The 81,820-nt window shown below is 37.7% G+C and carries 78 protein-coding genes and 2 pseudogenes (1 of these 80 running past the window's edge); 10 read left to right on the top strand and 70 right to left on the bottom strand.

The window, feature by feature from the left end:
• Positions 1-117 precede the first annotated feature (117 nt).
• Positions 118-1,035 carry a phosphotransferase gene (locus tag J3U69_RS06015; protein WP_267413410.1) on the bottom strand — a complete coding sequence of 306 codons (918 nt, stop codon included), beginning with the start codon at positions 1,033-1,035 and terminating at the stop codon, positions 118-120.
• A 190-nt stretch (positions 1,036-1,225) separates the two neighbouring features.
• On the opposite strand from J3U69_RS06015, the gene J3U69_RS06010 reads away from it, so the two are divergent.
• Entirely contained in the window at positions 1,226-2,224 is a 999-nt protein-coding gene (locus tag J3U69_RS06010; protein ID WP_267413408.1) for a hypothetical protein, read from the top strand.
• A 367-nt stretch (positions 2,225-2,591) separates the two neighbouring features.
• Positions 2,592-4,007 (top strand): C69 family dipeptidase, encoded by a 1,416-nt coding sequence (locus J3U69_RS06005; protein WP_267413406.1) that lies wholly within the window; start codon positions 2,592-2,594, stop codon positions 4,005-4,007.
• A 346-nt stretch (positions 4,008-4,353) separates the two neighbouring features.
• Here J3U69_RS06005 and J3U69_RS06000 read toward each other — a convergent pair whose 3' ends face one another.
• The 9 genes from J3U69_RS06000 to J3U69_RS05960 all read right to left on the bottom strand — a co-directional run bounded on the left by J3U69_RS06000 (position 4,354) and on the right by J3U69_RS05960 (position 13,832).
• A complete protein-coding gene (locus J3U69_RS06000; protein WP_267413404.1) occupies positions 4,354-5,007 on the bottom strand; it encodes a class II aldolase/adducin family protein in 654 nt (217 codons plus the stop codon).
• An 11-nt stretch (positions 5,008-5,018) separates the two neighbouring features.
• Positions 5,019-6,467 (bottom strand): FGGY family carbohydrate kinase, encoded by a 1,449-nt coding sequence (locus tag J3U69_RS05995; RefSeq protein WP_267413402.1) that lies wholly within the window; start codon positions 6,465-6,467, stop codon positions 5,019-5,021.
• A gap of 4 nt (positions 6,468-6,471) precedes the next feature.
• Positions 6,472-7,464 (bottom strand): NAD(P)-dependent oxidoreductase, encoded by a 993-nt coding sequence (locus J3U69_RS05990; protein ID WP_267413400.1) that lies wholly within the window; start codon positions 7,462-7,464, stop codon positions 6,472-6,474.
• A gap of 349 nt (positions 7,465-7,813) precedes the next feature.
• Positions 7,814-9,217, bottom strand: coding sequence for a PTS galactitol transporter subunit IIC (locus tag J3U69_RS05985; RefSeq protein WP_267413399.1), 1,404 nt, complete (start codon positions 9,215-9,217; stop codon positions 7,814-7,816).
• 38 nt (positions 9,218-9,255) lie between these two features.
• Positions 9,256-9,549 carry a PTS fructose transporter subunit IIB gene (locus J3U69_RS05980; RefSeq protein ID WP_267413398.1) on the bottom strand — a complete coding sequence of 98 codons (294 nt, stop codon included), beginning with the start codon at positions 9,547-9,549 and terminating at the stop codon, positions 9,256-9,258.
• Between the two features lie 6 nt (positions 9,550-9,555).
• A complete protein-coding gene (locus J3U69_RS05975) occupies positions 9,556-9,996 on the bottom strand; it encodes a PTS sugar transporter subunit IIA (protein ID WP_267413397.1) in 441 nt (146 codons plus the stop codon).
• A gap of 110 nt (positions 9,997-10,106) precedes the next feature.
• A complete protein-coding gene (locus J3U69_RS05970) occupies positions 10,107-11,159 on the bottom strand; it encodes a s-methyl-5-thioribose-1-phosphate isomerase (protein WP_267413396.1) in 1,053 nt (350 codons plus the stop codon).
• Positions 11,160-11,176: 17 nt separating this feature from the next.
• Complete coding sequence (gene mtnK, locus J3U69_RS05965) at positions 11,177-12,403, bottom strand: S-methyl-5-thioribose kinase (RefSeq protein WP_267413395.1); 1,227 nt, start codon at positions 12,401-12,403, stop codon at positions 11,177-11,179.
• 31 nt (positions 12,404-12,434) lie between these two features.
• Positions 12,435-13,832, bottom strand: a complete 1,398-nt coding sequence (locus tag J3U69_RS05960; RefSeq protein ID WP_267413394.1) for a Na+/H+ antiporter NhaC family protein — start codon at positions 13,830-13,832, stop codon at positions 12,435-12,437.
• A 279-nt stretch (positions 13,833-14,111) separates the two neighbouring features.
• Here J3U69_RS05960 and J3U69_RS05955 point away from each other — a divergent pair, with 279 nt between their 5' ends.
• Both J3U69_RS05955 and J3U69_RS05950 read left to right on the top strand, forming a co-directional pair.
• The gene (locus J3U69_RS05955; RefSeq protein ID WP_267413393.1) at positions 14,112-15,284 is read left to right on the top strand and encodes an iron-containing alcohol dehydrogenase; all 1,173 of its coding nucleotides are present in this window, start codon (positions 14,112-14,114) and stop codon (positions 15,282-15,284) included.
• Between the two features lie 789 nt (positions 15,285-16,073).
• Entirely contained in the window at positions 16,074-16,853 is a 780-nt protein-coding gene (locus tag J3U69_RS05950; protein WP_267413392.1) for a DeoR/GlpR family DNA-binding transcription regulator, read from the top strand.
• Between the two features lie 124 nt (positions 16,854-16,977).
• Here the strand turns inward: J3U69_RS05950 and J3U69_RS05945 are convergent.
• The 5 genes and pseudogenes from J3U69_RS05945 to J3U69_RS05925 all read right to left on the bottom strand — a co-directional run bounded on the left by J3U69_RS05945 (position 16,978) and on the right by J3U69_RS05925 (position 24,217).
• Positions 16,978-18,371: pseudogene (locus J3U69_RS05945) on the bottom strand (IS3 family transposase).
• Between the two features lie 96 nt (positions 18,372-18,467).
• The gene (tkt, locus tag J3U69_RS05940) at positions 18,468-20,462 is read right to left on the bottom strand and encodes a transketolase (protein WP_267413391.1); all 1,995 of its coding nucleotides are present in this window, start codon (positions 20,460-20,462) and stop codon (positions 18,468-18,470) included.
• A 45-nt stretch (positions 20,463-20,507) separates the two neighbouring features.
• The gene (locus J3U69_RS05935; RefSeq protein WP_267413390.1) at positions 20,508-21,875 is read right to left on the bottom strand and encodes a PTS ascorbate transporter subunit IIC; all 1,368 of its coding nucleotides are present in this window, start codon (positions 21,873-21,875) and stop codon (positions 20,508-20,510) included.
• A gap of 6 nt (positions 21,876-21,881) precedes the next feature.
• Entirely contained in the window at positions 21,882-22,181 is a 300-nt protein-coding gene (locus J3U69_RS05930; RefSeq protein WP_220220113.1) for a PTS sugar transporter subunit IIB, read from the bottom strand.
• Positions 22,178-24,217, bottom strand: coding sequence for a BglG family transcription antiterminator (locus J3U69_RS05925; RefSeq protein ID WP_267413388.1), 2,040 nt, complete (start codon positions 24,215-24,217; stop codon positions 22,178-22,180). The genes J3U69_RS05930 and J3U69_RS05925 overlap by 4 nt, the downstream gene beginning before the upstream one ends.
• 249 nt (positions 24,218-24,466) lie before the next feature.
• Between J3U69_RS05925 and J3U69_RS05920 the strand changes: the two genes are divergently transcribed.
• Entirely contained in the window at positions 24,467-25,189 is a 723-nt protein-coding gene (locus tag J3U69_RS05920; RefSeq protein WP_267413386.1) for a hypothetical protein, read from the top strand.
• A gap of 186 nt (positions 25,190-25,375) precedes the next feature.
• Here J3U69_RS05920 and scrK read toward each other — a convergent pair whose 3' ends face one another.
• From scrK to J3U69_RS05780, 28 genes and pseudogenes are all read right to left on the bottom strand, one after another.
• Positions 25,376-26,248: a fructokinase ScrK gene (scrK, locus tag J3U69_RS05915; RefSeq protein WP_267392375.1), complete on the bottom strand. Its 873-nt coding sequence runs from the start codon at positions 26,246-26,248 to the stop codon at positions 25,376-25,378.
• Between the two features lie 132 nt (positions 26,249-26,380).
• A complete protein-coding gene (locus J3U69_RS05910) occupies positions 26,381-26,758 on the bottom strand; it encodes a VOC family protein (RefSeq protein ID WP_267413384.1) in 378 nt (125 codons plus the stop codon).
• 13 nt (positions 26,759-26,771) lie between these two features.
• Positions 26,772-28,187: a glycoside hydrolase family 32 protein gene (locus J3U69_RS05905; RefSeq protein ID WP_267413382.1), complete on the bottom strand. Its 1,416-nt coding sequence runs from the start codon at positions 28,185-28,187 to the stop codon at positions 26,772-26,774.
• A 14-nt stretch (positions 28,188-28,201) separates the two neighbouring features.
• Positions 28,202-28,612: a PTS sugar transporter subunit IIA gene (locus J3U69_RS05900; RefSeq protein ID WP_267413380.1), complete on the bottom strand. Its 411-nt coding sequence runs from the start codon at positions 28,610-28,612 to the stop codon at positions 28,202-28,204.
• Positions 28,613-28,633: 21 nt separating this feature from the next.
• Positions 28,634-29,122, bottom strand: coding sequence for a PTS system mannose/fructose/N-acetylgalactosamine-transporter subunit IIB (locus J3U69_RS05895; protein ID WP_220220119.1), 489 nt, complete (start codon positions 29,120-29,122; stop codon positions 28,634-28,636).
• 11 nt (positions 29,123-29,133) lie between these two features.
• Complete coding sequence (locus J3U69_RS05890; protein ID WP_267413378.1) at positions 29,134-29,922, bottom strand: PTS system mannose/fructose/sorbose family transporter subunit IID; 789 nt, start codon at positions 29,920-29,922, stop codon at positions 29,134-29,136.
• Complete coding sequence (locus J3U69_RS05885) at positions 29,915-30,688, bottom strand: PTS mannose/fructose/sorbose/N-acetylgalactosamine transporter subunit IIC (protein WP_220220121.1); 774 nt, start codon at positions 30,686-30,688, stop codon at positions 29,915-29,917. Before J3U69_RS05885 ends, J3U69_RS05890 begins: the two co-directional genes overlap by 8 nt.
• Before the next feature lie 139 nt (positions 30,689-30,827).
• Positions 30,828-33,566, bottom strand: a complete 2,739-nt coding sequence (locus J3U69_RS05880) for a sigma 54-interacting transcriptional regulator (protein WP_267413377.1) — start codon at positions 33,564-33,566, stop codon at positions 30,828-30,830.
• Positions 33,567-33,828: 262 nt separating this feature from the next.
• Positions 33,829-34,176: a hypothetical protein gene (locus J3U69_RS05875; RefSeq protein ID WP_220268458.1), complete on the bottom strand. Its 348-nt coding sequence runs from the start codon at positions 34,174-34,176 to the stop codon at positions 33,829-33,831.
• Between the two features lie 239 nt (positions 34,177-34,415).
• A pseudogene (locus tag J3U69_RS10410) lies at positions 34,416-34,718 on the bottom strand (type II toxin-antitoxin system YafQ family toxin).
• Complete coding sequence (locus J3U69_RS05865) at positions 34,708-34,986, bottom strand: type II toxin-antitoxin system RelB/DinJ family antitoxin (RefSeq protein WP_267413412.1); 279 nt, start codon at positions 34,984-34,986, stop codon at positions 34,708-34,710. Before J3U69_RS05865 ends, J3U69_RS10410 begins: the two are co-directional and overlap by 11 nt.
• Positions 34,987-35,293: 307 nt before the next feature.
• Positions 35,294-35,926 (bottom strand): hypothetical protein, encoded by a 633-nt coding sequence (locus J3U69_RS05860; protein WP_267413374.1) that lies wholly within the window; start codon positions 35,924-35,926, stop codon positions 35,294-35,296.
• A 331-nt stretch (positions 35,927-36,257) separates the two neighbouring features.
• On the bottom strand, positions 36,258-37,532 hold the full coding sequence (locus tag J3U69_RS05855) for a UDP-N-acetylglucosamine 1-carboxyvinyltransferase (RefSeq protein ID WP_220220124.1): 1,275 nt from the start codon (positions 37,530-37,532) through the stop codon (positions 36,258-36,260).
• Positions 37,533-37,661: 129 nt separating this feature from the next.
• Positions 37,662-39,281, bottom strand: a complete 1,620-nt coding sequence (locus tag J3U69_RS05850; protein ID WP_220220125.1) for a CTP synthase — start codon at positions 39,279-39,281, stop codon at positions 37,662-37,664.
• Positions 39,282-39,398: 117 nt separating this feature from the next.
• Positions 39,399-39,947 carry a DNA-directed RNA polymerase subunit delta gene (rpoE, locus tag J3U69_RS05845; RefSeq protein ID WP_103752299.1) on the bottom strand — a complete coding sequence of 183 codons (549 nt, stop codon included), beginning with the start codon at positions 39,945-39,947 and terminating at the stop codon, positions 39,399-39,401.
• Between the two features lie 46 nt (positions 39,948-39,993).
• On the bottom strand, positions 39,994-40,398 hold the full coding sequence (locus J3U69_RS05840) for a DUF1934 domain-containing protein (RefSeq protein ID WP_220234787.1): 405 nt from the start codon (positions 40,396-40,398) through the stop codon (positions 39,994-39,996).
• A 255-nt stretch (positions 40,399-40,653) separates the two neighbouring features.
• Positions 40,654-41,424, bottom strand: a complete 771-nt coding sequence (accA, locus tag J3U69_RS05835) for a carboxyltransferase subunit alpha (RefSeq protein ID WP_267413372.1) — start codon at positions 41,422-41,424, stop codon at positions 40,654-40,656.
• Positions 41,424-42,269, bottom strand: a complete 846-nt coding sequence (locus J3U69_RS05830; protein ID WP_323848321.1) for an acetyl-CoA carboxylase carboxyltransferase subunit beta — start codon at positions 42,267-42,269, stop codon at positions 41,424-41,426. Before J3U69_RS05830 ends, accA begins: the two co-directional genes overlap by 1 nt.
• Positions 42,259-43,662, bottom strand: coding sequence for an acetyl-CoA carboxylase biotin carboxylase subunit (locus J3U69_RS05825; protein WP_267413371.1), 1,404 nt, complete (start codon positions 43,660-43,662; stop codon positions 42,259-42,261). Before J3U69_RS05825 ends, J3U69_RS05830 begins: the two co-directional genes overlap by 11 nt.
• A 12-nt stretch (positions 43,663-43,674) precedes the next feature.
• Positions 43,675-44,121 carry a 3-hydroxyacyl-ACP dehydratase FabZ gene (gene fabZ, locus J3U69_RS05820; RefSeq protein WP_103752294.1) on the bottom strand — a complete coding sequence of 149 codons (447 nt, stop codon included), beginning with the start codon at positions 44,119-44,121 and terminating at the stop codon, positions 43,675-43,677.
• A 13-nt stretch (positions 44,122-44,134) separates the two neighbouring features.
• Positions 44,135-44,623, bottom strand: coding sequence for an acetyl-CoA carboxylase biotin carboxyl carrier protein (accB, locus tag J3U69_RS05815; RefSeq protein WP_267413370.1), 489 nt, complete (start codon positions 44,621-44,623; stop codon positions 44,135-44,137).
• On the bottom strand, positions 44,624-45,856 hold the full coding sequence (fabF, locus tag J3U69_RS05810) for a beta-ketoacyl-ACP synthase II (protein WP_267413369.1): 1,233 nt from the start codon (positions 45,854-45,856) through the stop codon (positions 44,624-44,626).
• Positions 45,857-45,866: 10 nt separating this feature from the next.
• A complete protein-coding gene (fabG, locus tag J3U69_RS05805; protein ID WP_267413367.1) occupies positions 45,867-46,601 on the bottom strand; it encodes a 3-oxoacyl-[acyl-carrier-protein] reductase in 735 nt (244 codons plus the stop codon).
• On the bottom strand, positions 46,601-47,530 hold the full coding sequence (locus J3U69_RS05800) for an ACP S-malonyltransferase (RefSeq protein WP_267413366.1): 930 nt from the start codon (positions 47,528-47,530) through the stop codon (positions 46,601-46,603). Before J3U69_RS05800 ends, fabG begins: the two co-directional genes overlap by 1 nt.
• Before the next feature lie 3 nt (positions 47,531-47,533).
• Entirely contained in the window at positions 47,534-48,487 is a 954-nt protein-coding gene (fabK, locus tag J3U69_RS05795) for an enoyl-[acyl-carrier-protein] reductase FabK (RefSeq protein ID WP_267409825.1), read from the bottom strand.
• Between the two features lie 3 nt (positions 48,488-48,490).
• Entirely contained in the window at positions 48,491-48,739 is a 249-nt protein-coding gene (locus J3U69_RS05790; RefSeq protein ID WP_103752288.1) for an acyl carrier protein, read from the bottom strand.
• Between the two features lie 30 nt (positions 48,740-48,769).
• On the bottom strand, positions 48,770-49,741 hold the full coding sequence (locus J3U69_RS05785; protein ID WP_267413365.1) for a beta-ketoacyl-ACP synthase III: 972 nt from the start codon (positions 49,739-49,741) through the stop codon (positions 48,770-48,772).
• Between the two features lie 4 nt (positions 49,742-49,745).
• Positions 49,746-50,216 carry a MarR family winged helix-turn-helix transcriptional regulator gene (locus J3U69_RS05780; protein WP_174683348.1) on the bottom strand — a complete coding sequence of 157 codons (471 nt, stop codon included), beginning with the start codon at positions 50,214-50,216 and terminating at the stop codon, positions 49,746-49,748.
• Positions 50,217-50,532: 316 nt separating this feature from the next.
• Here J3U69_RS05780 and J3U69_RS05775 point away from each other — a divergent pair, with 316 nt between their 5' ends.
• Positions 50,533-51,306, top strand: a complete 774-nt coding sequence (locus J3U69_RS05775) for a biotin--[acetyl-CoA-carboxylase] ligase (RefSeq protein ID WP_267413364.1) — start codon at positions 50,533-50,535, stop codon at positions 51,304-51,306.
• A gap of 22 nt (positions 51,307-51,328) precedes the next feature.
• On the opposite strand, the gene J3U69_RS05770 is transcribed toward J3U69_RS05775, so the two are convergent.
• From J3U69_RS05770 to J3U69_RS05730, 9 genes are all read right to left on the bottom strand, one after another.
• Positions 51,329-52,516: an MFS transporter gene (locus J3U69_RS05770; protein WP_267413363.1), complete on the bottom strand. Its 1,188-nt coding sequence runs from the start codon at positions 52,514-52,516 to the stop codon at positions 51,329-51,331.
• Positions 52,517-52,724: 208 nt separating this feature from the next.
• Positions 52,725-53,000, bottom strand: a complete 276-nt coding sequence (locus tag J3U69_RS05765) for a helix-turn-helix domain-containing protein (RefSeq protein WP_220232304.1) — start codon at positions 52,998-53,000, stop codon at positions 52,725-52,727.
• Between the two features lies 1 nt (position 53,001).
• Entirely contained in the window at positions 53,002-53,358 is a 357-nt protein-coding gene (locus J3U69_RS05760) for a type II toxin-antitoxin system RelE/ParE family toxin (RefSeq protein WP_220232305.1), read from the bottom strand.
• A 163-nt stretch (positions 53,359-53,521) separates the two neighbouring features.
• The gene (locus J3U69_RS05755) at positions 53,522-54,238 is read right to left on the bottom strand and encodes a helix-turn-helix domain-containing protein (protein WP_220232306.1); all 717 of its coding nucleotides are present in this window, start codon (positions 54,236-54,238) and stop codon (positions 53,522-53,524) included.
• A 141-nt stretch (positions 54,239-54,379) separates the two neighbouring features.
• On the bottom strand, positions 54,380-55,321 hold the full coding sequence (gene arcC / locus J3U69_RS05750) for a carbamate kinase (protein ID WP_220220139.1): 942 nt from the start codon (positions 55,319-55,321) through the stop codon (positions 54,380-54,382).
• A 14-nt stretch (positions 55,322-55,335) separates the two neighbouring features.
• Positions 55,336-56,769 (bottom strand): arginine-ornithine antiporter, encoded by a 1,434-nt coding sequence (arcD, locus tag J3U69_RS05745; protein ID WP_267413362.1) that lies wholly within the window; start codon positions 56,767-56,769, stop codon positions 55,336-55,338.
• Entirely contained in the window at positions 56,762-57,817 is a 1,056-nt protein-coding gene (argF, locus tag J3U69_RS05740) for an ornithine carbamoyltransferase (RefSeq protein ID WP_267413361.1), read from the bottom strand. The genes arcD and argF overlap by 8 nt, the downstream gene beginning before the upstream one ends.
• Positions 57,818-57,850: 33 nt before the next feature.
• A complete protein-coding gene (arcA, locus tag J3U69_RS05735) occupies positions 57,851-59,095 on the bottom strand; it encodes an arginine deiminase (RefSeq protein ID WP_220220142.1) in 1,245 nt (414 codons plus the stop codon).
• A gap of 1,236 nt (positions 59,096-60,331) precedes the next feature.
• Positions 60,332-61,162, bottom strand: coding sequence for a helix-turn-helix domain-containing protein (locus tag J3U69_RS05730; RefSeq protein WP_267413360.1), 831 nt, complete (start codon positions 61,160-61,162; stop codon positions 60,332-60,334).
• A gap of 198 nt (positions 61,163-61,360) precedes the next feature.
• Here J3U69_RS05730 and J3U69_RS05725 point away from each other — a divergent pair, with 198 nt between their 5' ends.
• A complete protein-coding gene (locus J3U69_RS05725) occupies positions 61,361-62,728 on the top strand; it encodes an HD domain-containing protein (protein WP_220220144.1) in 1,368 nt (455 codons plus the stop codon).
• Between the two features lie 47 nt (positions 62,729-62,775).
• Here J3U69_RS05725 and J3U69_RS05720 read toward each other — a convergent pair whose 3' ends face one another.
• From J3U69_RS05720 to J3U69_RS05695, 6 genes are read right to left on the bottom strand one after another with little or no spacing between them, the layout of a single operon-like run.
• On the bottom strand, positions 62,776-63,873 hold the full coding sequence (locus J3U69_RS05720; protein ID WP_220268476.1) for an SIS domain-containing protein: 1,098 nt from the start codon (positions 63,871-63,873) through the stop codon (positions 62,776-62,778).
• A gap of 2 nt (positions 63,874-63,875) precedes the next feature.
• Positions 63,876-64,508, bottom strand: a complete 633-nt coding sequence (locus tag J3U69_RS05715) for a hypothetical protein (protein ID WP_267413358.1) — start codon at positions 64,506-64,508, stop codon at positions 63,876-63,878.
• A 14-nt stretch (positions 64,509-64,522) separates the two neighbouring features.
• Entirely contained in the window at positions 64,523-65,353 is an 831-nt protein-coding gene (locus J3U69_RS05710; protein ID WP_267413357.1) for a PTS system mannose/fructose/sorbose family transporter subunit IID, read from the bottom strand.
• Positions 65,353-66,099 carry a PTS mannose/fructose/sorbose/N-acetylgalactosamine transporter subunit IIC gene (locus tag J3U69_RS05705; RefSeq protein ID WP_267413356.1) on the bottom strand — a complete coding sequence of 249 codons (747 nt, stop codon included), beginning with the start codon at positions 66,097-66,099 and terminating at the stop codon, positions 65,353-65,355. The genes J3U69_RS05710 and J3U69_RS05705 overlap by 1 nt, the downstream gene beginning before the upstream one ends.
• A 20-nt stretch (positions 66,100-66,119) precedes the next feature.
• Positions 66,120-66,608, bottom strand: coding sequence for a PTS sugar transporter subunit IIB (locus J3U69_RS05700; RefSeq protein ID WP_267413355.1), 489 nt, complete (start codon positions 66,606-66,608; stop codon positions 66,120-66,122).
• Positions 66,605-67,009: a PTS sugar transporter subunit IIA gene (locus J3U69_RS05695; RefSeq protein ID WP_267413354.1), complete on the bottom strand. Its 405-nt coding sequence runs from the start codon at positions 67,007-67,009 to the stop codon at positions 66,605-66,607. Before J3U69_RS05695 ends, J3U69_RS05700 begins: the two co-directional genes overlap by 4 nt.
• 309 nt (positions 67,010-67,318) lie before the next feature.
• Between J3U69_RS05695 and J3U69_RS05690 the strand changes: the two genes are divergently transcribed.
• The 3 genes from J3U69_RS05690 (at position 67,319) to J3U69_RS05680 (ending at position 69,725) form a co-directional block, all read left to right on the top strand.
• Positions 67,319-68,032 carry a GntR family transcriptional regulator gene (locus J3U69_RS05690; RefSeq protein ID WP_267413352.1) on the top strand — a complete coding sequence of 238 codons (714 nt, stop codon included), beginning with the start codon at positions 67,319-67,321 and terminating at the stop codon, positions 68,030-68,032.
• Between the two features lie 231 nt (positions 68,033-68,263).
• Positions 68,264-68,998, top strand: a complete 735-nt coding sequence (locus J3U69_RS05685; RefSeq protein ID WP_267413351.1) for a GntR family transcriptional regulator — start codon at positions 68,264-68,266, stop codon at positions 68,996-68,998.
• The gene (locus J3U69_RS05680) at positions 68,991-69,725 is read left to right on the top strand and encodes a GntR family transcriptional regulator (RefSeq protein ID WP_267413350.1); all 735 of its coding nucleotides are present in this window, start codon (positions 68,991-68,993) and stop codon (positions 69,723-69,725) included. Before J3U69_RS05685 ends, J3U69_RS05680 begins: the two co-directional genes overlap by 8 nt.
• A gap of 21 nt (positions 69,726-69,746) precedes the next feature.
• On the opposite strand, the gene J3U69_RS05675 is transcribed toward J3U69_RS05680, so the two are convergent.
• The 12 genes from J3U69_RS05675 to J3U69_RS05620 form a co-directional block, all read right to left on the bottom strand.
• Positions 69,747-70,913 (bottom strand): MDR family MFS transporter, encoded by a 1,167-nt coding sequence (locus J3U69_RS05675; protein WP_267413349.1) that lies wholly within the window; start codon positions 70,911-70,913, stop codon positions 69,747-69,749.
• Between the two features lie 90 nt (positions 70,914-71,003).
• Positions 71,004-71,837 carry a PTS system mannose/fructose/sorbose family transporter subunit IID gene (locus J3U69_RS05670; protein ID WP_220220155.1) on the bottom strand — a complete coding sequence of 278 codons (834 nt, stop codon included), beginning with the start codon at positions 71,835-71,837 and terminating at the stop codon, positions 71,004-71,006.
• The gene (locus tag J3U69_RS05665) at positions 71,827-72,630 is read right to left on the bottom strand and encodes a PTS mannose/fructose/sorbose/N-acetylgalactosamine transporter subunit IIC (RefSeq protein WP_267413347.1); all 804 of its coding nucleotides are present in this window, start codon (positions 72,628-72,630) and stop codon (positions 71,827-71,829) included. The genes J3U69_RS05670 and J3U69_RS05665 overlap by 11 nt, the downstream gene beginning before the upstream one ends.
• A 22-nt stretch (positions 72,631-72,652) precedes the next feature.
• Complete coding sequence (locus J3U69_RS05660; protein ID WP_220268485.1) at positions 72,653-73,120, bottom strand: PTS sugar transporter subunit IIB; 468 nt, start codon at positions 73,118-73,120, stop codon at positions 72,653-72,655.
• A gap of 25 nt (positions 73,121-73,145) precedes the next feature.
• On the bottom strand, positions 73,146-73,565 hold the full coding sequence (locus J3U69_RS05655) for a PTS sugar transporter subunit IIA (protein ID WP_267413346.1): 420 nt from the start codon (positions 73,563-73,565) through the stop codon (positions 73,146-73,148).
• Positions 73,566-73,568: 3 nt separating this feature from the next.
• Entirely contained in the window at positions 73,569-74,633 is a 1,065-nt protein-coding gene (locus tag J3U69_RS05650) for an SIS domain-containing protein (protein ID WP_267413345.1), read from the bottom strand.
• A gap of 76 nt (positions 74,634-74,709) precedes the next feature.
• On the bottom strand, positions 74,710-75,738 hold the full coding sequence (locus tag J3U69_RS05645; protein ID WP_267413344.1) for an SIS domain-containing protein: 1,029 nt from the start codon (positions 75,736-75,738) through the stop codon (positions 74,710-74,712).
• Between the two features lie 223 nt (positions 75,739-75,961).
• Complete coding sequence (locus J3U69_RS05640) at positions 75,962-77,548, bottom strand: ATP-binding cassette domain-containing protein (RefSeq protein WP_267413343.1); 1,587 nt, start codon at positions 77,546-77,548, stop codon at positions 75,962-75,964.
• Positions 77,538-79,139, bottom strand: a complete 1,602-nt coding sequence (locus J3U69_RS05635; protein WP_267413342.1) for an ATP-binding cassette domain-containing protein — start codon at positions 79,137-79,139, stop codon at positions 77,538-77,540. Before J3U69_RS05635 ends, J3U69_RS05640 begins: the two co-directional genes overlap by 11 nt.
• Positions 79,140-79,315: 176 nt before the next feature.
• A complete protein-coding gene (locus J3U69_RS05630; RefSeq protein WP_103752280.1) occupies positions 79,316-80,293 on the bottom strand; it encodes a ribose-phosphate diphosphokinase in 978 nt (325 codons plus the stop codon).
• 305 nt (positions 80,294-80,598) lie between these two features.
• Positions 80,599-81,498, bottom strand: coding sequence for an N-acetylmuramic acid 6-phosphate etherase (murQ, locus tag J3U69_RS05625; RefSeq protein WP_267413341.1), 900 nt, complete (start codon positions 81,496-81,498; stop codon positions 80,599-80,601).
• Between the two features lie 15 nt (positions 81,499-81,513).
• Positions 81,514-81,820: the 3' end of a glucose PTS transporter subunit IIA gene (locus tag J3U69_RS05620; protein WP_267413339.1), read on the bottom strand. 1,664 nt of this gene lie beyond the right edge of the window; the window shows 307 of its 1,971 coding nt (coding positions 1,665-1,971); the start codon falls outside the window, past its right edge — the gene reads right to left on this strand; the stop codon is at positions 81,514-81,516.

Here is an 81,820-nt window from a genome sequence, read left to right as displayed (position 1 = left end):
AGGCTTAACTCCGATTCAATATCGGAATCAAGCCTTAAGTAAAATGATATAAAACTAACGTCCAGTTTTAGGGGTTAGCTTCAATGCGAAGGTGTTTTTTTTACTTAAAAAATAGGGCTAATCCCTAGCAATCAATGCGATTAGCTCAGGAATTGAACTGTTTCCTTCATTAATAGGTATGGTACTCGATGAATTCATTCGTTTTAAAAAGAGTTCTACCGTATCAAGCATCTTTTCACCAACACGTTGAAAAGGAGGATCAGAAATTTTGGCGGTATAGCTCATAATGCCAATAGCAGTAAGCAAAAGTAAAAATACCTGCGTGCTAGGACTTGCTGTTATCGTCTCACCCGAAGATTTATAACCGTTAACAAAAGAAGTAATCAGCTCTTTGTTTAAGCCAAAATCTTGGTAAAACAGTTTGATAAAATCTTGGTAATTCACGCCCATTCTTGCGCGTTCAAAATCAATCAACTTCGGTTCGCCGTTAATTATTTTGTAATTACGAACACCTACATCACCATGAAGAACAGTAGTTGAATAGTGAAGTAAATCTGACTCAATAGTAGGTTGCAATGAAGAAAGGTCCCGCAAGAGCAACTGCAACCGCGTTTTAATGGTTGATTCCTGCAGCTGCGCAATATCGTGCTCAGCTTTTACAAACAAATTATTATTAGGATAAATTCCCGCAAATGGTTTTACCTTCTGGTGAAATTCAGCTAGCTTGGCTCCCATTACGTAAGCCAGTTCGACAGTTACCGGTAGCTTTAAGTCAATTGGAGCTAAATCTTTCATCACTAAAACATACAATTGCTGTGCAGCGGTAATCGTAAAACTAGTTAGAACTCGGTGTGGGTATAGCTGCCGATTGACCGCCTTTTCGGTAATAAACTTGCTTTTCTGTGGAAATACTTTAACAAATACTTGTTGCTGCAATTTTTTACTATAACCAACAAATGTACTATTTAATGATTGATGCGTAATTTGACTTAGCTCAGCCTCTAATTTGGCTTGAATTATCTGTTTTGCTTTCATAATATCACCCTGAATCGTAAATTATTTTTTCATTTAGGCAAATTTTGGTACATACAAGACTTATTTTGCTAAGCTATTCTATAATGAGATTTAAATATACTTATAAGCATAATTTAGTAAAATTAATCTGATTAGTTTTATAATACAAGTGAAAATGTATTGCTATTTAGCCAAATGAAAGGAAGTTAAGATGGATAAAAAAGAGGTTACAGGAATGCGCATTATCATGACCATTATTTTTACCCTAACTACCACCCTATTAGTTTTTGCACTGAATAATACGACTATTATCATGGCCGCGCAAGTATCTGACGGCAATTTTAGTGAATTAGCACCGCATGAGCACGAACTTGAGCAAGCAAAAACGGACTTACAAACTAGCCAAAAAAAGGACACTATTAATCATTTGTTAGCGCAACATACAAAGTACCAAAAGCAATTAAAAAAAGTGCATCATAAAATAGCAGCTCTTAAGGCCAACCTGGTGCGGGTTAAAACCGAAACTAATGATCCGGGTAAGAAAAAGCGAGCAGAGCAAATCGCTAGTATACAAAAGAAACTGCGCACGACTAACAAGCAGTTCAAACGGATCCATCATCAACTTCATTTATTGCAAAAACAAATTAGCAATACTAATCAAATAAAGCAAGCTGCTGCTAATTCGTCCCAGGACTTACTTGACGGATATAGTGCCGCAAATACTGAGAAACAAGCTGAAGCAGATATGCCTCATCTAGCTCAAGAAAGCCAGCCTTATCAGCAAGGCTTTGCCGCTAATCAAAAGGCCACTAATGACAGCAGCCCTCTTCGCGCCGTTAACTTATCACCTGCCACTTCTAAAACAGTTCAAGCACAAAATTCCCAATCTAATGCGCCAGAGAATACCAATGACCTAGCTAGTCCTAGCGAGCAAGTTCAAGCTGAAAAGCCTAACTCTGATTCTGATGGCAAAAATGACAAGCTGCATAAAGCACCAATCCAGGCAATGGCTACAATTAGGGAGAAAGATCAGCATTTTGAACCGACCATTAATAAGCAATACACACTTACTTATGGCAGCAAATTACCGCATACCGGCAGCAATCTAATCGAGAAAACCAAATTAACCACAATTGGATTAATTTTTCTTTTTATCAGTTTCATTTTATCTGGTAGTGCACAACTTAAAAAATTAAAGTTTAATCATTAAGAACGGACTTTTACCTAAATAGCTAATTAGTAAACCTGAAAGACAAGTTTCAGGTTTTTTTATTGGGTCAAAAAGCTAACTGTCAGCGGTCCATATAGCAATAAGCAAAGGTATAGGCCCACTCATTAACTAAGATCGTGATTGTAATTAGCAGAATACCTAAGACATTAGCCGAAACAGGCAGAACAATTTTTTGTGAAGGCAATTTATTAATCAATTAGCAAGTAAGTAAAGCAGCCTTTTGATAAGAAAACTTTAACCAAGTCGGGTGAATGAATAATTTAGGCTTAAGATTACGTATTTCTTTGCCAACTCACTACTTTTTTTAATACAATATAGGTTAAGTAAATTTGAAAGGACAGATTAAATGAAAAAAGCTGAATGTACGACAATTCTTGTCGGTAAAAATGCTTCAATTGATGGCTCAGCAATGATTGCCAGAAGTGAAGATGGCGGACGCGAAATTATCCCTGAGGGCTTCGAACTAGTTACTCCTGAAAAACAACCTAAGCACTATGAAAGTGTCATCAGTCACCAAAAAATTGATGATGAAGATTTAGCTGAAACTCCTATGCGTTATACCAGCGCACCGGACGTTTCTGGTGAAAGTGGTATTTGGGCAGCAGCTGGAATCAACTCCGATAACATTGCGATGACCGCAACTGAAACAATTACAACAAATTCCCGCATTCAAGGAATTGATCCACTAGTTAGTGAAGGCGGACTGGGCGAAGAAGATTTTGTTACCCTAACCTTGCCTTACATCCATAGCGCACTTGACGGTGTTAAGCGTGTCGGCTACTTGCTAGAAAAATATGGTACCTACGAAATGAACGGGATGGCTTTTGCTGATCACGATGAAATTTGGTACCTTGAAACAATTGGTGGCCATCATTGGATCGCTCGCCGAATTCCTGATGATGCATACGTTGTTGCTCCTAACCGCTTGAACATTGATGAATTCCACTTTGATCAAGACGGTTTTATGGCTGATGACAAACTTGAGGGTCTAATAGACGAATACCATTTAAACCCTGACCGTGAAGGCTACAACATGCGCCACATCTTTGGTAGTTCTACCATCAAGGACGCACATTACAACAACCCACGTGCTTGGTTTGTTCACAATTATTTTGATCCTGAGTTTGGCGGTAAGCCTAGCGATCAAGATCAACCATTCATTTGCCATGCTAACCGCAAGATCAGTATCGAGGACATTTGCTTTGTTGAAAGTTCACACTACCAAGATACCCCATTTGATCCATATGGCGACCAAGGTACTCCTGAACAAAAGAAAACTTTCCGGCCAATTGCCTTGAACCGCAATTTTGAAACACATATTTTACAAGTTAGAAACGATGTGCCAGAAGAAATTGCTGGTGTGCAATGGCTTTGCTTTGGTCCAAATACCTTTAATAGTTTTGTCCCATTCTATACCAACGTTAATGACACACCTGCTAGCTTCCAAACTGGTCCTAAGTTTGACCTGAACAAGATTTTCTGGTTAAACAAGCTGACTGCTCAACTTGGTGACACTAACTTTAAAGTTTACGGCGAATTAGAAAACGATTTTGAGCAAAAATCATTGGCTCAATGCCACTTCATTCAACATGAAACTGATAAAAAAGTTGCTGGTCTTTCAGGTAAAGCAGTCGAAGATGCTCTAACGGAAGCTAACCAAAAGATGGCCGATCAAGTATACAACAATACAATTGAACTGCTCGGCAACATGGTTAACGAAGGACACAACTTAGCTACGTTGAAGTTTGATTTATTGGATTAATTTAGGTCGTTTAAAAACGATTTTGCAGAATTTTGTAATTTGGATAAAGCGCGCGCAATTTTTAGTTCCTGCAAGTAATTTACCTTTGATAATTACTTGTAATTACCAATTGCCAACCACTAAAAATTGTTCAGTCAATTAGAGGATTGCCAATAAAAAAGCGATAAGGTTAACAACTTTATCGCTTTTTTGTGTATTTATTTTTGGTTTTGATAATAACTTAAAACAACTAATTATTTTAAAAAGGCCAGTTCTACGACTAGTAGAGCTAGCCTTGATGTGATTGAAAATGCTGTTAAATTAAATCTCAAATTTAATGATTTTATGAATTAAGGTGAAGAAAAAACTATTTATCTTCTTTCGGTTGGCCGTAGTTTTGGAATTTTCTGGCTACTGAATCCATTTCTTCATTAGTTAACGCAACCGGATTGCCAACGGCACTAGCATATACATATAGCTTGCACAAAAACTCGATGTTAACCGCATTGCCAAGAGCAGATTCAATTGAACCACCGGTAGCTAAAAGACCATGATTTGCAAGCAAAACGCCATTGTCATCTCCCATTACACGATATGCCTCTTCAGCAATTTCTGGTGAGCCATAAATTTTGTAATCAGTACATTTTAATTCTCTGCACATGTCTGCAATCACATAATGAATTGGTGGCACATTTTTACGCAAACATGACATTGCGGTCGCAAAATCTGCATGTGCGTGAATTACTGATAATACACCTGGTTTGTTTTTATAAAAGATCGAGTGCATGGCGTATTCACTTGAAGGCTTGCGGTCGCCTTCTTTAATGTGGCCATCCAAGTCCATAACGACAACGTCTTCAAGCTTAGTGTCATAATAATTAATTCCTGATGGGCTGATTAACATTACCCTATCTTTAGGAACATAAATGCTCAAGTTGCCACCAGTACCCGTGGTTAGTCTTTCATCAACCAATTTCTTTCCAAATTCAACAATTTTTTTACGTTCTTCAATATAATCCATAGTTATTACTCCTATTTTCTAGTGATATTTAAATTTAAGTTTTCCCAAGTTTCATAACTTCTTTCCATAGGCTTTTTTTCTTGGGGATAATATTCAAATCTGATTTTTTTGTCTTTTGAATTCAAATTTTTCTTTAGGACTGAATTAATAACTTCAAAACAGCCCATTACAGATGGTTCTTGAAAATTCTCATATATTTTTACTGGCATGTTAGTTAAAGTAGAAACTACTTGAGGGATAATGACTGAGTTCATCCCTCCCCCACAAGCTACAATTGAATCATAACTAACATTGACATCTTTCTTTAATTGGTTTACCTTTTTGGCGATGGAAAAGCCGATATCTAAAGCGATACTTCCAACAAACATCTCTTTTGAAACTGAATCTGTAAACGGGGGCGATAAAAAGAAGCCACCGTATTTTTTCCCACCATCTTCTTTTACAAACGTTTGAGTGGTAAAACTTGCATATATATTTTGGATTTTTGCCAAATCAATATGTTCTTCTATTTCCTTATACGAGCTTTCGGGAAGCAACAGCTTCTTTGATCTCTCATAATTTAACCCGGTTACTCCAGGATTATATTCGAGAACATATTCTTTTCCAGTTAAATCCAAATCTAACCAATGATTGCTTTTTACCATTGGCTTTTCAACGCGCACACATACCGGGCTAGTTGTTCCAGAAACCAGGCATAATGTTTTGCTTTCACTTTCAGGTAAAATTGCTTTCATTGCCAACTGGGTGTCAGCACCACCAATTACAAATTTGCAATCATCATTGGTAATACCAAATTTTCTCAGCAATTTCTGATTAATTACAGGAAAAATCGTTTGTGAAGGAACTATTTCTGGTAAAAAGATTGAATCCATACCAAATATTTTTAAAAGATCGGCATCCCAGTTTTTGTCAAAAATATTAAATAACTGCGTTTCGGCAGCTTGGGATGGTTCAATCACTAATTTACCGCAAAACAATAAAGCAAACAATTCACTTAAACTAGTAAAGGAAAATACATTGTTATACAAGTCAGGCCGTACTTCTCTTAAGCCGACTAATTTCATGGCTAAAAAATCTCCAGAAATATTTCTAGCAGTTTTTTCAAAAACTATTTTGCGCTGATCTGTAAATTGATTTAAAAAATGATTGCCTCGATCATCTATGTTTGGTATTCCAAAAAGTACTTTTTTGTTTTTGTCCAAGCAGAAAAATGTTTGGCGGGCTCCAGAAACGGTGATAGCGGATATTCTCACGTCAAAAGTTTCTAAAACTCGTCTTGAAGCAATTGCAAGGTTGTTTATAAACAGACGATAGTCTATTAACATTCCCTCATGGGCATCTTCACTGTATACATTTTTGATGTGTTGAATATCATATATATTCCTATTTTCATCTACCAAAGCAACTCTGCTGCTTCCAGTACCAACATCAATTAATAAATAATAGTCCGCTTGTTCCATATTACTAATCATTTATAACTGAGGAATTAATAATATTGGCATTTTTATAATCCTTTTTAATAAAACTGATAAGCGAATTAACTGCTATCTCTGATTGGTGTAAAACAACTTCATAGGTTGAACCACAAATATGAGGAGTTGAAATTACATTATCTAGCAACGCTAGTTTTAAATCGTCTTTAGTTTTTGGCGGTTCAACATCCAAGACATCAATAATTCCTCCGCTAATCTTCTTAGCCGCTAAGCAGGCGTACAAATCTTCATTATTAACTACTGCCGATCTTGAAGTGTTAACGAACAAAGCTCTTTCTTTCATTAAATCGAAATACTTTTTGTCAATCATTCCTTTCGTTTCTGAAGTCACTGGTAAATGAACAGAGACAATATCAGAATTAGTAAAAAGAGTTGCCAAATCTGTCTTTTCAGCTTTAAGATTTGTAGACTCAATATACGGATCGTAAAATATCATCTTGCATCCAAAGTTTTCTAAGAGCTTTGCAGCAGTCTTGGCAACTGCACCAAATCCAACGAATCCAATTACCTGAGAATATAGCTCATGACCTTTCCAAATATAATATGGTGTGGTTCCTGGCTTCCATTCACCATCAACAACCCATTTATTTGCCTGGATAATTTGTCTTTGCTGACAAATTATTAAACCGATAAGCATCTCAGCTACTGCCTCTGCATTTCTTGCAGGGGTATGAATTAACGGTATCTTAAAAAGATTAACAGCCTTAATATCAATATTTTCTGGAGTCGACCTGCAATCGACGATTAACTTCAAATTTTTAGAGTTTTGCAGTACTTTCTCGTTTATTTGGTCTAATTCAGTAATCAAAACGTCAGGATTTATTTCTGACATTTTCTGAGCCATTACATCTGGATAAAAGCGTTCGCCATTTTTGGTCCACGGATCGTAAATAATTTCATCAAAGTATTGGTTTAACTTTGCCCTATTTTCATCGGTAATTTCAGCTCTTATATAAATTTTCAAAATAAAAACACCTCAAACATTTTTGACTCTTATTACTATTTTTTGGAACATGTTTCCAATCAAAAATGCAAAACTAAGAAGTTGATTTTCCAAATTAGTATTACAAATTTCGATTTATATTTTTATAAGCGCTTACAGCTATATTATAGCATGCAAACAAACCAATTCAATAAAAATAGTTAAAAAACATAATTTTTATTTGTTTTTATTTTTGTTTTGTTTGTTTTAATGAACTAAGAAATAAAATCCAGTATTTAAAATAAAAAATGATGAATTATTGTCCATTACTAGACAATAAAAACATCATCTTTAAAAATTCACATTTAGTTATTTCTAATTTACTTTGTTTTCAAGAAGCTTTAACTTTTTTACTTAAAGCGTTGGAGTAATCAGAATGTTTTTCAATAATATCAGTAACTTTCCGTTTATTTCTCTTATAGTAAACAAACTGAATAACGTATAAAATAACAACTGCCCCAATAATTATTGGATTTTTCGTTAAAAATGCTATTGTAATTAGCCCCATCAGGATGTTGGCTGCAACAAACCCAATAACCATCAAGCTGCCTTTTGGCATGGTAACTCCAGTTTCTTTGGCAATTTTAGTAAACATCGGCGCAAAATACGACCCAATGTAGAGCTGCCCTGCAAATATGAGAATATCCATAATTAGTGCTTTGAAAATATTTCCGTCTGCTAATGCTACATTTATTTCTGAATCATAAGCAAAACCAGTCAAACACATTACGGGAACGATTAAATTTCCTGGAAGGATAAACGCAAGAATCAGGGCAAAAGGTATCATTAAAATTCCTGTAGTCAAAGTAGCAGTTTCACCATAGCCAAGAGCATCATTTACTGCTACATACCATTCACGGCCCCCTTTTTTCATTGACTTCTGCGAAGCTGCAGTAATACTTGAAAATGAGGCGGCGAAAATACTGCCGACTTTAGGGAAAATTGTCATCACAGCAGCCGTTGTAACTGCCGTTGTTAAAATCTGTCCCCAAGACGCTATAGAGGTCAAAGTAGTAAAGTTACCAATCAACCCAAGCAGCATACCAACTATAAATCCTATAATCATAGGATCCCCTAAAAAGCCAAGTTTTTGTTGAATTTTCTCAGGATTAAGTTGGATTTTATCTGCACCTAATTTAGAAAGCAGGTAGTTCAATCCTAAGGCAATTGGAACATTACATACTTGGTGAGGTGCAGATAATGTACATTGCGGATAACCATAATAAGTTGACCAGCGCTTGGCAATCATTTCTGAATATAACAAACATACAACGTTGCCAAACAGCATTAAAAAGCTGGCTAACCAAACATTTTTAGTTATTAAATATAATTCCGAACCCCACAAGATCAGTGAATAGTTATTCCATAAATCACTTGGCATAAAAACATTTGTCCATTTGATTGCAAATAGAAAAATCTGAAAAACTAGTAGAATTCCAATGAATATCATTCCTATTCGCGTTGAATAAGCAATCACTGCCGTAGCCTGCCAGCCTATATCCAGCACTGGCAAATTAAGATGTGCAATTTTTACCATCTTATCAACAACTGGTGAAATTACTGGAGTGAAATAGTCAGTAATCATACTAAATCCTACTAGTCCGACTGCAGCTAATATTGCTGAATTGAATGCTTTTTTAGCACTTAGTTTCATAAATAGACAAATTACGAATATTACAACTGGCACAAATATATTAGGACCAAAAGTATCCATAATTGTTTTAAAAGTTTGCATAAAATTTCCCCACCTTTCTTTTTAAAAATTTTCTTACCCTATTTTTCTAGAGCTTGTTTGATTTCTGAATATACTTGCTCCTCACCAATACCAGTTAGTAATCCCGTTGCATTGATTATAGGAACTTCAAATGTACCTGGAATAGGAGATGTATAAATAACCAAGTCAAATTGTCCTTCAGGGATTCTTACTGAAGCCTGCTGTGGATTCAATTCTTGTGAATTTACGTTATAACCGAGTGATTCGATATAACTAGATGCTTTTTCTGCTACCATAGTGGAACTAACAGTTCCTGAACCACACACAGCTAGAAGATTTATTGTTTTTGCCATAATTAATCATTCCTTCCATGACAATAATGTTTTTAAAAGACTTTCAGATTTATAAACTGTGGTTAAGAAATCTTTATCCTGAAACATTTTCATTAATTCCCTTAGGTCGGCAAGTTGCTCATTGCCTCCAGTTGAACAAATGAAAAATGCCAAATAAACATTGACTTTAGTTTCTGCATCGCCCATTTTATTAAATTGAACTGGTTGTTTTAGGCGTGCGACAAGAATTCCGTCTTTCTTAACATTTTCAGGATCACAGTGCGGTATAGCAACACCAATCGTTTTTGTTTGCAATCCGGTTGGAAAAACCTTTTCTCTGTTAGTTAAAGCCGACAGATATGATTCCTTAACAAAACCTTCTTTGCAAAGCTTATCTGCTGCTTTTTTAAACAATTCCTGTTTATTAACTTTTAAATCATCTAAGAGCAACTCTTTAGCAAATCTCATTTTTCACCTGTCAATCACTATTTTAGTTTTAATTTGCTGAGCGCTATTTACTCAATAAACTATGCTTAATTTATGTTGATAAATTCATTTTTTAAATAATAATAGGGAGCCTAATAGAAATTTTCCTTACCCAAATTTGCATATTCTTTCAAATTGAATGGTGAAAAAACGCCCTTATCGGTTACAATTGCATCAATCAAAGTTGGTGGAGTGACATCAAAAGCTGGATAAAAAGAATTTACACCTTCCATGGCAATTCTTTGGCCATTAAATTCAAGTGCCTGCTCTGGGTCTCTGTATTCAATTTCGATAGCTTTGCCGTTTAACTTATCTTGGTCTGGAATCCCAGTAACAAAATATGGAACTTCTGTCCTTTTAGCTAAAACAGCAATTTGCTTAGTACCAATTTTATTAGCAATATGGCCATCCATTGCAATTGAATCAGCAGCAGAAGTATAGAAGTCTATATCTCCCCGTTCCAAAACAAAGTTCACCATATTATCATCAACCACTGTCGTGTCAAAACCTGCTTCTTTAAAGCAGCTTGCAGTCAACCGACTTCCTTGTAGAAAAGGCTCAGTCGCTGCATCATAAGCTCTTAAATTTTTATTAGTCTCCTTTGCCCTTCTAATAATGGCACCAATTATCGTCTCTCCATAGCACTGCGTTAGAAATGTCGAGTTATTTGGCATTAAGTCGACCAAATAATTACCAACTTTTTGCATAGTCGAGTAACGCCGATTTAGAGAAGCTAATGTATCATCAAAAGCTGCTTGTATAGGAGATTGACCCTTCGCAATTGCTTCTTTTTGCAGTTCCAAAATGCGGTTAGTAATTGCTGAATACCGATTAGCTGTTGTTGGCCTTGCGTTTCCCAGCTCTTTTGCTGCTTTAGTTAAAAAAGCAATTTGCTTTTCTTCAGTTTTATCCTTGCATTCATAAGCAGCTAAAGCCATACCCATTCCTACCGCTGTGTAAGGACCTGCACTTTGCGTAACCATATCCTGAATTGCTTTAATAATTTCATGATAAGTCTTGCAACACACAAACTTTTTCTGTTTAGGGAATATCCTTCTATCTAAAATTCTTACAACGCCATTTTCGTACCAGGCAACATTTTCATATTGCAATAAAAATGGCATCCCTTTGTCTTGTCTTTCCATGTCTTATCCTTTCAAACTCAGTTCATCATTTGATCGAAAATATTGTCAACATCCTTGATGATTTCCGAACCTCTTGAATAAACTTTTCTGTTTAAAATTAACTGAATACCAATTTTTACCAAAATTTTCATTACAAGATTCCGCATATCTTGATTTTCGATTGAAGTAATTTCGATTACCTTAGAATCACCTACAGTTCTCCTTATTATTTCGGTGCCGGCATATCCTAATGTGTCAGCCTTTACGGCATTAAGATATTTATTTTTAAAAGATCTTTCTTGATAAAACGGAAACTTGACAATTTCATTATATTTAGCTGTCATCTTAGCAAAGGACTTATCAAAAATGCTACGAATGGTGTTATGAAGCCAATTTATAAATTTCTGGTTTCCTTTTCCGTTCTTAATTAAATAAACTTTTTGAACTACATAAGGGAATAGCAAATTACCAACAACATTACCGATGTCATATCCCATTGGACCATAAAAGGCAAATTCACTATCGAAAACCTTAATTCCAGAATCATTAATAAAAATTGAACCACTGTGCAAATCGCCATGAAGCAAGGCTTGAGCATTGTTCATAAAGTTATTACGAAGTTCCCCAACATTGGCTTTCAAAATACTGTTTTCATATAAATTTTGCTCAACAAAGTGTGTTAGTGATTTATCAAATACATTCCTAGAATTGTAATCATAGTATGGCTCAGTTAAGACCAAATCCTCAGTGATTCGACAAGTACCGGGGTTGACAAAATCTTCCGCTAATTTCTTTTTTTCTTTGCTGTCCATCACAAGATCAGTAGTAGGAAGCAAAACATTTGCCATAAAATCAGTAATTTGCTCATCAAGATCAGAATAAATATGCTCTTCTTTTAGCTCATACCGCAGATTCTTAAAGGCAGATACATCCTCCATTAAAATGACATGCATGGTTTCGTTATAATCGTAAACCTCTGGGACTTGGCCGCCGCTCAATTTTCGTTGAATTTCCAAGCATCTTTCTTCAATATGACCTCTATGCTGGTCAAGTGGATTACCCGAAGTTCTGATGGTCTTACCAGTTTGCTTAAGAATTAATGATTTTTGTCCATTATCCACTCTGTAAACATGGTTTATATTTCCATCACTTATTTCCTTGATATGTAAATCATCTGCCTTTTTATTTTTAAAAAAATCCGTGTGATCTACCACATATTTTTTTGCATTTTCTAAATCCAAATCAAAATATTTACTGTAATCCATTTTTCTCCTCAAAAAATATCTAATAATTTTACTATCCGTTAGCTTTTACTGTCTGATCAGATTCATCCTTTAGTAAATGACCTTCATCATCTAATGCATCAAAATTATCATAAGAGTCTTCTTTGGAACTCTTAGGATAACTAATAAATACAAATATTATTGCAGCTATTAAAGTTAAATAGCAATACCAAACCCATGGCATGACAGCAACTGGTGATACTTTTGCCATACCCCCAGATACTAACAGTTGACCAGCATACGGAATTAACCCTTGAACATTAGTTGCAAACATAGAAAGAAAAGTTGCAACCCGTTTTCTTGATAAATTAAACTTCTTACCAATTGTCACTGCCATCGGTCCAACTGCTACAATCGCTATAGTGTTATTCGTAGTGGCAACACAAAGTAAGATAATTAGCATGCCAATAGAAAGTTCCGCTCCATGCTTTGTTTTAGTATACTGCCCTAGCTTATCAATGAGCCACTGAATTCCACCTAGATATTTCATCATCTCAACTACGCCACCTACAAAGATAGCTATAATTGCCATATCTTCCATTCCGGCCATACCCTTTTGAATATAAGCCATGGAACTAATCCAACCAAAATCGCCTTGCATAACGCCAATTAAAATACCTGATACAACACCCAATGTTAAAACAGACATTACATTCATCCCAATTAAGGACAAAATAATAACTAAAGCATAAGGAATAATATCCACAAAACTGTAATGATAATTAGAAGTTAGAGAGATATTTTTAATTGGTACAAAAGCCAACGCGATGCAATTGATAACGATAGCTGGCAAATAAACCATAATGTTTAATTTAAATTTGTCGCGCATTAAAACTTTTTGGCTCTGAACGGCTGCAATTGCTGAAGCAGAAATAAATGAATTGTTATCGCCAAACATTGCTCCACCGACTACAATCCCCGCCATTAGAGCAGGATTGACACCAGTCTTATTTGCAACATCAATAGCAACTGGCATTAAGGCGGCAATCGTACCCATTGAAGTACCCATTGCAAAACTTAAAACCATACCAATGAGAAAAACACCCGGTAAAATTAGATTTTGAGGCAATATACTTAAGCCAAGATTAGTTACTGAGGAAACAGCATGCATTTTCGTTGCTACACCTTGGAATGCACCAGCCAGAATAAAAATGACAACCATTGTCATTAAGTTGGTTTCTCCCCCACCTTGACAGAATAGTTTTACTTTTTCTGAAAGTTTCAACTTCTTTTGACCATTTTGTGGTGGAATAGCAAAAGAAATGATTCCTGCGATTATCATTCCAACTAACAAAGGCATACTATCAAATTTTCCACTAATTACTCCTGACAATACGTATAAAACTAAGAATCCAATTAAGGGTATTAACCCCGTAAAAGATCCTTTTACTTTTTGATCTTGTTCATTCATTTTTAACCTCTTACTCTATACACTCTTATAGCCGTTTTTAGCAAGCGCTTACAGAAATAATTATAGCATCAAAAAGTTGTAATTCAACAGAAAAACAAATAAAATGACAAATTTAAGCTATATTTATTGACTAATTTATTTGAAATTTTGTTTTTTATTGTTTAAAACTATTGAAATCGATTACATTTTATGAAATACTTTTTAATGTAAATAGCAATTGCATTACTTATTTTCAGGTTCAGTAATGTGATATTTTTATTTTTAAGTTGGAGGCATCTAATGCAAAATTTCAATTATCATAATCCAGTGGCCATTTATTTTGGTAAAGGAAAAGAAAAAATGATTGGCGAGTTAGCTAATCATTACAGCAAGAATAAAAAAGTTTTGGTTTTGTATAGTGGAGATTACTATGAAAAACTAGGAATTTCTGAAGTAGTTAAAAGATCATTTGCTAAGTACAACATTACTTTCGAAGAAAACGGTGATATTGTTCCAAATCCACGAATTGAACTAATTGACAAATTAGTAAAAGAAGTAAAAGAGATAGGAATCGATTTTATTCTAGCAGTTGGTGGTGGTTCTGTAATTGATACTGCAAAAGCTGTTTCTGCCGGTGCATTATATGATGGTAAAACCTGGGATTTCTTTACTGGTAAAGCTGAGCCAAAAGCTGCTCTTCCAGTAGGAATAATCTCAACCGCTGCTTCTTCAGGATCAGAAATGTCAAATGATAGTATTGTCAACGATGAGAATCATAAACTAACTCTGGAAAATAATATTATTCTCCCCAAATTTGCCATTATGAATCCTGAATACACTCTTAAATTTCCACTTTATCAAACAGGTGCAGGCCTTTCTGATATGATGACTCACCTTCTTGAACGTTACTTTACAACGGTCAAGGATGTTAATCTAACCGATAGGTTAATTGAAGGAGCAATTGAAGGGCTTATGGTAACTGCTTCTAAGCTCCAAAAGAATCCTGAAGATTATCAAGTACGTGCAGAAATTATGTGGGCTGCTATCGTTGCCCATAACAGTTTCCTCGAATGTGGTCGAGAACCGGATTGGGCTTCACATAGAATTGAAAATGAGTTAAGTGCTGAATATGGTATTACTCACGGTGAGGGAATGGCGATTGTATTTCCAGCTTGGATGAAATACACTAGTCAGTCTTTACCTAAGAAGTTTCTCCAGCTTGGTAGCAGACTATTTAACCTTGACCAGTATGAATACGATGACGAAGAAATAATTGACATTGTTATTAAGAAGTTCAAGGAGTACTTTTCAAATGTCGGCATGCATCAGAATTTACGTGAAGTTGGTATAAAGGATACAAGCAAGTTTAAACAAATGGCCCTAAATGCAACACAAAACGACACTACACCTGTAGGACATTTCAAAAAGTTAAGCTCTGATGATATTGTTAAAATTTACGAATTTGCTTTCTAATTCTAGGTTGTACTAGGTAATTAACCTTTTTTTCTTCACGGATTTGCAAGATTTAAAAAAGCAAGCTCCTAAGTTAATTGAGCTGAAAAGTTACAAATTTTATTTTGACTTTTTTGCCCATTTAACAGGAACTTGCTTTTCTTTTAAATTCAATTTGAAATTCTAAAACGTGTTGGTACTAATTTGAGTCGATTTCCACTAGTTACACTTCTATTTTTTACAATGAAAATGTTATTTGACATTTCGAAACTGAGACAGGTAGAATGAGTTTTGCAGTATGAGAACATTGTTATAATTTTTTTACCAAAAATAAATTACTCATTTTTTTAGCATTCAAAATGTTTTTATTTCAGTAAAATCGGATTTATACATAAACTGTTTCTTAAAAAGCCTGCCAACTGCTTAATTTAATGCCAAAAGTCGTTTAATTTTTTCATTTAAGATACAGGCTTTTAACAAGCATAATATATGCTTTTTTTATTAGTACTTTTTTTACATGAAAGAACTACTCACATATATTTATGGAGTTTTTATGTCTCACCCTTTTTATTTTTATATTAGTATTTATTTTATACCTAATTATGGAGTAACTTATATGAAAAAGATCTATAATCTAATTGTTCTTGTTATTTATATTCTATTACTGGTAAATATGACTGTAAAATTCATCCCAAATATAATCGCTATTGGAATTTCTTTAATAGTTCTGATTCCGGCTATCAATGCTAGATTGGATAACAGGCATAAAAAAGCTTTAAATAATTCACTCAAAAGGAAGACCTTAAAAAAATGAAATTCGAAAGACTGAAGGAAATCGAAAACATCTTAAAACTTAATGGCAGTGTATCGGTCAACGACCTTTCCACCAGGTTTGGCGTTTCAAAAGAAACCATACGTAAAGATTTGGACTACTTGTCCTCTAAGAAAAAGATTGGTCGCGTTCACGGAGGTGCCTATTCATTTGAATACAACAAAAGTGTCCCTTTTCACGCCAGAGATAAAATGCTGGTAGATGAGAAAAAAGAAATTTCTAGTTTAGCCGCAGAAATAATAAAAGATGGAGATACTATCTTCGTTGACTCATCAACTACTTCCGTCACGGTAGTCAAAAAATTGTTAAGTGATGGAAAAAAGATTAAGGTAATAACCAACTCCCTAGCTTGCGCTGATATCGCCCTTAAAAATGATAATATTGATTTATACACTATTGGTGGATCCCTTAATAAAAGTAATATCAGTTTTGAAACGCAAAATAGTGAACTCTACAATTTCTATAATGCCGATTATGCAGTCATCAGTCCTTCAGGAATTGACATCAAGTGCGGCGTAACTGATAAAAGTGACTGTTCATCTAAGATGCTTAGAGTTTTTATTTCTAGAGCCAAGCACACACTAATTGTTGCGGATCACTCAAAATTAAACTCAGTATCAACTTTTGCTGTAAGTCCTCTCTGTAATATTGATGGCATAATTACAGATAAAATAATTGACAAAGAATCTTGGGTTAATGCATCCCATAAAGATTCATTTTTTATTAAAGAAATTGAAACCGTAGACAAAAAAGACTAAAAAATTTAGTTTTCTAAAATAGCTGCACTACTGCTAAGAATAGCGACTAATTTTCTTTAAATAATTAACAAAAGCGACAAGTATTTGATGTGAACCCTAAAATTAGGACACTTTATATTAGCTGCTAACTGAGGACTAACTTCCGATATTCAAGCGGAGTTAGTCCTTTTAGTTTGGTTTTGATTCTTTTTTGATTGTAATACTCAATGTAGTCTCTGATTGCGTCTTCCAGTTCATTGAGATTCTTAAACTGCTTTTCAAATCCATAAAACATTTCTCGTTTAAGTATGCCGAAGAAACCTTCCATTAAGCCATCATCAAGCGAATTACCCTTGCGTGACATTGATTGGCTAATGCCATGATTTTCCAGCCATGCTTGAAATCTGTAGTTCTGATATTGCCAGCCTTGATCGGTGTGGAAGATCAAGCCGTTCAGTGCCGGATACTTGTGCCAGGCCTTTTTTAACATATCCATGGTCTGTTTAAGATTAGGACTGCGAGAAATGGTATAGGAAATAATTTCTTGGGTACACCCTTCAATGATCGGTGATAAATAGGTCTTTTGCCCATTGAGCTTAAACTCAGTTATATCTGAATACCATTTGTGATTGGGATAAATCGCACTAAAGCTACGTTTAATCAGGTCAGGCTTAATTGGACCTTGGGTACCGCGATAACTATTATATTTGTGCCAGCGTTTACTGACTATGTCCAACAATTTCAGCTTGTTCATTAAGCGCTACACTTTTTTATGATTGACTAATAAACCGCGACGTCTAAGCTCTACAGTAATGCGCCGATAGCCATAGCGGTGCTTGTGTTCTTCGTAGATAGCTTTGATTTCAGCCATTATTTCTTGGTTATCCCGATCATTATCGTTCTCCTTTAAAGTGTAGTAGTAATTATTACGAGAAAAATGGGGTAGATTGGGATTGGCATTAATAGTAGCAAGAATAAAAGTTACGCTGACTTTAAGCTCACGTCTTAGTTGGGTAACTGCCTGGGCTATTTCCGGGACTTGCGGTTCTTGGTCCGCTGGTCGACTAAGACGCTCAATTTTTTTACAAATTCGTTCTCGATAGTCAGCTTTAAGTTCTGCTGGCGTAAGCGTTCGATTTCTTGCTTGAGTCGCTGATTTTCCTGTTTGATCACTTGTTCTCTTTTGGTCATGGAGCGACCTTCCTCTCAGCTTATTAATGATATTATACCCATTTTTACGATATTCTCGTAGCCAATTGTGCAACATGCCAAAACTTTTTAAACCTAAAGCTAGTGCTACGTGATAAGGGGGTTCATGATCAACTATGATTCGCTTGAGTGCCTGCTCCTTAAAATTACTTGTGTAAGTAGTGTAAGGCTGGTCTAAAATAGCTAGACCGTGACGATTAATCAAAGCCAACAAGTAATCAATATTTGACTTGCCAACCCGATAACGCTGACTTAATTCAGTGGACCAACTTGATAATCATGCCAAAGATGATAGATTTCAATTTTATCTTGCTTAGATAATTTAGCCATAAAAATAACCCCCAAATTTGTCCTAAATTTGGGGGTCACTTCATTTACGTGAACTCTGCAGCTTATTTTTATATTGTCATCTATGCAATGTTAGCATCAATCTGTTTTTTCGCAAATCTTTAAGTAAGTTTGAACCAGGTTAGCTACGGTGAAGCCAGACTTCTTAATTAGTTCATCACCGTCACCACTTTCGCCAAAATGATCAATGCCAATGACGGCACCATCCAAACCAGTGAATTGAGCCCAATCATAAGTCGATGCCATTTCAACTGCTACCCGTTTTCTAATTGCATTTGGCAGGACTTTTTCTTGGTAGGACTGATCTTGCTTTAAAAATAGTTCAAAGCTCGGGAGCGAAACTACTCGTACATTGTGATTTTTCTTAGCTAGTTCTTGTTGTGCTTGCAATGCCAATGTTATCTCTGAACCTGTTGCCAGTAAAATCCCTTCAGGATCACCGTTTGGTGCTTCTGCCAGGATGTAGCCGCCCTTTGGCACGCCTTCTTTTACTTGTTCTTGATAAGCGGTTAAGGTTGGCAAGTTCTGTCTACCCAAAATAAAGGCAACGGGATTATTACTCTGATTAAGCGCATCTTGCCAAGCATAAATAGTTTCCAAATAGTCTGCGGGACGGTAAACAATTAAGTTAGGCATTGCCCGCAGGCCCTCGAGCTGTTCGATTGGCTGGTGTGTAGGACCATCAGGACCTAGTGAAATTGAATCATGCCCAAATAAGAAAATCGACGGGACTTTCATTAGTGATGCGAGCCGCAATGCATTTTTCATATAATCAGAGAAAATAAAGAAGGTATTGCCAAACACACGGGAGCCACCATAAAGAGTGATGCCGTTAATAGCAGTTGCTTCCGCAAATTCCCTGATACCGAAATACAGGTTGTTATTGGCGTATGAATCTGGTTGGAAACCTTGATCATTGTCAAAATAAGTTTTATCCGAACTGCCTAAATCAGCTGAGCCACCCCAAAAGTTTAAGTCAGATTTGCCAGTCAGTTGGATCGCGGTGTGAATTGCATCCCTTGTCGATGAAGAAGCCGGAATTGGCGCCTCATCTGACTGAAAATCAAGTTTAACATTATTATTAATGTTCTTAATCAACTTGCCACCTAATTTGGGATACTGTTCCGTATATTCCTGCAGCATCTTGGTCCACTCTGAATGCTTCTGCTTTCCAGCAGTCTTGCTCTTTTCAAAAACTTCGTAAGAACTTGCCGGCACTTCAAACGGTCCGAAATGGTAACCTAATTTTTCTTTGGTTTCCTTGACCTGCTCTTCATCTAAAACGGCACCGTGCACGACGTGATTATTAGCTAGTGGTGACCCGTAACCAATAACAGTGCTGACCTCAATTAAAGTTGGCCGCGTTTGCTCATCTTGTGCCACCTTAATAGCAGCATCAATTTGCGTCAAATCATTACCATCAGCCACTTTCAGGTAATTCCAACCATATGCGTTAAACCGCTCAGCTACATTATCATCACATTCCTGACTCATCTTGGCATCCATCGTGTTTTGATTTGAATCATACAACACAATTAGGTTATTTAACCGCAAATGTCCTGCCAAACTTGCCGTTTCGTGACTAATTCCTTCCATTAAGTCGCCGTCGCCAACAATCGCATACACACGATTATTGATTATTGGATAATTGGGCTGATTATAAATGGCACTTAAATGCTTTTCCGCCATTGCCATACCAACAGCCATTCCTAGTCCTTGTCCTAAAGGACCAGTCGCGGCATCCACACCTGGAGTGGTGATTTCAGGATGCCCTGGCGTCTTACTGCCAAGAGTCCGAAACTGCTTTAGGTCTGAAATTGATAAATCAAAACCTGCTAAATGCAAAGTCGCATATAACATGGCTGATGCATGGCCACCTGATAAAACAAAACGATCTCGGTTAAACCAATGTGGATCAGCTACATCAAATTGCATGTTTTGGTAAATTGTATAAATCAATGGTGCCGCACTTAGTGCCATTCCGGTGTGACCAGAATTGGCATGGTGAATCTCATCGATACTTAGAGCCCGAATTGTCTTAACGGCTAAATTATCTTTTTCTGTATATTTCATTTTTTCTCCTTATGATATGTTTGCCATCATAATAGGCAAACTGAATTAATTAGCCTTTTTAGCAGACTTTTTTTGCTTATGGTCAAAAATAATGGACACGATAAAGAAAACAACTAATGCAGCTACAAGTGCCACGATAATTAATGTTCTACCGCCAAGAAGGCCACTATAACCAACATAAGAGCCAACAATTCCGAAGTCTGCGTCCGCATAACTGGCGGTACCAAGACCTAAGTGGCCTAAAACCGGAATTAAAATAATTGGTACAAAAGAAATCAGTAAGCCATGAACAAAGGAACCGATCACACAACCTCGACGTCCACCCACGGAGTTGCCGATGACGCCAGCAGCGCCACCACACATGAAGTGGGCAACAACACCAGGGATAACAATTGTCATATGTAAAACGACCATTAATAATGTAGCAACGAGACCACCGACAAAGCTGGCAAAGAAACCAATGATGACGGCATTCGGTGCAAAAGTAAACAAGATTGGGATATCTAGCCCTGCTTTAGCATTAGGTACTAATTTACTGGAAATACCCTTGAAAGCCGGAATTAATTCATTCAAAATCATTCTTACGCCAGCAAGCATAATATATACACCAGCTGAAAAAGAACCAGATTCAATCAGTGCAAAAATTAGGTAGTTGATGCCGCCACTTAATTTTTCAACATAAACAGGGCCAGCAAAAATAGCAATAATCAGGTAAGCAACCGCCATGGTAACGGTGACGGCAATTGTGTTATCGCGCAGGAAAGATACCTTTTTAGAAACATGCATGTCCTCAGTTGACTTTGATGAATCACCGACAACTTTTGCTACCAAACCAGCAATCAAATAGCCGAAGTCACCCGTATGCGCAATCGCAATTTCATCACTTTTAGTGACATTTTTGACAAACGGCTGAATTAATGCCGGCATAATCGTGTCGAATAAGCCCAAGAATGTGCCGCCAACGATAATGGATGGAACTTCAGTAAAGCCGGCAACTGCTAGCAAAACGGCTAACATACATGACATGTTGATCATGACGTGGCCAGAAAGGTAAATGTATTTAAAATGGGAAATTCTTGCTAAAAGGACGTTGACAATCATGGCAACTAACAGAATCATCGCCGTTGCGCTGCCATATTTCGTTAATGCTGTTGCTGTGAAAGCCTCATTATTCGGAACAACGCCTTGAACAAGAAAGGCGTGCATAAACATTTTGCCGAATGGAGTTAAAGAATCGGTAATTACCCCAGATCCCCCGGTTAACACCAGAAAACCAACGAAGGTTTTCAAACCACCAGAAATTACTTCGGTTGAATCCTTTTTTTGCAGGATCAACCCCAGAACGGCTACTAGACCAACTAAAATTGATGGTGTTCTAGCAATACTTAAAAAGAAATTTAACACTTCATTCATTAGTCATCACTTTTCACTTTCTTTATCTACACTAGCCAAATATTGTTGAATCTTGGTTTTTAATTCATCTTTGTCAATAATGCTATCAAGCTGAGTGACATGATCAGCTCCGACAACATTAGCCACAGCATCATACATGTCACGTCCGACAAAGAAATGATCCGCTACACTCGGATTGAGTCCCGACAAATCGATATGAGTAGTTTCAACATCCGGTCTGCCTAACTGTTTCAATACTTCCTGCATATTCATGTCCACCATGAAAGATGAACCAACCCCAGTACTACAACATGCTCCTAACTTCATTTTTCGCCTTTCTCAATTAATTCTTCAATTTCTCTAGCCGTTTTCGCATTCATTATCTGAGCCACTTCTTTCTTATTGCCTAGTATCTTGGCAAGTTCAGAAAGTGCCCTTAAATGCGAGGTTGCGTCACTTGCCGCCAGCACAATAATCAGCCTGATTTGATGATCAGCATCGACTAAATCAATATCGTGATCTAGCAGCAATAACGCCATCCCCAATTTATTCACTCCTTGATTAGGGCGCGCGTGGGCAAGTGCTATTTCTGTCCCAATATTGATATACGGGCCGTTTTCCTTCACGTTGTTAATCATTGCATCAATGTAACGACGTTCAATATTGCCTTTGGCAAGTAACGGCTGTGCGCATAACCGAATCGCATCTTCCCACGTGATTTTTTGGTTATGACTAAAACTAATCTGATCTTCTGTTAATACTTCACTTAACAATGGTCCTGTCCTTTTTGTCTTTTCCTCATGTTTTCTTTTACCGATTAAAACCTGTCTGATGCCTTTTTTAAGTTCTTCCTCGTTCAATACCTGCGTATTGTCGTAAATGGTTTCCATCAGCGCCTTATATTCTGTTTGCAAACTTTCTGCATTGGTAATTCCGTTAAGCTGAAAAAAATGATCAATATTTTCAAAGTCTTTACCAGTTAGTACGGTATTAACCTTTAGCCACGGGACCGCTACGCCGCTCAGTGCAATATTTGTAATTACAACCTTTTCGGGCAATGCGTTATTTTTTAATTCTGAGGGAGCAAGTGGCATGCTAAAGTTTACGTACGGATATTGCTCCACCATTTGGGTCATTAAAAACCCGGCCGAGCCATTGCTCCCAGAACTGACTAAAAGGACTTCGGGGGCCTGTTCCTGCTTACGCGCAATTTGCGAAGCAAAGTAAACCGATACTAGCCCCACTTCATAATCATTTAAACTTGCCCCAATAAACCGCTCAAACGGGTGAATGCTCATTTTGGTGTAAATATAAATATCAGGATAATTTTCCTTAATTAGGTCAAAATCACTGTTTTGATACTGTTGCCGATATTTGACTCGGAAAAAAGTAGTGGCCAAATGAACAACAAGATCTTGATGCAGCTTGTTTTCATCTTTAAAGGAACAGTCCGCTAAGTTCTTAAAGGCCTTAATAATAGCCCAAACAATTTGGCCAATTTCATCATTAATTCCGTCTTTAGGAAGCTTCCTTTTTTGTCCACCCAATAAAACTGACGTTAGATAGTCCTGTTCAAATTCATCAAAATGATCGCCTAACAGTAGCGTTAAAAAAGATCTGGCAAATTGATACTCTGGCCCACTCTTAATCTTTTTTGCTAAGGGATAAATAGCATTGTCCTTAGCCCTTTTTTCATTAAAAATCCGTTGCAAAGTTAAGGCGTAAAAGTATTCAAAAGGATTGATAAATTCTTCAGAATAGATAATATTATTCGCACTTTCAAATGAATTCAGCCACTGATTAATCAAACTACGCAGCTCTGTAATTTCACTGGTGTCATATAACTTAGCAAGGTCATGGTGAGCATATAGCCAAGCAAAAAGAAACTGGCGAATTTTTACCTCTGATCCACTTAAAAAATGGCCATCATAATTGGAAATAATCGTAATGTCATACGATCTCATTCTATGTTTGAGATTTTCGATATCTTTTAAAACTGTTTGCTTGCTTACTTCACACCTTTCACAAACTTTCTGTACGCTAAATTGGCCCTTAAGATAAAGTCCAATAAACTCTAAATACTGTCGCTCCTTTGCACTATATTGATTATGATTCAGGCCCGCTTGACATTGTTGAATTTGCCTTTTACTGTCTTCGCTTAAGTAATAACCTTGGCCATAAACATTACGCGTGCCCTCAATATTGACCGCTTTAAGCTTTTGGTTTATTTGACTTAAATTCTTGTAAACACTCCTTTCCGAAATAGCAACTTTTTCAGACATATCGCTGATTGTCATGAAATATTTAACTCTTACAAGGAGATCAATAATCTTTAGCTGACTCTGGTTAAATTTCATTTTCATCAATGTTGCCTCCTTGTTGTTTTTATTATGGATAAATCGCTTCCACGAAAAAAGTTAACTAAGTTCAGTACAAAAACTGAACTACAAAAAAGCATGAAGTACGAAACTTCATGCTTTTTAATTATCCTATTAATCTATTTGTATAATCAAATTGGCTTAATTAGCCGTTGATAAGTATAATTTTACTATTATAATAATATGAGTAACTTTCAAAAAAGAGCTTTTATCACTTAAATAGGGAGAATAAAAATGGAAAACTGGAATTTGCAATTGTTAAAGAGAATTTTGAAATATTTAATGATAATATGTTTGCCCATTTTAGTATTTAATATTTTGGGTATTATTTTAAAGCCTTTTAATTTATCAAATGAAACAATTCATATTTTAAGTACTTTTGCTGCAACCATTTTAGCAATTAATGCTACTTTATGTGCTATTAAAGCATCTACTATAGATACAGCAAAAAAAGAAAATCGCTTTAAATATACGATGATTTGGTATTTCAGCATAAGTATAATTCTAACTTTAATTAATATTTATGTAGTTACATCTGTATTCTTAGATAATCCTCTAGTTATAATTTTTGATGGTTTAATACTTTGTATAATAGTTTTATCCCTTGTATGGATTTGGTTTTTTTATTCATGCTATAAAGAATGTAAGGTGGCTATTAGCAAAGATAATAAAGGACGTATACTATTTTTTACAAATCTAATAAGAACAATCTTGGTCGCAATCGCATCTTTTTTACTTATTCAAACTAATATTATTAATAATATTAGTTCTAATAGCTACAGTGGAATGCCATTGAAATGTTTGCTAAATTGTCCAGACTTTCAAAAAGATCTTTTTTGTGCTATCGCCTATTTTTTTAATTGTATTGCGTCTTTATTTTATCCAATGATAGATATGTACATGTATACTGTGAAAGCAACCCGTAAGAGAGCAGAAGATTATGAGATATTAGATTGATAGGCCTTTGCTCGTCATAATTGCTAAACCAATTAAAAATTAATCAAAAATAACCACCTTAGCTAAAGTGGTTATTTTTTTAGCAATCTTAGATTTGCCACGGAAGTTCGGCTTCAGTAAGTTTTTACTTTTTCCAATCAAAAAAGGCTCGAGTATAAAACTCAAGCCTTTAAATGTTACTCTAAATTATTCTCTTAATAGCCGCTTGGCTAAGGCAAAATCGCCAACTGTTGCCGAACCATTATTATCAATTGCAGGCAAAACAATGTATTCTTCAAGTTTAGGGACATGAACGTAGTTATTCAACAACTTAGCAAAATCACGCCGAACCTTTTGCAAGAATGCTTCACTGGTTACCCCGCCGCCAAAAACAATTTTGTCAGGGCGCAAAATCAGTGTTACTTGAAGAGCAGCTTGTGCAACGTAATAGCTCATAATATCCCAAACAGGGTCAGATAATGGGACATCCTTTCCTGGCTTGTTCAGACGCGCTTCAAATGTGGGACCTGATACTAAACCTTCTAAGCAATCTTGATGAAACGGGCAAACGCCAGCAAAAGCAAGATCATCTGGATGACGCTTTAATTTAACGTGACCCATTTCTGGATGGCCTAAAGAGCCAACAAGTTTGCCATTAATAATGGCACCGCCACCAACACCAGTTCCGATAGTATAGTAGACCAGTGAATCAATGTCGTCGTTTGACAACAATGACATCACATATTCACCGTAAGCAGAACCATTAACATCAGTTGTGAAATACATTGGTACCTTGAGGGACTTTTGCAAGAAACCGACAAAGTCAGTATTGCTCCACCCAGCTTTTGGTGTATCAGTAATAAAGCCATAATTGGGCGCGGTCTTGCGGACTTCAATCGGACCAAATGATGCAATCCCGATCGCATCTACCGGAAATTTTTTAAAGTAATCAACCGTCTTCTGCAATGTTTCGGAAGGCGTTGTGGTCGGAAAGGTAGTTTCATCTTTAATCTGATAATTTTCATTGCCGACCGCACACACGAATTTAGTACCGCCAGCTTCAATTGATCCTAATAACATTTAGTTTTCCTTTCAATTTTAATTGAATATCTTTACTTAATTAAGTGTACAGCGAAAAGCATAATAACTCGATAGCTTTTACTAAATGTCCACTAAAAAATAATATTAATTGCTGTTATTAAGCGCTATTTATTACAATCGCTGACAGACTTCAAAGATTTCTTTATTTGGACCATAAAAATTAAAATATTTAATACCATTTTCCCAATACGGCAAGCTTTGGATGCCGTTCTCAACAAATTCAACATCTAACTTTTGCACTTGCGCAAATGCTGAAGCAATATCGTCCGTATCTAAAGCAATATGATTAATCGCCCCAACTTTTTCCGGAGCTTCTGCTGGCGATTCCCAGCTTTCAATCATTAATGAGCCTAATTGATAAAAACCGACTTGGCTACCATTATTATCTTCGGTATTCACTAACTTAAATCCTAATGACTGATAAAATTTTTTGCTTTGTTCAAACTTTTTCGTTGGAACACCAATATGCTGCAAACCATTAAAAATCATTTTTTACCTCAATTTATTTTCTCGTATTTGCTTCTTGCCAATCTTGATAATATTTTATTTTTGAAACTAAAATCTGACCTTCTGTGACAAAAAAACTTAACTCTCGACCAAGCTTATTATACATCCGAGCGCTCAACGCCACATTATTAATATATAAAATAATAATACTGTCATCTACAATCAGCTTCAGGTCATATGTCTTACCTTTAACTAGGGGAAGTGGTCTCTCTAAGCCAGTAGCAAAATATGAGGGCCAAGGATAGTTAGGCGTACAAGTAAATTTAAGTATATTTTCTGGTCCATATGCCTGGTATTGGTAGCCTGCTCTAGTTTCTTCATTAACATATGCTTTGACGCCAAAAGACTTAGTATCTTGTAAAATCGTAATTTGGGCTTCAAGTAAAAATTGGTCAGGAAGATTTTTAATTATGGTTTTTTCCTTTTTCCCATCATTACAACTAAGTCTGATTTGAGGCAATGGTCGACTTTCAGCAAAATTAGCAGTAATTGTTTCCGGAAGATCTACTCCTAAAGTCTTATCGGGCCGTTGAATAATCTGGTGCGGCACAAATGCACCACCCCAATCCCAATTACCTAAGTCCTGCTCATTTTCTTTAGTTGCTACCCAGCCGGTTAAAAAGCGCCCGACTTGACTGTTACCGACCGTTCTTGCGGCATAATAGGCTTTGCCATCAAAAAATTCATCACTAAGGGAATGCCATTGATTAAATAACCCATCACTAACGCGATATTTAGTCCGTTTATCTTCAGAATATTCAGAAAAAATTAGGTACCAGGTATGATTAAGTTCAAATAAGTCTGGCATTTCAATCATGTTAAACTCATTCGGTACCCAAAAGTCACCCTTAAAATGCCAATTATGTAAATCTTCTGATTCAAAATAAACCAGGCGCCCAGTTGGCTTCTTTTTATCTCCCGGCAGTCGTGCACCTAACACAAGAACATAACACTGGCGCTTCTTTGAATAAACAATAACTGGATCGCGCCAATCATTATGATCATAGCCTTTTTGCGGAGCCAAGCTGGTTTCCTTGCCTTCTTTTTGCCAATGAAGTAAATCTTGACTAGTTGCTGACATCAGAATTTCAGAAGTCTTTTTAGCTAATTTTGCTTGGCGATTATGTCCGGTATAAAATGCAATTTGCTCATTTTTGCCTTGGGTTACACTTCCAGCATAGATAAACTGGTCGGCAGCATCATGTTTACCTTTAGGTAAAACCTCACCATGATCCTGATAACTAACAAAATCTTTTGTCGTAACTAATGACCAGCCAAATGGATCAGTCAACGGCTTAGGATTGCGCGTATCACGCTGGTGAAAAAGGTAAAAGGTCTGGTCTTTTTCATTAAAAAATGGCATGCAATCACCAAACCAATATCCTTCTGGTTGATAAAATATTTTTTGCATATTAAATTCTTTCTTTATTCATCTTCTGCATTTTTTCTGTCTTGTGCTTTAAACATGGTTAGAGGAGTTAATTGTTGCAGCTTTTCAACCACTTGATCTAGTGACTGATTCTGCATCCGCAAGTTTAACGCTTCAATTAAAACCGGTAAGCTAACGCCACCGAATAAGAAAAAGTCATTGCTGTATTTATTGCTTCTTTTTGCAAACTCATTAAACGGGGTTCCGCCAGCCAAATCGCATAAAACAAGTACCGACTGATTAGCTGTTGTCGCTAATAACTGATCTACCTTATTACCAAAACTAACGACTCCCTGATCTTTAAGACCGAGTGCTTCAATTTGGTTTAAGTGGCCAAAAAGCGATTGTAAGACATTTAAAAATTCTTCTGCTAATTGGCCATGTGTTGCAATAATAATATTGAACATAAAATCATAATCCTTCTAATATTAAAGGTAATCTTTTAAATAAACTGTTGGACTCTGTGGTGTCGGAATAACCGTTACTTCCACACCACGGTCCAATAATTGCTTAAAGGCAGTTATTTCTTCTTGAGTAACATTAATTGATGGCCTAATACGGGTTGTTCCAGGGCGAGCCGCCAAGTTGCCTACATTTACTTTTGTGATAGGCAAGCCGTTATCAAGCAAGTAATTCACATCAACTGGTGAAACACAAATCAGCAATACGCGTTGCCCTTCATAACGACCACTTTTAATATTCGACACCGCTTTTTCTCTACCCAAAATTGAGGTACTAACATTAGCCGGAGCAGCCAGACGAACAACACTTTTCCGCATATCGTCATTCATAATTGCATCATTAATTACCATTATTCTTGTTGCGTTAAGCCGACCACTCCACTGCGTAGCCACCTGCCCGTGAATCATTCGATCATCAATTCTTACGTGAATAATTCCTGCCATCTTCTCTGTCATTACTTTTTCTCCTATGCCAAAATATGTAGCGCATTTAATGCGATTGATACTACTAATACAATTAAAATCACATAAACTGGTTTAACCTTTTTTCCTAATAAATAGTAAATTACGCCAACAACTGCTGCTGGCAACAATCCAGGCATTATTTGATCCAAAATATTGTTACCAGTCATCGTTAACTTACCCTGTTTAAACGTAAAGGCTAAATTGACCTTAACCATTGTTGCAGCCAATGCTCCAACTACCATTAAGCCAAGTACAGATGCGGCATTGGTTAATGCTTTTAACGTTGTATTGATTGAAGAAAGCATTTTGGTTCCTGAGCGATAACCAGCAGTGAATAACGGATAGGCAGTTAGCCGAATTAAAATAGACGCAATTATCCACAAAATGCAGCCAAATGGATTACCGTGCAAGGCCATGTTAGCGGCAATTGCACCAAAGATTGTCCATGGAATCGTAACAAATAAGCTATCACCAATTCCGGCAAGCGGTCCCATTAACCCAGTTTTTAAGGCACTAACTGCCTCAAGTGAAGCCGTTTTACCATTTTCTTCCATTCCAACATCAACGCCCATAATAAATGGTGCCGTGTACGGAGTAGTATTAAAAAACTGTAGTTGTGTGGTAATGGCTGTCTTTTTACCAGCTGGGTCATCACGATAATTTTCTTCGATGAAAGGCAACATGGCATAGGTATAACCCAAACCTTCATATTTCTCATAATTTAGCGAAGTTGCACCAAACACAATCCACCGATTCATCACTTTGCGATATATCTTTTTCATTTTACTCATCTTCGTTTGCCCCTCCGTTCACAGCATTTGTTGTTCCTTCACTAGTTTTAGTCTGGTTTTGATATAACAGTAGGGCAATTGCAAAACCAATCAATGAAATTCCAATAATTGGCATCTTGAGGTAAATTGCCAGTACAAAGCCAAAGATAATGTATGAAAAATAATCTCTAGTCGGCAGGTACTGTAATAACATGCCAATTCCGACTGCTGGTAAAATTCCGGCTGCGGTTTTAAGACCGCCTGATAACCAAGCAGGAATATAATTTATAAAACTACCCACAATCTTTGGTCCCAAGATGACAGTTAACAAAACCGGAATTCCTGAAACAAAACTTGTAAATAACGTAGCCAAATATTGCATCCAATTAATCATTTGATAATTTTCTTGCTCCGCAAATTTTTCTGCCCGCTGTTGACAGAAAATATTGGCAGACCATTTTAAAACATCAACTTGAACAATTAATAGTGCAATAGGAATCGCTAGTGCAATCCCAATTGCAGCTTTTTGATGCGTTGCAATCGTTAGATATGTTCCAATTAATGCGGCTGTTTGGTAATCAGGTACCGAAGCTCCCCCAAAACTGGTAATTCCTAGTGTCATCAGTTGCAAAGTACCACCTATATAGAGCCCAGTCTCAGCATCCCCCATAATTAGGCCAGTGATAAAACCAGCAACAACCGGTTGCGAAATGCCTAATTTTGGTCCTTCTTTATCGAAGTTAATAATAAAGCCGTAGATTACGACTAAAATGTTACGTAATAGCATCTTCTTCTCCTTCTTTTGTAATGGTCCAAATATCTTTTACTTGGACTAATTTGCCCTCTACCGTTTTATTAGCAAATACCATGCCAAGATTGGGAAGAAAAAAGCATGCTAATCAGCAAATACTAACTAACATGCTATTTTATTGGTGGTTAAAAATTATTTGGTCAATATAAATTAACTCAGACACCGGAATTTTCACATTATAATTGTCAATAATCACACTAAAAGCAGCTTTGATAATTTTAAGATCTGTTGCATATTTGTGTGCATACGTCTTGGCATATTCCGGATCAAGGTCATTTTTCTCCTTTCTGATTAGTCGTTCGATCAAGTAGCTAATATGCACGTACAAGGTAAATTTTTTCTGATTAGACAAAGATATTGAAAAGCGCCGCTCAAGTTCCTGTAAAAAAATAGTAATGTTTTCAATCACTTTAGGTGCGTCAAGGATAGTCACCATATTAATCGTACGTTCAAGAGAAAAATTCTTAACCAAATTATTCATAATGAGTTTAATCTCTGGCACCGTGAAAGACTTAGTCAGCCATTTTTGCAGCTTAGCTGTCCCCTTATCAGACAATATTTTTTCAAGGTGAATAAAATCTAGTCCCGGAATTTCTGGGTTTTCCGTACCGACAATGCCGATAACATCATACATTTTATTAACCACTTTTACCTTATGTGGATCCTTTAAAGCTTGGTAATCATACGGAATAATCTTGATTTTACTACTGCTTGGCATGCAGCGCTCTAATAATCGCGCCACATGAGTCGCCGTACCAATTCCTGAATAGCAAGTAGTCAGAATTACTTGTTGACGCCGCTTAGCCGGATAGGTTAGCTTAATTTCAATCTTGCTTTTTTGTTGTGCTAACTGGCCAATTTCGCGAAAACTGCGTTTTTGTAAAATGCTTTCGCCAACTGTTAAAGCTAGTGATGTCGAAACGTTATTGATCAACAACAGCGGTGCATCAAGCTGGCGGGGAAATAGTTTTTCAATTTCTTGTAATGACCCCATGTCAACTAAGATAATTAGGCCATGACTAACATCATTATTTTCACTGTAATCAATTATTTTATTAGCAATCTGTTGTGTACTAACATTAATCGGCATATCAAAAGCATCAAGAGTATGGGCATTTAAAAGTCGGTTGACCACATTGGCAATACTGCCAGCCGTCGCGTATCCATGAGCCAATACGATTGCCTTTATTAGCCCAGTTTTAGTAATAATTTCAAGCTTATTGAGATAAATTGATAAGAAAATATAGTCAACTTCGTTTAATTCAATTTCTAAATTATTTTTGATTAATAGCAGCAGTTTGCCGACATAAGCATAAACCTCAGGATAGCGCTGGCGCACTTCCTGATATAAACTGTGCAACGCATTTTTTTGCCTAACCTCATCGATATTCCACTGAATTTTTTGGCGCTCAAAGAGATAATAACTAATTGCATAAATGGCATTACCACTTACCTGCAATTGATAAGCATTTTGTAACTGCTCAAAAAGATGCTTAAGGCGTTCAATTACATAGGACAATAAGGGAAGCTGCTTACTGGCATTTTTCTCAAATAATAAAGTATCGAATAGCTGGTAGACAATTTGCTTCAGCTTGGATTCACAGTTTGGCAAATGATTATTACTTTGTTCATAGGTCGTTAACAAGCGCTCTAGACTATGAAGAAAAATTTTCTTTTCAGGAAAACTGCGGGCAATCAGATCGGCTGGTTCAGTTTCATCAGTAATCTGCAGTGGTTTTTTAGCAGACAGATATGATTCTGTTTTACTTCTCATTAAAACGTCGACCGGTAAATTATAAGCTGTCAGTGTCAATTTATTCGCCTTTTTTTCATCGGCATTAGCACGGGCAATTGTTAATTTGACGGCATTTTTCAAGTCGCCAATATTTCCAACAGGAAGATAATTAGCCAGCATTTCAAGCACCTGATCACTAACAATAATTGGCTTTGCAATCTCACGCTGTTCATTACAAAGTAAGGTATATATTAAATTCAGTCTTTCTTCCCGACTTCGCTGACTTAATGGCGGCAAGCTAATCTTAACCGGTATTCGACGCATAAAAGTAGTTAAAAAGTTATTTTCTACTTCTTCAGTAGTTGCAAAGCACAAACGGACACTTACCCTTTTACCGTGACTTGTTTCACCGACTGGATAAACCAGTCCTTGATCAAGATAAGTAAACAATTTCTCCTGCCCTTTTGGTCCCAGACGATGAACTTCATCTAAAAATAAAATGCCACCGTTTGCTTCAACAAACGCCCCGTCATGATCTTGATCTGCACCTGTGAATGCACCCTTCTTATACCCAAATAAGTTGCTAGTAAGCAATTCCGGATTATCAGCATATTGGGCACAATTAACCGTAACAAATGGTGCAGTTGTCTTAATTAATTTATTCGTCCGACAAAACCGATTGATTAACCCAACTAAATAACTTTTACCAGTGCCACTTTCACCTGTAATAAGTAATGGTAGTCCGTTATTAGGATATAAAACAGCAGCCCTAACACGTTCGACACTTTCTTTTAGACTAGGATTTATTTGCGCAAAACTTTTTAAAATATCTTGGTTGTTATTTTCTTGTTCTAACTGAGCAACTGTTGCATACGTATCTTTTTTTAACGCATAATTGCTTTTTTCAAACTGGGCTCTGTGAATAAAACGCACTGGGCGTGTTTGAACCTTTACTAATTTATGCTCATTTGTTAATTGGTTTAAATAAAGGCTGACAGTATTGCGCTTTGCATTAAGTGCTTGAGCAATACCGCCAGCCGTAAATCGCTTGTCAAGATGATCTAAATCAAGCGTCTTGGTTTGCTTTTTAAGATAAGCCAGTACATCATTTTTTAGCATAATCTCCTCAACTTCTCTGCCCTTTCATTTTCAAGATAAATCGCTTTCAAAGGACATTTTACCGCAATTCTTGCTACAAATAGTGCGTGTTCTACTGTGAAAGAAAGCGATAAACAAAACTTGGATGATAAAAGCCACAGATATTAAGCAAGAACACGTTTGCTCAATTTAAATAAAAATTTCAGCTTTTTTTACTGTGAAAAATGACATACTAGTGTGAACTAAAAAAAGCCTCGAAAATGTTTTTCAAGACTTAGATTAATTAACTATTTTTAGCTTTTCTGTTAGTTCTTTCTCGGAATAGTTTAGTAAATAGATATAGCAGAACATCAGTAATAACTGCGGCCAATGGAAACAGACTAATGTTTCCAATTAAACGACTGTAGTACATGGATAAGCGTGGCGTCAACGGAAAGAGAATTGCTCTGGCAGGAAGAAACCACGGAATAGCCATTAGAATTATAAAAAGAACCTGAATCTTTTTTGATAAGGCCGCAAAATTTAGGGGAAAGTGATCGCTATTTTTATATTTGAGCACATAATACAATATTCCGATTATCCCATATGACATTGTTAAGTTGCTGATAATGTCCATTAAGTCACGATTCACAATGATAATTCCTTTCTTTAATCTCTGACTTAAAAATAAGCTCAGCTAATAATTAATTTCATTCTAGAAGTTATATCTTACTTTTGCAAGCGCTTTAAAAAATAATCATATTTATTACTAAGTAGCTTTTCGCCTTTTTACCTGATTATTGGGATCACAAATAATAAAAAACGAATAAAAGAACGCATCTCTTATTCGTTGTTGATTTTATGATTACTAATTGCAAAGCATTACTCAAGTCACTTAATTATCCACATCGTCATTAGGCCAGCTACCAATACCAAAACTAATTCATCATGCTCTAAGTGATAAATAACAATCCAGTTATCATAAGCTTTACCATAATTTCCACATTTTGCTGGGTGAAATTCACGCTAGCCGCTCCATTCTCCTTTTAAAGCATGATCCTTAATCTGCTTTAAAATTCTGTTATCTTGCTCAATCACCGCTTCTAAGCATAGCTTTAATAACGAGATCGGGTAATGCTTCTTAGCTAACTTTTTTAGTTGACGTTCAAATGACGATGTTTGTTCAATTTTCATCTAACTGATCAACCAAGTCATCAAAATCAGCTAATGAACCAATCGTTTTTACTTGTCCAGTTTCGGCTTCTTTTTTGGCTGCTAATGCCTCTGGAGAATCCAAGAAACTAATCAAACGAACTTCGTTATTTGCCGCTTTAACCAAAGATAATCGCATATATTCAGAAATAGTTAAGCCTTGCTTGGCTAAATTACGTTTAGCTCGCTCACTAATATCAGAAGTGACCCGTGTTGACACAGTTTTATTTTTGACAATGCTTGTGCTCATCATATTTCCCTCCTAGTGTTTACCATGGTATTACGTTACTATATAATGCTTTTCAACTTTCTACAATTAAACAAATTTTAGCTCATAGATTAGAAGATGCATTGATGTGTATTATAAAAAAGATATGGAGACTAAAGATGTCAATACTACTCACATATTCAGTAACTGTGCCTACCTTTAAGGCTCTAGTAACAGTTGATGCAGACGAATTTTGCAGGGACCATTCTAAAACTGTTTGCAAAAAATGATACAGCTCCAAAGTATTTGGTAGGCCTAGAACAAAAGTACTACGCTTTAAATTAGGAGTTTAATTATCCAAATCGTCATTAGGCCAGCTACCAACCAAAAGATCCGGTGTTTCAGCCATTGTACCATATTTAATAAATTCCCTTAGCTGTGTGATTGAGGTTAACGCAATCTGCTTGTTTTTCCCTGTTAATCCAGTGGCAATTTGCTCAGCCTGCTTAAGCAGTTCAGCTGCCGGCCGTTGGTCGCCTCTAGCATCCATTACCCGTAATTCTGCTTTAATTAGTGGCTGAAGTTCTTTTATTTTTGAGTTGTGATTTAAGATACCATTAATGTATACCGTATTGCCCTTGTACTTGCCATTCTTCGACACTAAGTCAACAGATACACCATTATGAATCTTATTAACACGTTTAACCTTAAAAAGTGTCTGATTTTTAACAATCTTTTTAAGCGTTTTTTGCCGATAAGGTTTTCCTGATTGGTGATAGAGCGCTCCTTTTACAGCATTCGGCAATTCAAAGACATAGCCAGCTTTTGCTAACTTTGCAGTCCATTTTTTCGCTGTTGAATATGGTGCCTTGACCGTAATTGCTGCAGCTACATCGCTTGCTGGTAAAATTGTTGAATTGGCAATCCCACAAAGTGCTGTAATCACAACAAGTTTAGTTACCTTTTTTATTCCTGTCTTCATTTTTTATTTCTCCAATTATTACCAAAAATACTTTTCCCTAAGCAAAATTTATTTTTTCTTAGTTCGATGAGCATCAAAACTATTCAAAGTACTTCAATAAAGTTAATATTGATTATGAATACAATACTACAAATATATTAAAAAGCTAGTTATTTAATTTAAGTAAGCACTAAGAGACAGACTAAATAGTTTTCAATTAAAGGACTGGGTTGAAATTTTTTTTTGATTAGCTCGGGCAAAGAAAAAGCACCAAGCTATCTAATAGCTTGATGCCTAAATTATCTGTTCTATCTGCTTTCACTTTTGGAAGATTTGACAGAGCGCAGTTTTTTTATTTATCTGGTACATCTTGAATTGTCACATCAGCGCCGAGCAAACGCAGTTTTTCCTGAACCCGGTCATAACCACGCAAGATATTGCCAGCATTATTAATAATAGTTTCACCGTGGGCCATTAGGCCGGCAATCATTAGACAAGCACCGGCCCGAATCTCACCAGCAGAAACTGTTGCACCATGCAATTTAGAAGTTGGGTGCACGAGGATGATATCATCTTCAACCTTGATGTCAGCTCCCATTTTCCGCAACTGCTCAATATGGCCAACCCGCTTAGGGTAAATACGATCAATTATTACCCCTTCGCCAGTCTTAGCGGTAAGTAAAAGTGGCGTGACCGGTTGCTGCAGATCGGTTGCAAAACCAGGATAAGCACCGGTTTTGATCTGTGTCATTTTTAAATCACCTGCAGGATAAACATACAGGGAATCCTCATCAGCATCAATCACAACACCCATTTCCTCTACTTTTGCTAAATAAGAATCTAGGTGTTCCTCAATAATGTTGTGAATACAAATACCATTACCAATGCAGCCAGCAAGTGAAATATAAGTTCCAGCTTCAATTCGATCCGGAATAATTGTATGTGGGGCTCTGGCCTCCAGCTTTTCCACGCCCTCAATTCTGATTGAGTCGGTCCCAGCACCACGAATGGTTGCTCCCATGTTGTTAAGAAAAGTCGCAAGATCAATTATTTCCGGCTCTTTAGCAGCATTTTCAATGACTGTTTGCCCTTGTGCCGTAACTGAAGCCATAATAATGTTCATCGTCGCACCAACGGACGGCATCTCTAAGTGGATAGTCGCTCCCTTTAGACCGGTCGCGGGAGCCGTAATTGTTATTTGATCATTTTCATTTGTGACACATGCGCCTAAGGCTTCAAAGCCTTTAATGTGTTGGTCAATGGGGCGGGGTCCAATATCATCCCCACCAGGGAAGCCCACAACAGCCTTACCAAACCGGCCAAGAAGAGCACCCATAAAATAATATGAAGCACGCAAGCTCTTGATTTTACCGCTTGGCAATGGGCTCATCTTAATGTTCTCGGGATCAATATGCAAAGTGGTTTTCTGAAAATCACTTTTAACATCCATTTCATTTAACAAGTCCATTAAGTTGTCGACATCAGCAATCCTCGGAACGCCTTCCAAAGTTACCGGTGTACGCGACAAAATTGATGCCGGAATCAGTGCTACAGTGGAATTCTTTGCACCACCAATCCAGACATCACCCTGTAGGGGCTTTCCACCATGAATTATCATTTGCTTCATTGGCGAAAAAATCCTTTTCTATTTCGATTAGTCATAATAATGTTAAAGGAATTTAACAGAAAAAACAAGAGAAGACTTCTGTCCTCCCTGCTTAAAAATTAAGATTTTTGTATTATTCAACTACACGCATTACAATTTCTGTTCTGGTAATCCACAAGCTGCACCAATAAATGCCTTATATAAGCCTTCTGGTCTTTGTGGTCTACTCAAAAATTCAGGGTGATATTGCGCAGCAACGAAGAATTTGTTCTTAGTTATTTCAATTACTTCAACTAAGTGATTATCTGGGGAAACACCAGAGAAAGTCATACCGGCTTTTTCAAATGCTTCACGGTATTCATTGTTGAATTCGTAACGGTGACGGTGACGCTCTTGGATAACTTCTTGGTTACCATAAGCAGCAGCAGTCTTAGTTCCAGGCTTTAAGGCAGTTGGGTATAAGCCAAGACGCAAAGTACCACCAATGTTTTCTTCATCCCGCTTATCTGCCATGATATCAATTACATTATGAGTTGTTTCAGGATCTGCTTCGATTGAGTTAGCATCACGATAGCCTAGGACATCACGAGCAAATTCAACCGTTGCCATCTGCATTCCTAAGCAAACACCTAAGAATGGAATGTCATTTTCCCGTGCATACTTAATCGCGGTGATCATACCTTCTAAACCACGCGTACCAAAGCCACCAGGAACGATTAATCCATCTGAGCCCTTCATAAAGTCAGCAATATTGTCTTCAGTAATATCCTCTGCTTGCACCTTATTAATTTCAACATTGGTGTTGTATGAATAACCAGCGTGCTTCAAGGCATCAGTAACTGAAATGTAGGCATCTTCAAGTTCTACGTATTTTCCAACCAAAGTAATCTTAGTCTTGTACTTCAGGTTCTTAACCCGCTCATCAAGCCGAATCCATTCAGCCATATCAGCTTCCTTTTTCGGACTTTGCAGGTGTAAGAAGTCACAAACCTTTTGGTCCATGCCTTGCTCTTGGAATGCTAGTGGCAAGTCAAAGAGTGATGGTGCGTTGATTGATTCAATAATCCGGTCAACCGGAACATCAGTAAAGTTAGAAATCTTGTCCTTATGTTCTTGGTCAATTGGCATTTCTGCCCGTAAAACCAACATGTTAGGCTGAATACCAATACTACGGAGTTCGGCTACTGAGTGCTGTGTTGGTTTAGTCTTCATTTCTTGGGCAGCGTGCAGGTAAGGTACCAATGTACAGTGAATGTACATCACGTTTTCTTCCCCAACTTCGCGCCGCATCTGTCTAATTGCTTCCATAAATGGGGTCGACTCGATATCACCGACCGTACCACCAATTTCAGAAATAACCACATCAGAATCAGTCGTCAGCCCTGCCCGCATGATTTTTTGCTTAATCATGTCCGTGATGTGCGGAATAACCTGAACAGTAGCTCCGTGATAATCACCACGACGTTCTTTTTCTAATACTTCTTTGTAAATTTTCCCAGTTGTTACGTTCGAATATTTACTTGTCCGTACGTCAACAATCCGCTCATAGTGACCTAAATCAAGGTCCGCTTCAGTACCGTCATCAGTGACAAAAACCTCGCCGTGTTGGTAAGGATTCATTGTACCTGGATCAATATTGATGTAGGGATCGAACTTTTGCATAGTTACCTTTAAGCCCCGATTCTTTAACAACCGGCCGAGACTTGAAGCAGTGATTCCTTTACCCAGAGAAGAAACAACACCGCCAGTAACGAAGATATATTTTGTCATTAGCCAAACTCCTTTTGCAAAAAATAAAAAATAAAAAAAGCTCCCTTGCGGGAGCATAAACGCACATAGGGTGCCCAAGTAAAATACTATCATTTTCAGACATGAAGTCAAGAAAAATTATTCATCTTCATCGTCATCATCATTTAATTCAGATAATTGACCTTCGATACCGTCAGGCAAGTCCTCATCATCTTCGTCATCCGTATCAACGAAATCGTCATCTTCGCCAAAGTCGTCAGCATCGTCATCAGCGGTAGCATCAAGATCTTCATCTTCTGGATCATCATTATCGTAATCGATAATATCATCGCTACCAGTAGCACTTGCTAAGAAAGCATTGACCTTCTTATGGTGAGCACGGGTATCTTCTTCATCCTCATCTTCAGGGTGGTTGACTTCTTCGTCAACTGACTCATAAGGAAACCATGAGCGCAAAGCCCAAACATTTTCACCCATTGAAATGAACTCACCATTAGTGTTCAAGTCAGTGTAAAATTGGGGTAAACGCTCCCGAATTTCCTCGTCGCTCTCACCCAAGTACTTTTGTACTTCATTAACAATATCGGCAAAAGCCATTCTCTTATTGTTATCTTCCAAAATTGCGCGAGCAACTTCAATCATTGATAATTCATTACGATTTTTGTCTTTAAAGTCGTTTAATCCCACAATTGCATTCCTCTCTTTTAACAATCCTTCTTATTTTACTAGGCGTTTAAGTAAAAATCAACGTGACGGTATAATTTCCTACTAAGTATAGACCACTAAAGAGGTCATATTCAATGTGAAGTTCCCTAGATCCATCAATTTTAGGGAAAAATTTAATTATTTTGGTCCTACTAGTTAAATCCATCTGATAACCTTGGGCTACGTAACGACATTCCTTTTTCTGGCCCACACTAAAGTGGAGTTGGGAATAATCACTGGCAGAATCACCACGTCTAATGATTACATCATTTTCTTTAATTAAAAGCTTAACGGGCACTTCGCCGTCTTCCAGATAAGAGACACGGGTAATCCCATTATGCTCGGTTAATTCGCCAGTACCAGACTTGCGAAAAGTTTCACTTTCCTTTTCTTGTTTAATTGTACTAGTAAACGCAATTTTTACTTTAGTCATGACTTAACTTAAATTCCTCATCTTAACCAAAAGCTGGCACCAGCAACTCGGTTTGTTAAATAAAAAAAGCTAACCATCTAGATTAGCTAAAATCTTACAGTCAAACTGGCCAACTTAAAAGTTTTTAATCGAGCAGAAGTCGACTGCTTATTGTCATTATTATAAAGTAAAAAGCCGATTTTCGCCAGTAAAGCAAACCCTAGTTGCAATCAACTTAGTGCAATTATGGCACTTGCCAGCATAACTGAAGCAAACTCAAAATTGCCGAAAGCGGGCCTTACGCTTAGTTAGCAACTCATTAACTGACAATTTAGCAAAAGCGGCAATTTTTTGCGCAAGCAATTGCCGCAATTTAACCGCATCCTGAGCTAACACGTCTTCAGGTAAAACACGTTCAATTACACCGTGTTCTTTCAGCCATTGCGGCTCAATATGCATTAATTCGGCAGCTTGACTAGCTAGTTTACCATCTTTCCACATAATTGAGGCAAACCCTTCTGGCGACAAGACGGTATACATACTGTGCTCAAGCATCCAAATTTCGTCACTGCAGGCCAAAGCAAGCGCGCCACCGGAGCCAGCCTCACCCACAATAACGGTTAATAGCGGCACCTTAAGCTGAAGCATCTCACTAATGCTTTGGGCAATGACTTGCCCTTGGCCACTTTTTTCCGCGTCAGCTCCTGGATATGCTCCGGGTGTATTTAATAATGTAATCACTGGAATGTTCAAACTAGCCGCAGTTTTCATTATTCGGTTAGCTTTACGGTAACCACACGGTAGCGGGCTACCAAAGTTCGTCGCTAACCGCTTGTCAAGTTCTTGCCCCTTATTGGTTGCAATAACGGCAACACTGCGGCCGTTAATTGTCGCAAAGCCGGCAATAATTGCGGCGTCGTCACCGGTTGCCCTGTCACCATGCATTTCGAAAAAATCAGGAAAGAGCTGTTTTACCAGTTTGTTCATGTCAGTTTTGCTATCACTGCGGGCACCATTCATGATGGCAGTAATTTCGTCATTTGCCATTAGCTCGCTCCCTCCCACTTTTTAGCGGCGAAAATTGCCAATAGTTGTTCTAGGCATTCTTTCTGTTCAGTTCGGGGCACGATGGCGTCAATAAAGCCGTTAGCAAATGCATTTTCAGCACTTTGAAAATTTGGCGGCAATTTTTTATTAATTGTCTGTTCAATTACCCGCCGACCAGCGAAGCCAACCAAAGCATGGGGTTCGGCAAGAATAACATCACCTTGGGAAGCAAAACTGGCAGTTACCCCACCAGTTGTCGGATCCATCATGACTACAATATAAACCAGTCCTGCTTCGCGGTGCTGGTTGACTGCCTGAGAAATCTTGGCCATTTGCATTAACGAAGTAATTCCTTCCTGCATCCTAGCCCCACCAGAAGCTGTCAACACGATGACCGGTAGTTTTTCCGCGGTTGCCCGCTCAAACATTTTCGTAATCCGTTCACCTGTGGCACTTCCTAAACTTCCCATGATAAAATCAGGATCCATAATGCCAAGAGCCGTTTCATAGCCACCAATTTTAGCTTGTCCAGTTAAAACGGCATCCTTAAGCTTAGTTTTGGTCTGCATTTGCTTAATTTTGGCTTGATATTGGGGAAAAGCCAGAGGATCAGTTGTCGCAATTGTTTCATCCCATTCGCTAAACTCTTTGGTCAGCATTTTAAGCCTTGTTCTGGCAGTTACCCGGAAGCCGTAGCCGCAGTTAGGACACAACCGGTATTTGCCTAATTTGCGAAAATAAAATTTGGTCTTACACTGCGGACAAACCCGAAAGATTCCCTGTGGTACATTTTCCTGGTAATTGGCTAATGCGTGGTGAGGATGCTTAGAGAACTTAATTGCCATCTGTCACAGCCTCCTTAGCGCCAGCTTTTTCTTTTTCCTGCTTAATATAATAAGGTAAAAACTGTTGATCAATGTAGGTGGTCAAGTAGTTACCACTTTGAAAAGCCGAATCGGTTAATAATGCCACTAAAAAGTCGCGGTTAGTTTTCAGACCCGTGATTGAAAACTCACTTAGGGCGTCTAATAAGCGTCTGATAGCCAGCGAACGATTATCGGCATGAGCGATAATTTTAATAATCATGGAATCATAAAAAGGTGAGACTTGATCCCCACTGTTGACACCACTCTCAATTCTGATACCTAAGCCGCTGGGCAAAGACATCTGCTTGATTTTACCGGCTTGCGGACGAAAATGGTGAAGTGGATCTTCGGCATTAATTCGGGCTTCGATGGCGGCACCATGCAGATGGACATCATCTTGGGTAATACTTAAATCATCCCCGGCGGCAATATGGAGCTGCTCTTTAACAAGATCAATTTGTGCAACTTCTTCAGTAATCGAGTGCTCGACTTGAATACGCGTATTCATTTCCATAAAGTAAAAATGATGTGCTGGATCCATTAAGAACTCAATTGTTCCCACATTTTCATAGTGAATAGCCTTAATTGCCTTGGACGTAATCTTTTGCAGGTATTGCCGTTCTTGATCATTGATCTGTGAACAAGGTGTTTCTTCAAGCACTTTTTGCTGTTTACGCTGCATTGAGCAGTCACGCTCAGGCAAAGCCACAACGTGGCCCGCTTGATCTGCAATAATCTGCACCTCAATGTGCTTGGCTGGTGAAATGATTTTTTCAAGGTACATCGAATCATCGCCAAAAGAAAGTTTTGCTTCTTCTTGGGCCTGACTGAATGCCTGTGGCAAATCCTCGGGACGCTTAACCTTCCTGATTCCTTTTCCGCCACCACCAGCAACGGCCTTAAGCATTACCGGAAAACCTACTTTATTAGCTACAGTTAGGGCTTGGGCGGCATCTTTAACGGGACCAGTGCTGCCTGGAATAACGGGAACTCCATGTTGCCGCATTGTTTCCCGCGCGTTGGCTTTATTTCCCATAAGCGAAATGGTCTTGGCCTGCGGTCCAATAAAAACCAGGTGACATTCAGCACACATCTGGGCAAATTCCGAACTTTCAGATAAAAAGCCATAGCCGGGATGAATAGCTTGTGCTCCGGTTAAAAGAGCCGCACTAATAATGTTTTGCATATTTAAATATGATTGTGCCGGCTGAGGCTGACCAATGCAGACAGCCTCGTCCGCTTCTTTGACGTGTTGGGAGTCTTTATCGGCAGTTGAGTACACTGCCACCGCGGTAATATCTAACTCATGTAAAGCATGAATGATGCGAACTGCGATTTCTCCCCTATTAGCGATTAATACTTTACTAAACATGTTTATCCTACTTTACTGTATGGCAAAAATTAATTCAGCCGTGCATGCCACTTTACCATTAACGGTCGCCTTTGCTAGTCCTATTCCGGCCGAGCCACGCAATTTATCCAGTTCAACCGTTAAATCTAGGGTGTCGCCCGGTTTAACCATAGCCCGAAAACGGGCATTTTTTATTCCGCCAAAATAAACGGTTTTACCAGTAAACTCCGGCATGGTTAGCAAGGCAACAGCTCCAGTCTGCGCTAAAGCCTCAGTAATTAATACACCAGGCATGACGGGATTACCGGGGAAATGCCCCTGAAAATAGCTTTCATTAATGGTTGTGTTCTTGCGCGCATGGGCATATTCTCCCGGGCGATAATCAAGCACTTGATCAATCAAGAGCATTGGGTAGCGGTGAGGCAAAATTTGCTGAATTTCCTGGCTTGATAAGGTTTGTTTAGTTTCTTTTTCACTCATCATTTGCACTCCTTTAATCAGGAATAATCGTCATCAATGGTTGATCGTACTCAACCACTTCTTCATTAGCCACCAAGATTTCAGTAATTGTTCCACTGCTAGTGCTTTTGATCTCAGTCATCATTTTCATCGCTTCAATCAAGCAAACAACTTCGCCCTTTTGAACATGATCGCCAACTTTTTTATATTGCGGTTTATCGGGACTTGGCTGCAAATAGACGATGCCAACCAGTGGCGCCTTAACTTGCACTGTATTAGCTTTTACCTCAGTAGCTTGTTTAGCAGACTCAGGGAGAGCCTTGGCTGAAGCTGTCGGCAGTGCGGGACTGGCTTGCTTCTGCTGCTTAGCAACTTCTTCACCTGTGCCGGTTACCTGAACCGGCTGGTCAGCGATGTCTCGTTTATCAATTAAAATATGGCCACCTTCAAAGTCCAACTCAAGCTTTTGAATTTCACTTTGATCAATTTGTGCGATTAATTCTTGAATTTCCGCAAATTTCATCTAATCACCCCATCTTTTCATTGCAATTACCCCGTTATGACCACCAAAGCCAAACGAATTACTTAAGGCGTAATCAACCTGCTGGTGGCAATTATTTTTAGTAACCAAATTAATTGCACACTGCGGATCTTGCTGCTTGAGCCCCACATTAACTGGTAATTGACCAGAATTAAGGGCCAAAATGGTGGCAATAGCTTCAACAGCACCAGCAGCTCCTAGCAAGTGACCGGTCATGCTCTTGGTACTTGAAACGAGGACATTGCTATCCGCTCCAAAGACCTGGTTAATTGCTTTTGCTTCTGCTATATCATTAGCCTTTGTACTTGTACCATGAGCATTAATATAGCCGACCTGTTCTGGTGCAATTTTACCTTCCGTAAGCGCCAACTTCATTGCGCGGGCCGCTTGCGTGCCAGCAGGATCAGGCGATGTAATATGGTAAGCATCAGAACTGACTCCGTAACCAACAATCTCGCCCCATATTTTAGCGCCCCTTTTTTGTGCATGTTCCAGTGACTCAAGGATGATTGAACCAGCACCCTCACCCATCACAAAGCCAGAACGGTCCTGATCAAACGGAATACTGGCTCTTTGGGGATCTGTTGCTGTTGCCAAAGTTGCAATTGCCGCAAAACCGGCAATGCCGCTTTCATTAATTGCTGATTCCGATCCGCCAGTAATCATGACATCAGCATGACCATCCTTTATTTGCCGAAAGGCTTCGCCAATTGCATTTGTAGCTGAGCTGCAGGCCGTAACAATTGTTGTACTGATTGCTTGTGCGTTGTATTTAATTGAAATGTTGCCAGCGGCCATGTTCGCAATCGCCGTTGGGATAAACATCGGTGAAACCCGGTCAAGACCTTTATCATGCCACTTGATTACCTGTTCTTGAATCGTAGTCAAGCCGCCAATGCCGCTACCCCAAATAACACCCAAGCGCTCACTATTGGTATTTGCTTCATTAATACCAGCTTGCTGAATGGCCTCCGCCGTCGCATACATCGCATATTGCGTAAACCGATCCATCCGCCTCGTATCTTTTTTAGCTAAATACTTCAAAGGATCGAAATCCTTCAATTGTCCAGCTAAGGTTACGCCAGTAGAACTGGCATCAAAATAGGAAATAGGCGCAAAACCGACTTGTTGTTTGTTTAAACCTGCTTGAAAGCTGGCTAAATCATTACCAATGGGAGTTAGAGCTCCCATTCCCGTAACTACTACTCTTGTCATAGCCTCTCCTTTACTGCATGGTTAAACCGCCGTCGACGGTAATTGTTTGGCCGGTTACATAATCACTTTGAGCTAAGAAAATAGCCGCCTGCGCCACTTCTTCCACTTGGCCTAGACGCTTAAGTGGAATCTGGTCAATTATCTGTTGCTCTAATTTAGAACTAAGATTTTGGGTCATCTGAGTAGCAATCATTCCGGGCGCAATCGCGTTGCACCGCAAGTTACGCATGGCAACTTCTTTTGCAACAGACTTGGTTAAGCCGATTACTCCTGCCTTACTGGCAGCATAATTTGCTTGCCCAATATTACCGGTCAACCCAATTACACTTGCCAGATTGATAAAACAACCGCTGCGCTGCTTATACATTGGTCTGACTGCTTGTCTGATAACGTTAAACGTACCAATCAGATTAGTATCAATCACGCTTTGAAAATCTTCTTCTGACATTCGGTTCAGCAAGCCATCCTTGACAATTCCGGCATTATTAACCACGACATCTAACTGATTAAATTGGGCATAAATCTGGGCAATCATTTCTTTGACAGCAGAGACATCCGTTATATCGGCGCTAAGATCAATTACATCATTACCATATTTTTTTAGTTCTGTAATAATTGCTGGTGCTACCGGTTTACGCGCATTTAAAACAATCTTGGCATGATTTTGCGCAAAAGCTTGTGCGATAGCCAGACCAATGCCGCGTGAGCTGCCTGTTATCAAAACAACTTTATCTTTTAAATCCATTATTTCATTGCCTCCAATGCACTAACTGCAGCTTGCATGTCAGCACAACTATCCGTGCGGTAAGTTGGCACACCGGCAACCACTTTACGGGCAAAAGACAGTAAAGTTTGACCGGGACCAAGCTCGACTACCGCGGTTAATTTATCTTGGTGCTGCATTAATGTCTTAGCAAAATAAGTTGAACTCACTAGCTGATTAGTTAAATTAGTCGTCAAATTCGCGGGCGTAAATTCTGTTTGCGTTGTTGTACTGTATACCGGAAAGCGCCCTTTTTGCCAGTTAACTTGCTTTAATTCGGCATTAAGATCTGACTGAATCGACTGCATTAACGGAGTGTGAAAAGCTCCGCTAACCCGCAGCGGCACTACCCGGGCACCCTGAGCAGTTAACTCACTACATGCCTTGGTGACAGGTTTTTCGGCCCCGCCAATTACCACTTGCTTTGGAGTATTAACGTTGGCAATGCCGATTTCTCCTAAATCTTGGACAGTTGCTAAAACCGCCTTAATTTTAGGTAGCGAACTTTTCATCACGGCCACCATCACACCAGGATGTTGCTTGCTTGCTTTTCCCATTAGTTCGCCGCGTTTTTGGATAAGTCGCAAAGCTGAAACAAAATCAATGTTATGCGCACTCGCAAGTGCACTGTATTCGCCTAAGCTAAGACCAATGCCAAAAGCAGGTATATCTACGCTATCCTGCAATACTTGGTTAAGTGCATAACTCACTGCTAAGATTGCTGGCTGTGCATACTCAGTTGCCGCCAATCGTTGTGCTTGCGCCTGATTATAAAGTAGGTCAGGTAAGTCAAACTGCAAAATATTGCTGGCCTGATCAATCAACTGACGATACTGCGGTACTGATTGATATAAATCTAGCGTAAGTCCGGTTTTTTGTGCTCCTTGTCCACTAAATAGTAATCCAATCATTGCTTAACGACCGCCAGTCAATAGTTTTTCTGCTTGTTCAGCTACTTCAGCCAAAATCTCCGCAGCTGGTTGTTCTTCATGCACCATGCCAGAAATTTCACCGGCCATAAATGAACCGGTATCCGGATCCCCGTCGATGACTGCCCGGCGCAAACTGCCGCTTCCCATCTCTTCTAATTTGGCAAAATCAGGCTCAGGCTGCAATGCTTCTTCTTTTTCCAGCTTGATATAGTCCTTTGCCATCTTATTTTTCAAAACGCGCGAAGGATGACCAGCATATTCGCCAGTTACCATCGTACTGGCATCTTTAGCACGCAAGACAGCTTTTTTATAATTCGGATGAATCTTTGATTCTTTCGCAACTAAAAAGCGGGTACCCATTTGAACACCTTGTGCACCTAACATAAATGCAGCTGCAAGACCGCGGCCATCACCAATACCACCAGCAGCAATTACCGGAATTTTCACGGCATCTACCACTTGCGGAACCAGTGCCATCGTTGTCAATTTACCAATATGACCCCCGGATTCCATCCCTTCCGCAATGACAGCATCAGCACCAATGCGCTCCATCATTCGCGCAAGTGCTACTGAACCGACAACAGGAATTACCTTAATCTGTGCTTTTTTAAATTCGGATAAGTACTTGGAAGGATTACCGGCACCAGTAGTGACAACGGCAACTTTGTCCTTATTGGCTAAGATTACGTCAACCACATCATCGGCATATGGTGATAGCAACATGACATTGACGCCAAAAGGACGGTCGGTTAACGACTTTGCCCGCTCGATTTCTGCCGCTACAACATCGCCTGGTGCATTGCCGGCACCAATAATTCCTAGGCCACCAGCATTGGAAACACTGGCAGCCAACTTACCATCAGCAACCCAAGCCATTCCGCCTTGAAAGATTGGATAGTTAAGTCCCAAACTTTTCATTAATGGACTTAATTCCATGAGTTAACCCTCTTTCGCAGCTAGCTGTTTTTGCACAAAATCAACCAAATCTTGAACGGTCTGAATACCATCTTCACTTTCAATCTTGATGTCAAACTCGTCTTCCAATTCATTAATTACTTCAAAAACATCCAAACTATCGGCATTTAAATCATCCTTGATATTTGCTTGCGGCGTCACTGCAGCATCGCTTTCTCCGGTTTGGGCAACAATAATTTCTTTTACCTTTTCAAAAATTTCTTGTTCTGTCATCTTGTATACTTCCTCTGTTAATTTCTTTAGTTAAAAAATCAGTGCAATGCTGGCAACCGTCAGACCGCCACCAAAGCCGCTTAAAATTAATTTCTGGCCGGGTTGAATATCACCCGATGTTACAAATTCGTCTAGCAAAATTGCCACACTAGCCGCCGAAGTGTTGCCGTAACGGGCAACATTATTCAAAAACTTAACTACTGGCTCATTAAGATGTTTGGCAATTACGGTTAAGATGCGGCCATTGGCCTGATGCAAAAGATACCAATCAACATCATCTTTTTGCCAATTAGCCTGCGTTAATACCCGGTTAATTGAACTTGGCACTTCATGTGTAGCGAAGGTATAAACATCGCGGCCCTGCATTTCTAAATAGTGCTTGTGCTGATCAGTATCATCTTGGCTAAAGGCGGAAACAGTCGGCTGATAGCCGGCCGTTAGAATTGCCGCCTGTTCACCAAATGCACGCAAATCTTCAGCAATAATTCCCGCGGTGGCGCCATCTTTTTCCACAAGTACGCCACCACTACCATCGCCAAACAGCACGGCAGTAGAGCGATCTTGCCAGTCAACTAACTTGGTTAAAACTTCTGCACCAATGACCAGCCCCCTGTGATAAGGACCAGCAAGCAACTTATCCGCAACGGCCAATGCGTAAATAAACCCAGAGCAGGCGGAATTAAGGTCAAAAGCTAAAGCATGTTGGGCATGAATCTTTCCTTGCACTATTGCAGCTGTCGAGGGAGTTAAAAAATCCGGTGACATTGTAGCCACAATAATAAAATCAATTTGATCAGCAGCAACAGCCGCTTTTTTTAGTAAACTTTGCGCCACCTTAACAGCTAAAGCTGAAGTCTGCTCACCGTGAGAAACATGGCGCTGTTTAATACCAGTGCGGGATGAAATCCATTCATCAGAAGTGTCCATTATCTCTGCCAAGTCATCATTTGTGACAACTCGGGGTGGTACATAGCTGGCTGTTTGCGTAATTTTTAACCCCATCAGGTTAATGCCCCTTCTTGTTATCAATATGCGGTGGAAATTCGAGAAAAGCCCTCAGATTAAGCAGAGCCCGTTCAATAATGGCTATCTGCTCTTCATCAAAACCTTCGATAAATTTCTTAACCATGTGTCGGTGAAACGAGTCGTGTGCTCGGTAAATCAAACGACCGCGATTGGTTAATCCTAGGCGAATAATTCTGCGATCATCTTCACCGTGAATCCGAATAACATAGCCTTTGCGTACCAGCTTATTAACCATTGTTGATAACGAACCGGCAGTAACCATTAATTCACTAGCAACTTGCGAGCTTGTCTTATGCTCATACATAGAAATGACATCAATTGCATGCAGTTCCCTAATTGAAATGTCTTTAAATTCGCTCTTACGTAATTCACGTTCTTCTACACGCATGATATCGGAATAAACCGTTGTTAACAGGCTATTAATTCTTTTCAAATCTGTTTCCAATAGCATCACCCCTTAGTCAATAGTTATTACTAAATTGCGACTTTCGATTCTTTCATACTAATCAAAAAAGCAGCTAGTCTCCGCGTTTTGACTCGTAAAATTGAACAACTTAAAAATTAAAAGCGACAATTATCATCTTCCCTATTTACTTTGTACTTCAAAATAAATTATGAAAGTATGATATTGTATTAAGTGAAAAAAGTCAAATAAATATTGTATTTTGCGCTTTTTAGGTTAAAATCTTAATAATTTAAGTCAATTTTTAATCTTAAAATACTTTGATAATCAAACTATTATTTTTGAATGAGGTAATATCAGCAAAATGTGTAATGAACAAACTAGTACTGCCGTAAAAAAAGAGAGCCTTAAAATGTTGCTAGCAGATTTGCCATTGCAAATCAATTGGTGGCAAACATGCAAATCGACTAATTTAGCTGCTAAAGAAGATTTCTTAGCAAATGGTTATGACGGCCCCAAACTGTTTGGCAGTGACGTGCAGACTGGCGGTTATGGCAAAAATGCTCGCCCCTTCATCTCAAATCAAGGAGGAATCTACCTATCACTAGTAATTAAAGCGCCGCAACTAACCGGGCAAAATCAGGGCCTGTTAACCACTGGCATTGCTTGGCAGCTTTACGAAACCATTAAACAAGAATTACAGATAGAAACAGAGCTTAAATGGGTTAATGATCTTTTCTGGCAGGGCAAAAAAATAGCGGGCATTCTGGTTGAATGTCCCGCTCCACACATTGCCATTATTGGTATTGGCTGCAATCTTTTTCAAACTCATCTAAGCGAAGAGTTACCCAGTGCGACTAATTTGCTTACTGTCCAGCCGACCACCGCAAAAACTTGTCATTTAATCAGTAATTTAGTCCACCACCTATTTTCTTTTATCCCCAATTTTATCCACAGCGATTTCCTCCCCCAATATAAAAAACATATGATGCTTTTAAACAAAAAAGTTACCCTCCAATTGGGTCAAACAACCATTCAAGGACGCGCGGTTGACCTAACACCTATGGGTAACTTAGTTTTGGAAACTGAAACAGGCAGTCGGTCATTTAATGCTGGCGAAATTACTAGAATCCGCTAAAAAATGACCTACTTTTTAAAAATTAATCTGCCGGTTTAACCAGTAATAAATTGATGCCACCTAATAAAATTAAGATGACACAAACAGTAATCAGCTCTTGCTGGCCTACACGGTCAAGAAGAGCGCCTGCTACAACTGATGCGATTGGTCCGCCAATTTCGGTACCGGTACGCATAGTTGTTAATACTCTTGCTAAATATTGATTTTCCGTTACATTTTGCTTTTTAGCTTCGCCTAAAACATTATGGATACTAGTTGCTATCCCAAAAATAAACAGTAGAAAAACAAAAGCAATCATGTTAGTCATGAAAAAGAGCATTAATATAAGCGGAACTACACTCAAAATCCAAGAAAATGCCATTATCCGGGTATCAGCCTTCATTTTACCAGCTAATAGTGCGCCTAGAATAAAGCCAGCCATCAAAAACAGATAAAATGTACTGTAAAGCGCCGGTCTACCACTTTTTTGAGCAATACGAGGCAAAAGCAGAATTAGCGCTGGACTAGCAAAAGAAAATAGGAGTGATGACCAAAAGTATCGCTGCAAAAAACTATTTGCTCGCACATATTGATACCCACTGATAACTTGCTGCCAATAATTTGCAAGAGTCACTGTATGAGAAACCTTTTTAACCTGGTCATGCTCTTGACTAGAGACTTGATCAAGAGCAACTAGCAATAAGATCAAGCCTAACAAACTTAGGCATGCACAAATAAAAATAATTTGTCCACTAGTTAGAAAAGCTAACAGTGCGCCGGAAAGTGCGATACCACCAATTTGGACCACTTGATCAACAATATTTATTTGTGCAATCATTGAGGTCATCTCATTTTCTTTTGTCAGACTGCCTTTTAGAATTGCCCGGTCAGCTGGATCAAAAAATTCATCACAAAGAGATAGTGCTCCCGCAATTAAAATTGCCCAAAAATAATTATGTGCAAAAAAGGTAATAGTGGCTGTTAACGTAAAAGTTAAACCTACTTGCCAAATCATTGCAATAATGCTCGTCTTCTTATAAGAGTGGCTGTCGATAATCGGACCATAAAAAATCGACAATGCTGCTGTCATAGAAAAAATAGCATTAACGATACCGACAATAAATGAACTTTCGGTCTGAGTTTGCAGCCACCAAATAAAAACCAATCCGTATAAAGAATTGCCTAGTCCGCTAACTAGTCGAGATATTAGATAAAATTTCTTTTTTAACATTGACCTACCTCTTGTCCACATTATTGATTAAGCAACCAGGCAAAGCAGATTTTAATTAACAGATCATTAAATTGATAATTATTATTTTAATATTATGAATGCTAAAAGCAAAGTGCTTTTAGCACTTAAAAAGCACATACCCGCTATTCACAGGTATGTGCTTCTTATTTTCTTAAGGAGATTTTTACATAACAAATCAATTAATTTATTAAACTAATACCAGCTTGATTTTTCTGTGGGCAGCATTAGCAATCTCGCTTAATAGTCCCACGCTAACATTCATTGAACCTGATTCGATACGGCTAATTGTTGCTTGCGACTTGCCAACATAGCTAGCAAATTCTTTTTGCGTCATATTAAGATCATCCCGCATTTTGCGAACTATTACTCCAGCATTTAAATTAAAATCTTCTTGCGCAAATCCTTTGGCTAGCTCAGGATTCTGTTCAATTCTTTTTTCAATGTAATTATCAATAAAGCTCATACTATTTCACCCCATATTTTTGTTCATAAAGCTTTCTGCGTAGCAGTGCTTTATCTAATTCTTTCTTAGGCATTTTTTGTGATTTCTTTTTGAAACCGTGTGTTATCACATATTTATTATTAGAACTATGAAAGTATGGTGCTCTAATAATATTTGAAGAAAATTTTGATCTTACTTCCAAGAGGTTAATCTGGCCCTCAATTTTCTTAGTCCATAGCATTCTACTGGAAACAGCAAAGCCCTTTTCTTCAACATTCTTAATCGTCTCAGTAAATTTTTGCATTTCTTTAATTGAAAGATTATCAAGAAATTCTTCAAACTCTTTTTCATTATAATAACTGAATTCGAAACTTTTCATAGAATAAATATAGCATATCTGCTATATTACGGCAAACAAAAAAATTGTCTTTACTTCTTTATTTTCAACAATTAAAAAGCACATACCCGCTACTCACAGGTATGTGCTTCTTATTTTCTTAAGGAGATTTTTACATAACAAATTGACTTATAGATAGTAATCACTAATCGAGACTAACTGAGATTGTCCGATCTCGCGGCAACATATCATCAGAAAAGCTTTGTAATTCTGTTTCCAAAATGCCGAGATTTTCGGTTTTTTCTTTTAGATAAGCAACTGTCAGAGGTAATAAATCGATTCCTACTTTAGGATTTAACTGAGTAGCCTGTCTGATTTTTTCAAGGCGATACTCAATTGTTTTGGGGTGAACCATCAAAATATGGGCAAGTGAAGACAATGTAGCCTGCTTTTTAGTATATAGCCATAAAGTTAGTTGCGTATCTTCATCTAACTGGCTTAATTTTTTCCTGACATCAGGATAGTCCAGTGAAGAATGAACGATACTATACATATTGGCTACTTCATCGTAGTGAACAATTGAATCAAATTTATTACTTAACAATAAGGCAAAAAGTGCCTCTTTAATACTCCCAGATAGGTCGAAATGTCGTTTACCTATACCAACATTGGTTTCTTTGGGTAAACTAGTTAAAAATTTACTTTCTTGCTTAGGCCGCATTACATAAACCCGATTGTTCTTGTCAAGATCAAACGCTAAACGCCATTCGGGCAAGTTGGTAACAGAAGAAACAACCATAGCAAGATATTTCACATCCAAATCAACTCCATTCATTTTTGCGCGGCCATCAAATCCATTGTTTGCGACAGGAACATCGTAGTCAGATACATATAGCCATTCATGCATAAACTTATCAAGCATATCTTATTCTCCTATTGTATATTTAAATTTGTATAAATAAAACTTATACTATAATAATTTAATCCATTAGACTTGCTAATTACAAATAGGCCACTATATAACTCTTATAACATCTTTAAATTTATACATGTTTATGAAACTTTAGTCTGGCAAAATAATTGTTCCGTCACCATTTTTGAGGTACGAAGAGATATTGTCTAGTGAGGTAATAACAGCCGGTTTATTCGACTTTTCAACAAATGAAATCGCAGCTTCTACTTTAGGTTTCATCGATCCAGGTGCAAATTGATTTTCACTAAGAAATTGTTTCATTTCTGCAACCTTAACCTGATGCAAATCTCTTTGTGATGGCTTGTGATAGTTTATTGCAACATATTTCACTGCGGTCAAAATAATCAATTGATCGGCATCTACTAGTTCAGCCAGTTTAGCCGCAGAAAAGTCCTTGTCAATAACCGCTTCAACACCGCGAATTTCCTCACCAGATTTAATAACGGGAACACCACCGCCACCAGCAGCAATTAGTGTCATTCCCTTTTCTACCAGCGACTTGATCGCATCAGCTTCCATAATACTTAATGGTTTTGGTGAAGGAACTACCCGTCTAAATCCGCGACCAGCATCTTCGACAAGCTGCCAATCCGGATGTTCCTTTTTTACTTCATTAACTTCATTTTCTTGGTAAAAAACTCCGATTGGTTTTGACGGATTCTGAAAAGCTTTATCGTGTTCATCAACCACTGTTCTAGTCAGCATCGTCATAATTTTTACCGGTAATTGACGTTCATCAGCTTTCATATCAAGTGCGTTGGCAAGCCACAGTCCAATTTCACCCTGCGTCATTGCGCCTACTGTATCAAGAGGCATCGCAGGATTACTTTCTGAACTACCCGCAAGTTCCTGCAATAACAAATTGCCAACTTGCGGACCATTTCCATGAGTAATTACTAACTGAATATCGCCCTGAGCGATGAAGTCAGTTAAATAATTAGCTGTTCTCAATAATGCGGCTTGCTGCGCTTGTGCTGATGGATCATCAGTCAGGATGGCATTTCCACCCAAAGCAACAACAATTCTTTTCATATTAACTCCAATTTTTATATCTTCAATTTACCTAGTGCCAAAGCAGTGATTGCTCCGATTGCTAATACGGCAATAATAACCATAAATAGCCATTCGAGTTTGCCGACACTGTTACCCGTTTCTTTACGTGCCTTGTAGTACAGGACAAAGCCTATTACATAAGCAATAGTGCATAGCCACAAGAATTGCAGTCCCGCAAAAATCATGCTAAGAACTTCAAAAACTAAGGCAATTAAGCCGGGAATAATGACCTTTAATTCCTTTTGCTGCAAACCGAGTTTCAATTGATAAGCACCAACCAATGCATAGCAAACAGCGATAGCAGATGTACATAAAGAGTATGCAAAGTTATATGCTTGATCAGTAAATAAAAGGGTTATTAGAAAGAGTTGAATTAAAATTTCGGTTAGCCATAAGGAATTGGCAGGGGCACGATGTTTATTCAACTTGCCAAACCATTTTGGCAAAAGTCCTTGTTCCGCCATCAGTGACGTCGCTTCAACTGGTAGCATTGTCCAAGAAAGCCATGCACCTAAAATCGAAATAATTAAACCAATTGCAATGAAAGCTCCACCGATTGGTCCAGTCATTTCTTTAAATAAGTAAAGTAATACTGGGTGCCGCATTGTTTGCAATTTACTTAGTGGCAAATAACCATAAGGTAAGATTGAAACTACGACATAGATACTTAAGAGTGAAATCAATCCGATGATTGTTGCCTTACCAGCATCTGATTTTTTCTTTGCCCGGGCGGCCATTGTGGTTGCCCCTTCAATACCGACAAAGACCCACATCATAACCATCATACAGCCCTTGATTTGCTCGAAAATACCCGAACCGGTTGCCTTTGAATATGTCACGCTTCCCTGAAGATTGGTGGACATATTGGCCCAAAAGTGGCTAGTAAAAACGCCGGCCTTGAAGTTGATGATTGCGATCACAATGAAAGCAAAAATTGGAATCATTTTAGTAACGGTTACGATTGCGTTAATGATTGCAGCAGATTCAATTCCCCGGGTAACCAAGATTGTCAATGCCCACGAAATTAGTGAAGCAAAGATAATTGCACTAACACTATTACCCGATTTTAATGAAGGGAAAAAGTAACCAAACGATGACATGAGCATTGTGGCAAAAGCAACATTACCTAGCCAAGCTGAAAGCCAGTAGCCCCAGCCTGAAATAAAGCCAACAAAGTCACCAAATCCGGCACGAGCATAGTCTGATACACCAGTTAATTCAGGTTTATTCAAAACTAGATGATTTAAACACAGTGCCAGCATCAAAATTCCAATTCCCGTAATCACCCAAGCAATTAATGCTGCTCCTGGAGTAGCTGCTTGAGCTAGTGTTGACGGTAAATCGAAAATTCCTGACCCAATTGCGGAACTAACAACTAAGGCAACTAGGGCCGGCAGGGCAATACCATTTTCTTTGGAATCAGCCATCATTTTCTCCTGCTTGTTCAAGTTCAGGTACAGCTGGAATGAATAAATTACCTAACGTAGCAGCCATAATCGCTTTAATTGAGTGTTTGCGGTTTTCTGCTTCTTCGAATTGACGGGCATATTCGCTTCTGAATACCTCATCGGTAACTTCCATTTCGGTAATACCGTATTGTTTCTTAACGTCCTCACCATATTCTGTATTAGTATCGTGGAAAGCAGGCAAACAATGCATAAAGATAAGTTGGTCCTTTGGCGTGCCTGCCTTCTTCATCATTTCCATGTTGACTTGATATGGCTTCAATAATTTAACCCGATTTTCCCAATCAGATTCGCCCATTGAAACCCACACATCGGTGTAGATAACATTGGCGCCTTTGACACCTTCATCAATATCAGCAGTAATCAATAATTGCGCACCAGATTCAGCCGCAAACTTATTAGCTAAATCAACTACTTCTTGAGCTGGGTGGAGTTCTTCCGGAGCAACAATATGAATGTTGACACCAAGCATAGCACCAGTGACTAATAACGAATTAGCCATATTGTTGCGACCATCACCAACAAATGAAAGAGTCAAACCACGTAAATGACCAAAGTTTTCTTTAACGGTCATAAAGTCGGCAATCATTTGTGTTGGGTGCCACTGATCAGTTAAGCCGTTCCAAACAGGTACACCTGAATATTTGGCCAAAGCTTCAACATCAGATTGCTTGAATCCTCTGAACTCAATTCCGTCAAACATTTTACCTAAAACAATCGCTGTATCTTCAACGGATTCTTTTTTACCTAATTGAATGTCGTTTGCACCCAAATATTCTGGATGTGCGCCTAATTCAATGGCCGCAGTAGTGAAAGCTGAACGTGTTCTGGTTGATGTTTTTTCAAATAATAATGCAATGTTCTTGCCTTCCAAATAGCGGTGCGGAATATTATTGTGTTGCAATGTCTTTAAATGAAGACCAAAATCGACTAAATATTGAATTTCACCTGGAGTAAAATCTTTTTCCGCTAATAATGAACGACCTTGAAATACTGAGTTAATTGCCATTGATAAACCTCTTTACTCTCTTTTTTGAATTAGTTATAAATCTTCACGCCATAATGGTTGTGACATACAACGAGGGCCGCCACGACCGCGTGATAATTCGCTTGAAATAACTTCGTGAACCAGAATGTCATGCTTTCTCAGCATTTCGTTGCTGACATAATTACGGTTGTAGGTAACTACTTCACCCGGAGCAATTGTCAGCGTGTTTGAACCGTCATTCCATTGTTCACGCGGAGCCACAATGTCATCACCGTTACCAGTTAAAATCAGATCTAGTTCTGATAAATGCAAAACTTGTTTCAGAGTTTCGCCCAAGTCGGTGTGATGTTCCATTCTTACTTCACCGTTATCACCAGGTGTCAAAACAAAAATATTCATTTTGCCAGCTTCGTCCATGATGCCTGGGAAAACAGTAAATTGATCTGTGTTAACCATCGTGAAGACCGTATCTAGATGCATCATTGCATGATTATGTGGAATCTCAATTGCCACTACAGTATCGAAGTGACTATCTTTATTGGTAAAGAGTTCTTTAGCTAAGCCTTCTACTGACTTAGATGAGGTCCGCTGGGAAACACCAATAGCCAAAACATGATCGTTCAAGACTAGTTCGTCCCCACCTTCAATTCTAGTGGTGTGATTACGACTACGCCAAATATCTACCTTGCCAGCAAAGCGAGGATGATATTTCATCACAAATTCGGTAAACAATGATTCAGGGCGCCGAGCAGCAAATGTCATGCGGTTAATGGTAATACCTGAACCAATTGATGCTTGTGGATCACGTGTGAAATATGCATTAGGCAGTGGATCAAGTAGGAACGGATCGCTAGCGTCGCTACCTGCTAAGTCATGAAGTGATTCGTGTTTAACATCCAAATCAACTTCGTTGCGCCGAACACCGCTGTAAAGCTTTTCCACCATATCTTTAGTTTCTAAATCTGTCAGATATTCATGCAAAACATCATGCGTGGTTCCTGAGCCATAGCCGTGTTCGTCAAGATACTGTTCTAAGAACTTTTCTTTAATATCGTCATCTTCTGAGAGCGCCTCAACTGCAAGGTCATCAATATATAATGTTTCCACACCATTTTTTCTTAATGTTTCAGCAAAATAGTCATGCTCTTTCTGAGCGATTTTTAAAAAAGGAATATCGTCAAACAAAAGCCGTTCCATCGTATCTGGTGTAATATTTTCAACTTCTGCACCAGGTCTTTTTAATAAAACCGTCTTCAATTTACCGATTTCCGAATTAACATTAATTGCCGGATTATCCATAATTGCTTCTCCTTTGTAAAGTAATGTAAAATCATAAAAAGCGCTTTCATTAATTTACGATTTAATTATCACAAAAAGCATTTATTGTTTAAACGGTGTTTTAGATAGACTTTTTTATCCAATTGGATAAATACATAAAAGCAGTGCACAAAAAAACATCCTCAATCTAAACGATTGAGGATGCTTTTTGGGGAAGAATGATTTAAATAACTATTTTTGCTAAGTTCTAGCTAAATATATGACGACTTAGCAACTAACTTCTTAGAAAGTTAGCCACTTGTTCGTCTTTAAGTTGAAATATTAATTTATGTTTTTATGGCTCAGTTACAATAACAACCAATGTTCTTAAAAAGTCCATTTTTTCTCTCCTTTACTTATATTTGCATAGTACATCTTAATACTACTAAAATTTCTTTCCATTATTTTGTCATATTTGAAAAATAATTAAGACTAAAAAATACTCTTAATCAAATGATCAAGAGTATTTTGAGAAGAATGATTAAATAACTTTAATTTATTTTAAGCAGCAAATACAATAATCATGTCTCTTAATAAATCCATAATTTTTCTCCTTTACTAATCATTTTATGCTTACAAATATATCTTAGTCTTACTGTGACATTTTTCTATTATTATTTCATATTTGACAATTATATTTTGACATAAAACTAGTTATATATTTTTAATATTAAATAAAAAAACTCCTAGTCAATAACTAAGAGTTTTTTGGGGAAGAATGATTGAATAACTATCTTTGCTAAGTTCTAGCTAAATATATTACATTTAATTAAAAATTAGATGTAACACATGAATTAATCAGTAATAATAATTGCTACAGTTCTTAAAAAACTCATATTTTCCTCCTTTGTTTAACTCTCATTGTTTACATATATATATTAGTCTTGCCATGTTTTTTTACCACCTATTTTTCATATTTGAAAAAATATTTTAAATATAAAAAAAACTCTTAGTTAAAATCACCAAGAGTTTTTTAGGGAAGAATGATAAAAATTTATTCTGCTAAATATAAGTTGACAAAAAACCACCATAAAACAAAGCATATTTGAAATATGATAATTTTTTGCTTCGTACTCAGCTTACAATGTTTTTAACCATCAGTAATAATAATTACTACATTTCTTAAGAAATCCATTTTTTCTCTCCTATAATTAAATTTTTCAGTTTTATGATACCTCTTTCAGAATTGTTTGTAAGCGCATTTTCATATTTGAAATATCAATTTGCCATTCTTTTTACATTTACGTCATATCCTGCAATAATTAAAACTTCTTTTATCTTGGATGCTTCTTCTTCGTTATTATGAATTATATCTTCGTAATATTTTCCTAAAATTTTTGAAAATGTGAGTTCTATAATGTTTGGCAGCTTCTTTATGTAATTGATAGCTACTTGACATAAATTGCTTTTATTTCTTTGAAAGCATAGGTCGATATAATTTATCATTAAAACACTCAAGGCTACAACTACCTTCTTTTCAACTTCTGTAACATTATGATATCGTCTGATAATGCTGTTAATAAGAAATGTAGCTTCATCAATATTATAAATTTGAATTACATTACTTATTAAGACTATTCTCAGATAGTCGTTTTCATCCGTATCTTTTTGAAACACTAATTGTTTAATTTTCTTTTTATCTTCAGCAGATAAGCTTTCTAAAGAATGTTTATCATGAGTATTAGAAATTATTTTTGCTTGTAAAATTAAAGACTCTATAAAAGTTGTTTGAGGACTAATATTTTCAAATTCATTAATTATCTTATCTATTTCACTGTCGTTATCTTCATTAGCAGCCTTAACAAGTTGATTCATTAATAAATTTACTTTCTTTTTATTAGCATTCTCTTTTGTTTCCTCAGAAAAGAACTCTTGAAAGCTGATATTATGTTTCTGTAAAATTTCGATTAATTCTTCTGCCCCGATATCGTGATACCCGCGCTCAACTTTTGAATAAAAAGAAACCGAAATTACTCCCGCGGCCATTTCTGTTTGAGTAAGACCCAAGTCATGCCGTAGCTGCTTCAATTTACTCCCGATATATCTCATTTTACCAATCCCTTTTTATAGTTTCATATAGATAATTATGAACATTTAGCTTAAAATATTCAAAATTATTATTTTTTTCTAATGGTTTTGTTTCTTTTAATTATCAAAAATTAACCGTAATCCCCTAAGTTTGCTATAATCAGGGTAAGTAGTAGATTTTTTCAATATTAACTGAAATTAAATTTTTGAGGAATTTATATGCCTAAATTTCAAAGCAAAAAATTAGCTAAGGAAGTCGTCTTACGCGACCCCGTTCACGATTACATTCATATTGAGGATCAAGTAATCCTAGACATTTTAAAAACTAAAGAGTTTCAACGAATGAGACGGATTAAACAGTTGGGACCATTAGCCTACGTTTTTCCCGGTGCTACTCATACACGTTTCGAGCATAACCTAGGAGTCTATGAATTAACCCGCAAAATCTGCAACATCTTTGCTACCAAGTATCCTTCACGAGTTCCCGGCGACGGGCTATGGGATGATAATAACCGCTTATTAGTCGAGTGCGCGGGATTATTGCATGACATCGGTCATGGACCATATTCCCATACTTTTGAGCATCTTTTTGGCACGGACCACGAAAAGATTGGGCAAAAGATTATCACTGACTCTAGTACTGAAATCAATCAGGTATTGCGCAAAGTCGCACCTAATTTTCCTGATCTAGTTGCTAGTGTTATTGCCAAAACTTACCCTAACCCACAAGTCGTTAAAATGATCTCTAGCCAAGCCGATGCTGATCGGATGGATTATTTAAAGCGTGATGCCTATTTCACCGGTGTCACTTACGGCGAATTTGATCTTTCACGAATTTTGCAAGAAATCAGACCGTACAGTGGAGGAATTTGCTTCACAATGGCTGGAATGCACGCAGTTGAAGACTATATTGTCTCGCGTTATCAGATGTATCAGCAGGTCTACTTTCATCGCGTTGGCAGATCAATGGAAGTAATTCTGCAACATCTGCTGGAAAGAGCCAAAATGGTTTACCAACAAGGGACATTGCGGGTGACGCCTAATCTAGCCAACTTTTTAGCCGGAAATTGGACCCTCGAAGATTATCTTAAACTAGACGATGGCGTTATGGAAAGTAACTTTTTAGAATGGACCCAGGCTAGCGACCCAATCTTAGCTGACTTAGCAAGTAGCTACTTATTCAGAAAACCTCTGGAAAGTGTCTGCATTGATGAAGAAACCAAAAACTTGCTTCCTAAACTGAAGGATTTGATCAAGCAAGCAGGATTTGATCCACTTTATTATACTGACACTAATTCTGCCTTTGATGAGCCTTATGATGCGTATAAGCCGAGCGGTAAAAATGCCAACAGCCAAATTGAAATTATGCAAAGCGACGGACAGCTGATCGAATTGTCACAATTAAGTCCATTGGTTCGTGCACTTAATGGCACACTGCAAGGAGATGAGCGTTTCTTCTTCCCTAAAATTATGATGTCAAACAGTGCTGAACCACAGATTTTTGATCCGCTTTACCAGCAATTTCAGCGCTACGTTAAAAACGGCAAATTGCGCTATTTGAGAAGACCCAAAAATAGTAAAAAATAAAAAAATGAGTTCCGAATAGAACTCATTTTTTTGATAGATTATTTTATTTAGACATTCATGTGCCCAGAAATGGAAGTATCAGTTACTGGACTAACACTGGTATCAATTCCAACTTTCTCAGATAACTTAGCAGCCAGAATTTGAAAAGGCACAATGTAGAAAATTGGTGAAAGCAGTTCAGAAGTCTTTACACTCAATTTCAAATCTTTTTCGGTTGCCTTAAATTGCTCTCCAGAAATTACGAAAACATGCTTAGTATAGGCACGACGATAATAAGCACTTATCTCTTGCAACCGTTCAAACTCAGGCCCAAGATTGCCACCAATCAAGAAAATATAATTGTCTTGATTATAGGCACGCAGCGGTCCATGAAGCTGCTCTTCTTGTTCATAAGCCGTCGTTGGGCGTCCAAATGTTTCAAAAAATTTTAGCCTGGCTTCTAAAGCTGTCGGCAAATTAACGCCATAGCCAGCAATAGAGGCCTTTTGCATGTCAACTAACTCCGCTTGTTGCTTTTCATACCACTCAAGGCTTTCCTTAACTACGATTGGAAAATCATTGACTAGCTGCTGAGCTTGCGCAATTAAATTATCATACTTAGCTTTACCAATCTGCTCTGATTGATAAGCAATTTCAACAGCTAACAAATAGAACTGCAGCAAAGTTTCAGTATAACCACGTGTTTCCGGCCCAACCTGTTCTTCTTCACAAACCAAATGAACATAATGATCAGCAATTTTCGTAATGGCTGATCCCAGTTGCTCAGTAATACCTAACGTAGCATATCCGCACTGCTGTGCATGTCGCAGTGCATCACAAGTAGAAATACTATCCCCATGTTGTGATAAGCCAACCACTAGAATCTGATCATTTCTAAAATTACTGCTAGGGTTAATGTTCTCCGAATAAGTAAAAACGGTTGGTTCTACTGCAACGCCTTCAACATGTAAAAGCTTAACAAACATATTGCGGATTACTCTCATGGCATTGTAAGAGGTACCTGATCCCGTAAAAATAACTTTCTTAAAATCCTTTTTTAGCCAAAAAGCAATCAGCTCCTGCCCATATTCATCCCTTTCGGCAATTGCTCGTTGCAAAACTCGTGCAGTGTCTTCAATATGTCCCATCATTGATAATTTTGTCATGTTTAAAACTCCTCCATTTTTATTGTTTGATGCGCGAGTTTACGCATCTGCATTACGTATGTCTGTTCTTGTTTTCTCAATCCGAGTATTTCAGTAGCTTTAGCCAACCTTTGATAAATAATTAGTTGTTGTTGTGGCTCACTTGCTACGGATAATTGCTGTTTTAGTTGATCTAACAGTTTTTTATCGGGTGCCAAATATACTTGATATAATTCATTTACCTCATCTTGAACTTCTTTTAGGTGACAATTTTTAAGCAAGTAATTTGCCAGTTTATCTGCCTCTTTACTACTTTTTTTATCCAAAAAGAAAATGTAACAACGCATTAAGCGAATTATTACGGCCTGCTGCGAATCCAACTTTTTATATTTAGCAATTAGCAGATTAACCATTTGCTTAATCCTATCTTCATTACCATATGCTAAATAATAATCTAGGCTTAATAGTCTGCGTGTCTTAGCCGGTAAGCAAATTAATGAAATTGGGCCATTTAAAAGCTGAAAATATTGTTTTTGTCTACCTGCCTTTTGCAGACGTAGCAATTCAGACAATAGTCTTTTTCTTAAACCTGATTCTGCCACCCAACTAAACGGTAAAGCCACAACTAGTAAAAGCACAATCCATACTGTTTTCATTCAATTTACCTGTCTTAAAGCAACCCTAGTGCAACAGCTACAATTCCTAGGATAATTAGCCCAATCAAAATGACGGTTCCGTTGACTTTCTTTTGTAACAAGCCATAGCAGCCAAAAGTTAACAGCAATGGCAACAAATCGGGCATCAAGGAATCAAGGGTCTGTTGCAAGCCAACCTTGGTCCCACCTAATTTCATTACTAACGGTACTTTAATGATAACCATCGAGGCAATCATTGCTCCTACAACAACCAAGCCTAATATCTTAGCCGCCTCAGTTAATTTTTGTAGAGTGCCATTTTCACTTGCTTCAGCTAGAAACTTATTGCCGCCCTGATAAGCCAATTTAAAACCAAACCAACGCAAAAGTTCACTCGGAATTACATTAATTAGGAAATAAAGAATAGGTCCTAGAATGCTGCCTTTGACAGCCAAAGGGGCACCAACTCCTACTCCAATAACACGCAATGTCCCCCAAAACATGGAATCGCCAATTCCAGCGAGTGGACCCATCAAGGCAGTCTTTACCGAATTAATTGAATTGGCATCAAATTTTTCCGAGTTAGCATTTTGCTCTTCCATTGCACAACTGATTCCTAAAATTAAGGGTGAAGTCGAAGTTGAGCAATTGAAAAATTCTAAATGTCGCTGAAACCCCTTCTGCATTTCCTGGTCGTTATCCCCATACAACCTTTTAATGACAGGAGTCATGGCCCACGCATACCCCAATGACATTTGACGTTCATAATTAAAGGATCCTAAGAGTTGATAATGACGCCACATAACACGGCGTAAATCCTTTTTAGTTAACTTTTTCTCTGTTTGTATCGCTTTAGAATCAGTCATTACAATAAGTCCTCCTTATCATTTGCAGCAGGCTTAAACTCATAATAAACATAGGCAATAATTAAGCCAAAAACTGCTACTCCAATCATTGGAACTTTCAAGAAAGCAACAAGACCAAAACCTAAAAACAAAAATGGCGCATACTTTTTGTCATATGTTAACTGCATTAACATTGCTATTCCTAAAGCCGGCAATAAATTACCTGATTGGGTCAATCCATCTTGAATAACTTTAGGGATTGCTTTAACGATCAATTTAATTACTGGCGCACCAACTAAATAGCCCACAATTATTGGAATAAATTTAGCCAAAAACAGCATTGCCGTGCCAGACCACTGACCAATTGCAATTCCTTTCCAGTTTTTTCTTGCCACCTGCCGATCAGCATAGTGAGTAAAAATAGCGTTAAAACTGCCAATTGCGATTGCAATCATCTGTGCAATCAGGGCAATTGGTATGGCTAAAGTTAATGTCGTTTGCCAATTAGTGCCGGTTTTAATTGCCAAAGCAGTTGCTAGGGCCGAACCAACGACAACATCGGGTGGCGTAGTGGTACCAATACCAACTAACCCCATCCAGACTAGCTCTAGTTGTCCACCTAATATTAGTCCAGTGGTAAAATCTCCCATCACCAAGCCAACAAGTGGCCCAATAATAATCGGTCGATCAAGCATATGCTGGCCGCCAATACGGCTTTCCATGTAAACACCGGCACCAATCAGTGCAACTAAAAATGCCTGTAACATTGTTTACCTCCTTTCAGACTTTATTTAGTAAAAGCCTTTTCGATTCCCGCAAAATTCAGCTTTTCTGCTGTCGGTGTTACCTGAGCAAACACTTCAACGCCTTGCTCCTGCAATTCCTTGGCACAAGCAAAATCTTCTTGGGTCATTTTTATTTGTGGTAAGACCGCTACTCCGTTTTTTTCGTGAATACCAGCAGTGCCAACATTTACTTTTGCAATCCCAGGGACTTCTTTTTTCAACTTCAGAGCATCTTCAACATTAATCGTGACTACGAAAATCTTTTTATTGGCATACTTAGGATTATTTAGAATTTGAGCGGCTGATTTTAGGTCTTTAATTCCTAACGTTACTCCAGCTGGCTTAGCTAATTTCATCGTCATTTTAGTCATTGTGTCACTAGCTGCATGATCATTAGCGACTAGCAGAATATCTGGCTGCAATTGATTAGTCCAAGATACAGCAACTAAACCATGAACTAATCGATCATCTGCACGTAATAGTGTAATCATTCCAAATCATCCTCCTTCAACAAATCATTTACGTATACGAGTTGCTTTTGAGCCTGACTAACAGCTAAACGAATCGTTTCATCTGACAATGTTTGGTCAGCATTTAACACAAGTTCTAGTACTAAGGCCAAATTAATTCCGCTAATTACTTGGCAGTGATATTTCTTAATTAAATTAACTGCTTCGCGATTTACGCTTCCTCCAGGCATATCAGTTAAAATTACTACTTGCTCATTTGGCATCTGATCTAACATTTGACTTAATTCATCAGTAAAATTAGTTTGCTCATCAACGTAAGCATTAATAAATTGCACATTATTAACTGAGCTATCAAAGAACTTGAGTGAACTCTGATACCCTTTTGCTAAATAACTATGGGTAGCTATGATAAATTGGCTCATTGATTACCTTCCTTTCAGTAAGTTCGATTTTTTAAGTAAAATGTTAGCGCCAACATTAAAACTAGCTTAAATATACTACTGTATATACATTTATGCAAGGGTATTTTTTGCATTTATTGGCACAAGTTCCTTTTATTATGCATTTTAACCAGCGTTAATTATTAATGTAATAATTTTTATATTTATTGGTATATACATTTTATTAAATAGCAATAAAACTTTTTTGCTTAAATGTCATTCCATTATTTATAATTAAAGTAACGTTTATTGCAAAAACAAAATTCCAAACCATTAATTAAGGACAAACAAGTGAAAGCTAAATATCAAAAAGTAGAAGATTTTTTTATTGAAAAAATCAATAAGGGCATACTTAAAGCCGGAGATAAGCTGCCGCCTGAAATTACAATCAGCGCAAAATATGGCTATAGTCGAATGACCGTCAACAAGGCAATGAAGGACTTAGAGAAACAAGGCTATGTTACGCGTATTGCTGGTCGCGGCACTTTTGTCAAAGAAAAAAGTGTTTTACGCCTATTAACTGATAACATCAGTTTTAGCGACATCATTAAACAGCAACGAATGACTCCAGGATCCACGCTTATTTCATACAATTTATTACCCAGTAGCAAAGTTCCTTCGGCAACTGAATTTGAAACGCCAATTAATAAGTTTCACCATACTGTAAGACTGCGCACTGGTGATGATAAGCCGATTGCAATTACGGAAGACTACTTGAATGCGGATTTAATCACTAAAATTGACTTCAACCTTCTAACAACCTCACTTTATTCCTATTTAAAGAAGCTAAAGTTACCAGTTATTCAGAACTTTGTTGAGATTAAGGCAGTAAGAGCAACTAAAGAGCAACAGAAGGCCTTAAATTTAGACGTCGACTTTTTGTTAATGACGCTTGCTAATGCAGATACAATCACTGCCAGTAATCAACGTGTCCCCCTAGGTGTGTTTGTTTCTTATTACAATCCAGATTTTTATACTTATCGTTTCAATGAAGCACAACAATAAAATTAATTACTAAAATACTCAGCCTTACCTTAAAAGGAAAACTGAGTATTTTTACTATAATTGAAAAAAATGGATAAAAATATTTTTACTATTTATATTGACAGTTACTTATTTATCAAGGTTTACGCTAGAGCTTCTAGAGGATATTTGGTAAACTTGTGTTTAGTAAATTTTGAACATTTCATGTTTTTCATCAAGATAAAATCAGATTTATCTTAAGGAGTTGCCGTTTTGTCAGCTATCAGAAAAGAAGAATTAGTAGCAAAAGATATTCAATATAAAATCGACCAGGGACTAATCAGCAGTGGACAAAAGCTGTCAGAACGCAGTATTGCCAAAGAATATGCCATTTCTCGCGGAACAGCGAGAACAGCGTTGCAAAGATTAGAAAAAGAAGGGTTGATTAAATCTAAACAAGCTGTTGGCTACTTCATCAATCAACCCAAAAAAGAACCATTATTAAACTTTATTAATTATTTTTCTGATAAGTTTGCCGCTCTTTCGATGCCCAATGAGGCTCAAACCATTAATATTCTTTCCACCAAATTAATTGATACTGACAAAGAATTGTCCGAAAAGTTAAAGGTAGTTTTAGGAACCATCTTCTTATTAGTGTCGCTGCAAATATTAGAAACTGATGCCAACAATTACACACTTTGCCGTGTTTTTATTCCGGCGAAAAAATCTTCTACTGTTAATGAAGAACAGATTATGGCTTTAATTAAAAGGCAGCTGCAATTAGCAATTGATGCCGAAGTAACTATGAACCTTAGCTTTGCTGATGATAACACAGCAAGCTTCCTGCATGTGCCTAATCACAATCCGCTATTAACTACAAGCACAATTTTTAAGGACAAAAATAATCAAACATGTTTATTTTTAGAACAGTCCAGTGATGCCAATCACGCCGTTAGCATCATGCCGTCAGAAATTATTAGCAGAAAGCTTGGTACATTTAATGAATAAATTAGCTTATAAGACACCGCTATATGAGCAAATTGAACACATTCTTTACGAAAAAATTCAAACACAAGAATATCTTCCTGGGCAAAAAATTCCGAGCGAACGAGAACTGGCCGAGCATTATAAGATAAGTCGAACTACCACTAAACACGCCATCAATTCTCTCGTTGAGCAAGGTTTATTAACACGTAAATTGGGCAAAGGCACTTTTGTAGTTTCTGGTATTGACCAACGCTTTAACATTTCCTTTCAAAATTCACGTTCATTAACAAATTCACTTTCTTCCAGCGGAATCAGTATTGCAAATAAGCAAATCAAGTTTTTTACTAGCATTGACTCTGCTTTTTTACGGCAAAAGCTGTGTCTAGCAAACGATGAGCCTGTGTTCGGCGTGCAGCGGCTCAAGTTGCACTGTGGCAAGCCCTTTGCCCTTGAAAACTCGTTTGTTCCTGGAGCTTTATTTACCGATTTTTATCAAATCGATTTTAATAATATCGGCTTGTACGACTACATGGAAAGTAAAGGTCATAACTTGGAGAATTACCAAGTTTACCAGCAAATTGAAACTTTGATGCCTGAAGAAGCCAAACTATTAAATGTTGCAGAAGATTCATATGTTATCAAGTCTTGCTACTCTAGTGCTGATCAGAACCAGCAAATAATCGAGTATACCGAAAGTTATGTAAAAGCCAATAAGGGTATTATTCAATACCATTTAAATTTCAAATAAATTATGAAAAAGACGTCTTAATCAAGTCGTCTTTTTTAGTAATGGCAATGAAAATACTAGTTCTGCCCCAAGCACCATAAGTCCACAAACTAGAAAAAGTACTTCATAGTTAGAATTATCAATGATTAATGCACCAAAAACGGGCCCGATTGCTTTTCCAAGTGCGCTAAAGACCTGTACTTTGCCCTGATAATACCCAGTTAGATTAGTCGGTGCAGCAAGGTCAACGAAGCTGGCTACGCCAGGAAATAGAAGGATTTCTCCAAGTGTTAGCAAGCACATAGATAATAAATAAAGCCAGTAATTATGTTTAAACGGTAACAATAAAATGACAAAGGAATTTAATAGCAGTAACGCGCCTAAATTAAGCCTGCCACGAAGATGTTTGAGCAACCAATCATCAAAAAAAGTGACTAGGGGCTGAAAAACAACAATCAAGATTGCATTGAGTGTCCATAATAAACTATATTTTTTCACTGGAAAGCCAAGTTCAACCATATAAGCTGATAAGTTGCTCTGCCATTGTTCATACACTAGCCAACAAACCAGTGTCAAAAACAAAACTCCCAAAATTTGCGATGTCATTTTCCCCTTGTGCCCTGTAAAATTACGCTTATTCTCAGTAACAGAGCGGGCAACATTATATTTTTTATAAGCTACAAGTAAAAATAATATTTGAATGCTAGTTGCAAGCGCAAAAACATAACCAATTCCTAACGGTAAAATGTAACCAACCGTTAGGGTACCAAATACAAGGCCAAAATTAGCTGCAAAATACAGCAAGTTAAAAACATAGCTTGACCGCCTATTTTTTACCCGTGTTGCTAACGAATTCTCACAGGTTACCGAAATGCCATTGGCAAAACCAGAAAGGATTAGCAAGATAGCATAAAACGGCCAAGTATGCAGGAAAATCAGTCCGCCAAGTGCAAAAATATTTAAGCTAATACCGAGTAAAATAGCATAATACGGTTGCCACTGATCAAATAATTTTCCCCCAATTAAACTTCCGAGCATTGTGGCAAATTGATTAAAAAAGAGAACCAGCGAAGCAATAACTAAGCTTTTGTGTAAAGTTTCGTGAAGATAAATCGTATTTAACGGCCAAATAAAGCTCATTGCTGTGTTCGTAATCAAAACACCTACCAGAAGCCATTTAAGTGAAACAGTTTGTTTTTGATTAGTCATTTTTCACCTCTTTAATTCGCTAACCGAAAGAAAAAGAAATGAGTAGTTACGGCACTCATTTCTTTTCGTTAATTTAATAAATTGACTTAGCTATACGCCTAGAACATTAAAGTAGGCGCCAGCAATGCTGACAATGAGGACAATCAGCATAATTAACAACGGATTCATTTTCTTTTTTAACATCCAATACATGATGCCAAAAAGCGCAAGAGTTGCTAGTCCTGGGGCTATTCCGTCAAGTAAATTTTGAATTGTTTGTGCGCCCTTACCTGAACCAATTTTTGTCACAAAATTAACTTTAGACATGCTCATCGTCATGCCACCAACAACCATGATGCCCATGATTGAAGCATATTCCATTACCTTATCCATAATGCCCGATTGTTTTAGCTTATCAATCACGTTAGAACCTAAGCCGTAGCCCAAAAAGGTCATAATATAACGAATAATAAAGTGCGGGACATCAAAAATTAACAAAAATAGAATTGGGCCTAAAATATTGCCTTGCAGCGCTAAGGAAGTACCTACACCTGTGGCAAGTATACGTAAAGTGCCCCAGAAAAAGGCATCCCCGACACCGGATAATGGTCCCATCATGGCCAGTTTGACCGCCGAAATTGATTCCGTGTCAAAATTTGGGTCACTTGCATTCAATTCTTCCATTGCCGTTGCAATTCCTTCCGGCAAAGTAATGATATAAGGAGTAACATTATAAACTTCCAAATTACGAGTCAAAGCTGCGGATAAATCTTCTTTTTTCGGATAAAGCTTTTTTAAAATTGGGATCATCGCATAAGTGTAACCAACATTCATCATTCGTTCATAATTCCATAAATGTTCGGTAGGAATGCTGCGCCAAAAAACTTTTTGTAAATCCTTTTTAGTTATTTTGCCTTTATATTGAGGCTGAATTTTAAAACTCATCGAATCCATCTCCTTGTTCTTCACTCGAAGTTGTTGAACTAGTTGCTACCTTCGTAGAATTGCCATTTCTCTTTTCAATAAAGATATACATAACAATAATGATTAATGCTGCAAACAAAGCCACTCCCGTAGTTGAAAGGTTGCCGTAGGCAACCATAAAGAAACCGATGAAAAAGAACACAGCGACTTTTTTATTCATAATCATCTGGGCGAGCATGGCAAATCCCAAAGCTGGTAATAGTCCCGAAGCAATTGTCATCCCAGTTGTAATAAATTTTGGCATGTTGCTTAATAGGGTAGTTACCGCACTTTGACCAAAATAAAAGGCTGTCGGAACAATAATTAAACCAGGCAAGTTGCCAACATAACCACCGATGATCATGTTGCGTGCAATTGCCCGTGTATTTGCATCTTGAGCATTTTTATCAATCCGGTGAACAAAGATTAATTTTAATGGTTGCCCAATAGCCGTTTGTAAAGCTAAAACAATTGTGGCGATTGGGATTCCTAATGTCAAAGCTGCCGCAGAATTTGCGTGGGCTTGGATAGCTAGTGCCGTGCCTAGGATTGTTCCGGAAACCATATCAGGTGGAATGTAAGCTCCAATTGAAACCGAGCCAACCATTGCTAATTCCATGGCACCACCCATAATAATTCCATCTTTCAAATCTCCTAAGACTAGTCCGGTCAGCATCCCTATGACCAATGGGCGCTGAATCAAGCTAGTACCAGTAAAAGCATCACTGTAGCCAATTAAGGCTACAAGAAAAATCAAAAATGTTTTTAAAATCATCTAGAACATCTCCTTTGTCGCTCTAAATTACATTCTTTGCTTCAATCCTATTTTCAGTCGGTACCATCTGAATAAAGACATCAACCCCTGCATCAATTAGTTCCTCAATTGTTTGTCTTTCATCGTTATTGATGTAAATACTATTACTTATTTTTTCTTTTCCCTTTGCAAATGAAATATTGCCTAAGTTAACCTGCTTAATGTTAAAGGTGCGTGCTAATTTTGCCGCAATCTCAACCGTCTCACAGATAACAAACAAAGTGTAATTATCAGTCTTGCCACTTTTAATGACATCTATTGCTCCCTGCGTATCCTTGACTACAACCTTAACGCCGCTCGGTTTTGCCAAAGCAAGCATCTGCAGCCGTAATTTATCGTGCTTTAGAGTATCGCTGACCAATAAAAGAGCGTCTGCACCAAGCGTACCGGTCCATGAAACTGCTACTTGTCCATGTAAAAGCCGGTAATCAACCCGTATCATTTTAATCATTCAAAACATCTCCTTTAACTGTTAACTAAAAGTCATCGCTAATTGTTTCTGTCTCAGTCTTAATTGTTTGATTAATATCCTGAATACCGTTTTTTGCTTCCCGAATTGTCTTTGCAATCGTTGCTTCTAAGTCTTGTTCATTTGAAAGTAAAAGTTGGACTACCATTGGTAAATTGACACCAGCAATTAACTGTAAATTTTTATGGGTTGGGATCAACTTTGCCAAAGCCGTATTGACACTACCTCCGACAATGTCAGTCAATACTACGACTGGCTCAGTAGGATGTTTTTGTAAAAAGGTGGCAATTTCATGTTCATAATCAACTTGCTCTTTAGTATAAGCTGCAATCGCATGCAGGTTTTCTTGTGGTCCCATAATGAACTCGGCCGTCTTTTTGACGCCAATTGCCATTTGTTCATGTGTGCAAATTATTACCTGAACCATTCTCTACCTCCCCTGTTTGTCATAGTTTTTGGTTGGAATCATATTCATAAATTTAGTCGCCATTGGATGCGCATCTTCTCGGTTTAAAGCAGGCATCATGCTAGCCACTATTATTTGGAAAAATGGAATAGTTGCCAATGAGCACAAACTATTAATTGCAGGTAGCTTGATGTTAATTACATGAGGCTGAACTTTGTCAGAATTATATGTAATAAGGTAATGCCGCGCAGTGACAGCAGCCAAACTGGTATTAATGGCAGCAATTCTAGGACTTGCCTGCGGATTATCAATTAGAAAAATGCTATATTGCGGACTTAATTGAATATCGGGTCCATGCATAAACTCTTCTATCTCGTAATGTAATGTTGGTATTTTTAGTGTTTCTTGAAACTTTAAAGCTGCTTCGCGAGCAACACCAAGATTCATATTATTACCACAAATAAAAGTTGGGCCCATTTGTGCTAATTCCATAAAATGATTGTTAACAAATTCAAGAGCAGTATTGATTGTTTCAGTCATAATTTCAGGCAGCTGTAACAGGTCATCATCGTTATCAATCGGCCTTTGTTCTCTTTGCGCAACTTCGTTTGCAAATAAGACCAGATACATCACCAAGGTAGAAAGCCCCACTGTGACGTACCCCACAGTTTCCTTACCAACACCATAATCAATCACGATGTCGGCCTTTTGTGCCACCTCACTGTGTGTATTTCCTGTTAAAGCAATGGTTCGACCATTTCGCTCATTAACGAACTTCATTGCATGCAAAATATTAGTTGAAGCTCCACTTTGAGAAACAAAGAGGGTAAAATTATTCATGTTTTTACTAGTTCTGGTTAATTCAAACAGTTCTGGCGTAACGACCTCAACTGAACGAGCTAACCGCATTTTTAAGTAAGGTTTAGACATCATTACCGCGTTAAAAGATGACCCCGAGGCCACTATGGTAACGCTTCCATTTTTCTGTTTAAAAAAAAGATTGACTAATGGAGAAACTAAACTGTTTTTATCAGCTATATTCTCTTTTAATTTAGCTGGTGTCACTTTCACATAATCAAGCATTTCCATGATTAATACTCCTAATCTAGCTTAATAAAGTAAACGGGATACATTGTATCCCGCCCTCTGCCAATCACCAGTAAAATTAGTACTCGAATTGACGATAATATCTTCTGTAGTTTTTATTGTGCTTTGTGTAAACCTGATAATGATTGGTTAACCGATCAGTTAACAGTGAATTTACAATCCATGGAATTACTAGTGGACGAAATTCGTCATCAACACTCAGACTGTATTCCTTCGTGTCAATCACATAATGTTCTGCGCCAATCTTTTCACAAAAACGTTGCACCCGAACATCTTGCTTTCTAAATTCATCTTCACCTTCAACGATAAAGACCGGTACACCTTTTTCGACCAGTTCAAGTGTTCCGTGGAAAAACTTGGCACTAGTAATTGGACGAGTCCTAATCCATTGCATTTCTTCAAGAAGACATTCAGCAAATAATTCGGTTTCTCCCCAAAGTGCGCCAGAACCTGTAAAAATCGTGTACGGTGCCTGGTAACATTTTTGAGCAATCTTGTCGGCTTTAGGTTCAAACTTTTTACGAATTGCCAATAAATCCTTGAATACCCCTTTTAGTTGATCAGCAAATTTAGGGTATCCTGCGAAATCACCGTGCTTGTATAGTAAGCAATAAATTAACATTGCCTCTGCCATGTAATAATTTTGCCCTGACCCGGTAGAGCCATTAACTTCAATAACATTTGGTGCTAGCCCACCAAGCTCACCGCTTTTTTTCGTAAATGCAATTAAGCGAATATTAGCTTTAATCAACCATTTAGCAGCTTCAATAATTTCAGGCGTGTTTCCGCTATCGCTTGCCGTTATTACAATTGAGTCTTGGGTTAAGTCGCGTGGATGCACACTATTCAAGTCGGCAGCATTAATGCACTTAACCGGTAAAGCAGACATTCTGTTAGCTGCATAAGCAAACTGGTACAATTCGAACTCAGTTCCACCAATGCCCATTAAGTAAATATTTTTATAACCTTCAGTCGATAACTTGTCCGCCAGCGCCTCAATTTCAGGCCGCTTTGAATAGACAAAATCGCCATCGGCAAGGTATCCATCTTGATTAAAATCGATTAATTCTACTTTTTCAGTTTCCATTTTGACCTCCCAAAATTAAATTAAATTTCAAAATTGGATTCTTTTGAATCCCTATTTCAATTTTAAGTATACCAGTTGCTCTGATTAATTCAACAGCTTTTTTTAAATCGCTTACACTTTTTTAGATTCTGTGAGATTTACTTGGTGTAAATAGACTTTAACTAATAAAAAGACCACCTTTTGCATAAAGATAAAAGGTGGTCACTATTTTGATTTAGTTTACTTATTCATTCAACTTGGTAAGGTGGATCTCACGGTCGAATAACTGTTTCATCTGGGCATTGAAATTGTGGGCAATAAACAACACCGTTGCCGATGTATTGGTCACTTCACGCAAAATTGCCATTGTCGCTTTTTGGTCAATTGCACTTGTGCCCTCATCAATCAGGATAATTTTACTCTGATGCACCAAAGCACGCACCAGTACAATCTTTTGCCTTTGTCCACCGGAAATATTTAGCTTATTCAAATCAATTCGTTCATTCAATCCCTGATCAAATTTAGCAATGTCGCTGTTCAAGTGTACTTTTGCCACTAAACTTGGTAGCCGGACTTGTAACTTTTTATTAAACATTGTCATGTTATCAGCAATGCTGACGGGAAAAAGCACGGGATCTTGTGGAATGTAACCGATTTGACTCATATCAGGGTTAATTATTTTGCCATTTTGATCTTTAAACACTATTTCACCCGTATTTGGCTTAATCTGCTTTAAAATCAACTTGAATAATGTCGTCTTACCGGAACCGGAATCACCGGTAAATAAGATTTTCTCACCCGGCTGAATAGCAATATCTGGAAAGAACAGATTTTCACCGTTAGGAAACTGTAAGCTGAGATTGTGGGTACTAAATGCAGCTGGTGTAGCATTTCCTAGCTCAGGTTGTGGCAGAAGGCGACAAGTTGCCTCAATCTCCGTATTCAATTTCTGTGCGCCCTTTATTTGCCCATACGCATCAACCATCTTGCTAATCGCAAAGTTCATGTAGTACTCACAGTTAGACGCTGCCACAATTACACCAAAAGCTACTTTCCCATTTAAAAATAAGAAACCGGCAAGAAGAAACAACATCAAAGAAAAGATCACTTCAATTAGACTATTGATACTTGATAGGCATTGCGTGAAACCAGTTTGCTTCACATTGGCATCTTCTAATTTTTTGGCCGCTTTAGCCGTCACCTGAAATAATTTTTCACCTGCTAAATAACGTCTAATTTCGTCTAATCCGTTAAGCCACTTATTCAAACAATCAAGATATTGCTGGTTGCTAGTCGAAATCTGCATTGTTGCTTTTTGTAATGGTTTAGCAATTAATTTCGGTACCAACAGCGAAACAAGCGTCATTGCAATAATTGTTATTAGTAAGCTCCAATGAATTGTAATTAATAAGATAAAAACAAGCACTAGTGTGACTAGACCAGAAACAAAGCCAATAAAAGCTTCCAGATAATTTTCGTTATTTTGCACTAAATCATTAATCAAGCGGTTTTGTACTTGCGCTACCGGATGATCTTGACCATCTAAGTAATAATGGTCAGTAATTTGTTCACGTAAAGCAACATTGTACTGTTGCTCTTGCTTGATAATTAAATAGGAATTTAGGCCCTGAACTAGGTAGTTAAACAAAACTAAACCAAATTCGATTGCAATAATGCTAAAGCAGGTTCGGGGATCATTATTTTTTAATGCTGTCGTTTCAATAATTAATAGTTGAGTATCAAAAATCATGGAGGCAAATATGAGGACAACGTTAATCATTATCCCAATAAATCTTACCGGATTTATTCTAAAAAATGCTCTAATCGTCATTGTTATTAGCCCCCTTACTGTTGGTAGTTAAATGAATTTGTCTGTCAAACTGTGCAATTAATTCGGGGCTAAAGTTATGTGCAATCATTAAAATCGTTGCGTTTGTCTTGAGCAATTCACTAATAATTTGTTTTGTACCCTGACGATCTATTGCACTAGTAGCCTCATCTAGCAGCAAGAATTTAGTCTCGTGAATTTCTGCGCGTGCTAACACCACTTTCTGTCTTTGCCCGCCAGACAAATTAGGTTGATCTAAGTCAATAACGGTGTTAGCTCGAGCCGGAAACTTAGCTAAATCTGGGGCCAGCTGCACTTTTTGTAAAACTTGTTTTAGTTTACCGTTAAGTTGCTGATTAAACATCGTAATATTATTCGCAATGGTTGTGGGAAAAAGACTAGCATCCTGCGCGATATACCCAACTTGGGCATTTTGCGGTTTAATTAACTGCTGATTAGTCGCTTTGAACATAACTGAGCCTGCACTTGGCTTAATTTGGTTCAATAAAACTTTAAATAAAGTAGACTTGCCCGCTCCCGAGTCACCCGTTAACAAAACTTTTTCTCCTGGTTTAATTTCAAAATCTGGATAAGTTAGTTTTTCACCATTTGCGTACGTAACAACCAAATTGTGGCTTTGGACGGCATCAACAATAACTCGCTTATTAGTTATTGTGACTGGTTGAACTAGTGTGGCAACTTGTTTACGCAATTCTGCAGTCGATTTTATTTTAGTAATCGCAGTTATAACTTGCCAAAGTCCATTAAAAATTATTGAAACAAAGCCAAGACTTGTTAACCAATCTCCGATTGTAATCTGCTGCGAGAAATATAAAATAGAACACCAGAAACAAATACCAACTTGACCAACTGAATTGCCAATACCATTAATAATTTGAGCTTCACCACTAATTTTTCCCTGGGTGATATTCGCATCGGCCAAAGCCTGACTTTTTTGCTTAATTGCTTGCTTCAAGGTCTTTTTGGACTGGTAGCGGCGAAGTTCACCCAAGCCGGAAAACCAATTACTAATCGTATTCAAAAATGTTGAATTCGTTTTAGCTACAATCGCAGAAGCTCGGGCCAATCTTTTCTCTAGAATCTTAGGTAACAGCAGAACAATGATCGTAATTAAAATCGTGGCAATTACAATTGACCAGTGCATTGTCAAGATGGCGGTAATAGCTAATATAACTCTTAGAATCGTGCTCCAAATGTCAATCCATGGTTTAGCATAGTTATCGGTTAAAATCTTTAAATTATTGCCTAGTTGGTTCGCCATTTCAGCTACATTGACCGATTTTTGGCCGTAATAATGCTTCATCATGTGCGTTCGAATTTGATGAAGATAATTTTGAATTTGCTGATTAAAAAGATATGTTCCTAGAGGCAATAGAAAAAAGGTAAATAGCCCCATAATAGCAATAATTACAAGCCACATGACCGCACTAGTCCAAGCTTTTTTGGTTAAATTATCGGTTGCAAACTTGATTAAATAATTATTGAGCGTTTCTGCAATGGCATACAAAACATAAGCAAGCAAGATAAGCATCCCACGGGGAATATTTGACTTAAACAATTCTTTTATTGACATAGCTTCCTCCTTTATTTCTTATTCTTTTAGTTAAACTTAAGCTTTTTATCATGTAAATAAAGAATGAGTAAGAGGTCAAATAGGCTTATTAAGTGGCCAAATTTTCCACACAAAAAAAGACTCACTTTGTAAGCAAGTCTTTTTCTGTGTGTTATATATTAAATATATATATTAAATTATATATTTTGCTTATTTTCTTGGTATCTAGTATTGAACAATGGACTAAGCGGTTCATTCTTTTGAATACACTTAATCGCATCTCCAATAAGTGGACCGACTGAAACAAGTAAAGTCTTATCCAACTTCTTCTCGGCAGGTTGGTTAATTGAGTCTGTTAATACTAAATTTTTAATCGGAGAATCATTCAGTCTCTTAATTGCTGGGCCAGACAATACAGCGTGAGTGGCACTAGCATAGACTTCAGTTGCACCCGCATCAATTAATGCTTGTGCTGCTAAAGTAATTGTTCCAGCAGTATCAATCATATCATCGATAATGATTGCTCTTTTGCCTTTAACATCACCAATAATATTCATAACTTCTGCGACATTGGCACGTGGGCGACGTTTATCCACAATCGCAATTGACGTACCCAAAAATTCTGCTAACTTTCTAGCACGGGTAACGCCACCATGATCAGGCGATACAACTACAGCATTTTTTTCTAAGTGATTACTTAAGAAATAATCTGCGAGTAGTGGTGCACCCATCAAATTATCCACAGGAATATCGAAGAAACCTTGAATTTGTGGTGCATGTAAGTCAAGTGACAATACTCTAGTTGCGCCAGCTTCTTGTAGCATATCTGCTACTAGCTTGGCGGTAATTGGTTCACGTGGACGTGTTTTACGGTCTTGGCGAGCATAGCCGTAATAGGGAATCACAATATTAATCGTCTGTGCACTTGCACGGCGGACGGCATCAATCATGATTAACAATTCCATCAAATTGTCATTGACTGGAACACTGGTTGACTGAATCAAATATACGTCTTTGCCTCGGACAGATTCGTCAATATTAATTTGAATCTCGCCATCGCTAAAGCGCTGCACACTGGATTCACTTAGTGGAATACCAACGCGATCAGCAATCTTTTGCGCTAACGGCACATTCGAATTAAGGGCAAACAACATCATATTGTCTTTATAAGACATAATTTCCTCCGTATAATATTTGTCTACAACTTATTATTTTACCAAAAGTTGCCGAAAAAAAGTTAATAACCATATTTATTATTCAACTTTAACCAGCGACATTCAAGCCCTTAGGGCTAATTATTCAGGAAAAATGGCATTTTTTTCTAGCTTAGCATAGCTTTTTAAACTAAAAACTTAACAACTTAGTCATTTTATCGCTTTATCACCTAACTTAAACATTTTAGGAAAGCATGACATAAATTATGCTAATTAAACCAGAAAAACCTTGAATCACATTATTAATGCTACCAAGGTTTAATTCATTATTTATTCGCCTGCAAAACCGCGGCAACATTACCGTGTGCTTTTGCCAGCAAATCCCTAGCATCTGCCTTTGACCTACCAGTTTCAATCATAATAATTGCTACAGAAACATCATTTGCACTATTGTGTAAAGCCGTCATTGCTTCACTAGTAGAAACACCGGTTGTTGTGCTAATAATGCGGCATGCACGGTCAACTAGCTTGGCATTAGTCGGCTGAACGCCAATCATGACGTTTTGGTAAACCTTCCCCTGCCTAATCATCACACCGGTGGAAATCATATTTAAAATCATTTTTTGTGCGGTACCAGCCTTCATTCGTGTCGAGCCCGTGATAACTTCTGGACCAACAACGGCTTCAATACCAATTTCTGCATGTGAGCTGATTACGGCATTCGGAACACAAGCAATTGCAATCGTTAGCGCACCAACCTCGTTAGCAAAGTCAAGGCTGCCAACTACATAAGGCGTTCTGCCACTCGCTGCTAAACCTATCACCGTGTCTTTTGCAGATAAATGAAGTTGACGCAAATCTTGCTGACCGAGCTCAAAGTCATCTTCTGCTCCCTCAACCGCCTGTAGCATTGCCTGTTTGCCACCTGCAATTAAGCCAACTGCCCGCTCTGGCTTAATGCCATAGGTCGGGACTAGCTCAGCTGCATCAAGTACCCCCAGCCGGCCACTGGTGCCTGCACCAACATAAATTAGGCGGCCGCCTTGCTGATACCGTTTAGCTGCAGCATCAATTGCTCGCGCAATTTGTTGATCCTGCTGGCCAACAGCTGCAGCAACTTTTTGATCTTCATGATTGATTGTACGAACCATCTCAAGCGTTGACATCGAATCGATGTTCATCGTGTTTGGATTGCGTTCTTCGGTAATTAAATCTTTAATGTTCATTAATTCTTCTCATTTTTATTTTGTTTTAACTGTTACAGCATCTTGGTTAATTTCTACTTGACCCGCAGCAAGCGGCGTAATTTGAGCAACATCTTCCATATTAGTAATGATTGTCATTACATCTGTTGGCTTACCTGCAGCTTTAAGAGCAGCAAGATCAACTTTTGCAATAATGTCTCCGCGTTTAACGTGTTGACCGCTGGCAACCTCAATTGAAAATGGTGCACCCTTTAATTCAACCGTGTCTATGCCAAAATGTAGCACTAATTCTAATGGGCCGGTTGCTGACTCCATCGTAATTGCATGCTTGGTATCCATAATT

It is taken from the genome of Lactobacillus sp. B4026 (assembly GCF_026535825.1).
GTDB lineage: Bacteria > Bacillota > Bacilli > Lactobacillales > Lactobacillaceae > Lactobacillus > Lactobacillus panisapium.
The sequence above is the reverse complement of the archived record's forward strand: the minus strand, read 5'-3'. Positions and strand labels throughout refer to the sequence as shown.

Bases quoted from the DNA above. Each gene is read 5' to 3' on its own strand.
- J3U69_RS06015 (WP_267413410.1), bottom strand. From the start codon at position 1,035: ATGAAAGCAAAACAGATAATTCAAGCCAAATTAGAGGCTGAGCTAAGT.
- J3U69_RS06010 (WP_267413408.1), top strand. From the start codon at position 1,226: ATGGATAAAAAAGAGGTTACAGGAATGCGCATTATCATGACCATTATT.
- J3U69_RS06005 (WP_267413406.1), top strand. From the start codon at position 2,592: ATGAAAAAAGCTGAATGTACGACAATTCTTGTCGGTAAAAATGCTTCA.
- J3U69_RS06000 (WP_267413404.1), bottom strand. From the start codon at position 5,007: ATGGATTATATTGAAGAACGTAAAAAAATTGTTGAATTTGGAAAGAAA.
- J3U69_RS05995 (WP_267413402.1), bottom strand. From the start codon at position 6,467: ATGGAACAAGCGGACTATTATTTATTAATTGATGTTGGTACTGGAAGC.
- J3U69_RS05985 (WP_267413399.1), bottom strand. From the start codon at position 9,217: ATGCAAACTTTTAAAACAATTATGGATACTTTTGGTCCTAATATATTT.
- J3U69_RS05980 (WP_267413398.1), bottom strand. From the start codon at position 9,549: ATGGCAAAAACAATAAATCTTCTAGCTGTGTGTGGTTCAGGAACTGTT.
- J3U69_RS05975 (WP_267413397.1), bottom strand. From the start codon at position 9,996: ATGAGATTTGCTAAAGAGTTGCTCTTAGATGATTTAAAAGTTAATAAA.
- J3U69_RS05970 (WP_267413396.1), bottom strand. From the start codon at position 11,159: ATGGAAAGACAAGACAAAGGGATGCCATTTTTATTGCAATATGAAAAT.
- mtnK (WP_267413395.1), bottom strand. From the start codon at position 12,403: ATGGATTACAGTAAATATTTTGATTTGGATTTAGAAAATGCAAAAAAA.
- J3U69_RS05960 (WP_267413394.1), bottom strand. From the start codon at position 13,832: ATGAATGAACAAGATCAAAAAGTAAAAGGATCTTTTACGGGGTTAATA.
- J3U69_RS05955 (WP_267413393.1), top strand. From the start codon at position 14,112: ATGCAAAATTTCAATTATCATAATCCAGTGGCCATTTATTTTGGTAAA.
- J3U69_RS05950 (WP_267413392.1), top strand. From the start codon at position 16,074: ATGAAATTCGAAAGACTGAAGGAAATCGAAAACATCTTAAAACTTAAT.
- tkt (WP_267413391.1), bottom strand. From the start codon at position 20,462: ATGAAATATACAGAAAAAGATAATTTAGCCGTTAAGACAATTCGGGCT.
- J3U69_RS05935 (WP_267413390.1), bottom strand. From the start codon at position 21,875: ATGAATGAAGTGTTAAATTTCTTTTTAAGTATTGCTAGAACACCATCA.
- J3U69_RS05930 (WP_220220113.1), bottom strand. From the start codon at position 22,181: ATGAAGTTAGGAGCATGTTGTAGTACTGGGGTTGGTTCATCTTTCATG.
- J3U69_RS05925 (WP_267413388.1), bottom strand. From the start codon at position 24,217: ATGAAAATGAAATTTAACCAGAGTCAGCTAAAGATTATTGATCTCCTT.
- J3U69_RS05920 (WP_267413386.1), top strand. From the start codon at position 24,467: ATGGAAAACTGGAATTTGCAATTGTTAAAGAGAATTTTGAAATATTTA.
- scrK (WP_267392375.1), bottom strand. From the start codon at position 26,248: ATGTTATTAGGATCAATTGAAGCTGGCGGTACTAAATTCGTGTGTGCG.
- J3U69_RS05910 (WP_267413384.1), bottom strand. From the start codon at position 26,758: ATGATTTTTAATGGTTTGCAGCATATTGGTGTTCCAACGAAAAAGTTT.
- J3U69_RS05905 (WP_267413382.1), bottom strand. From the start codon at position 28,187: ATGCAAAAAATATTTTATCAACCAGAAGGATATTGGTTTGGTGATTGC.
- J3U69_RS05900 (WP_267413380.1), bottom strand. From the start codon at position 28,612: ATGTTCAATATTATTATTGCAACACATGGCCAATTAGCAGAAGAATTT.
- J3U69_RS05895 (WP_220220119.1), bottom strand. From the start codon at position 29,122: ATGACAGAGAAGATGGCAGGAATTATTCACGTAAGAATTGATGATCGA.
- J3U69_RS05890 (WP_267413378.1), bottom strand. From the start codon at position 29,922: ATGAGTAAAATGAAAAAGATATATCGCAAAGTGATGAATCGGTGGATT.
- J3U69_RS05885 (WP_220220121.1), bottom strand. From the start codon at position 30,688: ATGCTATTACGTAACATTTTAGTCGTAATCTACGGCTTTATTATTAAC.
- J3U69_RS05880 (WP_267413377.1), bottom strand. From the start codon at position 33,566: ATGCTAAAAAATGATGTACTGGCTTATCTTAAAAAGCAAACCAAGACG.
- J3U69_RS05865 (WP_267413412.1), bottom strand. From the start codon at position 34,986: ATGAGCACAAGCATTGTCAAAAATAAAACTGTGTCAACACGGGTCACT.
- J3U69_RS05860 (WP_267413374.1), bottom strand. From the start codon at position 35,926: ATGAAGACAGGAATAAAAAAGGTAACTAAACTTGTTGTGATTACAGCA.
- J3U69_RS05855 (WP_220220124.1), bottom strand. From the start codon at position 37,532: ATGAAGCAAATGATAATTCATGGTGGAAAGCCCCTACAGGGTGATGTC.
- J3U69_RS05850 (WP_220220125.1), bottom strand. From the start codon at position 39,281: ATGACAAAATATATCTTCGTTACTGGCGGTGTTGTTTCTTCTCTGGGT.
- J3U69_RS05840 (WP_220234787.1), bottom strand. From the start codon at position 40,398: ATGACTAAAGTAAAAATTGCGTTTACTAGTACAATTAAACAAGAAAAG.
- accA (WP_267413372.1), bottom strand. From the start codon at position 41,424: ATGGCAAATGACGAAATTACTGCCATCATGAATGGTGCCCGCAGTGAT.
- J3U69_RS05830 (WP_323848321.1), bottom strand. From the start codon at position 42,269: ATGGCAATTAAGTTCTCTAAGCATCCTCACCACGCATTAGCCAATTAC.
- J3U69_RS05825 (WP_267413371.1), bottom strand. From the start codon at position 43,662: ATGTTTAGTAAAGTATTAATCGCTAATAGGGGAGAAATCGCAGTTCGC.
- fabZ (WP_103752294.1), bottom strand. From the start codon at position 44,121: ATGAGTGAAAAAGAAACTAAACAAACCTTATCAAGCCAGGAAATTCAG.
- accB (WP_267413370.1), bottom strand. From the start codon at position 44,623: ATGAAATTTGCGGAAATTCAAGAATTAATCGCACAAATTGATCAAAGT.
- fabF (WP_267413369.1), bottom strand. From the start codon at position 45,856: ATGACAAGAGTAGTAGTTACGGGAATGGGAGCTCTAACTCCCATTGGT.
- fabG (WP_267413367.1), bottom strand. From the start codon at position 46,601: ATGGATTTAAAAGATAAAGTTGTTTTGATAACAGGCAGCTCACGCGGC.
- J3U69_RS05800 (WP_267413366.1), bottom strand. From the start codon at position 47,530: ATGATTGGATTACTATTTAGTGGACAAGGAGCACAAAAAACCGGACTT.
- fabK (WP_267409825.1), bottom strand. From the start codon at position 48,487: ATGGAATTAAGTCCATTAATGAAAAGTTTGGGACTTAACTATCCAATC.
- J3U69_RS05790 (WP_103752288.1), bottom strand. From the start codon at position 48,739: ATGACAGAACAAGAAATTTTTGAAAAGGTAAAAGAAATTATTGTTGCC.
- J3U69_RS05785 (WP_267413365.1), bottom strand. From the start codon at position 49,741: ATGGGGTTAAAAATTACGCAAACAGCCAGCTATGTACCACCCCGAGTT.
- J3U69_RS05780 (WP_174683348.1), bottom strand. From the start codon at position 50,216: ATGCTATTGGAAACAGATTTGAAAAGAATTAATAGCCTGTTAACAACG.
- J3U69_RS05775 (WP_267413364.1), top strand. From the start codon at position 50,533: ATGTGTAATGAACAAACTAGTACTGCCGTAAAAAAAGAGAGCCTTAAA.
- J3U69_RS05770 (WP_267413363.1), bottom strand. From the start codon at position 52,516: ATGTTAAAAAAGAAATTTTATCTAATATCTCGACTAGTTAGCGGACTA.
- J3U69_RS05765 (WP_220232304.1), bottom strand. From the start codon at position 53,000: ATGAGCTTTATTGATAATTACATTGAAAAAAGAATTGAACAGAATCCT.
- J3U69_RS05760 (WP_220232305.1), bottom strand. From the start codon at position 53,358: ATGAAAAGTTTCGAATTCAGTTATTATAATGAAAAAGAGTTTGAAGAA.
- J3U69_RS05755 (WP_220232306.1), bottom strand. From the start codon at position 54,238: ATGCTTGATAAGTTTATGCATGAATGGCTATATGTATCTGACTACGAT.
- arcC (WP_220220139.1), bottom strand. From the start codon at position 55,321: ATGAAAAGAATTGTTGTTGCTTTGGGTGGAAATGCCATCCTGACTGAT.
- arcD (WP_267413362.1), bottom strand. From the start codon at position 56,769: ATGGCTGATTCCAAAGAAAATGGTATTGCCCTGCCGGCCCTAGTTGCC.
- argF (WP_267413361.1), bottom strand. From the start codon at position 57,817: ATGGCAATTAACTCAGTATTTCAAGGTCGTTCATTATTAGCGGAAAAA.
- arcA (WP_220220142.1), bottom strand. From the start codon at position 59,095: ATGGATAATCCGGCAATTAATGTTAATTCGGAAATCGGTAAATTGAAG.
- J3U69_RS05730 (WP_267413360.1), bottom strand. From the start codon at position 61,162: ATGAGATATATCGGGAGTAAATTGAAGCAGCTACGGCATGACTTGGGT.
- J3U69_RS05725 (WP_220220144.1), top strand. From the start codon at position 61,361: ATGCCTAAATTTCAAAGCAAAAAATTAGCTAAGGAAGTCGTCTTACGC.
- J3U69_RS05720 (WP_220268476.1), bottom strand. From the start codon at position 63,873: ATGACAAAATTATCAATGATGGGACATATTGAAGACACTGCACGAGTT.
- J3U69_RS05715 (WP_267413358.1), bottom strand. From the start codon at position 64,508: ATGAAAACAGTATGGATTGTGCTTTTACTAGTTGTGGCTTTACCGTTT.
- J3U69_RS05710 (WP_267413357.1), bottom strand. From the start codon at position 65,353: ATGACTGATTCTAAAGCGATACAAACAGAGAAAAAGTTAACTAAAAAG.
- J3U69_RS05705 (WP_267413356.1), bottom strand. From the start codon at position 66,099: ATGTTACAGGCATTTTTAGTTGCACTGATTGGTGCCGGTGTTTACATG.
- J3U69_RS05700 (WP_267413355.1), bottom strand. From the start codon at position 66,608: ATGATTACACTATTACGTGCAGATGATCGATTAGTTCATGGTTTAGTT.
- J3U69_RS05695 (WP_267413354.1), bottom strand. From the start codon at position 67,009: ATGAGCCAATTTATCATAGCTACCCATAGTTATTTAGCAAAAGGGTAT.
- J3U69_RS05680 (WP_267413350.1), top strand. From the start codon at position 68,991: ATGAATAAATTAGCTTATAAGACACCGCTATATGAGCAAATTGAACAC.
- J3U69_RS05675 (WP_267413349.1), bottom strand. From the start codon at position 70,913: ATGACTAATCAAAAACAAACTGTTTCACTTAAATGGCTTCTGGTAGGT.
- J3U69_RS05670 (WP_220220155.1), bottom strand. From the start codon at position 71,837: ATGAGTTTTAAAATTCAGCCTCAATATAAAGGCAAAATAACTAAAAAG.
- J3U69_RS05665 (WP_267413347.1), bottom strand. From the start codon at position 72,630: ATGATTTTAAAAACATTTTTGATTTTTCTTGTAGCCTTAATTGGCTAC.
- J3U69_RS05660 (WP_220268485.1), bottom strand. From the start codon at position 73,120: ATGATTAAAATGATACGGGTTGATTACCGGCTTTTACATGGACAAGTA.
- J3U69_RS05655 (WP_267413346.1), bottom strand. From the start codon at position 73,565: ATGGTTCAGGTAATAATTTGCACACATGAACAAATGGCAATTGGCGTC.
- J3U69_RS05650 (WP_267413345.1), bottom strand. From the start codon at position 74,633: ATGGAAATGCTTGATTATGTGAAAGTGACACCAGCTAAATTAAAAGAG.
- J3U69_RS05645 (WP_267413344.1), bottom strand. From the start codon at position 75,738: ATGGAAACTGAAAAAGTAGAATTAATCGATTTTAATCAAGATGGATAC.
- J3U69_RS05640 (WP_267413343.1), bottom strand. From the start codon at position 77,548: ATGACGATTAGAGCATTTTTTAGAATAAATCCGGTAAGATTTATTGGG.
- J3U69_RS05635 (WP_267413342.1), bottom strand. From the start codon at position 79,139: ATGTCAATAAAAGAATTGTTTAAGTCAAATATTCCCCGTGGGATGCTT.
- J3U69_RS05630 (WP_103752280.1), bottom strand. From the start codon at position 80,293: ATGTCTTATAAAGACAATATGATGTTGTTTGCCCTTAATTCGAATGTG.
- murQ (WP_267413341.1), bottom strand. From the start codon at position 81,498: ATGAACATTAAAGATTTAATTACCGAAGAACGCAATCCAAACACGATG.